At 52.7% G+C, this 115,343-nt stretch carries 65 protein-coding genes and 1 pseudogene (1 of these 66 running past the window's edge); 27 read left to right on the top strand and 39 right to left on the bottom strand.

Annotation, left to right across the window (positions count from 1 at the left end; genetic code table 11):
- From FH603_RS16605 to FH603_RS16580, 6 genes are all read right to left on the bottom strand, one after another.
- Positions 1–28, bottom strand: partial view of a type II toxin-antitoxin system VapC family toxin gene (locus tag FH603_RS16605; RefSeq protein ID WP_186738662.1) — the 5' portion only. 347 nt of this gene lie to the left of the window's left edge; 28 of the gene's 375 nt are visible here — the first part of the coding sequence; it begins with the start codon at positions 26–28; its stop codon lies beyond the left edge, outside the window.
- A gap of 2 nt (positions 29–30) precedes the next feature.
- Positions 31–279: a hypothetical protein gene (locus FH603_RS16600; RefSeq protein ID WP_186738661.1), complete on the bottom strand. Its 249-nt coding sequence runs from the start codon at positions 277–279 to the stop codon at positions 31–33.
- Between the two features lie 35 nt (positions 280–314).
- Positions 315–1,604, bottom strand: coding sequence for a histidinol dehydrogenase (hisD, locus tag FH603_RS16595; RefSeq protein ID WP_186738660.1), 1,290 nt, complete (start codon positions 1,602–1,604; stop codon positions 315–317).
- An 18-nt stretch (positions 1,605–1,622) separates the two neighbouring features.
- Complete coding sequence (gene hisG / locus FH603_RS16590; protein WP_186738659.1) at positions 1,623–2,483, bottom strand: ATP phosphoribosyltransferase; 861 nt, start codon at positions 2,481–2,483, stop codon at positions 1,623–1,625.
- A 368-nt stretch (positions 2,484–2,851) separates the two neighbouring features.
- A complete protein-coding gene (locus FH603_RS16585; protein ID WP_186738658.1) occupies positions 2,852–4,498 on the bottom strand; it encodes an FAD-binding protein in 1,647 nt (548 codons plus the stop codon).
- A gap of 42 nt (positions 4,499–4,540) precedes the next feature.
- Entirely contained in the window at positions 4,541–4,915 is a 375-nt protein-coding gene (locus FH603_RS16580) for a hypothetical protein (RefSeq protein WP_186738657.1), read from the bottom strand.
- 228 nt (positions 4,916–5,143) lie between these two features.
- Here FH603_RS16580 and FH603_RS16575 point away from each other — a divergent pair, with 228 nt between their 5' ends.
- From FH603_RS16575 to FH603_RS16555, 5 genes are all read left to right on the top strand, one after another.
- Positions 5,144–5,728 (top strand): 7-carboxy-7-deazaguanine synthase QueE, encoded by a 585-nt coding sequence (locus FH603_RS16575; protein ID WP_235985479.1) that lies wholly within the window; start codon positions 5,144–5,146, stop codon positions 5,726–5,728.
- Positions 5,683–7,695: an OmpA family protein gene (locus FH603_RS16570; RefSeq protein ID WP_186738655.1), complete on the top strand. Its 2,013-nt coding sequence runs from the start codon at positions 5,683–5,685 to the stop codon at positions 7,693–7,695. Before FH603_RS16575 ends, FH603_RS16570 begins: the two co-directional genes overlap by 46 nt.
- 493 nt (positions 7,696–8,188) lie before the next feature.
- Positions 8,189–10,456 (top strand): catalase/peroxidase HPI, encoded by a 2,268-nt coding sequence (katG, locus tag FH603_RS16565; RefSeq protein WP_186738654.1) that lies wholly within the window; start codon positions 8,189–8,191, stop codon positions 10,454–10,456.
- Positions 10,457–10,792: 336 nt separating this feature from the next.
- Positions 10,793–12,229, top strand: coding sequence for a DEAD/DEAH box helicase (locus tag FH603_RS16560; protein ID WP_186738653.1), 1,437 nt, complete (start codon positions 10,793–10,795; stop codon positions 12,227–12,229).
- Between the two features lie 377 nt (positions 12,230–12,606).
- Positions 12,607–12,954 (top strand): hypothetical protein, encoded by a 348-nt coding sequence (locus tag FH603_RS16555; RefSeq protein WP_186738652.1) that lies wholly within the window; start codon positions 12,607–12,609, stop codon positions 12,952–12,954.
- A gap of 21 nt (positions 12,955–12,975) precedes the next feature.
- On the opposite strand, the gene FH603_RS16550 is transcribed toward FH603_RS16555, so the two are convergent.
- Positions 12,976–14,541, bottom strand: coding sequence for a hydroxymethylglutaryl-CoA reductase (locus FH603_RS16550; protein WP_186738651.1), 1,566 nt, complete (start codon positions 14,539–14,541; stop codon positions 12,976–12,978).
- Positions 14,542–14,641: 100 nt separating this feature from the next.
- Between FH603_RS16550 and FH603_RS16545 the strand changes: the two genes are divergently transcribed.
- Positions 14,642–15,391 (top strand): TIGR04283 family arsenosugar biosynthesis glycosyltransferase, encoded by a 750-nt coding sequence (locus tag FH603_RS16545; RefSeq protein WP_186738650.1) that lies wholly within the window; start codon positions 14,642–14,644, stop codon positions 15,389–15,391.
- Positions 15,392–15,510: 119 nt separating this feature from the next.
- Here the strand turns inward: FH603_RS16545 and FH603_RS16540 are convergent, their stop codons facing one another.
- Together FH603_RS16540 and FH603_RS16535 are read right to left on the bottom strand one after the other, a co-directional pair.
- Positions 15,511–16,557: a helix-turn-helix transcriptional regulator gene (locus tag FH603_RS16540; protein ID WP_186738649.1), complete on the bottom strand. Its 1,047-nt coding sequence runs from the start codon at positions 16,555–16,557 to the stop codon at positions 15,511–15,513.
- Positions 16,558–16,684: 127 nt separating this feature from the next.
- Positions 16,685–17,068 (bottom strand): hypothetical protein, encoded by a 384-nt coding sequence (locus FH603_RS16535; RefSeq protein ID WP_186738648.1) that lies wholly within the window; start codon positions 17,066–17,068, stop codon positions 16,685–16,687.
- A 226-nt stretch (positions 17,069–17,294) separates the two neighbouring features.
- On the opposite strand from FH603_RS16535, the gene FH603_RS16530 reads away from it, so the two are divergent.
- The 10 genes from FH603_RS16530 (at position 17,295) to FH603_RS16485 (ending at position 30,237) form a co-directional block, all read left to right on the top strand.
- Positions 17,295–18,401, top strand: coding sequence for a slipin family protein (locus tag FH603_RS16530; protein ID WP_244968012.1), 1,107 nt, complete (start codon positions 17,295–17,297; stop codon positions 18,399–18,401).
- A gap of 19 nt (positions 18,402–18,420) precedes the next feature.
- On the top strand, positions 18,421–19,959 hold the full coding sequence (locus FH603_RS16525; protein ID WP_186738647.1) for an RtcB family protein: 1,539 nt from the start codon (positions 18,421–18,423) through the stop codon (positions 19,957–19,959).
- Between the two features lie 240 nt (positions 19,960–20,199).
- Entirely contained in the window at positions 20,200–22,218 is a 2,019-nt protein-coding gene (locus tag FH603_RS16520; protein ID WP_186738646.1) for a M13 family metallopeptidase, read from the top strand.
- Positions 22,219–22,438: 220 nt separating this feature from the next.
- Positions 22,439–24,565, top strand: coding sequence for an outer membrane protein assembly factor BamB family protein (locus FH603_RS16515; protein ID WP_186738645.1), 2,127 nt, complete (start codon positions 22,439–22,441; stop codon positions 24,563–24,565).
- 108 nt (positions 24,566–24,673) lie between these two features.
- Positions 24,674–25,450 carry a DUF2490 domain-containing protein gene (locus FH603_RS16510; RefSeq protein WP_186738644.1) on the top strand — a complete coding sequence of 259 codons (777 nt, stop codon included), beginning with the start codon at positions 24,674–24,676 and terminating at the stop codon, positions 25,448–25,450.
- 45 nt (positions 25,451–25,495) lie between these two features.
- Entirely contained in the window at positions 25,496–26,206 is a 711-nt protein-coding gene (locus FH603_RS16505) for a hypothetical protein (protein WP_186738643.1), read from the top strand.
- Positions 26,207–26,308: 102 nt separating this feature from the next.
- Complete coding sequence (locus FH603_RS16500; protein ID WP_186738642.1) at positions 26,309–27,127, top strand: SDR family oxidoreductase; 819 nt, start codon at positions 26,309–26,311, stop codon at positions 27,125–27,127.
- Positions 27,128–27,526: 399 nt separating this feature from the next.
- Entirely contained in the window at positions 27,527–28,558 is a 1,032-nt protein-coding gene (locus tag FH603_RS16495) for a Kelch repeat-containing protein (protein WP_186738641.1), read from the top strand.
- The gene (locus FH603_RS16490; RefSeq protein WP_186738640.1) at positions 28,548–28,910 is read left to right on the top strand and encodes a DUF4907 domain-containing protein; all 363 of its coding nucleotides are present in this window, start codon (positions 28,548–28,550) and stop codon (positions 28,908–28,910) included. The genes FH603_RS16495 and FH603_RS16490 overlap by 11 nt, the downstream gene beginning before the upstream one ends.
- 16 nt (positions 28,911–28,926) lie before the next feature.
- On the top strand, positions 28,927–30,237 hold the full coding sequence (locus FH603_RS16485) for a DUF4270 family protein (protein WP_186738639.1): 1,311 nt from the start codon (positions 28,927–28,929) through the stop codon (positions 30,235–30,237).
- Positions 30,238–30,423: 186 nt separating this feature from the next.
- On the opposite strand, the gene FH603_RS16480 is transcribed toward FH603_RS16485, so the two are convergent.
- Positions 30,424–31,089, bottom strand: coding sequence for an SGNH/GDSL hydrolase family protein (locus tag FH603_RS16480; protein WP_186738638.1), 666 nt, complete (start codon positions 31,087–31,089; stop codon positions 30,424–30,426).
- 173 nt (positions 31,090–31,262) lie between these two features.
- Here FH603_RS16480 and FH603_RS16475 point away from each other — a divergent pair, with 173 nt between their 5' ends.
- Together FH603_RS16475 and FH603_RS16470 are read left to right on the top strand one after the other, a co-directional pair.
- Entirely contained in the window at positions 31,263–32,273 is a 1,011-nt protein-coding gene (locus tag FH603_RS16475; RefSeq protein ID WP_186738637.1) for an aldo/keto reductase, read from the top strand.
- 64 nt (positions 32,274–32,337) lie between these two features.
- Positions 32,338–33,258, top strand: a complete 921-nt coding sequence (locus FH603_RS16470; RefSeq protein WP_186738636.1) for a helix-turn-helix domain-containing protein — start codon at positions 32,338–32,340, stop codon at positions 33,256–33,258.
- A 28-nt stretch (positions 33,259–33,286) separates the two neighbouring features.
- On the opposite strand, the gene FH603_RS16465 is transcribed toward FH603_RS16470, so the two are convergent.
- From FH603_RS16465 to FH603_RS16430, 8 genes are all read right to left on the bottom strand, one after another.
- Positions 33,287–34,312, bottom strand: a complete 1,026-nt coding sequence (locus FH603_RS16465; protein ID WP_186738635.1) for a hemin-degrading factor — start codon at positions 34,310–34,312, stop codon at positions 33,287–33,289.
- Entirely contained in the window at positions 34,309–35,121 is an 813-nt protein-coding gene (locus tag FH603_RS16460) for a heme ABC transporter ATP-binding protein (protein ID WP_186738634.1), read from the bottom strand. Before FH603_RS16460 ends, FH603_RS16465 begins: the two co-directional genes overlap by 4 nt.
- 3 nt (positions 35,122–35,124) lie before the next feature.
- Positions 35,125–36,213 (bottom strand): FecCD family ABC transporter permease, encoded by a 1,089-nt coding sequence (locus tag FH603_RS16455; RefSeq protein WP_208493118.1) that lies wholly within the window; start codon positions 36,211–36,213, stop codon positions 35,125–35,127.
- Between the two features lie 3 nt (positions 36,214–36,216).
- Positions 36,217–37,098: a heme/hemin ABC transporter substrate-binding protein gene (locus FH603_RS16450; protein WP_186738633.1), complete on the bottom strand. Its 882-nt coding sequence runs from the start codon at positions 37,096–37,098 to the stop codon at positions 36,217–36,219.
- Between the two features lie 361 nt (positions 37,099–37,459).
- Positions 37,460–37,810 (bottom strand): hypothetical protein, encoded by a 351-nt coding sequence (locus FH603_RS16445; RefSeq protein WP_186738632.1) that lies wholly within the window; start codon positions 37,808–37,810, stop codon positions 37,460–37,462.
- A 10-nt stretch (positions 37,811–37,820) separates the two neighbouring features.
- A complete protein-coding gene (locus FH603_RS16440; RefSeq protein ID WP_186738631.1) occupies positions 37,821–38,159 on the bottom strand; it encodes a DUF6686 family protein in 339 nt (112 codons plus the stop codon).
- A 139-nt stretch (positions 38,160–38,298) separates the two neighbouring features.
- Positions 38,299–38,931 (bottom strand): HmuY family protein, encoded by a 633-nt coding sequence (locus FH603_RS16435; protein WP_186738630.1) that lies wholly within the window; start codon positions 38,929–38,931, stop codon positions 38,299–38,301.
- An 18-nt stretch (positions 38,932–38,949) separates the two neighbouring features.
- On the bottom strand, positions 38,950–41,043 hold the full coding sequence (locus tag FH603_RS16430; protein WP_186738629.1) for a TonB-dependent receptor plug domain-containing protein: 2,094 nt from the start codon (positions 41,041–41,043) through the stop codon (positions 38,950–38,952).
- Positions 41,044–41,383: 340 nt separating this feature from the next.
- On the opposite strand from FH603_RS16430, the gene FH603_RS16425 reads away from it, so the two are divergent.
- Positions 41,384–42,427, top strand: a complete 1,044-nt coding sequence (locus FH603_RS16425) for a cupin domain-containing protein (protein WP_186738628.1) — start codon at positions 41,384–41,386, stop codon at positions 42,425–42,427.
- 14 nt (positions 42,428–42,441) lie between these two features.
- Here the strand turns inward: FH603_RS16425 and FH603_RS16420 are convergent, their stop codons facing one another.
- The 3 genes from FH603_RS16420 to FH603_RS16410 all read right to left on the bottom strand — a co-directional run bounded on the left by FH603_RS16420 (position 42,442) and on the right by FH603_RS16410 (position 48,614).
- Positions 42,442–43,773: a gluconate:H+ symporter gene (locus FH603_RS16420; protein WP_186738627.1), complete on the bottom strand. Its 1,332-nt coding sequence runs from the start codon at positions 43,771–43,773 to the stop codon at positions 42,442–42,444.
- Positions 43,774–43,883: 110 nt separating this feature from the next.
- A complete protein-coding gene (locus FH603_RS16415; protein ID WP_186738626.1) occupies positions 43,884–45,158 on the bottom strand; it encodes an McrC family protein in 1,275 nt (424 codons plus the stop codon).
- A 57-nt stretch (positions 45,159–45,215) separates the two neighbouring features.
- Positions 45,216–48,614: a VCBS repeat-containing protein gene (locus FH603_RS16410; protein ID WP_186738625.1), complete on the bottom strand. Its 3,399-nt coding sequence runs from the start codon at positions 48,612–48,614 to the stop codon at positions 45,216–45,218.
- Positions 48,615–48,885: 271 nt separating this feature from the next.
- Between FH603_RS16410 and FH603_RS16405 the strand changes: the two genes are divergently transcribed.
- Entirely contained in the window at positions 48,886–51,447 is a 2,562-nt protein-coding gene (locus tag FH603_RS16405; protein WP_186738624.1) for a family 20 glycosylhydrolase, read from the top strand.
- Between the two features lie 367 nt (positions 51,448–51,814).
- Here FH603_RS16405 and FH603_RS16400 read toward each other — a convergent pair whose 3' ends face one another.
- From FH603_RS16400 to FH603_RS16390, 3 genes are all read right to left on the bottom strand, one after another.
- A complete protein-coding gene (locus FH603_RS16400) occupies positions 51,815–55,297 on the bottom strand; it encodes a PVC-type heme-binding CxxCH protein (RefSeq protein ID WP_186738671.1) in 3,483 nt (1,160 codons plus the stop codon).
- A 10-nt stretch (positions 55,298–55,307) separates the two neighbouring features.
- The gene (locus FH603_RS16395) at positions 55,308–56,558 is read right to left on the bottom strand and encodes an SGNH/GDSL hydrolase family protein (RefSeq protein WP_186738623.1); all 1,251 of its coding nucleotides are present in this window, start codon (positions 56,556–56,558) and stop codon (positions 55,308–55,310) included.
- A 639-nt stretch (positions 56,559–57,197) separates the two neighbouring features.
- Positions 57,198–57,623 (bottom strand): response regulator, encoded by a 426-nt coding sequence (locus tag FH603_RS16390; RefSeq protein ID WP_186738622.1) that lies wholly within the window; start codon positions 57,621–57,623, stop codon positions 57,198–57,200.
- Between the two features lie 318 nt (positions 57,624–57,941).
- Here FH603_RS16390 and FH603_RS16385 point away from each other — a divergent pair, with 318 nt between their 5' ends.
- Positions 57,942–58,661 (top strand): hypothetical protein, encoded by a 720-nt coding sequence (locus FH603_RS16385; RefSeq protein WP_186738621.1) that lies wholly within the window; start codon positions 57,942–57,944, stop codon positions 58,659–58,661.
- Positions 58,662–58,757: 96 nt separating this feature from the next.
- Here FH603_RS16385 and FH603_RS16380 read toward each other — a convergent pair whose 3' ends face one another.
- Positions 58,758–59,441 carry a YetF domain-containing protein gene (locus FH603_RS16380; protein ID WP_186738620.1) on the bottom strand — a complete coding sequence of 228 codons (684 nt, stop codon included), beginning with the start codon at positions 59,439–59,441 and terminating at the stop codon, positions 58,758–58,760.
- 106 nt (positions 59,442–59,547) lie between these two features.
- A complete protein-coding gene (locus tag FH603_RS16375) occupies positions 59,548–59,934 on the bottom strand; it encodes an adenylate/guanylate cyclase domain-containing protein (RefSeq protein WP_186738619.1) in 387 nt (128 codons plus the stop codon).
- Positions 59,935–60,613: 679 nt separating this feature from the next.
- Between FH603_RS16375 and FH603_RS16370 the strand changes: the two genes are divergently transcribed.
- The 4 genes and pseudogenes from FH603_RS16370 to FH603_RS28615 all read left to right on the top strand — a co-directional run.
- Positions 60,614–61,630 (top strand): SDR family NAD(P)-dependent oxidoreductase, encoded by a 1,017-nt coding sequence (locus FH603_RS16370; protein WP_186738618.1) that lies wholly within the window; start codon positions 60,614–60,616, stop codon positions 61,628–61,630.
- 221 nt (positions 61,631–61,851) lie between these two features.
- Positions 61,852–62,139: a metallophosphoesterase family protein gene (locus tag FH603_RS16365; protein WP_186738617.1), complete on the top strand. Its 288-nt coding sequence runs from the start codon at positions 61,852–61,854 to the stop codon at positions 62,137–62,139.
- A gap of 71 nt (positions 62,140–62,210) precedes the next feature.
- Positions 62,211–62,948 (top strand): helix-turn-helix domain-containing protein, encoded by a 738-nt coding sequence (locus FH603_RS16360; RefSeq protein WP_244968011.1) that lies wholly within the window; start codon positions 62,211–62,213, stop codon positions 62,946–62,948.
- 10 nt (positions 62,949–62,958) lie between these two features.
- A pseudogene (locus FH603_RS28615) lies at positions 62,959–63,054 on the top strand (hypothetical protein); the annotation flags it as partial.
- Between the two features lie 134 nt (positions 63,055–63,188).
- On the opposite strand, the gene FH603_RS16355 reads toward FH603_RS28615, so the two are convergent.
- Entirely contained in the window at positions 63,189–65,558 is a 2,370-nt protein-coding gene (locus FH603_RS16355; RefSeq protein ID WP_186738616.1) for a S41 family peptidase, read from the bottom strand.
- Positions 65,559–65,694: 136 nt separating this feature from the next.
- The gene (locus FH603_RS29120) at positions 65,695–66,546 is read right to left on the bottom strand and encodes a helix-turn-helix domain-containing protein (protein ID WP_186738615.1); all 852 of its coding nucleotides are present in this window, start codon (positions 66,544–66,546) and stop codon (positions 65,695–65,697) included.
- An 809-nt stretch (positions 66,547–67,355) separates the two neighbouring features.
- On the opposite strand from FH603_RS29120, the gene FH603_RS16345 reads away from it, so the two are divergent.
- Together FH603_RS16345 and FH603_RS16340 are read left to right on the top strand one after the other, a co-directional pair.
- Positions 67,356–69,782 carry a TonB-dependent receptor gene (locus FH603_RS16345; protein ID WP_186738614.1) on the top strand — a complete coding sequence of 809 codons (2,427 nt, stop codon included), beginning with the start codon at positions 67,356–67,358 and terminating at the stop codon, positions 69,780–69,782.
- Between the two features lie 120 nt (positions 69,783–69,902).
- The gene (locus FH603_RS16340) at positions 69,903–70,910 is read left to right on the top strand and encodes a serine hydrolase domain-containing protein (protein ID WP_186738613.1); all 1,008 of its coding nucleotides are present in this window, start codon (positions 69,903–69,905) and stop codon (positions 70,908–70,910) included.
- 3 nt (positions 70,911–70,913) lie between these two features.
- Here FH603_RS16340 and FH603_RS16335 read toward each other — a convergent pair whose 3' ends face one another.
- The 11 genes from FH603_RS16335 to FH603_RS16285 form a co-directional block, all read right to left on the bottom strand.
- Positions 70,914–71,936 (bottom strand): S41 family peptidase, encoded by a 1,023-nt coding sequence (locus FH603_RS16335; RefSeq protein WP_186738612.1) that lies wholly within the window; start codon positions 71,934–71,936, stop codon positions 70,914–70,916.
- Positions 71,933–72,757 carry a hypothetical protein gene (locus FH603_RS16330; protein ID WP_186738611.1) on the bottom strand — a complete coding sequence of 275 codons (825 nt, stop codon included), beginning with the start codon at positions 72,755–72,757 and terminating at the stop codon, positions 71,933–71,935. The genes FH603_RS16335 and FH603_RS16330 overlap by 4 nt, the downstream gene beginning before the upstream one ends.
- Before the next feature lie 23 nt (positions 72,758–72,780).
- Positions 72,781–73,494: a thioesterase II family protein gene (locus tag FH603_RS16325; protein WP_186738610.1), complete on the bottom strand. Its 714-nt coding sequence runs from the start codon at positions 73,492–73,494 to the stop codon at positions 72,781–72,783.
- A 32-nt stretch (positions 73,495–73,526) separates the two neighbouring features.
- On the bottom strand, positions 73,527–75,380 hold the full coding sequence (locus tag FH603_RS16320) for a class II aldolase/adducin family protein (protein WP_186738609.1): 1,854 nt from the start codon (positions 75,378–75,380) through the stop codon (positions 73,527–73,529).
- Positions 75,381–75,404: 24 nt separating this feature from the next.
- Complete coding sequence (locus tag FH603_RS16315; protein WP_186738608.1) at positions 75,405–77,093, bottom strand: cyclic peptide export ABC transporter; 1,689 nt, start codon at positions 77,091–77,093, stop codon at positions 75,405–75,407.
- A complete protein-coding gene (locus FH603_RS16310) occupies positions 77,086–80,943 on the bottom strand; it encodes a non-ribosomal peptide synthetase (protein ID WP_186738607.1) in 3,858 nt (1,285 codons plus the stop codon). The genes FH603_RS16315 and FH603_RS16310 overlap by 8 nt, the downstream gene beginning before the upstream one ends.
- A 4-nt stretch (positions 80,944–80,947) precedes the next feature.
- On the bottom strand, positions 80,948–87,394 hold the full coding sequence (locus tag FH603_RS16305; RefSeq protein ID WP_186738606.1) for a non-ribosomal peptide synthetase: 6,447 nt from the start codon (positions 87,392–87,394) through the stop codon (positions 80,948–80,950).
- Positions 87,366–88,112: an aspartate/glutamate racemase family protein gene (locus FH603_RS16300; protein WP_186738605.1), complete on the bottom strand. Its 747-nt coding sequence runs from the start codon at positions 88,110–88,112 to the stop codon at positions 87,366–87,368. The genes FH603_RS16305 and FH603_RS16300 overlap by 29 nt, the downstream gene beginning before the upstream one ends.
- Positions 88,113–88,181: 69 nt before the next feature.
- The gene (locus tag FH603_RS16295; RefSeq protein WP_186738604.1) at positions 88,182–95,888 is read right to left on the bottom strand and encodes a non-ribosomal peptide synthetase; all 7,707 of its coding nucleotides are present in this window, start codon (positions 95,886–95,888) and stop codon (positions 88,182–88,184) included.
- A gap of 66 nt (positions 95,889–95,954) precedes the next feature.
- Positions 95,955–108,638, bottom strand: coding sequence for a non-ribosomal peptide synthetase/type I polyketide synthase (locus tag FH603_RS16290; protein WP_186738603.1), 12,684 nt, complete (start codon positions 108,636–108,638; stop codon positions 95,955–95,957).
- A complete protein-coding gene (locus FH603_RS16285) occupies positions 108,635–114,874 on the bottom strand; it encodes a beta-ketoacyl synthase N-terminal-like domain-containing protein (RefSeq protein ID WP_342355217.1) in 6,240 nt (2,079 codons plus the stop codon). Before FH603_RS16285 ends, FH603_RS16290 begins: the two co-directional genes overlap by 4 nt.
- Positions 114,875–115,343 lie beyond the last annotated feature (469 nt).

The raw sequence follows: 115,343 nt of genomic DNA, 5'->3' as shown, positions 1-115,343 counted from the left end.
AGATGATTACATTGCTATCAACAATCATCTTTAGCGTCCGGTTAAAGGTTTATCCTGACGGGCTTCCCGTTGCCACTCCAAGGGGTCACCATATTTGTCAGCGACCTTACTTCGTGTGAGTTTGGCAAAAACGTCTTTCAAGTGTTTATTCTCCACCTGATTATCCTTAGTTTCGGGATTATCTCTTTTTTCCAGGATACGCGAATTCAATTTCGGAAGCAACTGCATCAGCAAGGCTTCATCTTCCGGCGTATCTACTTCAATCAATAACTGGCTCATGATTTTCGACCGTTTAGCTAGCAAGATAACAAAAATCAACCTGGAACCGTCTCGGCCAGACTGGCCAGACGGAGACTCACGGCCCGTTTGTGGGCGTCGAGCGATTCTGCTTCGGCCATGGCTTCAACTACGGGTCCGAGGAGCTGCAAACCGGCCGGTGTAATGTGCTGCATCGTAATCTTCTTGACGAAACTGTCCAGCGACACCCCGCTGTAGGCGCGGGCAAAGCCGTTCGTCGGCAGCGTGTGGTTCGTTCCCGACGCGTAGTCACCGGCCGACTCAGGCGTGTAGTTGCCCAGGAAAATAGAACCGGCGTTGATGATCTTATCGGCCACCGCTTCGGCGTTTTCGACGCTCAGGATCAGGTGCTCGGCCGCATAGGCGTTGAGCAGATCAATGGCGTCGGCCTGCGTCTCAACTAGTATAGCTTTGCTGTTTTCCAGCGCCTTACCAGCCAGATCGCGCCGGGGCAGCTTTTCGAGTTGGGTGCCAATCGTCAGGTTTACGATGCTGATCAACTGCCTGCTTGTCGACACCAGCAGCACCTGACTGTCGGCACCGTGCTCGGCCTGCGAGAGCAGATCGGCGGCTACGAACGACGGTACCGCCGTATCATCGGCATAAATGGCTACCTCGCTTGGCCCGGCGGGCATGTCGATGGCCATACCTTCTTTCGCCACCAGCATCTTGGCCGATGTAACGTACTGGTTCCCCGGCCCGAAAATCTTGTAGACCTGCGGTACCGATTCCGTTCCATAGGCCATGGCCGCAATGGCCTGTGCCCCACCAATCCGGAACACCTTCGTGATACCTACCAGACGGGCCGCGAAATAAATGGCCGGGTGATTGCTGGGCGTACAGAGCACGACCTCGCGGCAGCCCGCCAGTTGCGCCGGCACACCCAGCATCAGCACTGTGCTAAACAGCGGAGCCGTACCGCCCGGAATGTACAAACCCACCTTTTCGATGCCTACACTCCGGCGCCAGCAGACCACGCCGGGCATGGTCTCCACTTTTTCGATGGGCTGTTTCTGCCGCTCATGGAACGTCCGGATATTCTGGTATGCCTGCCGGATGGCGGCTTTCAGCTCGTCGGTCAGTTGGGCTTCGGCCGCGTCGAGGACGGCTGCGTCAACCTCCAGACCACCGTTCGACAGATCGACTTTGTCGAATTTCTGAGCGAGTTCAATGAGTGCGGCATCGCCCCCGGCCCGAACCTGGGCCAGGATAGGCGCTACGGCCGCTTCGATCTGCTGCGTCGACTGCACGGGGCGGGCCAGCAGGCGGGGCCACTCAGCACGATCGGGAAAGGGGATAATAGTCATCGTAGTTAGCAGAGCAACCTAATAAATCATTTTCTCAATGGGGATCACCAGAATACCTTCGGCACCAGCGGCCCGGATGGCTTCGATATTTTCCCAGAACTCGTTTTCATTCAGCACCGAGTGCACCGAACTCCAGCCTTCGGTAGCCAGGGGCGTAACGGTCGGGCTTTTCATGCCCGGCAGCAAGGCCGTTATCTGTTCGAGAGCCTGATTAGGAGCATTCAGCACAATGTATTTGTTGTTCTTGGCCGCCTGTACCGATTTGATCCGGAAGAGCAGCTTGTCTACTAACGCCCGCTTGCCGGCGTCAAGTTCAGGCCGCGCAATGAGAATGGCTTCGGAACGGAAAATCGTTTCGACTTCCTTCAGGCCATTGCTGAGCAGTGTGCTCCCCGAGCTGACAATGTCACAAACGGCTTCGGCCAGACCGATGCTCGGCGCAATCTCCACCGATCCGCTGATTTCGTGAATCTCGGCCCGAACGCCTTCGCCGGCGAGGTACTTACCCAACAGATTAGGATAGGACGTAGCAATATTTTTGCCCTCCAGATCCTGAATACCGGTCCAGTCGACTCCGCGCGGAATAGCAATCGAAAGTCGGCATTTGGAAAAGCCCAGCTTATGAACCGTTTCCAACGGCCGGCCGGTCTCGACAGCCACGTTCTCCCCCACGATACCCAGGTCTGCCACGCCATCTTCAACGTAACCGGGGATGTCGTCGTCGCGCAGGAACAGGAACTCAGCGGGAAAATTAGATGAAACGGACTTGAGTTTTCCAGTTCCATAGTCGAAGCGAATCCCGCATTCTTTGAAAAGCTGGTAGGAATCCTCGCTCAGGCGACCGGATTTCTGAAGGGCAATACGAAGTACAGATGACATTAAACAGGTGTATGGTATAAGATGTATGATGACATTCACACATCAGGTAAACTACTGATTTCGGATGGAAACGAATACGCTCTGCTGCCAGAGCAGGATACGATTGAATGAACAGAGGGGCAAAAATACAGGAAAAACGGGACTACAGGGAGGCCGTAGTGACTTAGCAGTCACAATGATGGCGACGATGTCGAAGAGGAAATGTGGTAGCCCGTTGGGAAATCATGGGGCAAAGGTAGAGCAGCCCACGGAGAAGGGCAAGGTTTTTCAGCTAGAAAATAGCGATACGTAGTCCCTACAGTCCAGCCTGTTGGCTAAACCGTATCGTTTGGCTTCAACAGGTCGGCCTATAACTACCATAGACCTTGTCAGACAACGGGGCTGACGACGGGCGAGGGCGGACTGATGGGTACAACCGGAAGCCCTGATTTATCGAGGCCACACTGCTGCATGAATGCGTTCGTAAATACAGTTTGAGTAGCGTTATCGAGTAGCTCCTGCCGGGCCCGAAGCCACCGGTTTACGGATAGATCGGTATACATGGTACGAACACGGCCTTCATTCAGGCCAAAATTAATCTTCCCCCAATGCATGGTATAAGCAATACCCAGCAGGTCGAGTCGATTCCAGATGCGTTCCAGAAAAGCATCGGTCAGGTTAGACGTAACGCCATCCAGCTCAATGACGCAGGTTACCGCATAGCGGGTAAAGCCCAGCAGGGCGGGGGTTTTCTTTACCCAGCGCAGGCCCAGAATGCCCGGGAATGCGTGCTGGTCGTTCAGCTGCACGATCTCCTCCAGCACCCTCGGACTATCCGCTGCCGATACACCGATAGCGGCACTGGTGGCTTTACCCCGAATATTGGTGTTCCCGAAAAATTCGCTCATAGTGCCCACTACGCCATTGGTATCCTCCAGGGCCTGCGGATAGAGCAGATTCACCATCGATGGCACAAGCAGGGGAGCAAATGGCCCTATCCGGTCCAGAATCGTTTGCACCAGCCCCATCGTGCTGTCTCCGTAGGTGAACGCTCCGGCCACTGGCGGGTCCTGGTCGGCAGGCGGCTTCTGGTTTGCTTTGTAGAGAATACGTACGTAGGCCCCCCGGTTGGGATTGAGCCCTGCCCGATCGAACTGATGCGGATTGACAATCATCTGAAAATGATACGGCTCGAAACCCGGCTGGGGCGTGGGCAGGCTCATGGCCTGGGTCAGGCCCGAAAAATCGAGTTCAGTCATGGCCTTTTTCAGACCGTCGTTGTACGGTATCTGCTTCTGGCTATACCCTTTCAGCCAGAACAGGTCTTCGGTTTCCAGCAGTACGCCATGAATGATCCCGAACGACCCAAAGCTGACCAGCACCGCGTTGAACAGGTCGTCGTCCCGCATTATTTCCGGTTTCCCCATCCAGTCGAGCAGCCCATCGCCTGCCACGGGGTATGAGGCCCGTTCGAGCCAGACATGCCGATCGGGACCACACACTAAATGAATGCCTACCACCTGATCGTGTACGGCACCAAAGCGGTAAGCTGCCCCGTGGGTACCGGTCGAGAGCGCGCCCACGATGGTCTGGGCATTGCTGGCCCCCGATGCCCGCAAAGACTTGCCCCGTCCTTCCAGAATGGTTTCCAGTTCGAGCACTTTCATACCACACTGGGTGAAAAACAAGTTACCCGCCGATTTGCCAGCCTCCAGGTAGGCAGGGGCCACCATCGTGTTCGTAATGATTTTGGTCTGTTTCAGCGAAACGGTATCCACGATCCCCCCGTCTGACACCCCTACCTTCGTAAACGACCAGTTGTTGCCCATTGCCCGCAACGAGAAACCGGTCTGGATGGCTTCGCGAATAAGCCACTGAATATTAGCCGTTGTTTGCTGATAGCGTTCGCGGGCGCTGGGCAGATTAGGCAGCTGTAATTTGAATGAAGCGCCGGGCGTAAGCGGCTGGACAAAGTTCTCGTGACGGTTGGGCCACTCCGTTAGGGGCTTGGGCACAACACCGGATGGAATACTCATGGCAGGGATAGGAGAGAAAATAAACGTACAGTAGACACAACATCAGGGGCGTTCAGATTCGTCGGGGGGCGGAATGAACGGGGCGCAGCACCAGCGGATATGGCGTTTGATGACGATACCGAGTGTGACAACAGACAGCAGGACCTGATCGGCCGTTGTCCAGACGGTTACGCCGTTGAGGTGGTTGAACCCCTGCCCGGCCGGGGCCGCACAGGGGGGCGTCACGTTGGCAGGCTGCACCAGTCCCCAGAATCTGGCCGTGACAACCTTTTCCGTCGTCGGGTCGCGCTCGGGGCTGTCGCAGCTGTTGGGGATCGTAACGATCCGGGTGGTGACGCAGCCGGGCAGGCAGGCAGAAAGCAGTAACAGGGTAGCCCACAAACGGACCCGCCCGGAGAATGAAGTAAGATACGGCATGGCAGTTGGTCAACTAAGCACTGATAGCCAGCTAAGTACGCAAAAACACCCCCCCGAACCTCCGCCCGATTTAGTAACCGGCAAATGGAGTGACTTAACGGCAGTATCGTATCTTTGTATATGCTTTTGGAACAGACACAACAACAACAAACTGAAGAATCGATGCCGAGCCCGTCCACAGCAGCGCGGCATATGAACGTTCCTGATCCGGCGATTGCCCTGCCGGTAATGGAAGATTTTTATACCATTCAGGGTGAAGGAGCCCACTCGGGCCGGGCGGCTTATTTTATCCGGCTGGGTGGCTGCGATGTTGGCTGTCACTGGTGCGACGTCAAAGAGTCGTGGGACGCCAATGCTCACCCCAAACAAACCATCGACACCATTGTCACGGGGGCCTTGCAGTATCCAGGCCGTATGGCAGTCATTACCGGGGGCGAGCCCCTCATGCACGACCTCACCGCCCTGACCGCAGCCCTGCAAACGGCGGGTTTCCGCACAAACATCGAAACATCGGGGGTATGCCAGGCCGTGACCGGCTCGTGGGACTGGATCTGTTTTTCGCCCAAAAAATTCAAAAAGCCCAATCCTGCTATCTTCGACAAAGCCAACGAGTTGAAAGTAATCATTTACAACGCATCCGATTTTGCGTTTGCCGAATCATTTGTGCCCTACCTGCGGCCCGATTGCAAACTCTTTTTGCAAACCGAGTGGAGTCGTTCCAATGAAATGCTACCCCGCATCGTTGAATACGTTAAAGACCATCCACAATGGCAAATTTCGTTGCAGACGCACAAGTACATGGACATTCCATAACGGGCGATTGGAGAAAAGGGATCATGCCTTCGTGGCTTTTCTTTATCCCGCTCATTTCATGCCTTCTCTCGCCCCTTTCCTCCCTGGCTCAGGATACGAAGGCCCGGGAGTTATATGCTCAGTCGATCAAACTGTTTGGCGAACGAAAGGCGAACGAAGCCATTCCGTTCATGGAGCAGGCAGTTAAACAGGACCCGAATTTTGCGGATGCTCACCTGAAGCTCGGGCAGCTCTACGAGTTTACGAAACGCTTCGATCCGGCGCTGGATGCCTACCGTGCGGCCATCCGGCTTCAGCCCGACAGCCCGGCTTCCGGGGCGGCCTACCAGTCGCTCAGCAGTACCCTGCTCCGGCTGGGACGCTATAGCGAAGCACTCCCCTATCTGGAAAAATTCCAGACGCTCTTTCCGCCCAAATCGGTACAGAACCAGCGGATCGGGCGGCAGATCGAAACAGCCCGCTTTGGGCAGGAAGCGCTCCTGCATCCGCAGCCTGTTGACCCCAAACCGCTCTCGACGGTCTTGCAGACAACGCCCTCGCAGTACTTTCCCGTCCTCACGCCCGACGAGCAGACACTGGTCTTCACCGCCCTGAAACCCGAAGGTGACGAAGACCTGATGATTGCCACCTATAACGGTGAAAGCTGGTCGCCACCCATCTCACTCTCGTCCGGTATCAACACGAACGACAACGAAGGGACAGCCAGCCTCTCGGCCGATGGACGCCTGATTGTTTTCACCGCCTGCCAGGGGCGAAAAGGGTACGGCAGCTGCGACCTGTACCTGAGCCGCAAAACTGGAAGTGACTGGTCGACACCCGAAAACCTTGGCCCCACCGTCAACACCCACCATTATGAGTCACAGCCATCGCTGTCGGCCGATGGGCGTCGGCTGTATTTCGTATCGGACCGGCCGGGTGGCAAGGGGCGACGGGATATCTGGCGCAGCGACCTCGATGAGGCCGGTACCTGGAGCAAGCCACTTAACATTGGCGGGCCAGTCAATACGCCTTTCAACGAGGCTTCGCCCTTCATTCACGCCAACGGGCAGAGCCTGTTCTTCGCGTCGGATGGTCATGTCGGTTTGGGGGGCTATGATCTGTTTGTGGCCGATAGCCTTGCTTCAACAGGGCAAAATACGGGCTGGTCTACCCCAACGAATCTGGGCTACCCGATCAACACGTCTGAAGATCAGGCTTCTCTGTTCGTAGCCGCCAATGGCACCCGGGCCTATTATTCCTTCGAAGAGCAGAAAGAAGGCGTTTCACAGCGCTCGCGGCTTTACGTCTTTGACCTGCCCGAGTCCCTGCGGGAGCGGGTCAAACCGGTTAGCTTCCTGAAAGGTATTGTGGCCGACAGCCGGTCTAAAAAGCCCTTGCCCGCTATGGTCGAACTCATCGACCTGAAGACAAATCAGGTGGTGTCCCGCGTACAAACCGATGCCACTACGGGCCAGTACACGGCCGTTTTGCCCAGTGGTGGCGACTATGCGCTCTATGTAAGCGCACCGGGCTATTTATTTAAAAGTCTGTCGTTCGATTTCAGTCAACCAGCCCCTGCCGACCGGAACCGTTCGAGTGGAACCGGCATAGCGATGAACGTCCCGCTCGAACGGGCAGTCTCCGGCACAACGGCTAAAGAAACGCTGAACAACCTGTTCTTCGAGTCTACCCGCTACGATCTGGCCGATAAATCCCGTACCGAACTCGACCGGATTTCGGCCTTTATGAAAACAAATCCAACCATACGGATCGAGATTGCGGGCCATACCGACGACCGGGGCGACCCGGCAGCCAATCTGCTGCTGTCGCAGAAGCGGGCCCAGGCGGTGGTCAACTACCTGACGAAAGCCGGTGTGGAGCCAGGTCGAATGCAGGCGGTCGGTTTTGGAAAAACCCGACCCGCCGTACCGAACTCGTCCGACGAAAACCGGCAACTCAACCGGCGAATCGAGTGGCGAATCCTTTGATGTACAGGTGACACGGGACTGGCCTCTGCCTGAACCTGGCGCTGGCCGAATACGGCTACCCGACCCCTTTTGACTGTAGCCGCCAGTATACCCGATCGCTGTAATGAAGGGTATCACCCCAGGTTACGGCTGACGTTGGACGCTATCATCCCCCTGATGCCTTCGGTTGATATATACCCTCTGCGAGTGAACGTCTGTTAGCACCCGCCGTCGAACACCTGTGCCACCTTCGCCACAATTGGGGTTCAAATCCAAACCGTATCTCCTGTAGGCTCAGTTGCTTCAGGATCGGCGCCCGAATCATTTTGTAGTAGGTTCCCGTATCGGTCTGTGTCTACTTTTGTGATTCGGAATAACTCCTGTTTATAGGGTAAAGTAAAGCGTGTTTACAGGCTGTTATAGACAAAATCTATACGCTCATAAAATTTATTAATAAAATCTATTGCCCCGATTCACTTAAATTTGAACCGTAACCATTTAAACTCCACCGACAATGGAAAATAACGCAGGTCCAGAAACAACTACAGTTTGGGACGTTAATGATGACAGCCATGTCAATACCGTGGGCAAGTGCCCGTTCCTGAATGGAGAACTGAATAAAAGTGCTGGTGGTGGCACGAGAAACCGCGACTGGTGGCCAAATCAGTTGAAGTTGAACATCCTCCGTCAACATTCATCGCTGTCCGATCCAATGGGCGAGAGTTTCAACTACGCCGAGGAGTTTAACTCGCTTGATCTGGCTGCGGTGAAGCAGGATATTGTCGATCTGATGACCACATCGCAGGAATGGTGGCCAGCCGACTACGGCCACTACGGTCCTTTCTTCATTCGGATGGCGTGGCATAGCGCGGGTACCTACCGCATCGGCGATGGCCGGGGTGGTGCCGGAGCAGGCATGCTTCGCTTTGCGCCACTGAATAGCTGGCCCGACAATGCCAACCTCGACAAAGCGCGTCTGTTGCTTTGGCCGATCAAACAGAAATATGGCCGCAAAATTTCGTGGGCCGACCTGATGGTGCTCACCGGCAACTGTGCCCTTGAGTCGATGGGGTTAAAGACATTCGGCTTTGGTGGCGGACGTGAAGATCGCTGGGAGCCAGAGGAAGATGTTTATTGGGGTTCTGAAACCATCTGGCTAGGCGACGAAATTCGGTACGCCAACCCAACGGAGCGTAAACTGGAGCAACCCCTTGGCGCATCGCACCTGGGGCTTATCTACGTAAACCCGGAAGGACCCGGCGGACAGCCTGATCCGCTTGGTGCAGCGTATGACATCCGGGAAACTTTTGGTCGGATGGCCATGAACGACGAAGAAACCGTTGCGCTCATTGCGGGCGGGCACACCTTCGGAAAAACTCACGGTGCGGCCGATCCAAGCAAGTACGTTGGTACTGAACCCGCGGGTTCGGCCATCGAGGAGCAGAGCCTGGGCTGGAAAAACTCATTTGGTACCGGTCATGGCGTAGACACCATCACCAGTGGCATTGAGGTAACCTGGACCACAACCCCGACACAGTGGAGTAACGATTATTTCGAGCACCTGTTCGGTTACGAATGGGAGTTGACGAAAAGCCCCGGTGGCGCGCATCAGTGGCAGCCGAAAGATGGAGCGGGTGCGGGTACTGTACCCGATGCACATGACCCACTGAAGCGTCATGCCCCAACGATGCTGACGACCGATCTGGCGTTGCGGGCCGACCCTGCCTACGAAAAAATTTCGAGACGCTTCCACGAGAATCCGGATGAGTTTGCCGATGCCTTTGCCCGGGCGTGGTACAAGCTTACCCACCGCGATATGGGTCCAGTCGAGCGCTACCTCGGCCCGGAAGTGCCAACCGAAGAATTACTCTGGCAAGATCCGATCCCGGCCGTTACCCACGAGCTGGTCAACGATCAGAACATCGCTTCGCTAAAAGCTACGATTCTGGCATCGGGCCTATCGGTATCGCAACTGGTATCGACTGCCTGGGCGTCGGCCTCTACCTACCGCAATTCCGACAAACGGGGTGGTGCCAACGGTGGTCGGCTTCGGCTGGCACCGCAAAAGGATTGGACAGTAAACAACCCGGCCGAGCTGGCCACTGTATTGAAAACCTACGAGGGTATCCAGCAGGCGTTCAACGGAGCACAGGCGGGCGGTAAGCTGATTTCACTTGCCGATCTGATCGTGCTGGGCGGTTGCGCCGGTGTTGAGCAGGCGGCCAGGAATGCCGGTCATGAGGTAACGGTACCCTTCACACCGGGCCGTGCCGATTCGTCGCAGGCCCAAACGGATATCAGGTCATTTGATGCCCTGGAACCAACTGCCGATGGATTCCGCAACTATGTAGACGCTAAACATAAGTCGGCGGCTGAAGAAATACTGATCGACAAAGCGCAGTTGTTGACGCTGACCATTCCTCAGTTGACGGTGCTGGTGGGCGGTATGCGTGTGCTGAACACGAACTTCGACCACTCCAAACACGGTGTCTTTACGAAGCGCCCGGAAGCACTAACGAATGACTATTTCGTGAACCTGCTCGATATGGGCACTACTTGGAGAGCGACCTCCGATGCGCAGACCATCTTTGTGGGTAGCGACCGCACGACGGGCGAACCCAAGTGGACCGGTACCCGCGTCGATTTGATCTTCGGCTCGAACTCGGAACTGCGCGCTGTTGCGGAAGTCTATGGTTGTGGTGATTCGCAGGAGAAATTTGTGCGGGACTTCGTCGCCGTATGGACCAAAGTGATGAACCTTGGCCGCTTCGACCTGGCCTGATGGCTGACTGTCTGGTATTGACCGCACACCTGGTCTTACCGGAAAATGGCAGCCCGATTACTGGTAAACATAAAGGGTATTCGGCGTCGTCGGGTACCCTTTATGTTTACCAGTATTGCGACCGGATAGATGAACAGATTGGTAGCTGACTTAGTAAAAAATAAAGTACCCGGTGGCAACTGCGCCCATAAATGGCACTTTATTTGCGCTGTAGCGGTTATACCCCTGATTAACTATCATTTCCATTAAGACGTCGGACGTTAGACTCCGGACCCGCGCTGTTCATCCTTACCCTTTCGAGCATTTGCTATCCAGTTTCCAGCGTCTACCCAATACATGCAATTTTCCGATTTATCACTGATTGACCCCATCCTGAAGGCCCTCGCCGAAGAAGGATACACCACCCCAACACCTATTCAGGAACAAGCCATACCGATTCTGCTGAGTCGCCAGGACTTGCTGGGTTGCGCCCAGACCGGCACCGGCAAAACAGCCGCCTTTGCTATTCCAATCCTGCAACTGCTAAGCGAAGAACGCAGCAAAAGCGCCGGTGGTCCCCGGCGCATTAAAACGCTGATTCTGACACCAACCCGCGAACTGGCCATCCAGATCGACGAAAGCTTTAAAGCCTACGGCCGTCACCTCAACCTCCGCAGTACGGTTATCTTCGGCGGTGTTTCGCAACATGCCCAGGTTAACACGCTCAAAGCGGGTGTCGATGTACTGATTGCCACCCCAGGCCGTTTGCTCGACCTGATGAACCAGGGATTTATAGCACTGCGCGACGTTCAGTTCTTCGTTCTTGACGAAGCCGACCGGATGCTCGACATGGGCTTTATCCACGACGTAAAAAAGGTTATCGCCAAACTACCAACCCGCCGTCAGACGCTGTTTTTCTCGGCAACGATGCCGCCCGACGTGGCGAAACTGGCTGATACTATCCTGAGCAATCCCGCTAAAGTTGAAGTGACACCCGTCTCGTCAACGGCCGATACGATTGAGCAGGCTCTGTATTTTGTGGGGAAAGATGACAAGCGCAAACTGCTGGCCCATATCCTGGACGACAAGAGCGTGAAATCGGCGCTGGTTTTTGCCCGCACCAAACACGGTGCCGACAAAGTGGTGAAAGACCTGCTCCGGACCGGTTTCAAAGCGGAAGCCATCCACGGCAACAAATCGCAGAATGCGCGCCAGCGGGCACTCTCCAACTTCAAAAGTGGCGAAACCCGAATTCTCGTAGCAACCGATATTGCGGCTCGTGGTATCGACGTCGACGAACTGTCGCACGTAATTAATTACGAACTGCCCAACATCCCCGAAACCTACGTTCACCGCATTGGCCGGACAGGCCGGGCGGGTCACGATGGTATTGCCCTGTCGTTCTGCGATGAGGAGGAAACCGAATACCTGCGCGACATTCACAAGCTGATTGGCAAGCGCGTACCGGTCATTACCGACCATCCGTTCGTGCTGAACATTTCGGCATCGACCATCTCGAAATCGACGCCCACCGCGCGCCAGGGCCGTAGCAACGGCAACCGGAACAGCAGTGGTCGGCAGATAAGCGGTTCGTCGGGTAACGGCGGTCAACAACGCAGCGACAGTCGCCCGTCGGGCCAGAGCAGTGTCCGTCGCGAGAGTAGCAGCGCATCGAGTCGTCCCGCCGGTAACGGATCGGCTCGTCCTGATAACCGCAGCAACGGAGCACGGCCCAGCCGGGGTACGGGTAACAGCCGGTTCACCAACACCGGCTCCGACAACAACAATTATTAAGATCCTTACCGGCTGAGTCCTGTTTAGACAGGGGTCAACTGCCATTGATTTCTTGAGAAGAACGAGCCCCGAAGCCTATTCGGGGCTTTTCTTTTGTCAATTGGTACGGTGCTTCCCGTTCAATAAGGAGTGCTCAACAACTGAAAATCGTCCGGGCAAGCTTCGTCGGCTCAATCCCCCGTTGCGCTACACAAACGTTTCTTCGTGCAACGAATGCGGTCGGTCAGCGTATAGATCAGTAGAGCAGCACAGGCTGACCGCGTTTCTTAAAAGTCCTTAAAACCCGCCTTCTCCCGCCCCTAACCCGTATTCGATGCATCATTTGTACGTTACCTACGTAAACCGGGAAACAGCGGCCCTACTGAACAAGACGCATCATGATACCTACCACCACTACGCCAAACTCCATTCAGCCAGCCGTGGCCGGCCATCAGCCCCTGGGCTTGTTATTGTCGGCCTCGGAAGATGAATTTTATGGACGCCTGCAACGCATCTGGAACAATGTCGTTCAGCGCGATGATATGGACCTCATCCGCGATGAGCATGACAAATCCGTTTATGCCTACCGGTTCGCCGAAGAAGAGTTACACCAGGCTTTTCCGAAGCAGCATGATGTGTCCTTATCTGGACAAAACCCGGCAGTGGCTCCCGGCAAAACCGGCAAAGCCCCCCTCCCATCCAGACCCATCTCCGCACCTGCTGGCGGCCAATTGACTGTGGGGTAAGATCCCAAAGTCAGACAATTTTCAGGGCCGGGTAGCATCGTGGCTCGACACCCAGTCGAGTGATGAAATGGCGGCTGCCAGCGACAACTCCCCGGCGGCTACTACACCAGTCATAATCTCGGCCAGTTTATTCACCTGACCTTCCCCATAGCATCCCATCAATTCCAGGCATTCGCACTGGGTAGGCAGGCCCGTACCGCCCCCTATTGTACCCACAATCAGCGATGGCAACGTCACAGAGCCGTACAGATCACCTTCGGGCGTGATCTCGGAATAAGTAATGGCCGCCGACGATTCGGCCAGACAAGCCACGTCCTGCCCGGTGGCGATGAAAAGCGCGGCCAATCCATTTACGGAGTGCAACCCGTTGTTGTTTGTTCCTGCCAGCCGCGCCCCAACATCGCCAAGACGGGCATGGTGCGCCAGTTGCTCCGGTTCCACCTGTAACTCCCGGATAAGGAGGTCGCGGGGAATGCGGACTTCGGCTGTGACCCGTTTTCCCCGGGTTCGGAGAATGTTAAGCTGCGACGGTTTCTTATCGGTTGCCATGTTCGATTCCAGGAAAAAATGGTCGATCCGGGCAGCATCGGGGTAGGTCTGCAAAATATAGGTGCAGGCAGCCAGCGTGGCTTTACTGACCATGTTCTGTCCGGCGGCATCGCCCGTTGTGAAGCCGAAGCGCAGAAAGGCCAGCCGCCCGTTGAGATAGGTGTCGACGTAGCGAAGTTTGGCGTAGCGTGAAGTAGTTTCGGTTTCGGCAGCCAGCTCACGCTGCTGGGTTCCAATCCACCGCACGAACGTACGGGCCTGCCGGGCATCGCCAAACTGGAACACCGGCGCGCGCTGCATGGCGTCGTCCTGCACCGTACACAGAACGCCCCCGCTCAGGTTGATAAGCTTGATACCCCGGTTGTAACTGGCGACGAGTGTTCCCTCCGTAGTAGCCATTGGAATCAGAAAATCGCCCTGGGCATGCTCCCCGTTTACGCGTAACGGCCCGGCCAGCCCGATGGGCACCTGTGCTACACCCACAAAATTTTCGCATTTCCCCTGTATCACAGCCGGATCGAATGAGTGTTGCGTCAGGTGCTGCGGCTTCGTTCCCGTAAAATCAGTTAAAAACTGGCACCGTTTAGCTACGGCCTCAGGCGCATAGTCATCGACAGGGTCGCGGGGAATAGCGGGTTGCAGCCGTGTTTCATCGGCCGGCTCATCCGGCTGTAGCTCATCGGTAACCGTCAGTGTAATGGTGCCGAACGGCTGGGTATAAAGCGTTATCTCCAGCGTATGCCGACCCGGTTTGAGCCGGGATGCGTTCACGCGAACCCGAACGGAACGGCGCAGGGGAAATGGCAGCGGGTTCTGCTCGGATACAGCACCAAGCGCAACGGCTTCGCCCCCGTCTGGTTCGAGCGTGAAGGCACTGACCGGGTAGTCCTGCCCATCGATACGGGCGCGCTCCAGCCCCGTAAATCGGGCGTCGGACAGGCGATTTTTCAGCGAAAACAGAAAACCGTCGGGGGTATTGCGCAGGCTATTACGGGTGTAAAGCTGCTTGAGAAGCACGTTGGGAAGAAATCGGAACACGAAATTGAGCGATGAGTTATGAGCGACTAAGGATGAGCATCAAAAGCTTTACTCCCTGGTTGCTCATAACTCATCGCTATAATGATTAGTTTACCCCCGTATGACCAGCAGCATTTCTATTATCATTCCCACCCTCAATGAAGAACGCGACCTGCCCCGCACGCTGCGACTGCTCCAGTGCCTGTGTCCGCAGCCCCTCGAAATCATCATTGCCGACGGAGGCAGCACCGACCGGACGCTTCAGTTGGCCGACGCCATAAGACCGTGCTTTCGGTCACTTCGGATCATTCGTTGCGCACATCCGGGCCGCGCCAGTCAGATGAATGCCGGAGCGGCCAGCGCCACGGGCGACATCCTCTGCTTTCTGCATGCCGACACAGCGTTGCCCGATGACGCCCTGCGTGTGATGCAGCATACCCTCGCCGAGCCGAAAACCGTGGCGGGCGGATTCATATCGATCATGCGCGGCCCATCGACAACGCGCTGGGTTACCTCCTTTCATAATTACATCAAGACCTACTACGCCCCGCTCCTCTTCCGGCCCCGGTTATTTTTTCGGGGGGCGCGGCTGCTTTTTGGCGATCAGGTGATCTTCTGCCGACGCAGCCAGTTCGAAGCCGTTGGGGGGTATGACGGCACGATGCCCATTATGGAAGAAGCGGATCTACTGCTTAGACTGGTGCAGTTCGGGCGCATACGGCAGGTAAACCGAACGGTGGAATCATCGGATCGACGGGTGGCGGCCTGGGGCTTCTGGAAAGCCAACACCATTTATCTGGCTATTGGGCTTTTATGGGGTGTAGGCTATCCACCCGAAAAACTCAAGCGCTGGTTCGAAGATATCCGATAAACGCCTTTGCATGACCGGACGCCCGGTCGATCGTACCAATTCTTTTTTGGTGATTCATTATAGCCTGGTTCATACACAGCCGCAAAACTCGTTAAGTGAAGGTTAGGAGTTGGTAGACTTTATGATTGATCAGGAACCGATGGGGCCGCTTCCGCTGCCAGATAGGCATCCATACCCGCTTTCAATCGGTTGACAATAACCCGGCGCAGTCGCTCCGGTTCAAGGACCTGCACCCCCTCACCAAATCCCAGAATTTCTTTCTCCAACTCGAAATTGTGCTGAACCGTAAGCTGAATAAAGATGCCCTCGGGCGTTCGCTCAACTACCTGCTGCGAGTGGTGCAGGGGTTTGGTTTCGACATAGGGTGCATGCAACTGACTGACAAACAGCCTGACTTTTACGGGGCGCATCCCTTCGCTGACCGACACCCCAATCACATCGCGGTAATACACATCAGGGTCCAGGTTGTCGTTGGCAATATAGTCAAGGTCGGGTGCTGCCGTAATGCTCAGCATACGGTCGAGGGCCAGGTTCATGGTATAGCGTTTACCTGTGCATACCCCCACGGCGAACCAGCGGTTCTTGAATTCTTTCAGCCACCACACATGAAAGGTATACGTTTGCGGTAGCCGGGCCGAAAACGACTGGTAATCAATTAAAAGCACCCGTTGCTGAACCACCGCCTGGTACAGTTCTTCCAGGTAGTGAAGTCCCTTCAGGCTCTCGTTCTTCTCGAAGTCGATGACTGGAGCCGACTTCCGGGCGGTCGAATACACGTGGTCTTCAAGCTTCTGAACCACTTCGTTCAGAGCCGTAAAGTGCGAGAATCCCTTGAACTGCTTAAGTACTTCGACCGCTTCGTTCATCCGCGACAGATTGCCATCCGACAGCGGGATGTTAGTGATGCTATAGGCGGGGTCTTCGTACGTATAGTATTTTTTGGCGATGACGACAATGGGCGCAAAATACCCCAGTTTATCGCTGCGCATCATCTGGAGGTCGGCCTGAACAGTGCGACGGCTGATGCCTTTGTCCAGCCCTTCGTACTCATACAGGGCTTCCGACACTTTCCCGATCAGGTCGTCGAGCGTCCAGTTGCGTTGCCGGTTGCGCAGGCAGGCATCCAGCGTTTTGTATCGGACAAGGGCGTTTCGGTTGGCAGGCACGGAATTGAATGATGAGTGATGAATTATAGGGGAAGTGGAATTGCTTTTTTTTGAAAAATGAGAAAATTTTTTGATCTGCGCAAAAACACTGCGTAGTGACGCCTAACCTTTGTTGCGATAGGAACGTCTATTGCCAACCCTGACGCGGGTTTCCGGATAGCCCCGTAGTATCGTCACCGCTGGTGTACGCTATGCTGTTGGTTCTGGATGGTTCTGTCTCCAGTCTGTCGGTCGGAGGTTCGATTCCTTCTCCTGCTTCGGTAGGGTAGCTCAGTGGGTAGAGCAGCAGAAAAACGCAGGTTCGACTCCTGCTATCAACTTGCATAAAGTTGATCCGTTGGTTGGGAAGAAGGCCACTTCTAAAAAGGCCACCATAAGTGAAAATCAGTAAGGAGTTATCCGGTTGTGTGGCCGTCACGGCTACGCAGCAGTTGCTTCGGCGACCGGATAAGTCAACGCCAGCAGGCCCGTTTCGCCGTAGTTGGGTGTGCGTTGTGACGGAGAAAGACATTGGATCTGTTATCGCTGGCGGCCTTCGGGTGGCTGCGAAACGGAACCAACCCCTTCTCTGAACCCTCGCAACAGAACAACCGCCGATGGGTTTCCGCCTTGCCTGAACGGGAGGCTTCTTACTGGTTTTTTATTGTTAATCAGATTTTCAGCAGTAGGCAGACTGGGCAATAAGTAGCGCGCGCTTAGACCCAAACTCGTAGGCTGACAATCGCAAACAGGTATCGATGATGAAATTTATACGCATTCAGGCCCTCCAAATCGGGTTAGTGTTCAAGTATGGTGGTTTTAAGCAACTGCTTTCGCCGGGCCGTTACTGGCTTTGGTCTGACGAGACGGTCCATCTGTATAACCAGGGTGAGCTGTTGCAGAATCCCCCCTGCCATCTGGTCGTTTTGCTTCAGTACCCGGAAATTGCCGCTGCGCTCGACGTCGTTGAGGTTGGCGACAATGAGATTGCGCTGCAATATGAGCATGGACTTTTCCAGACGGTATTGCGGAAAGGGCGCTGGGCTTTCTGGACCGGAGTCAGGCACTATCAGTACATAAAAGCGGATATGAGTCAGCTGGAAATACCCGCCAGCATCGACCTGGTAGCACTGATGCCCCAGCCTTTATCGGCCTATGTGCGAACCTTTACCGTAGAGGCCCACGAGCAGGGTGTTCTGTTTATCGACCGGAAATTCGACCGGGTGCTTACCGCCGGAACGTATTACTGGTGGAAAAATACGATGCCCGTTCATGTCCTGAAGGCCGATATGCGCCAGCAGCAACTGGAAGTTTCCGGTCAGGAAATCCTGACCAAAGACAAAGCTTCACTGCGGCTGAGCGTTTACGTTCAATACCAGGTCCAGAACGTCATTAAGGCATTAGTTGAGAATAAGGACTTCGATAGACAGCTGTACATTTTGGTGCAACTCGCGCTGCGTGAGTACGTTGGCGGATTTACGCTGGATGAGCTACTTGATAAAAAGGGACAAATAGCCCCGTTTGTAGTTACAGCTACATCGGATAAAGCGGCCCAGCTTGGAGTCGAACTTCGAACCGGTGGTATCCGTGACATCATCCTGCCCGGCGACATGCGCGACATCATGAACCAGGTGTTGATGGCCGAAAAGAAAGCGCAGGCCAACGTCATCATGCGTCGGGAAGAGACCGCGTCGACCCGGAGCTTGCTGAACACTGCCAAGCTGATGGAAGATAATGATATGCTCTGGAAGTTGAAAGAGATGGAGTACGTTGAGAAGATCGCGGATAAAATTAGTTCGATCTCCGTCTCCAACAGTGGCTCGATGGTCGATCAGTTAAAGCAGATTCTTGGGCGGGGAAATTGACAAAAGAAAAACCAAACAAATGGACACACTCATCTCTATAGACGACATTTTAGCCTTGGCACCCATTCCGGAGCCGCTACAGGCTGCTTTCTTGCGGGTTGCGAATGGGCTGGTGCAGCGGGGTAAGCAGCCTAAAGGAAAAGTAATGGGTTTGCTGGCGCAGCTGCTCCAGAACCCGAAAAAGTATGCGTTCTCGAAGAACAAAGTCACGAATCTGGCGAAGGCGATTTATGACCTGAACAAACAGGGCATTGCCGTTCCGCTCAGTGAAGCGGGTGCCGCTTATTTGCCCGCCGAACCAGTTCCTGATGTGGCAGGAAGTATGGAGAAGCAGGCAGTACAAACCATTGGTCTGCGTGAAGGCCCATTACCGTATGCTGTTTTCGGTCGGGAGTTCATTGAAGAAGGGGCGCTGAAGCAAATGGAAACAGCCGCCAGTCTACCGATCTCGGTGGCGGGGGCGCTCATGCCCGACGCGCATCAGGGGTATGGACTTCCCATCGGCGGGGTGCTGGCTACGGAAGCCGATCGGGTAATTCCCTTTGCGGTGGGCGTTGATATTGCCTGCCGGATGTGCCTGTCGGTGTTCGATCTGCCCCCGGCCTTCCTGACGCGCGAACCACACCTGCTGAAAAAATCGCTGGTGGAACTGACCAAATTCGGGATGGGGGGCGAAACCCGCGATAAATTCGACGAGAGCGTAATGGACTTACCCGAATGGCAGGCGACCAAAGTGATTCGCGACCTGAAAGATAAAGCCTATCGTCAGTTGGGAAGCTCGGGTACAGGTAATCACTTTGTGGAGTGGGGTATTGTTGAGGTACATGAGGACAGCCAACCGAACGGATCCGGCCTGAATCTGCCGCCGGGCGACTACTTAGCGCTATTGTCGCATTCCGGCTCCCGTGGATTTGGGGCAAACATTGCCAACACGTATTCAAAACTGGCGATGCAGAAAACCAAACTGCCCGGGGAAGCCGCTCATCTGGCCTGGCTTGACCTGAACACCCAGGAAGGACAGGAGTACTGGATCGGGATGAATCTGGCGGGTGCGTATGCCTCGGCCAATCACCACGAGATTCACCATAAGCTGGCTAAAGCGTTACGCGAGAAACCCCTGGTGATGGTCGAAAACCACCACAATTTTGCCTGGAAAGAGCAATTGGCCGATGGTCGGGACGTACTTGTCCACCGGAAGGGCGCAACCCCCGCCGGGCCGGGCGTGCTGGGCATTATTCCGGGGTCGATGACGCAGCCGGGCTTTGTGGTTCGGGGTCGTGGCAACATTGAATCGCTGAATTCGGCTTCACACGGGGCCGGACGGCTCATGTCCCGTACGAAGGCGTTCAACACCATCACCCGTTCGCAGTGGACCAAAGCCCTTGAAGAAGCCGGTGTTCTACTCGTGGGTGGCGACCTGGATGAGGCCCCGATGGTTTATAAAGACATCGACACCGTTATTGGTGTCCAGCTTGATCTGGTGGACGTACTGGCGAAGTTCACCCCTAAAATCGTTCGAATGGCCGACGCCAACCGGAAGGAAGGGCGGGAGGATTAAGGGACACGCTAGCCGTGCCGTGCTCACAAAGCGGTCGGATTGCTGGAGCCATGACAAACTGCTCACCAAAAATAAGTCGCTCAAATTCTGCGTGACTACTTAGGTAAGTTTCAACCATGGAATTAACGCTGGAGCCTGTCTTTACAACTAGCTTTTGTTAGCAACCATGCGCGCTTATTGACTAGCTTTGGTCCTGACGCTGGAACCCTTCGTTACCGGCGTAAAATCCTTTTTTTATTCATGAAAAGACTCATATACTTCTCTTTAGCCCTGTTACTGACAGGTGCCTGTAAGCAAGTTTCACTGACCAGTAGTAAGCGCGTTGTTCTAACGGGGATAGATCCTTCCAAAAAACCAGGGGATGACTTTTTCACGTATGCCAACGGCATTTGGTATGATACCGCCCGGATAGCGGCCAGTCAAACGGGTGTGGGTGCTTACTCGTTTATGAACTATCCGCAGCGAATCCGGCTCCAGGGAATTTTAGACAGCGTTTCGGCAAGCAACAACCCGGCAGGGAGCATTGAACAAAAAGTGGGCGATTTCTACGCGTCAGGCATGGACACCCTGGCGATCAACAAACGCGGTTACGAACCCATCAAGCCCCTGCTCACCCGTATCCAGGCCGTAACCGATGTGGCTTCGCTGCTGACGCTGGTCGCTGAAGAACAAAAGGCAGGCAATGGGTCCATCATCAGCTTTAACATAGGGCCCGATAATAAAAAGAGTACGGTCAATATTGCGCAGTTCTATCAAACCGGCATTGGCTTGCCGGAGAGAGATTATTATATCAAAACCGATTCGTCAACCCTCGCTATTCAAAAAGCATATAAAAATTACCTCACCCGCCTGTTTGAACTGACCGGTACGGAGACCACGGCAGCCGAGAAAAACGCAGCCGTTACCTACGAAATTGAAAAACAGTTCGCCACCGCCCATAGAACCAATATCGAACGCCGGGATGTGAAGGCGAACTACAATAAGCTGGCCGTCGCTGATCTGTCAAACAAACAGCCTACCCTGAACTGGCCTACATTGTTGGCCAACCTGGGTGTAAAAGTCGACTCCATCAACGTAGGGCAACCGGCTTATTACGACAGGCTGAACTCGATGCTGACATCCGTTTCGGTCGACGACTGGAAAGCGTATTTGAAAGCCCATGCGCTGACCAACTATTCGACTTACTTAAGCCAGCCGTTTGCCGATGCGTCTTTTGCGTATGCAAAGATTTTGACGGGGCAGGCCGTTAAGAAAACGCGGGCCGAAGAAATGACGCAGGTGATCGATGGTTCGCTGGGCGACGCACTGGCCCAGTTGTACGTAAAGAAATATTTCACGGCAGAATCAAAGAAACGGATAACCGACCTGGTAGATAACCTCAAAAAAGCGTTTGAAGCCCGCATCAACAAGCTGGACTGGATGAGCGATTCTACCAAAACAAAGGCGAAAGAAAAACTATACGCGTTCAATCAGAAAATTGGCTACCCGGACAAATGGAGAGACTACTCGGATGTGACCGTAAAACGAAATGCTTATTTTGAAAACCGGTTGTCGGCCATTAAAAATGAATACAGCTTCCGTCTGGCTAAAGTCGGACAGCCCGTCGACCGGACGGAATGGCATACGACCCCGCCAACGGTAACGGCCTATAACAACCCCCCGCTCAACGAAATTGTGTTCCCGGCGGGCATCTTACAATCCCCTTACTTCGATTTATACGCCGACGATGCGCTCAACTACGGCGGTGTCGGCATGGTGATCGGCCACGAAATAACGCACTCCTTCGACGACCAGGGTGCCCAGTTTGATAAAGTCGGCAACGTGACCAACTGGTGGACAAAAGGGGACTACGACAAATTCAAAGCGAGAACGCAGCAGGTGATCGATCAATACAATCAGTTTACCGTACTCGACTCGGTGCATGTAAAAGGAGCCTTGACGGTGGGGGAGAACACCGCCGACATTGCAGGCGTTGCCATTGCCTATGATGCCTTCAAACTGACCGAGCAGGGCAAGGCCACCACGAAACTCGATGGCTTTACCCCCGATCAGCGCTTCTTCATTTCGATAGCCCGGATATGGCGGGTAAAAACAAGGGATGAGTTTTTGCGGATGTATGTAAACACCAACCCGCACTCGCCGGCCAAGTGGCGGGTGAACGGGCCGCTCATGAACTTCACGCCTTTTTACAAGGCCTTCAACGTGCAGCCGGGCGACAAGATGTATAAACCCGAACAGGCAAGGATAACGGTTTGGTAAGGCGAAGCTCAACCATCCAGGACGTATCCTGAAAGCTGGATGGTTGAGCTTCGGTATGGAGTCAGGTTCATGCTGCGGAGTCGGGCCAGGTGTTGGTTGATGAAAGCCCTGTCAGAACGTCTGATGCTGGTTGCGTAACGGTATACTTTTGTCGTTAGCGGCTTTGTATCGTTGAGGGTCACGCACCTATACTGAACGCCGTGCTCCTGCCTTACCGACCATGAAGCGACTCCTTTTACCCATTGGCACACTGGCCGCCCTGGCTCTTGGCTGGTCCCAGTTTCACCAGAACGCTACCGACGACAAACCCAACGACAACACAAACTGGGGTGAATACCTCGGCGGTCCCGACCGTAGCCACTACTCGGCCCTGACTCAGATTGCTCCCGCTAACGTAGCCCAGCTCAAAGTAGCCTGGACCTATACCTCGCCCGACAGCGGCCAGATTCAGACAAATCCCATTGTGGTCGATGGCGTTCTCTATGGCGTAACGCCAACTGTACAGGCGTTTGCGCTCGATGCGGCAACGGGCAAGGAAATATGGAAATTTGGCGACCCCCTCAAGGTGTGGCACAGTACCAGCCGGGGCGTCACCTACTGGGCGTCGGGTTCGGACAAACGGATTCTGTACACCGTTGGTCCGAAACTCTATGCGCTGGACGCTACTACGGGCAAACCCATTCCCGACTTCGGCACCAACGGCACCGCCGATCTGCACGACGGACTGGGCGGGCAGGCCAAAGACAAGTTCATCATCTCCAACACGCCCGGCACGCTCTTCGAGGATCTGATCGTAATGCCCGTGCGGGTATCTGAAGGCCCCGACGCAGCCCCCGGCTATATCCGTGCCTTCAACGTCAGGACCGGGAAACTCGTCTGGACGTTTCGCACCATCCCCAATCCCGGCGAACTGGGCTACGAAACCTGGCCTAAGGAGGCTCACAAAAACACCGACGTAGGCGCGGCCAACAACTGGGCGGGTATGGCTGTCGACCGGCCCCGCGGCATCATCTACGTACCCACCGGCTCAGCCGCGTATGACTTCTACGGCGGCAACCGCAAAGGCCAGAACCTCTTTGCCAACTGCCTGCTGGCGCTCGACGCCCGCACCGGCAAACGACTCTGGCACTTCCAGGCCGTTCACCACGACATCTGGGACCGCGACTTTCCGGCTCCGCCCAACCTGATCACCGTTACGCATAACGGCAAAAAAATCGATGCCGTAGCCCAGATCACGAAGTCGGGTCACGTCTACACCTTCGACCGGGTTACGGGCAAGCCCCTGTTCCCGATCCGCGAAGTGCCGGTACCCAAATCCGACATCCCCGGCGAATCATCCTGGCCTACCCAGCCCGTGCCGCAGAAGCCGGCGGCTTTTGCCCGGCAGGCCATGACCGAGGCCGACATCAACCCCTACTCTACCGACCGTGATTCGCTGCTGGCAACGTTCCGGAAGATCGGAAAGCGCTTTTATGAGCCCATCAGCAAACGGGGGTCCCTGCTGTTCCCCGGCTGCGACGGCGGGGGCGAATGGGGCGGGGCCGCAGCCGACCCCGATGGAATCCTGTATGTCAACGCCAACGACATTCCCTGGATCTTCACCATGGTCGACGCACCAAAGGATGACGAACTGGCCCATCTGAGCCCCGGCCAGCGTCTTTACACCCAGAACTGCATCAGCTGCCACGGTCCTGAGCGCAAGGGCAACGCCCGCAGCGGGTACCCATCCCTGGCCAATATCAGCCAGCGACGCGACCGGCCGTATGTGTCGCAGATTATCAGCAATGGCAAGGGGATGATGCCCGGCTTTACGGCCCTTTCGGCCGAGCAAAAACAGGCCCTGATTGCCTTTTTATTCAATGATGAGAAACAGGAAGTGGCCAGCAGTTCGCCCTACCCGTCAAAAACAAAAGAGCCCTATTTGCCCTACAAAGTGACGGGTTACAATAAATTCCAGGACAGCAAAGGGTTATCGGCCGTGGCTCCCCCCTGGGGCACGCTCAATGCCATCGACCTCAACACCGGCGAGTACCTGTGGAAAATTCCCCTGGGCGAAGACCCCGAGATGGCGGCCAAAGGCATCCGACATACCGGCACCGAAAACTATGGTGGCCCCGTTGTAACGGCCAGCGGCCTGCTGTTCATTGCAGCGACCAAAGACGAAAAGTTTCGGGCGTTCGACAAAAAGACGGGCAAACTACTCTGGGAGACAACGCTCCCGGCCGCTGGTTTCGCCACACCGGCTACGTATCAGGTTGGCGGCAAGCAGTATGTCGTCATCGCCTGCGGAGGGGTGAAACTGGGGACTAAAAAGGGAAATCAGTATGTGGCGTTTGCCCTGCCCTAGTGCCTGAGCCGGGTCGATCCCGGCCAGATACTGAACCTTGCCCCCGCGAACCAGTTAGTTCACTACGGATGTTGCGGGTGCAGGATTCAGGAATTCACAGCTTTATCAATGAAGAAAATTGCGTTACTGACGGTCCTGTGTTTGCTGGCCTTCAGCGCGTTCAGCCAGCAAAACCGGATTATCGAACGAAATAACGTAGGTTGGTACACCTACAACGGCGATCACAAACTGGCTGGCCGCTGGCAACTTCACACCGAATACCAGTGGCGTCGCATCGATTTTATCCGCACCTGGCAACAGTCGCTGGCGCGGCTGGGGCTGGTGTATAAACTAACCGACCGGGTACAGGCATCGGGGGGATATACCCTGTTTACAACCTATCCGTACGGCAACTACCCCTCGGCCGATGCCGGCGTTCCCACGCCCGAACACCGGATCTATGAAGATATTCAGGTTAGCGATAAATTCGGGCGGCTGGAGCTGAATCATCGAATACGGCTGGAACAACGCTGGCTTAGTCAGCCGTCCGAGGACAATCCACGCCGGATAGCCGATTGGGAATACCAGCACCGGGTCCGGTATCAGCTGTCGGCTACCTACCCGCTCAGCGGGCCTACCATCGACGACGGCGAGTTTTACCTCAACGCCTTCGATGAACTGTTTATCAGCTTCGGCCGAAATGTGGGCGCTAACGTATTTAACCAGAATCGCCTTTCAGGCGGTCTGGGCTATCAGGTTACCGACAAGTTCAAACTGGAACTGAATTACTTCAGCCGAATTGTACAACACGCCGAATCGGAACCCGTTTCCAACAAACCTATTTTCGATATAGATACCGGGGTGCGGCTCAATGTTAATTATGATCTCGATTTCAGCCGGAAGTAAATCCTCTCGTAAACCCCACAAGCCAATTAGCGGTTATCTCGCCGTATGAGTCTGTCTGTAATCCTCATTGTTGTCAACCTTCTCTTCCCTCCCGACTCCTTGACCCCGTCGGACTCAGGCCGACGGGCGAACCGAATACGGCCAACGTTTAACCTTGACTTTCGAAATTCGTTCCTGGACCGGCAGCGCGTCAATGTGTGGGGCGTAAACGCCGGTATTGAATTCGGGGCCAAGCGGCATCAGCTTACCCTCGGCTATTACTGGCTCAACTACGCCACCTACCTGCGCCTTATCAACTGGCGACGCGACGCAGCCCGGCGCATCAATCTCGCCTATTATACCCGCACCGACTTATGGTTCACGAGCGTACAATACTGGTGGAATATGACCAATAACAAGCGCTGGATGGTTAGCATACCGGTCGAGTTGGGGGGTGGCGTGGCCTACGCCGTTCCCCGCGATCTGCGGCAGGATGTTCAGGTGGACCGTACCCGCAGGGACTTTTTCGTGCCGCTTCAGGTGGGCGCTTACGCGCAGTGGAAAGCCACTCGCTGGATTGGTTTCAGCGGACAGATCGGCTACCGATATTCTGTTTTCCAGACCGACATCAACCAGAATTTCAACGGGACTTACTATAGCGTTGGCCTAACCATATACCCGGCATTACTGACAGACGTGTGGCGTTTCGCAGCGAAAGGAGATCATATTTCGCCGGTTCGCCCGCCCCGGCCCCACAAGTTGAAACGTAAAAACTAACCACAGGGTGTTGCAGATCTCTCGAACCCGACGCCACGCAGACCAAAAACAGAAACCCCCAACAAGCTGTTTGACAGGGGCTAACGACTAACTAACACGAGCATGAGTAAGGTCATTTTCATTACCGGCGCATCGTCGGGCATTGGCAAAGCAGCCGCCATCCTGTTTGCGCAGCGGGGCTGGAACGTAGCTGCCACCATGCGGCATCCCGAAAAAGAAACGGAACTGACTCAGTACCCGGCCATTAAGCTGTACACCCTGGACGTAACCCAACCGGACAGCGTCGCGCAGGCCGTTGAGCAGGCATTGCAGGACTGGCCACGTATCGACGTACTGGTGAATAATGCCGGATATGGCTTGTTTGGTCCCATGGAAACGGTCTCGGAAGAAAAAATAATGGATCAGTTCCAGACGAACGTATTTGGAACGATGCGGACCATCAAAGCGCTGACGCCCCATTTCCGACAGGCCGGTGGCGGCACCATTATTAACATTACCTCCATCGGTGGCCTGGTGGGATTACCGTTCAACTCCATTTACCACGCAACTAAGTTTGGGGTCGATGGCTTATCGGAATCCCTGAATTATGAGTTACGTCCCTTCAATATCCGGGTGAAAATTGTGGCCCCCGGTGGCGTCGCGACCGACTTCGCTACCCGCTCCCTGAAGCAGACGATGGAAGGAGCCAGTGTTTACGACGAATCTATTCAACAGGTATTCGCTGCCTTTAGTAAACGGGGCGGCAACTATTCCACGGGCGAACAGATTGCCGGGGTCATCTACGAAGCCGCGACCGACGACAGCGACCGCCTTCGTTATGTTGCTGGTGAAGATGCTCAAAACCTGTACGCTCAGTGGAAAGAGATGAGCAACGAAGACTTTTTTGCCATGATAAACCAGGGATATGGCTTAGGTCAGTAGGCTTATTCCCGCTCCCGGTTATCTCCTGTAAAACCAGAAACCAATCAGGCCCGACAGCCCGAACCAATCACCCTGCTGGCAGGAATTGTTCGGGCTGTCGGGCTTTTTGATGCCCAGGCACCGTTATCGGCACATCGTTCGCCGTTATCGGCACACAACGTTAAAATAGGTTAAATGCAAATTTCGGCTGCAACACTCCTCTGGCAGTGATCGTACGTAGCAATAGACGGATCAACATAACCGTCCACTCCTACATACTAACATGAATATTTCCAGTATCGAAAACCCGGGGATTCCTCGCCCTGATCCGCTACTTCCTGTGTCACCCCGCCATGGCCCGTTTGTCAGAAAGCTCGCTCACTACCTCTTTTATTAATCCATTACTTGCTCCCTCACATCATGGTTTTTTATCCCTCCCGCTTCTTTACCGCGTCCGGTACATCGCTCAACAGCAAACGTATCAATCAGCTTTTGATTCTCCTGTGTCTCGTCTGGGCATCACTGCTGGTCAGTTGCTCAGATTCAGATACGGCATCCACCCTGGGCGACTGGCGTCGACGGTCCGACTTTGAAGGGGTAGCGCGCAATGCAGCCGCCAGCTTTGTAATCGGTAACATGGCGTATATAGGAACCGGCACCAATGCCGACAATGACCGATTGGTCGATTTCTGGGCGTACGATCCGGCGCGCAACACCTGGACGCAGGTCGCCGATTTTGCCGGGGCAGCCCGCAATGCGGCCGTCGGGTTCGCCATCGGCACGAAGGGTTATGTGGGCACCGGCCTGAACACCAACAGTGACCGGCTCCGGGATTTCTGGGAATTCGATCAGGCAACGAACACCTGGAAACAGATTGCTGATTTCGGCGGTACAGCCCGGCGCAACGCCGTTGCCTTTGCGCTCAACAATACAGGCTATGTCGGCACAGGTTTCGATGGTAACTATTTGAAAGATCTCTGGGCTTATGACCCGGCCACCGACACCTGGGCAAAAAAAGCGAGTTATGGCGGAGCTAAACGCATTGGTGCCGTGAGCTTCGTCATTAACAACCTGGCCTATGTGGGTACGGGGAATAATAACGGGTCGGCCGAGAAAGACTGGTGGGCCTATGATCCGGAGCAGGATCTGTGGATTGAGAAAGGTGATTTCGAGAGCGAGGAACTCGTAGCCCGAAGCTATGGCGTTGGTTTCGCCATTGGATCGCGGGGTTATGTGACCCTTGGCGATGGCAGTACATCCGTCTGGCAATACAACCCCGACGACGATAGCTGGGCCACGCTGGGCGCTTTTGAGGGCGTTGCCCGCCAGTATGCGATTGGATTTTCTATCAACGGCAAAGGGTATATAACCACGGGCAGCAGCGGCACCAGCCGGTTCGACGACCTGTGGGAATTTGATCCGGCCACGGCGCAGGACACCGATGCCAACTAAGCTCACCGTCAACCACGCCCGCTTCTGGCAGGCTCCCTCGACCCGGCAGTGGTTACTGCTGGTGTTGATCGGATTGGCAATAATGACCGTCTACCAGCGGTATAGCCGACAACCTCATTACGAACTGAGAGTGACCCCAACCGCCGGCGGTTGGGGTTACCTGATCATGCAACGGGGTAATGCCCTGATCGATCAGCCAACCGTGCCGGGACGCCCCGGTTCGGCGGGGTTCAGCACCCGCGAACAGGCACGACGCGCGGGCGAACTCGTAGTCCATAAATTACAACAGGGCCAGCAGCTACCAACCCTTTCGTCCAACGAACTGCGCCAGGCAGGCGTAGCAACACCTTAAAACGACCAGCCCACTTATGTATAAATTAAGCTGTATCGGACTCTTGCTGTCCGGTGCCTTACTAGCGGCATGCCAATCCGGCGACCTCGACGTGGGGCAGGCGGTTATCAGCCCCTTCGAATTACAAATTCAGCCGATCGATTCGGTAACGATCCAAACCGCCACCGTGCTGGAGCCCGATACGTTCGTTACCTCGTCCGACGAAAATATCCTGGTCGGGCAATGGACCGATGCCCAGACGGGCCGGCTGCTGGCGCGTGGTTTCACCTCGGTCGATTATGTTGCCAGTGAACTGGCCGGGACAACGCCAACGGGCCTTCGGCTGGATTCGCTGGTGCTGGAACTGGGCTACGCGTTTGCCTACGGCGATACGGCCACCTCGTTCGACCTGGCGGTTTATCCGTTACGGGAACCGCTGGCATCCAGCGTCTACTATAACAGCAGTTCGGTTGGGTACGCGGCAACGCCCCTGTTGCAGAAAACGATTCTGCTCCGTCCTAACAGCGGCACGCAGCAGCTGCGACTTCGCCTACCCGATGCGCTGGCCCAGTCGTTTTTCGACAAACTCACCGGCGGAGCTATTCGCGATGCCACCACCTTTGGCGAGTTCTGGCCGGGCTTCGCCTTCACGGGTCAGTCGGCGGCCAACTCCTTTGTCGGCTTCACCACCGGCACCGTGTCGGGCTTGCGGCTGTACTATCACGCGACAGACATCAACCGTACGGCTTCGTCGCTGCAATTTCCCATTACAGCCGCCCACTTCAGCCAGTTGCTCAATCAGCGAAGTGGCTCCGCGCTACAGGCGCTGCAAAACCGGACCGATATCGTTAGCAGCACGCAAACCAATGCCAGCACCTATGTGGCCGTGGGGGCGGCCCTGCGCACCCGCATCGAGTTTCCGTATCTGGGTACCCTCGACAAACCCGAGCAGTTTGCCGGTCTGAACAGTGCTATGCTGGTGGTTGAACCCATCCGTCGCGATCTGCGTGACAACATGCCCCCGCCTGCCCAGTTGGCGCTTTACCAAACCAATAGCCAGAACGAACTCCTCTCGATCGTGGCGGGTGGATCGGCGGGCGAAACCCCGGCTGTGGCCTCCTATGCCTACGACCCTACCGCGCTGGAATTGGTCGATGCCTATAGTTTCGACCTGACCCAGTATGTCAACCAGATCATTCGCCATGAAACAACCAACCGTCCGCTCCTGCTAACGGTGCCAGCCGGATCGGCCGACCTGCAAACGCTGGTCCGGCGTATCACGCTGGGTAACGGCCAACGGACTACCGACCGGATTCGGTTGCGCCTGTTCATGACCTCAGGGACCTGAGACTGTTGATCAGGCACACCGCCATACCCATGTTCCGGTCCGCATTTCGGTGTAGAGGACTAGCAGAATGAGCCGCCACACCTGCTCTCATCCAATGGGGTAACAAGGCATAAAACAACGACGGGCCTGGCAGAAACCAGGCCCGTCGGGTTAACGTCTATTTCGGCTAAAGCGAAAATTTCGGTACTATTTGGCGGCTGTCAGCACCAGCTTCATCTGATCGGCCACAAATTGATTGCCCGTTTCGTTGAGGTGGACCCGGTCGGTGGTCAGGATGCCCCGGTCTTTGTTGTCCGGGTTATTTTTCAGATCGTACTCCTGAAAGGCCTTGCGCAAATCGACGAGTGGCAGGTTCTGTTTTTTGGCCATATCGCGGATAAACTGGCTGTACTGGTTCAGGTCGCCATCCTGCTGATTGGTCATATCGGTCTTTTCACCGATGGCAGCTGGCGTACATAACACTACCCGGATATTGGCGGCCTGTAACTTCTTCACCACCGCTTCGTAGAACTTCACGAACTTATCGGGATCGGTGCCGGTGCCCGACGTGGCCTTATGCCAGACATCGTTGACACCTACCCAGATCACCACGACGTCGGGTTTCTGGGCCAGCACATCATCGTCCATGCGGAGAAACAGGTCATAGATCTTGTTACCACCAATGCCCGCTCCGATAAATTCGTACTGGTCGGCGGGGATCATTTTTTTCAGTTTATCGATGTACCCACCCGGATTGACACCTGCCTGGGTGATGGAGTCGCCGAAGAAAACGACACGGGTCGGTTTGGCCGCGCTCATAGCGAGCAGACCGGCGATACACAGAAGCGATAGAACGCGATAGAATAGAGTCATGGTGTCTAAAGGATCGAACGTTTAGGCATTACTCATCCCCGCAGGCGGTTGTCGGACAGATTACCGGGCGCTTCTTCATTCTGGATACAACAACCCGCGATTCAGCTACTTTTCCGGGGGTGGACCCACTGACCTTTGTGCAGGAAGAAAATGACACACAAACTCAGTAAGAAATGAACAGTCTTCAAAAAACAAATCTAGGTAGCCAGGGCCTTGTGGTTCCGGCGGTAGGGCTTGGCTGCATGGGTATGACCCAGATCGCCGGGGCCGATGTGTACGGAAAAGCCGACGAAGCCGAATCCATTGCCACCATCCACCGGTCGCTGGAGCTGGGCGGCAATTTTCTGGACACGGCCGACCTCTATGGTCCGATGCACAACGAACGCCTGATTGCCAAAGCCATCCGTGGCAACCGAAATCAGTACATCATCGCCAGTAAGTTCGGCTTCGAGATCGACGATAACGAGCAGCTGACCTGGCAGTTCAACGGCCAGCCAGCCTACGTCAGGAAGTCCATCGAACGGTCGCTTAAAAACCTGGGTACCGACTACATCGACCTGTATTACCTGCACCGGCTCGACCCGAACACGCCCATCGAAGAGACCGTAGGGGCTATGGCCGATCTGGTAAGGGAAGGAAAGATCGGGTACATCGGGCTGTCGGAGGTGTCGTCGGCTACCATCCGGAAGGCCCACCAAATTCATCCCCTGACTGCCGTACAAACGGAGTATTCCCTGTTTGAGCGCAGCGCGGAGGAGTCGGGAATCATAGCGACGCTGGCAGAGCTGGGTATCGGGTTCGTCGCGTATTCACCCCTGGGCCGGGGCTTTATTTCGGGCGACATCAAAAGTCCGGACGACTTTCCGGCCGATGACTTCAGACGCGGTATTCCCCGGTTTCAGGGCGACGCCTTCTACCGGAATATCGAACTCGTCGAGGCCATCAAATCGCTGGCCGATACGAAGCAGATTACCCCGTCGCAACTGGCTATTGCCTGGGTCATCTCGAAAGGACTGCTACCGATTCCAGGCACCAAACGCGTACCGTACGTCGAGCAGAACCTGGCCGCGGCCAGCATTACCCTGACCGCCGACGAGTTGGAACGACTGGAGGCTATCATTCCGTTAGGTACCTCGACGGGCGACCGGTATGATGCCACGGGTATGACCTGGATCGATCAATAGATTTATCATGGACCGGGAACGCTATCCTGACGAGAGCGTTCCCGGGTTCTAAGCCGATACGACGATGAGAAAAGAGACAACTACCCCCTATACCATCAACTCGATTTCCGAGCTGCATCGGTTATTGGCCCTGCCGAAACCGGCACACCCGCTGGTGAGTTTCATCAACCTGGCCGACGTGGCCTGCCATTTCGATGAAAGCATGAAAAGTGTCATCTACAATTTCTACTCGATCTGCATCAAGAAGAACTTCACGGGGAAGCTGAAATACGGCCAGAACTATTATGACTTCGATGAAGGCGTCATGACGTTTTTTTCGCCGGGTCAGGTCATCTCGGTGGTCTCTCCTGAAGACATGGCACTGACGGGCTGTTGGTTGGTCGTTCATCCCGATTTTATTCAGCACTATCAGCTGGCTAAAGGCATCAGGGACTACGGCTTTTTCACATACGCCGTCAACGAGGCCCTGCACCTGTCCGATACGGAAGAAGCGCGGATCACAGCCATCATGCAAAGCATCGAGCAGGAATACCGCTCGTCTATCGACAGTTACAGCCAGGACGTGATCGTTTCCCATATCGACCTGCTGCTCAACTACGCCAACCGGTTTTATAACCGGCAGTTCATCACCCGCAAAAACGCCAGCCATGATCTGCTAACCAGCCTGGAAGCGCTGCTGACGGACTATTTCAACCAGCATAACGTGGCCGACATAGGGCTTCCAAGCGTTCAGTACCTCTCAGAAAAGCTGCATGTTTCGCCACCGTACCTGAGCGACATGCTCCGTAAACTGACCGGCCAAAGCGCGCAGCAGCATATCCACAACAAGCTGATTGAGAAAGCCAAAGAGCGTTTATCGACCACCTCGCTCTCCGTCAGCGAAATAGCTTACCAGCTTGGTTTTGAATACCCGCAGTCGTTCAACAAGTTGTTCAAGAGCAAGACAAGCGTGTCGCCCCTGGAATTTCGGCAATCCTTCAACTGACCCTTTAAAGGCCGCCCCCCAACCCGATTCAGCGAACAGCATCGGCGATGACTGCCCGCCAGCTTTCGAGTTCGGGTTTGCCGGGTTTACGCTCCCCAAAAACAAGGGCCACATTTTGCCCGTTCCTGTCGAACAGTTCAAGCGCCGTTACGAGGCCGTCGGCAGTGGGTTTCTTCGTGAGCCAGACCTGACCGACGAGCGTTTCATTCAGGTGAAGGTTGAAGGCCGGGTCGAGCACATTGTACCACGGCCCCATCTGCACCAGTTTCTTTACCGGGCCGGTATGAATCTGGATACATCCCGCGTTGGAGACGAATACCATAATGGATACATCCCGGTCGGCAGCTGTGGCAAAGACCTGTTTCAGTACATCCAGCGAGAGCAGCCGGGCATGCCCTTCGGGGGCCAGTCGCAGACCCTGCTGCCGTCCAACCCCGTATTGCCGCAGTAGTCCAAAGAACTCATGCGTATCCTGCATGGCCAGCCAGCCCGCCTGAAAACCCGCCACGTCGATAGCCGCATCCGCAGTGTCGTCGCTTTTTCCAACCGGCGCGTCGACCGTCAGCTGTTCGGACTGGTCATCGGCCCGGAATTTGGTTACAAGGGTCTGGTAAGCGACTCCCTCAGACTGTTCGGTGAGGTAGATTTTATGGATGGCTTCACCCTGGGCATCGAAAAACTGGAGACTCCGCCGGTCGTTTTCGTTCACCGCGAATCCCCATTGCCAGCGCTGCATAAACAACCGAAGATCAATATCGGGACCCAGAACCAGCCCCATGTGATTGCTGAGGGATACCTTTTCATACACGCCCTTTCGTTCGTGAACCAGCACATCGTTGCGGGTAAGGGCCATCACGTAGCCCAGCGTGGGCACTTCCCGGAGCAGCTCGCGGAAATCGCCAGCCAGCCGGACAACCGTTTCGCCCACGCCTGTGACAAGGAGTTCGGCTTCGCTCACCCCCAGTTGCCGGGCAGCATCGCGGATACGCACGTTTGGTTGTTGCTGGCGAAAGTCGGACCAGCGCGTTTTCAGAGAGATCGTGTCAGTAGTCATGTGTTACTGGAGTAGTGGCTAAAAGCCGGTTGAAATATAGGTATCGGAACAATCAGCGGACAATGGTGGCAGGGATTATCGAGCAACTGCACCGGCAGGCCAAACACCCGCTCAACGAGCGGAGCGGTGAGCACGGTGCGCGGAGTCCCATACGCTTCCCGTCGCCCGTTCCGAAGCATCAGGATCTGGTCGGCATATTGGGCGGCCATGTTCAGGTCGTGCAGTACTGCTACCACGGCATACCCCCGGCGGGCCATCTGACGGGCAACGTCCAGCAGTTGGTGCTGATGGAGCAGGTCCAGACCCGTAGTCGGCTCGTCGAGCAGCAGCAGGCCATCCGGCACGTCCCAGATCTGGGCCAGCACCCGCGCCAGCTGCACCCGCTGCTGCTCCCCACCCGACAGCGTAGACACGATCCGGTTACTGAAGGGACGCATACCTACCGTGTCCAGGGCCGCTTCGGCAATGGCATAATCGGCAGCAGCCGGGTAGGCTCCATAATGTGGATAACGGCCCATCAACACCAGTTCGCCTACCCGAAACGGAAAAGTCAGTGTATTTTGCTGATGCAGCATCCCCCGAAAAAGGGCCAGTTGCTCACCGGCATACCCACGCAGCGGTTTGCCCAGCACATCGATCGAGCCCGAAGCCGGGGCCATCTCGCGTGCACAGAGTTTAAGCAGCGTGGACTTTCCCGCGCCGTTAGGTCCGACAATGGCCAGCAGTTCACCCGCCCGGGCATGAAACGAAACGTCGTTCAGCAACGTCCGGGACGCAATGGTATAGGAAACATGGGAGGCTTGTAGCATGGCTCAGGTCGTTGTTCGTTCATTGATCAGCATCCACAGAAAAACGGGTGTACCCAGCAGCGCCGTCAAAATACCGATGGGTAGCTCGGCCGGGGCTACGATGGTTCGGGCCAGCGCGTCGGCGGCCGTCAGGACGATAGCGCCCCCCAGTGCCGACCCGATCAGCACCCGTCGGTGGTCGGAACCGGCCACCAGCCGGATCAGGTGCGGAATCACCAGGCCCACGAACCCGATCATGCCTGCCACCGCCACCGACGAACCGACAGCCAGCGTCGCCAGGACGATGATCCGGCGTTTAAGGCCCGTAATATTCACACCCAGCATAACGGCCTGGCTTTCGCCAAGGGCCAGCAGGTTCAGCGATTTAGCCAGCCGGGGCAACCCCAGGACCACCACCATTATAAACGGCAACAACGTCAGCACGGTTGTCCAGCTGGCCCCGCCCAGGCTACCCAGCGCCCAGAAAGTGATGGTACGCAGCTGCTCATCGGTAGCCGTATACGTCAGCAGACCCGTCAGCGCACCCGCCAGCGCGTTGATCGCAATCCCCGCCAGCAACATGGTCGTCACCACCGACCGGCCCGCTACCCGCGCCAGCCGATATACGAGCAGTGCCGTTCCGCAGGCTCCGCCAAACGCCACCAGCGAAAGGGCGTAGTAACCCAGCAAACCGGTCAGTTTCTGAAATACCGTTACCTCCAGCACGATCATCCCGACGGCAGCCAGCGAAGCCCCCGACGAAATACCAATCAGTCCGGGGTCGGCCAGCGGGTTGCGAAATAGACCCTGCATGGCGGCACCCGCCACGGCCAGCCCCGCTCCGATGAGCAGGCCGAGACAAACGCGGGGTAGACGGATAGTGGTCAGGATCACCGTCTTTGTTTCGTCGATGGCATCGGTCAGGCCCAGCGAATGCCCCAGAATGGCGAGTACCTCCACGGGCGAAATCGCGACAGCTCCTACCCCAACCGAGAGCAACACTGTCAGGACCAGACCAGCGACGAGGGCAGCGATAAGCCAGGGCCGGTGCAGGGTAGCGACAGTACCGGTCGGTCGGGGTAGCGAAGGGGCCCTAAGGATTTTAGCTTCCATGAGTTAAAGTGTGCTGAGGGGGCTTAGTTTGCGGGCCAGTTCATCGATGGCCTTACCCAGCCGGGGAGTGAACCCGGTCAGCAGGTGACCATCCATCGTTACGAATCGTTTGGCTTTCCCGGCATTGGTCTGGGCTACACCCGGCACGTTCAGCAACCCATCAGCCCCACCCAGACTTTCGAGACCACTATCGAAGAGCAGTATCACATCAGGGTTAGCAGCCACCAGGGCTTCGGTGGTGAGGGGTTTGAAATCATCGAACTGGGGCGTCGCATTCTTCCCCCCCGCCAATTCGATCATTTTTTCGGCTGGTGTGCCCCGCCCGGCTGCGAACATCGTACCCACTCCTCGGGCATAGATGAACAGCACCCTGGGACGGCCAGCCGCTTTTTGCACCTTCGCCACGTCGCTTTCCAGCCGGCGAACGACAGCACGGGCCTTACTCGGCACCCGGCAGGCAGTGGCAATGTCGGTGATAAGCTTCTTCGTACCGTCGATAGAGAACTCCTGTTTGAAGGTAATCACCTGAACGCCCGCAGCGCGAAGCTGGTCTAGCACTTCGGCTTTGGTGCCGGCCTTTTCGGTGGTCAGCACGAGCGTCGGTTTCTGAGCCAGCACCCCCTCGGCGGAGATGTTCCGGTTATGGCCCACTTTTGGCAGTTTTTGCAGACTTTCGGGGTAGGTGCTGGTCACGTCGACCCCCACCAGCCGGGCCTGTAAACCCAGGTCACACAAAATTTCACTTACCGTTCCATCGAGCGAAACGATCCGGGGCGGGGCCTGCGCATACGCTGGCCCGGCAGCCGTCAGCAAACCAAAAAGGCAAGCCAGATAGCTGAGCCGGAATAGCCGGAAGCCAGACTTTAGTTGATGTATTTCATTCATCTGTAGTGAGTGTTAACGATTGGTTTTTAGTCGAAATTGATTGTCGTTCAGGTCGGGTGTAGCCTGGACGGCCACGTCCGGGTAGAAATAGTTTTTTCTTGCCGGACTGGATTTGCCAGCGAGGGGACCAGAACCGCCAATGGCGAAGCGATGTAAACGGTATACGCTTACCCGGACGTGGCCGTCCAGGATATACCCGACCGGGCTACAACCGGCTACTCCCTGCCGTGTTCTTGAACAGGCTCAAAGCCAGATTTGGATCTCGCCAAACGTCAGCCAGAATCCTCCCTGCTCCGGGCAATAGTCCATACGACTGTAGCAACTGCGGTAGAGCGGTTCGGTAGTCTCTTTCATGGCTGTATCAATTGGATGAAAGCCGGCCCTTCGTCAGCAAGTCCATATCGAGTCGAAGGCAGGCCAGATTCAGGCCGCGCGCCAGTTGATCGCGTTCGCCTTCGGTCAGGTGCAGGCCGATCGCCTGAAAACCGGCCCGTACGACCGTATCCCGTACGTCGAGCAGGCCAACTACATAGCGGCTGGCCGTAGACAGGGTATCGAGACGCCGGATCAGCGCATACAGTTCCGTCAGGTTCAGCGCCATGGTGATCGTCTGGAAGTACAGCTCAATCTCTCCGCAACAGCGGCACTGAGCCAGCAGCAGACCGGGTTCATTTACCAGGATGCGGTGTGAAGGATGTGGGGTAGCGTTCATAGCGATCAGGTTAGTTCAGTCGATGGCTTACCGTCAGGATACGCTCGGCTTCCAGAATAGGGGCCGCTTCGCTGAGCAGGGCACACAGGCGCGTCAGGTCCTCGTCGGAAAACAGCAGAAAGTAATTGGGCATCGGCGTAGCCAGCATCAGCTCCTTCCCGTGTGGGGTGTTGATGGGCCGCATCGATAGCCGGTTGTGCATCATCTCGGCAAAGGCCTCGAACTGGTCGAGGGTCAGACAGAAGAGTGAATTCTGAAACGCCACGTTGATGGTACGGCAGCTGGCACACATGCCGAGGTACCCGAATTCGTTTTCCGCAAAAGTTCTGAAGCGATGTGTGTGTTCCATACCGGTTGAGGCTGGCCGTTGAGCCGGTTAGTTAGTTGGACAGTGATTTACCTGTTATTGTGCCTGAGCGGGCAACCGAGCCGATACCTATGGCCCGGTCGCCACGCTGAGGACTTGGGGGTAAGCGCCGACGGGCTGATTAATTCAGTTTTGTGGAACCGTCGGGCTGGTATACATATCGGAAGGTATAAAAGCGGGAGCGGCTGGTAGCGCCAGGAGTGGCCGGGGCGTTTTCGTAATAACTCAGTATCTCCAGTTTGGCGTATTTACCATCGCCCGTTCTGATCACCAGCACCCGGCCCGGTACCGGCGTAATGATGTTGTTTGTCGAATTGTAATTGTACCACCCCAGCCCTGAACCGGTTGGTATGGCCAGCGACGTAGCGCTTTGATCCTGAGCGAAGGTGGCGGTAGCCGGTATGGCAGTCAGCTCCTCAAAGGTGCCGGTATGCACATAGGCCCCACCCTGCCCAGAGCGGACAGCCCCGCCGTTGATAATGACGGTCGTGCCCCGAAACCCAACGTCCCAACGGTTGGTAGCCGAATCGGTATTGGCAACGGTTTTGTTGTCGCGGAGATTGTACAGGGTGAATTTGCCGGTGCTCAGGGGCGGCTGGCCCGTTGTCGAGCTGGGCGTCGTTGGGTCGGCGGGCAGGTTATTCACCGTCTGTGCCTGAACGGGCAGAACGACAGGGGCGTCGTCATCGGAAGCACAGGCAGTGAGGGTGGCAAGCGAAGCGGTGAAGAGCAGAATCTGGTACGTGATTTTCATAGGAAGTAAAAAATTGACTTAATGGGAAATGCTTGATTGACGGGCCCAGGCCCAGCGCAGACTGGCGTACCACAGCCGCCCCGCCAGCGACGGGATAAACTGAGGATCGGTATAGCCCGTCAGGTTGTCTACGCCCGCCTGGATGGTGATCATTTTGATGGTTTTGGAAACGGTGGCATGCCACGTAATGTAACCGGGAACATACTCGCCGGCCTCATCCAGAATCAGGTTGCCATTCGCATCGGCAAAACCGTACCGACTTCGATACACGCCCCGCAGCGATGCTGACAGTCCCTGCCGGGGTAGTTCGTAAAACACTTTCCCGTTGGCCATGTGTCGCGACCGGTTCAGCAGACCCCCATAATCGGCCAGCCGTACGCGCTCGGTAAGCCCTGTTTCAGGGTTACGCCGAAAAAGCTGTCCGGCACGGATGCTGGCGGTCACGGCTTTATCTCTGGCATCAAGAAACTGGTAGCCGCTGCTGAGCGTCAGCTGGCCAGATCCCAGCGTGAATCGGTAGCTGCCGTCCAGTTCAGCCCCCTGCGTGAACACCCGGCTCAGGTTGGTATAGCTGAACACGTTCTGCCCATTGGTCTTGCGGGCCACCACCTGGGTTTCGATCAGGTCACGAATGTCGTTGCGAAACAGGTTCACCGACAGGCGAAGCGGCAGGCTGTATTTTTTCTGAAAGTCGGCCACGGCTCCCAGGTTAACCGCCACGGAGCTTTCGGCCCGGATACTGCCGAAGCGGGCAGGATCGAGCAGCAACTCGGCGATTTGCCCCTGCTGCTGCAACCGGGCTATACTGGTGGCTATTTCCTGGGTGCCAAAGACGCTGTAGCCCACCACCGCATTATCGAAATTGAGGTAGAGCTGTCGGAAGTCGGGCGCTTTGAACCCCACCCCGGCGCTCCCCCGCAAGGCTACCGTCTGACTCAGTTCGTACCGGGCCGACAGTTTGGGGCTGAATTGCTCGGCATATTGACTGTGGGCATCGAAACGCCCGCCCGCAATGAGGGTAAACCGCTGGGCAGGGACCCACTCGAACTGCGCAAATCCGTAACGGGTCGTAAACTGCTGCCGGCCCGGGTAGCGGGTGGCCTCAACGCCCTCGGCAATAAACCCGGCACCCACCGTCAGAAAATGGCGATTTCGAATGGTTCGCTCCGACACGACCTCCCCCCGGTCGAAGGTCTGCCGAAAATAGCTGTCGTCGTAAGCCTCGCGGGTGTCCTGATAGCGCAGAGCCGTAGTTGTTCGGTAGCCGGTCCGGTAATAGCGGTAGGTAAATTTCCAGTTGTCGGATGCCTGATGCGTTAGTACGGGGTTGATGGTGTATTCACGCACCGCGCCGTCTCCCGACACCACCCGCTGGTCGGTCAGGCTGAAGGCGTTATCCTGCTGTTCGGCAAAGAACCGGCCCGACACGCTTAGCTTTAACCGCGAACCGAAAGCGGTGGTCAGTCGACCGCTGACAGTGTGGTTGAGAAAGGGCGACACCGTGTTACCGGCCGTTTCGGGACTGAAATCGTACCCACCCGACTGGTATCGGTTATCGAACAGGTACAGGCCGGTTTTTCCTTTTCGAAGCGAAACGTCGCCCGTCAGGTCGCTGCTGCGGTTGGCTCCGTAGCGGGCCGCCACGCTCCCCTGCGTCCGGTCCGGATTTTCCGTGATGATATTGACCACTCCCGCCAGCGCTTCCGAACCGTACAGGCTCGATGAAGGCCCTTTAACGATCTCGATCTGTTTGATATTCCCGACCGTTAGCCGACTCAGTTCCAGCGTCCCGGCGGTACGGCCTACCAGCGGTTCTCCATCGACCAGAATCAAGGTATAATCCGGACCAAAGCCCTGCACCTGGAGACCCTGCCCGTGGTCGTTGACAATAGCCAGACCCGTTTGCTCCCGCAGGATATCGTTGAGCCGGAGACTTCCCGACTGCCGGATCTGAGGCTGGCCAATGACCGTCACCGGCATGGGCAGCGACCCTACCCGCCGTTCTGTTCGGGTTGCCGTTACCACCACCGCATCGAGCTGTTTGACCCGGACTGAATCGGGCGGCTGTAGGGCGGGCTGTTGCACCGAAAGGAAGAGTAAAGCCACGAGCATAGCAGAGCGAATTGGAAGGTTCGCTGCAAACGTAGCCCTTATTTATATTTGATCCAAATAAATATAGATCTTATTTAGAATATATCTAAACAGCGCTTTTCTTCTAATATACAGCGAACCTAAACAATGCTGGTAGCCGCCGATAATAGAATCTATTGCTGCACAGGCTTTTGACTTAACAAGGAGATCATGGTGCTAATGCCCTGTACTCCTGACCAGAATTTCGGGCTGACCACTGAGTATTGCATGACATTAGCCAAAGTATACCTGTTCTTGAGAATTCTGCTTCGCTACCTTTATCGTTTATTCCCACCCTAACTGTTATTTCAATTAGCCTCCCATGAAGAAATCTACCGCCCCTGCCTATTTATTGAAAGCCGACGAGGGCCACAAACTGTCGTTCCATCAAGCCGAGATAACGCTCAAGGCTACACGTGATCAATCTGCTGAATTAGTTGAAATCGTTACGGTACTGGCAGCAGCGGGGTTCAAGCTGCCACCCCATAGGCACGTAAAGACACACAAAAGCCTATTCGTGCTGTCAGGCGAACTTCTTTTAGGCTTTGCTGACAAAACGTTTCATCTTAAAGAGGGCGATTTTGGGCATATCCCAAAGGGCATTGCGCATCAGATCGAGTACGTTAGTCCAGCGACAAAGGCATTGTACTTCTCAGGACCGGGGGGAGTCGCTTCGCTTTTCAATGCGCTATCACAAAACGAAAAGGCTGGAAAGGAAGACGTATACAGCGTTTCTGATGAGGTAGACTTTCAGTTGGTCGACGGGTTTCAAGCCGCCTTACCTGCTGAAAAAGTTGGCCCGATAACGCGCCCGGATGGTACGCAACCCTATGCTATCGGTAAAGGTGGGGGCGAGCATTTAATCCTGGAAGACCAGTTACAGACGTTTCTGGCTAGACAAAACAATACAGACGGTCAGTTTTTGGTCGTCCTGACCCAGGGACCAAAAGGCAATGCGATTATTCAACATTACCACAAGCTTCATACGGAATGCTTCTTTGCGCTGGAAGGAAATATGACCATGTGGAATGAAGGCGAACCTGTGCCACTAAACCCCGGCGATTTTCTGCATGTTCCGCCCTATACGAAACATTCCTATCGACTGGATAGCCCCTATACCCGATTTGTGGGCCTGCTGACTCCGGGCCTGTTCGAACCTTTTTTCGATGCCATCTGCACCCCTCATCCAACCGGCATCCTGCCTCAGGAACCGGGGCCTGTTCGCATCGACCGGGTTCTCAGGCAATATGGTCAGCTTGATCTATACTTCGTGTCACCACCGCCCGACAACTCCATGAATCCCCTTCAGGCTACTGGCGTTCGGCTTTCATTCTGGCTGGCCGGGAAATTCGCATCAAAAAAATAAGAGCCGGCCCTTGCTCACACGATTAAATTCAGCGCCAGCACACCCAGCAGGCCAATGATCGATACCAGCGTTTCCATCACCGTCCAGGTGCGCAGGGTGTCGTTGATGCTGAGGTTGAAGTATTCCTTGAAGAGCCAGAAACCGGCGTCGTTGATGTGCGAGAGCATTAAACTTCCCGATCCGATCGCCAGCACCATCAGTTCGGGGTTGACGTGCTGCGACTGGATCAGGGGCAGGATGATACCCACCGTAGTCAGGCCCGCCACGGTGGCCGAACCCACACATACCCGAATGACGGCGGCCATTCCCCAGCCCAGCAACAGGGGCGACATCTCTACGCCCGCCAGTTGTTCGCCAATGTAGAGACTCGTGCCGGAGTCGTTGAAAATCTGTTTGAGCGCCCCCGCCCCCGCTATGACGAGCAGGATGGGTGATGCCGCTTTGATGGCTTCTTCGAGGTCTTTCATGACCGCTTTCATCGATGAGCGATGACCGGATGCGTTGCGCCGAAGCCCAAGCGTATACACCGCTACCAGCACCGACACCAGCATGCCAATGTAAGGCTCGGCCATGAGCGCCACGAAACTCCGCACGGCCGACCCTTCGGGTAGAGCCGTTTTGAGCGGACCCAGTAAGGTGAGCAACACCACCGGCAGCAACGCCACAAAAAAGCTGATGCCCACGCCGGGCAGGTCGCTTGTGGGTACTTCGCGGATGTTGAACAGCTCGCGGTCGGTTTTGGGGGTGAAACGGCCCAGCGTCTTACCAAAAATCGGACCGGCAATAACGATGGCCGGAATGGCTACGATGATGCCATAGAACAGTGTCTTTCCGAGGTCGGCATGGAGCTGCCCGGCAATAGCCGATGGGGAAGGATGCGGGGGCAGGTAGCCATGCGCCACCGATAAAGCCGACAGCATGGGAACAGCCACCGTCAGGATCGGTAGCCCCGCCGAAGCGGCAATGGTAAAGATCAGGGGGACGACAATGATGAAGCCGGCATTATAGAAAAGCGGAATTCCGATGATAAACCCGGCCAGCGCCAGCCCCCAGCGAATGTTTTTAACCCCAAACCAGCCGATCAGCACATTGGTGATTTGTCGGGCGGCTCCACTTTCGGCCACGATACGCCCCAGCATGGCCCCAAAACCAATAATAAGCACCAGGTCTCCGAGCGTGCTGCCAATGCCCGTTTGAATGGCTTTCCCCACCGCCGTTACCTCCATCCCCGACGCCAGGCCAATGCCGACCGATACGATGATGAACGAAATGAATGTATCTAACTTGACATAGGCAATCAGAAAAATCAGGGTCAGGATACCGGCGAAGGTCAGAATAAGGGGCATTGGACGGCGGGGTTTAGACGAATAAAACGCAGAAAGGGCCTGGATTGCATAGTGCATCGCGTAGAAAACGGGGCTCCCTATACGCTGAAAATCTCCGGTGACTGTTGCGTTTACACCGATAAAGTGTACCGAACGAGTTTTTCTACTTCATCGGCCAGTGAGTTTGCGGGGTCGAACGGCACAACATGCAGTCGCGTCGTGGCATCATACCCAAATATAGCCAGCGGCTTTTGGAAAGTTTCGTTGGCAGGATAGATCAGGAACAGGTCATCGGCCGTATACTTTTTCCCATAGGCATAAAGCTGGTACAGATCGGCCTGCTCGATGCCGTAATTACCGCCCGACTCGTTCCCGGTCAGCTGCTTCCATTTGGTATCCATAATTAGTATTCGTCCTTCCTGCCGGATGATGATGTCGGGCCGGAGTTTGAACTTAGGCGTCCCGGCATGTTCATCGACCAGGTGGGCCGATGATTCCTGTACCGTTACCCGATCGGTGTCGGGCCAGTACGTTCGGATACCGTAAGCGACATAATCCTCGAAAACGCGCTCCATTGGAAACAGCAGCGACATAGTCACCGTATGGCCCTTCTGAACCCCAAACGCCCGTCCGGCCAGCAGGGCCTCCGCCCAGCGCAGGGCCGGTTCGTAGCGCAGAAACAGCCGGCTCATCCGACGCGTAGCCCGTTGATCGTCGGCTATCGATACCGATTCGGGTATCTCATCCAGGGCCCACAGCAGTTCGGCCAGCTGTTGTCGGGTAGCGGTACCAACCGTGTTCCGGCATAAAAACTGTACCGTCGTTTTGAGGATACGGTTAGGTGGTATGTTGGCTGTCAATGCATCATAGCGCACGGCCAGCCGCTCGGCATGGTAGGCGTTTTCGCGCTGCTGCCGGGTTGCCTGAAATGTTCCTTTCCAGAATCGCTCGTTGGCTTCGACGGGTACGTAGACGCGCTGCATGCCCTGCCGGACAAGACTTTCCAGCGCATCCAGAAAAGCCATCACAAACACGTCCCACAAGGGTAGCCTGTCTGCCTGGGTATGCGCCAGGCTGGCGAGCCGAAAGGGACTGGTGCGTAACCGCCGGAGCATCGTGACCAGCACCCGCCGGGGGTTATACCCCAGATTGACTTTAGGCAGAATTTCAAGCTGGGCTCCGTTGGGCAGGGGCAACAGACCAACGTAGTTTCGAATGCGGATAAGCTCGCGTTTTTTCTGCACGACTACCGTCAGCAACCCGTCGGCCCCTTCCATGTCGAACGCCAGTTGACGCAACGCCTGAAAGGTCTGATCGGGAACGAGCACGAGGCCGGGCACGGGGTCGGCAAAATTTAGGTCGCTGCCAATCAGGCCATTTTCAGTAACGGAAAAGAGGATAGTCATAACAGTAAACGAACGTGAATCCAGGCGCGCCAGTATCGGAACCGGTTGGGAATACCGCTATTTCTGGCCGGTTAACTGAAACGCCCGCATCGGCTGCTGGTTCGTGCCCACCAAAATCGTGTTACCCACCGACAGCACCGACCGTACATCGCCCGCCAGCCGTAAACCCGTTCGCTCCGGCGACACAGGCGAGAAACCGCCCCGCCCATTTCCCCGCAGCAGAACCCCATTGTTAGCGTCCGACCGGCCGAAGCGGAGCCGGGCCTGGGTAGCATTACCGCAAAGCAGCAGGTCCTTGTGGCCATCGTGGTCGAAGTCGAGAGCGGTCAGCGTAAATACCGGCGCTACCTGAGCGGCCATTGGCAGCGGCATTTCAGTTAGTTTACCCGCAGGTGTGCTGACAAAACAGGTCGTTCTGAACTGGGTAGCCGTTAGTTTTTGAGCGTCGGCCAGTTCGTCGGCGGTGAAAACATCGGTCAGCTTTGCGTTGGCATACGTATCGTAATTGGTAAACCGCTGGCGCAGCATCCCGATCTGATCCAGCAGTTCGTCGCGGGTAGCATGCGGATACGATTGTCCCTGCACGTAGAGGCAAAGAACTGCGTCGAGTTTACTGTTTTTGTCAAAGTCCTTGTAGACCAGTTCAGCGGGTTCTTGCTCACTGGCGCGGCATTGGGTGTTCAGCCCCTGGTTACCCACGACCAGATCGGGCCGACCGTCGTTATTGAGATCGTCGACCAGCAGCTTATTCCACCAGCCCCGACTCCCGGCAGCTCCGTCGGCACCCAAAAAAGCCGTTGTCTGATCGGTCAGCAGGGGTGTTTTTCCCGGCGAAAGGCTCAGTATCGTAATGGGCATCCACTCCCCCACCAGGATCAGTTCGGACTTCCGGTCGCCGTTCAGATCAGCCCAGGCCGCATCCGTCACCATACCGATCCGGGAGAGCATTGGAGCCAGGCGGGCCGTCTGATCGGTAAACGTCGGCTGGCCGTTGGGCCCTTTCCCGGAATTGATAAGCAGGTAACTGCGGGGGGCTTCGGGATAGCGGCCCGGCACCACGCGCCCACCCACGAACAGGTCCGGACGTCCATCGGCATTCACGTCGGCAACGCGCACGCAACTGGTGCTGGTGCGCATAGCGGGCAAGGCGTTCGGGCTTTTGGTGAAATTTCCTTTGCCATCATTGAGGTAGAGCCGATCCTGCAACCGCGGGTCGTCGGGCAGGAAATCACCGTACCCACCGCTCGAAACGTACAGATCAGGAAACCCATCGCCGTTCGCATCGAAGAAAGCCGCATCGGTATCTTCACTGGCTTTGTCAGCTTCCAGAGCTGGTTGCGGCAGGCGGCTAAACTGCCCCGATGGCTGCTGTAGGTACACGCCCCCCGCCTGACCGCTGCCTCCACCCACAAATACATCCTCGCGCCCGTCGGCATTCATATCTCCTTTGGTCATACACGGCCCTCCGAACGACTGGGCGTTGACCAGCAGGGGCTGCCGTTTGAAATCATTGACACTCGTTCGGGGATGCACATACGCCAGCGGGGCTTTCGTTTCGCGAAACAGGGGTACTGCCGACCGGGGTACCCGGTAAACCGTGCGGGCATCCGTTTCACGAATGGCCAGCAGTTGATCGGCTTTTACGCCCGTAAGCAGTTGCTGTTTGCCGGTTGGCCACACCACCCGGAGCGAGTCGATAACCGGATCGGAACCCAGCCCGAAATGCAGCCGGGGCGACATGCTCGACTGGTAACCCTGGGTTGGCATCTGTTCCAGGTATTGCTGGCGACCGTTCCGGTAAAGCGTTACTTTCGTTCCCAAACCCTGGGTGTTGGCTCCGCTGCCTGTCAGTTGCAGTGCCAGATAGTGGTGCTTTTTATTCGTCTCGTTCCGGAAAATAAACGCCGACTGATTGGTGTTGTTGGTAACCAGATCCAGATCACCATCGTTGTCGAGGTCGGCGTAGGCGGCACCGGTGCTGTTCGACACCTGGGTCAATCCCCAGGCCGCGCCACTGTTCTCGAAGGCAACCTCACCCAGCTGCCCCCCCCGGTTCCGGAAAGCGTAATTCGCTACGTTCGACGACGGCATCCGGTGTACCAGTTCCAGGATGTCCTCACGCTGGGGATTGCTTGGCCGGTTCTGCATGAAGTCGGCCATGTATTTCAGGAAATCCTGGTTCGTATAGTCCCGTACGTAGCCATTGGTTATGTAAAGGTCTTTCCAGCCATCGTTATCGTAGTCGGCAAAGAGTGGCGACCAGCTCCAGTCGGTATTGGAAATACCCGCCAGCTGCCCCACCTCACGGTAGCTTCCGTCGCCATTGCTCACCTGAAGCATGTTCCGCATATTCTGGTGGTGAAAGCCCGACTCTACGCTCAGGTTATATTTTTCGTAGTTATCGGGAGCCAGCAACAGCTTCTGCCGCCGGTTGTCTTCGGGCAGCATATCGAGCGTCATGATATCGGGGCGGGCGTCGTTGTTGACATCGGCCACGGCATTACCCATCGAAAAATTGGACGTATGCCCGACGCTGGACTTCAACACATCGGTAAACTTCCCGTGCTGGTTGTTGAGGTAAAGATAGTCCGGCACCCCGTAGTCATTAGACACATACAGGTCGGGCCAGCCATCGGCATTCAGGTCGGCCACGCCCACACCCAGACCGTAGGTAAGCACCGAGCTGCTCAGGCCCGAGCGGTCTGTAACGTCCTCAAACTTGTTTTTTGTGTTGCGATACAAGCGAACGCCAATTTCCGGGTTCGGCTGTTTGAGCAGGGCCGACGTGGCCGATACGTCCAGAATCGGTAACAGCCGGGGGTTATGGTTAAGCTGGAACATGTCCAGATCGCCATCCCGGTCGTAATCGAAAAATACGGCCTGTGTCGTCTGGGCAGGTCGGTTCAACCCATACTGCGCGGTCTGGTCGGTAAAGTGAGGTACACCCTGCGCATCAGGGCCGTCGTTGATGAGCAATTCGGGCATCCGGTTTTCGGGCCGTACGCTTCCCGAATGGGCAATGTACAGATCGAGTCGACCGTCGCCGTTGACGTCGGCCATCGTTACGCCCGTTCGCCAGGGAACATCGCGACCTGCTGCCCCGGCCGCCGTGGTAACATCGGCGAATTTCATGTTGCCTTTGTTAATGTACAGCTGATTGGGGACCATGTTGCCGCTGAAGTAGATATCATCCAGCCCATCGCCGTTCAGGTCGCCGATAGCTACCCCTCCGCCATTATAAAAGTACTCATACATGAGCACGTTGGTATTGAGTCCTTCGGTCAGGTTGTTGGAGAAGGTAACGCCGGTCTGGTCGGGGGAGAGCAGCGTAAACAGGGGCGGGCCCGTTGGTTTCTGAGCCTGATCAGCGTCGGTGGTCTTGGTTGTCTGATTACACGACGACACAGCCAGGGCAACCAGCGAGCCAAAAAGAAACGTACGGATAACAGGTATCATTCAGCAGTAATTAAGGCGGGTAGACAATACCCCCGACAGCTACAGTCTGCCATAAAGGGTTTGGGGGAAACAAGTTTACTTACTTTTTACATACAATGCATGACCCGGCCCGGCAAACCGTGCTATTTTGTTTCAATGGACTTTGTACGGGTAGCTTTTTCATCCCACGATGTTTATATACTTTCAGGCCGGGAGAGCGGAGTCCACTTGTCAAACCACGGGAAACCGCTTTCCCCATCATTCTTAAGCGGCTTTACCCGATTATACCAACATGAGAACGTACCCTTTTTTAGTTTTCGTTATTTTTCTTCAATTCATTTTTTTCAGTTGCTCAAAAGCCCCTTCCACCGAAGCCACAAACGCAGCCCTCGCCGATAACACGTCGAAACCACTGAGCGTAACCCTGGAGCTGGCCGACAATAACTACCAGAATCAGGGCCGCTCCCGGTCCGTTCTGACCCTTTCCAATACCGGCGATAAAGACCTGCCTGCTACGGGCTGGAAGCTTTTTTTCAACGGCGGAAGCCCCGCTACCTTCGATTCGACGGTGGCGCGGGTCACCCTGTTCAACGGCGATCTGCACTACATCAGCCCTGGTCCGAAATTCAAGGCGTTGCCCGCCGGCAAATCGGCCAAAATTGAGGTACTGGGGGGCAAAATCCGAAACAGGACCGACTTCCCCGGTGGATTTTATCTGGTGCTGGATAGCGATCCTGAACAGGCCTTTCCGGTGGACGTAGCCATCAATTCCGGTAAAAATTTCGAAAAGTCGGATCGTGAGCTGGCGGAAAAGATTTTCGATGAGAACGCAAAAATTAAAGCGGTTCCAGCCGATAAGCTGCCGCCCGTTTTCCCTACCCCCGTTTCCTATCAGGCTCAGGGCACGCCCTTCCTGCTGAATAACGAGGTGACGATTTTGGCCAGAACCGAATTCGCTCCGGAAGCCGCCATCCTGGCCCGCGCACTCAAGCCGGCCGTAGGCAAGGAGTTACCGGTTCAGGCACAGGGAACCGGCAAGACCATCGCCCTCCGGAAAGATGCCACACTCCCGGCTGAGGGGTATAAACTCGTTGTCAGCCAGAACGGTATCGAACTGTCGGCGGCAACCCGGGCGGGTATCTTTTACGGCATCCAGTCGCTGCAAACGTTACTACCGGCAGCCGCCCTTGCGGGCAAAGCCGGATCCGTTAGTCTTCCCGGCGTTACTATTACCGACGCGCCCCGCTTCCCTTACCGAGCCCTGATGATGGATATGGCGCGAAATTTCCAGCCTAAATCCGAAGTACTTAAAGTGCTGGATATCATGGCGCTCTACAAGATGAACACCTTTCATTTTCACTTTAGCGAAGACGAAGGGTGGCGGGTAGAAATGCCCTCGCTACCAGAGCTGACCGCTGTTGGTGCCAAACGGGCGCACAGCACCGATGAAACGAAAAATCTGATTCCTTCCTACGGGTCAGGCCCATCGACCAGCAATACAGCTGGCACAGGTTTCTACAGCAAAGCTGATTTCGTGGACATCCTGAAGTACGCCCGCGACCGCCATATCGAGGTGATCCCCGAAATAGAATCGCCGGGACACGCGCGGGCGGCCATCAAAGCCATGGATGCCCGGTATGAACGGTTCATGAAAGACGGCAACAAAGCCGAAGCCGAGCGCTACCTCCTGCGTGATCTGGCCGACAAATCGGTCTACCGGTCGGTGCAGGGCTGGGACGATAACGTAATCAACGTAGCGATGCCCTCGGCCTATACGTTCATGGCCCGGGTGGTCGATGATCTGCGGAGCATGTACAAGGAAGCGGGTGCCCCCCTGAAAACGATTCACTTCGGCGGTGATGAAGTGCCGGAAGGTGTCTGGCAGAAGTCGCCAGCCGTTCAAACGCTGCTGGCGGGCAATACCTCGGTAAAAAACACCGACGATTTATGGTATTACTATTTCGGCAAGGTAAACCAGCTATTGAAAAGCCGGGGACTATTTCTATCGGGCTGGGAAGAGATCGGCTTAAAGAAAGTTACCCAGAACGGGAATGTCGTGTGGGTACCGAACGAAGCGTTTACAGGCGAAGGCTTCCGGGTCAACGTCTGGAAAAATAGCCCCGGTTCCGGTGCCGAAGATCTGGCCTACCGCATGGCCAACGCGGGTTATAAGGTAATTCTGACCGGCGTTACGCATATGTATCTGGATCTGGCCTACAACCCGTCCTCGGAGGAGCCCGGCCAGTATTGGGGTGGCTACGTCGACATCGACAAGCCTTTTTCCTTTATTCCCTACAACTACCTCCGAAACCTGAAGGACGATTTTACCGGCAAGCGAATCGCGCCGTCGATGATCAAAGGCCGGGAGGCTATCACCGAAAAAGGCAAGGCAAATCTGGTTGGGATCGAGTCGCCCCTGTGGTCGGAAACCAACCGGACACCCCAGGAATTCGAGTACAAGATGCTGCCCAAACTACTGGCAGTAGCTGAGCGGGCCTGGGCCAAAGACCCCGCCTGGGCTACCGAAAAGAACGATACACAAAGCGACCAGCTGTACAACCAGGCCTGGTCTGAATTCATCAATACCGTTGGGAAACGGGAGCTTCCCCGCCTGGATGTTTATGCAGGCGGCTACCAGTACCGGATACCTGCTGTGGGGGCCAAAGTTACGGGGGGCAAAGTGGCGGCTAACGTGCAGTTCCCCGGTCTAACCATCCGCTACACAACCGATGGAACCGAACCGACGGCGAAAAGCCAGGTGTATACCGAGCCTGTTACCGCTACCGGTCCGGTCAAATTCAAGGTATTTAACGCCAGTGGCCGTTCCGGGCAAACCGTGAGCATAAACCCCTAAGCCGCTTCTGGTTAAGCTAACGGCCCCTTATTTCTGAAACGTGAATTCGGGATTATAAATGGCCCGTTAGGGCCTTCACAGCGCAGCGTCGGTAGAAAAAAAAGCCCCCATGTGTAGAATAGGTGTGCCGTCAGGTACACAACCGTTATGTACCTGACGGCACATGCCTCCTGGCAAAACCGAATTTTCCTACCGTTACGGCGTCCTACCGACGCTGCGCTGTGAAGGCCCTAACGGGCCTAAACAAATGAAAGCTAATCCCGAATTCACGTTATAAAAAAGCGCTGAACGTGCTGTCTTGTTTTTAAACAAGGGGACATTTCGGTTATAAGAGTGCTATTCAAAGCGACAACCAGACGAATTCTCTTTACCTGCCCATAACCAGTCTGGTCTGCGCCGTTGCCCCGGCTCCGTCTAAAAGCTGAATACGCATTGGGCCACTCTTCCGGAGGGTCCGGTCGATAGCCAGCGTAACGGTGTGAATACCCGGCATGAGATCGGCGAGCATGGCCCCATCGATCAGCCTGACAGGTTTCTGATCCACCCAGGCGGTTATACCGTCCGTTTTATTCAGGCTCAGGTTCACCGTTCCTTTACTAACCACTTCAAGGTCGAACCGGATGGCGCTGTACGACTTGTTCCCATTGGCAACAATGAGCGGTAGTTCCTCGATCGGCAGCTCTCCGGAAACCGTACTATAGGCCGGTTGCAGGGCGAGTTTAGCCATCGGCTTCACCAGGTAACCCAAGCCGTCGGCGGAGAGCCTGGTGGACAATTCTTTCGTAGGCGAAGCGGTAGTCCAGCGACGGATGAACCGAGCGGTGGGCACCCGAAACTGGCCGGACTCACCCATTTTAGAGAGGAACCCAACCAGGTTGATGAATTCTTCCTTATCCAGACTGGCCGTTAAACCCGCCGGCATCAGCGAACCCGGCACCTTTTCAATAATATTGACCTGACTTTTGGCAACTGACACCTCAGCCCCCGAAATGTCGCGTATCACCAGGTCCGAGGTTCCGTTACTAACCAGGTAGCCCAGCAGTTCGCTACCGTCTTTTTTGGCGATACGTTGTAGCTCATACCCTTCTTTGATCGACTGGTTGGGATAAAGAATCGACCGGGTGATGGTTTCGATGGGTGAGCTGGTACCGAGGCTGCTCAGGTCCGGGCCAATACGCCCCCCGGCCCCACCGATAGCGTGGCAGGTCTGGCAGGCTAGACTATTTTTCCGAAACACCATCTCCCCTTTGATCGGATCAGCGGTTTGTTTGACGAGCGTAGCCAGACTGGTGATTTCGGCTGCCGTCAGCTCCTGAGGCATCTTCTGCGTGGGTAAAACCCCACCGGAAGCCTCCAGCACACGAGCGAGCCGTTTAACGTCCTCATCGGCACGGCGGTTGTAGGCGACACCCCGCTGCATGAGTTGCCGGGCGGTTATGGCCCATTTTGCCGGTATTTTTCGGGTGGTCAGCTCGTCCGACAGCGCCTTTATTCCCTGCTTGCTGCTCAAAAACGCCTGAAAAAGGTCGGCCGCATCGGTTTGCTCCGGCAGTGTCCGTAAAAGATCGGCACTAATGCGGGCGGCTTCCGGCGCATTCACCGAAACAAGTTGGGCTACCGCTGCCAGACGCAGGTCAGCGGGATTTTTGCTGCCGGTCAAGTCGATCAGCGATTTCCAGGCATTGTCTTTATCCGTGATCGCCAGCGAACCCAGGGCCGCTTTTCGCTGGTTTTTGTCGCTCTTCCGGGCCAGACTTACCAACGTTCCGTTGAGTTCCTTCAACTGCCACAGGCCAATCAGCCGGGTAGCGCTGGTAGCAATCGCGTCGTCGTCGCTGTCGATAAAGTCCGTAATCCGGTCCAGGTTTCCGACTGGCTTTACACCCCGGTGGGCGGCTTCTTCCAGCGTACTGAGCACCATAGCAACCCCGTTAGCCGTATTGCCTTTGACCTGTATCTCTTTTTCGAACAGACCGGTCAGGTCAGCCGCACTGCCGAACTTGGCTATTGACCCGAGTACGTCCTTCTGGTAGTCATCCGGTACTTTACCCAGTTGATACAGTTGCCTCAACTGCGAAACGGCCTCCGGCGTATTGACCGATTTCAGCGCAAAAACGGTCTTCCGGGCATCACCCAGAAAACCAGGTTCTTTTTTAAGACGGGGCATCCACAGGGGTTCCAGTTCTCGGACGGTTTGCCAGAGCGCAAAATCCAGAAATTCGTCCATCGGCTGATCCAGCACCGACAAGGCCGTGCGGGCGGCTTCGGCCGTTTTCACGTTCCGTAGCGCAATCACACTTTCCAGCCGTACCTGCGGATGGGTATCGGTGATGGCTTTGGTAACCAGGGCAGGCATGCTGGCTATTTTGGTATGCCATAACTCCAGGGCGCGCAAGGCTGCCGCCCGCGCCTTGTGGTTCCCGGCGTTCAACAGACGTATGAGTAACGGCTCGTTCACTACCTCAAGGGCCTGATACACCCAAAGGGCTTCGAGCAGGTGGTGTTCATAGTCAGGGTTCGTTTTGCCCAGCTTGATTACCCATTTCTCCAGAGCAGGCACCACATCGGCAGCGCCTTTTCCCTTCAGGAGCTGCTTCGCCTGCGACCGGGTCCAGTCTTCGGGCAGTTTCAGCGCTTCCAGGAGTTCATCGACGGATGCTTTTGTTAATGGAGGGCGTTTGACCAGCGGGCGGTTTTTCGCCACGATCCGCCAGATGCGGCCGTGCTGCTGATCCCGGCGCGGATCGTGAAAATCGACCTCCCCATGCTGGATAATGGGGTTATACCAGTCGGCCACGTAGATAGCCCCATCCGGTCCCACGGATATATCGACGGGACGAAAGGCGATATCATCGGTCCACATCAGATCCTCAACCTGGCGCGATGCATAGCCACTCCCCTGCTCTTCCAGTTTGAACCGGTTGATCCGGTTGGCGCGGAAGTCATTTGTAATGACGCTACCCAGCCAGGACTCCGGCAGATGCCGACCCGAAATCACGTCCAGGCCACTATGTTTGGGCTGGCCGGGGTTCAGGCCACGCATAATGCGGGCGGCACCCGGCGAGGTGAGAAACGTGGCCCCCGGAAACGCATAATTGATTCCTTCGAAACCGGCCCCGTCGGTCAGAAACGACTGGCCCCAGCGATCAAACTGCAATCCCCACGGATTGACCAGGCCCTTGGCATATATGTTCAGGTCGAGGTGTTTGGGATTCAACTGCCAGACACCACCGCCTTCCAGCCGCTTGATACCCGATGGGGTTTCAACGTGGCTATAGATATAAATGGACTGGTTGAAATACAAAAGCCCTTCCGGTCCCCAGCGGAAGGTATGAATGAGGTGGTGGGCGTCGGCTGTTCCAAATCCATTCAAAATCCGGCGTTTTTTGTCGGCCTTACCATCCCCGTCAGTATCCATGAAGTGCAGGATTTCGGTTGAGTTGGCTACATAGACCCCGCCATCACCCGGCAGAATTCCCGTTGGCGTTAGCAACCCTTCGGCGAAAATGGTGGATTTGTCGGCCTTACCGTCGCCATCGGTATCTTCCAGCACAAAAATCTTGTCGTTTGCCTGTTCTCCGGTTTTCAGGTGCGGATAAGCGGTGCTGCTGACGACCCACAACCGGCCATCGGCATCCCAGTTCATCTGGATCGGCTTGGCTACCAGCGGTTCGGCGGCAAAGAGCGTTACCTCAAAGCCATCGGCAACCTTAAACGAGGCCAGTTCCCGGTTCACGTCCGGGTCCGGGTCGTCCTGTCGATCTGCCTGATGGGTAGCCGAGGTAATCAGCAGAATGGCTCCCACAAGAATCAGTCTACGCAGGAAACTCAGGGACCAGGCGTCTTTCATTCCGTTCATACTACTTTAACAGGCTAAGTTGATATACCCTGGACGCGGGGGTACGGTGTACGGTAATTTGGCCTTCCAGCCACTTGATAAGAATACTTTGCTCTTCCAGCCCTTTCACGTGCCGCCCCTGCTCATACGAGCGAAAGCCAAGTATATAGGTTGTATTCAACGGCCGGTACTGGAAGTAGAACAAGTCGTTCTTTTTCAGGATCATCTGCTGTAGTTCACGCGCCTGGATAAGGGAACCGCCCTGATTTAACAGAACGCCTTCTTCCCATTCTTTTGCCGAAGCGGTCACCAGCGTCATCCTGTCGGCCGTCAGGGTATAGAATCCTTTTTTGAGACCCGTTATTTTCAGCATCGGCCCGGTATCGGTCAGGCCTTTGTCGTCAACGGGCGGTGGGAGCGGCAGGTAAGGCTCCTCCAGGGTGAACGCTACGGTTACGCGCTTATCGGCATCATCCCGGATATGGGCTGGCCCGGTTGCCGCTGCTGTGTTTTTGGCCATCGAGATCGTGGCGGGTTTATGGCGTGGCCCCAAACCCAGACTTTGTTCGAGGATCGTAGCCAGGCGGTAATAACCGGTTTCGTTGAGGTGGATGCCATTATCGGTTATGGGGGCTCTGGGGCTGATCGCCTGCATCGGTTTGAACAGATCGATGTAGCGCTTGCCCCGCTCCGCAGCTAGCCGGGCCACGGCCGACGCATAGGTTTCGAGCATGGCGTTTTGCCGGGCCATTTGTTCGGCAGACTCGGCAGACAGGATTGGTATGGGCGACAGCAGGATAGCCTTCGCGCCAAGCTGATCGACCTTATCGAGCAGTTTCGCCAATCCGTCGATGAAATTCGTCAGCCCCGCTTCGCCCTCCTGCGCTTCGATGCCACCATAGCCGATAAACACCAGCGTGGGGGCAGCTTTTATGAGGTGCTCCATCAGCAGTTCGTAGCCGGTGGGGGGATTGGTAATCGTACTCCGGGCAACGCCATACACATTATCGCCCGTCCAGCCCAGATTACGGTAAGTAACATTACGGTCGGGCCAGCGGGTAGTCAGGGCCAGTTCCAGGTAGCCATACTGAAAATCATTTTCGAAGAGTGAGTTCCCTACAAACACTACCCGATCACCGTTTTTGAGCTCGAACGGAGCATTGGGCGTTTCTGCCGCTGATGCGGCCCGCGGCTGAGCAACGGCTGTCTGGCAGATGAAGAAAAACAGGAATATGCGATACCCGATCTGGGCCAATACCGTACTTTTTTTCATGCAGGTTTAATCGAGGTAAACAAGGGCAAATGCGGGCGAATAGCATTCAGACTGTTTCCAGGAAGCTTATATAAAAGTGGCAACGACCTTTGATTTACTTGGTAAAGAAAAACTGAACGATAGCTGGCCTGTAGCGCCTGCCGGCCCCTTTACCTTGCGGGATCGATAAAGCCAGAACCAGCTCACACCGAGCCGCCATTCACTGATTACACAGATTATGGTATTTATATTTTCCCCTCTATCCAATTAACAAAGCCCCGGAATAACGTCAAGACAAGACACGCGGAAAGAGTATTAGCCAGGAGCCGCTGAACCACTAAATAAATGCGGTAGAAAAAGTGCCAAATAATCAACACATGTTTCAGCAAGGACAATAAAAAGCTCACAACACCGTTTTTTAACTGTCATGTTTCTTTAGCCTCAGCGGTTCCACCGAGGGGGCTTTTTTCATTGGTTGCCACGGGTACTCTTTCCCGTATTGATCGCCTACCCCTCCAGAGACTGAAAAGCGCTGAAGCTCCAGCTACCAGCTGCTAATTCGTTATCCGCAAGCGCTAACAAGGGCCTGTTTGTCCGATCCGCCAGAGACGATCCGTTTCTAACCAAACTTGACAACTTATGGCCCCTCAGACATCGTTGTCAGACCTTACTTTTCTGCCAATAGTAGTGGATCGTTTTTAAGAAGTCGTTCCACTCATCCGGGCTAACTGGCTTGGGCAAGTAAGTACCACCCCGTTGGTTTACCTCCTGCCGGTCCCTATCATCAGCCGGAGAACTAATGACCAGGGGCAAGCGGCCGAAGCCCGAAGCGGCCCTGGTCAACGCAGCCAGTAAGTGGAAGCCATCTTCGCGTTGTGGTAGCTGTAGATTGGCCAGAATTAACCGGGGTAACGGTTGCTCCCTGGTCTGGCAAGTCTGTAGCAGGCTGAGGGCCATCGGCACACTGTTGACCCGAACGGTGTGCACCGTGGGGCTTAGTTGCTGGATGGCTTCGACCAGCGTCATCTCACTACCGGATTGATGATCGACAAGTAACAGCCAATCTGAATGATTCCTTTGGCTCATAAGTGGTAACTAGCTTGGTTCTAGCCTTAACCAGCAGCGTGTTACAATGACCAGGTCTGACCTTACCGAGTGAGCCTGTGGACCGACCAAACAGCCTGGCTTAACCAGGCAGGGCAACCGGGTTGATCATTTTCACCAGCCATCCCGTAATTCTACGCGCCAGAACGAGCAGTTCCCCGCTTACGGAAGGCACAATATTTCAGTTGTTTTACCAGCGTGACTTAACCTCATCAGCTTCAAGCTCACGACCCGTTCGAGGGGCTTTTCACCCAGACCCGCCCGAACGGAACAGTAGGCAACCTCAAGTCCCCTCAGGCCATGACTATTCTTCCTATCAGCGACCCTGCCGCACTGGCAGTAGCCACCCAGGCAATTCACCAAGGGCCAATTCTGGTCCAATTACCCCGGGTATTTGCCCTGCTGGCTGCCCCTACCCGGAAAGGCGCGCAACAGTTGGACGCCACCAAAGTCCGGCTGGCCGGTAAGCACTACGGCACGGCCATTGGCAGCTTAGCCAAGTTTGTTGCTCAGGCCCAGCCCGGGGGCTTACCGGCTGAATTCAGCCGTTGTGACCAGTTCAGGGTCTTAACGGGCAGCTTTGTACGGCTACAGTTTCACCCCCAGACGTTTCAATCCATCACGATTCGAAACGGCACCCATCAGGGTTTGATACTGGGTGGCGATTTACGATCGCTGTTCAAAGGACTGGAAGCGTCATTTGACCTTAATCCGGCTGAACAGATGTGGAATCAGCGCAATTATAATGCCCCTTTGTGTACGAGTTGTAACCTGAGTGGTGATGCCCAGGGATCCATCACGGAGTACGAGAAAGCTTACCGGTTTGGGAAAGCCAGAGGAATTGAGATCTTGATCACCGGTGTGGGGTCGACTGGGGAGAAAGGCTCGTATCCTATCCTGGGCATTGAGCCCCATGGGGTGCGTATTCACCGTGTGGGCCCAGGTTTGGCCAGGATCAAAGAAAGGATTCCCATAGGGCTACAAAGTTGGTCAGTAGACACGCTACCGTCAACGGATTAAAGAGGACAACTCAACCAGGGGCTGAAGCGCTTCAGCCCGGCTCTCACAAGCTCGTACCGTTCGGTTGCCCTTTGGTTTTGGTACCTTGATAAAGCCTTACGTTCGGCGCTGGGTCTTGACGGCTTCAACCCATTCGGTTTGCTGACAACGCGGGCACGTATGATGGCTACCCCCTATCTGCTCGATCTGGCCGCACCTAGTACAGGCATACTGCCCCGCCTGACTTACGGCCCCGCTTTTTTTGTGGTACAACTTAGGAAGCACCGGTAAGCCTGGCTTGACTTCTTCATCGGCGTAGTAAAAAAAACTCAGATTGCCATTGGTTTCTAGAATGGCCGTTTGGACCTGGCCTAAGTGTTCGATGTTCTGTTGCCGCATCTCAGCAAAAAACTCGTCTTTGGCAAAGGTGTGTTCACCGGCGTCAAGGACAAACATCCCCTCCTCGATCACATAAACGGGGTCTCCTTCGACGAGGCTTTCGAACCGTTCACTTCGGGAGGCACCCCAGGTAACCAATCGGTAGAACACCATAATGGTGGCAAAGACAATCAGAGCGGGCACAATGGCATTATCGGGGTTAAACATGGGGTCGCCCGCTGCGGAACCCAGACCAATAATGATAGCGACCTCAAAGATAGACAACTGACTAACCCCTTTTTTACCAGATAGCCGCAGGAACACCAGAATGACCGAAAACATGATCAAGGTTCTGAGCACAATTTGCAGCCCTAAGCTCCAGTCTAAATCAGCCAGGAAAACAGCGTTGAAATCAATATCCATAAAATCGGTGAAAGTACAGGGCTTACTACAGGAAACTAACGTGGGAAAGAACTCCTGAAGTGTTCACGTCGGCAATAGCTCGTTAACGCCCCCGCCTACGCTCTGCTTACAGGCGCCAGTCGACACTTACAATTTCAACCTTTTCTGTTTTGCCTCTAAGCAGAATCTTGCCCAGCGATTCAGTTTTCAGCCGTTGATTGAGGCCCATTTTAGCTACTAAGTGTTCGGAGACAAGAAAATCTTTTTGATAGTGATTGCAAACGCTCTGGATACGGGCTGCGGTATTCAACGTATCTCCGTGGTAAGCGATATCTTTTTTGATTTCGCCGATCTCTACGGCGGTTACTTTACCGGTATGCATACCGGCCTTGAAGGCAGGCAGAAAACCATAGGTTGACTTATAGTATCCCGTTCGATCCCGGAACTGTTCTGTACAGGCGAAGTAAAATCGGATACAGACGTAGTTTTTCAGGCCTTCACGCTCGGGCCACATGATCACAATTTCGTCGCCAACCTATTGGTATACCTGGGCACCAAAGGGAAAGAGCACCTCATTGATATCGGCAAAACAGTCTCTGATAAAGGAACTATAGCGGATATGACCTAATTGCTCGGCGGTGGAAGTCGATGTCCCAGGCTTACCCCTCATAAAACCCCAAACAAGATAGCTATTAACAGCGACGAACCGAATGCTCCTGCCACCGGTATCTGAAATACCTGGCTAATTATTCGAGCGTGAAGAGTCAAAATGGTTACCAGCAGACTGTTGGCAATGATCCAAAAATTCACCTGAATACCCACATAGGTAAGCACCGGGAAACGGGCGGTATATCGCTGGGCCAGGGTGGTATATTCAAATTTTTCCCCCATAGAAATCATCTTGCCACGTATACGGAGAGCAGCTGGTTTTAGGTGCGATCAAAATTGAGGAGAAAACACCGGGTTTCTTGAGTGCGTACGCATAATGTATAGAACAGATAATTCTCCCAATTCCATATGTCGAAGATACTGAACCGAAGAGTACCCGTACAGCATCCTGCAATGACGCCACAAAATGAGCTGCAGATGAAGCTCACCCTGACATTTTAAACAAAGTAAATTGACGTTTTAAACAAAATGAGCACGCTGGTGACCCGGTAATTTTGTCCTATCAACTTTAACGATAAAACGACATGGGACAAGCCAATGATCAGGGAGCCTTACAGCAGCCAATAGGCTCAGGGTTCGACGCAACATCGACAGCAAATGAGGTAATCAACGGAATTGACCTTGCCGGGAAAATCGCGATTGTGACCGGCGGCAATACCGGCATTGGCTTAGAAACCACCAAGGTTCTGGCCGCAGCCGGGGCTACGGTGATCGTTCCGGCGAGGGACGTAGATAAGGCCAGGAGAAATCTAGCAGGTATTCCGAATGTAGAATTGGGGAAAATTGATTTTATGGACCCCACTTCAATTGATGCATTCGCGGAAGCGTTTATTGCTACAAGCCGTCCGCTTCATTTGCTGATCAACAATGCGGGCATTATGTGGGTCCCATTACGCAGGGATAGCCGCGGTATCGAATCGCAGTTGGCGACCAATTATTTAGGTCAATTTCAGCTTACTGCCCGGTTATGGCCTGCCCTTAAAAAGGCGAACGGCGCGCGGGTGGTTAATGTATCATCGCTTGGCCACCACATGGCTCCATTCAACGTCGAAGATCCCAATTTCCTTCACCGTGACTATGAAACCCTGCAAGCTTACGGACAATCAAAAACTGCCAGCAATTTATTCACCCTCGAGCTGGACAACGTGGGTAAACTGGTCAATACGAGAGCGTATTCAGTGCATCCCGGCTCCATACACGGGACCGAACTGGGCCGGGAAGCCTCGCAAGAACTGTTTCAACAACTGGGCTTTCTGGATTCGGAAGGTAATCTTTTGCCAGAGGTGGCAGCTTCGTTAAAAACAATCCCCCAGGGTGCAGCCACAACAGTTTGGTGTGCTACCAGTCCAAGGCTAGACCACATGGGTGGTGTTTATTGTGAAGATGCGGACGTGGCTGAACTGAGCCTGGAAAACGATGGAGGGCAACGCGGTGTAAAACCGTATTCACTCGACCCGGAAAAGGCAAAAAACTTGTGGACGTGGAGCGAACAAATAACAGGCATCACCTTCGGCTACGAGAATGCGACTGCGCACTCCTGAGACTTCCTATAATCCTCCTTTATAACAAGATCTGGAATGACAAACGTTGAAGCGAAAAGTGCCCTCATTACGGGCGCAATAGCGGAATCGGCTATTCGACAGCCAAAGAGCGGATAGAAAAAGGGGCAACCGTTTCCGCCCAGCGCATCGCGGTTTACGCAGCCCTCTTTTTGACTAGCGGCAATTTAGCCAGGGCAGTCGAAGGTACGGACGCTTCGTCCGTGAAATTTCTTTTGAGTCATGACCCAACACACTGGGATAAAGAAGTTAATACCAAATTCAACGATGTAGATGTAACGTTTAGCGGTCACACTCATGGTCTTCAGCTAGGGGTTACCATTGGCGACAAATCGTATTCTCCGGCCCAATTCAGCTATAAGCAATGGGCGGGATTATATCAGCAGGATAGCCAGCAACTCTATGTGAACCGGGGCTTCGGCTTTCTGGGTTATCCGGGCCGGATTGGCATGCCGCCCGAGATCCCTATTTTTGACTTAGCAAGATCATAGAGTCCACGATTTCAGACGATTGTTATCTTAAATTGTAGGGCATAAAGAGCCCGTATCTTAGAACTAGTAATATGGATCACATATCAACCTACCTGACAAAGGAGATCAAACTTTCCAGCTATGATGATAAACTGTTTAAATCAGATCTAATGTTCGATGATCACATGCTGATCTGGTTTATTTCGGGTGAAACCAAAATCATACTGGCGGAAGCTACATACTACTTTAAAACAGGGGATATATTCCTGATACCGAGAAATCAGCTGGCGACCATTGTTAATTATCCAAAAAATGGACAACCTCACAAAACAGTGGTGATGCATTTGGCGACCGAACGGTTAAAACGGTTTTATGAAAAAATAGAACTTAAAGGGAGAGTTACACCAGAGCAAACAATATTCAGCTTTACCAATCACCCTTTACTGGCAAGTTGCCTGGCCTCGCTAATCCCTTACTTTGATGTGAGGGGCGAATTTCCAGAGAGTATCGCCACACTAAAAATTACCGAAGCAATCACAATCCTGAGAGAGATTGACAAGACGGTTGACAGCGTGTTGGCCAACTTTGATGAGCCGGGGAAAATTGATCTGATTGATTTTATGCAGCGGAATTTTATGTTTAATATGCCAATGGAAAAATTGGGTTATTTAACGGGCCGCAGTTTGTCGACATTTAACCGGGATTTCAGGAAGTTTTTTAATACAACGCCCCAGAAGTGGCTAACAGAGAAAAGGCTCGAACTAGCCTATTATCAATTAGCGAAAAAAAAAGAAAAGACCCACAGAAGTATATCTCGAAGTAGGTTTTGAAGATCTTTCTCATTTTTCTTTTGCCTTTAAAAAGAAGTATGGGATTGCTCCAACTCAATTGCTTCATAGGCAGGGGAATGACATAGGGTTAAGTACTAAAGAGTAGCGCAATAAAAAAGTAGACGTGCTACATTTTTTGTTAGACAAAGAGTTATTGATTCGTATATTATAGATGCGTGAACTAATCTAAAAAAGGATTTTCTAGCCAGCTGACTTACTATCTTACCAGGGCGACATCCGCTAACGACCAGGCTTGTCAATATAACGTAAAGCTCGCTCCAGGATCTCATCCTGGCCCCCTAATTCCCCTTGTTTGGTCAACGTAACGGGAATATCAATCTTGACCCCCAGGCCTTGATTGGGCGTCCCATCCGGGTAATAAACGGCATAACCCGAATACCGGGACGAGTAACCACCGGCCATAAGAATCGTATTGGAAACCCCATTGGCTCCAATCGTCGGCAGGCCAATCGTGACCGGATGCAGGAGTTTCTGCCAGGCCATGATATTCGTCTCCGCCTGGCTGGCATTCTGGCCGCAGAGCAAAACAAACGTTTTACGCTGTGGTACGGCCACAAAATTCGCTAAAGGGGATACCGTTTCGGCTTCCAGCGTCACCGCATTACGCGAGAAGAGCGGATGACTGATTTCAGGAAAAGCGTTGATACAAACCGTGTCCGTTTGACCCATAAAAGGAGCCGCAATGGTTTGAACAATGGTTTCATCGCGGGGATAACCCCGGGCGTCTAAAATGATATACTTGTAGTCTCTCAACGCCTGCCAAACGCTGTCTACCTGATGGCTGTAAATGCTATTTACCCGGACATAGCCGGTGCTGTCGTTGAGGCTTCGCCAGTACGGTTTGGGAACGGGGGCATAGTACACCCCTAACATAGCGGGCCAATACACTTCTTTTCGAACCGGGGATACCTGGAACACCTCCTGACGACCGTCAGGATGCCGAACTTCAACGGCAAAGGGCTCATCACCGGACCGACTCATTAAGGGAACTTTGTGCAACAGATGCCGGTAGCTGAACTCGTTGGAACTGGCGGCATATTGATGCCAGCGCTCTACTAAAGTGTCCAGCGGAATACCATCGAGCGACAGGAGTTGGTCGCCAATGGTGGGTGAGCGTTTATCATTCAGTGACTTGACAACGATCGTTTTGCCTTCCACATACTTTACGCAGAAGGGGGCGAAGTAATCAGTAATACCAGCGGGTGGTAAAATGCTCTGCTGGTAAAGGACCTCTCCATGACCGTCGTTGAGCTGAGCACTCAGTTCCCGCAGGAGCCAGAAATAGCTCTTGTAATCGGAGGCAAACACAAATCGGGGCACGAAATACAAGAGTGCTTTGTCCCAGGAAGCTTTCAGCAGGTGCTTATTCGGGCAGAAATAGTTGATAACAGACCAAAAATTAAACAGGGCCAGCAGGCGTACGTTTCGGGCTGGATACAACGTATCGGCATAGGTTGGCTGCGGAAGCCGAATGTAAACCGTATTCTCAACGGTTTTTTTGGGGCGGACGGTGGGGGTTTTCCATCTTTTTAGTGCCAACTTGATAAAGACATCCGTTGGTAACGATTGGCCTACTGGCACAACCTGGTCTGGTCCAACTCCCAGGGTGCCGTCTTCATAGATGCGTTCGCCTACTTTTACCTTGACCCTGACCCCATCCGTCAGGTCCAGCGTATGGTAATCACCCAGCAGGTAGTCGGGCATGGGGCCGTCAAAAATGAGCTGACATCCATTTCGGTTGCGTAGGGCCAGTAAGGCTTTGAGCGTATTGGCGTTATCAAATTGATTCACCAGAAAGCAAATTCGCTTATCCCGTAAGTGGGGCTTACGAGCGGTTAAGTAAGCTCCCTGGGATGTGTTTTTGAGCCCGAAGCGTTCCTGATACCAATAGTTTGGATCGCCCCCCCGATCCCGGGCGGGGATTACATCCAGCTCGTCGGGGAAGTCCTGCCGTAAGAAGGCATGATAGTAGGCGGTACGCAGGGTCGGAAAAATAAGGGTATGGTCAATCAGACCGGCTACCAAGGGCTGAACGAAGGCGGTATATTGCAGAAGGCCTAATCGTTCGTTTTCGGCTTGATTACGCAGATCGATAAGTAGAAATGGCTGTTTAGCCAGCGAGGAAGTCAAGAAGGAGTCTAGCGGATAAGGAGCCGTAAAGCGCTCCTGGGCTATGGCTATGTAGGCCCCCTTAGCGGGTAAGAGCCGGCTTGGCGCGCCCGGGTGAGCCAGCCCCGAATGGACCAGGGGGCGGGTTGGCTCAATCCGGGTAGTAGTATCGCCTACCAAACGCAGCATGCCCTGAACAGTACGCACAAAGTTCTCTTTAGATGGATTATCCAGCAAGGGATCAACCGTTGTCAAGAGGAGTTGATCGGCCTGGAGCTGCCCTTTCATAAACTGTGGATGAAAGTATTTAAGCGTACTCCAGAGTTTGCCAATGTCGGCCACTCGTTGAATGGCCGACGGGTTCCAGACCGCCTGGTTGTAGGAATGAACTAACCGCCCTTCGCTGGGGATGGGCGGTTGAGCCCGAAGGGAAAACATGACCAGGCAGGTCGCTACATACACCCAAATTTGACGGCTCATAAGCTAGTGACTCAAGTGAAAAATACCGATAAGCAGCCAAGGCATGTACTCCGCCATCCCTGACCCCGGTCCTTAACGCCGGTTAGCTTTATCGAGGGCAAACCTAGGGGCTTGCCAGTCGCCAACCTTGTAAAAATCATGCAAGCGAACCGGAACTGGTCATCCATATGAGTTCCTTTTGCTCAATGGACAACTTTTGGTCCAGCTGTCCCGGTGAATAGCCCGTTACTTGTTTGAGATGTTTGCCGAAATGAGCCTGATCAAAATAGTCATGGGTATACGCTAGCTGGGTCAATGTATCCGGAGAACCGGCCAGCAAGCTGGTTAGTATCTGGCGAAACCGAACCGTTTGACAGTAGGCTTTCGGACTTTGCCCAATATGGTCCAGGAAGAGACGGTATACGGTTGATTCGTCGATCCCAAGGGAAGCTGACAAGTGTTTGATCGTCATCGGACGATCGCTGTGTTCAATGAGCTGCAGAGAGGTCTTAACGCGAAGATTGATGGGCGTAGCTGACAAGTGGCGAAGGAGAAACGCTTCGATGATCGCCACGCGCTGGTGAGCGTCATCGGTCTCAAAGAGTTGATCCAGCCATTGACTCGCCGTGTGCTGAAATAGATCGTGAACGACCTGGGTAGATCGTGCTAGCTGGGCGAAATGCTCCCGGGTGAAGGCGCGAAGCCCGCCCGCTCGAAACAGGATACAGACCTGATCGAGGGGCCCCTCTATGCCCACCGTGAAGGGACGCTTGTGAAAGCCATATAAACGGCTGCTAAACCGGTTGGTGCTGGCACTAATCTGGCAGTGGTTTATGGATTCGGTTACCGAATAGGTAACCTGATTATTTTTATAAAGGGCCAGACATAGATTAGTATTGGGAAATGTGGTATAGGAAAAGGGGACAGCAGCCGTTCGTTTAAAGAATAGAAATGATTGGATGTACTGACTCAAAAGCGGATGCCGAACGGGTAACAGTAGTGTGTTCACGGAGGGTTGGGTGTTTATCCAGGTCAAATAAAGCAATAGCTACAACGACAAGACGACTAATCAGCCGGAATATTACAGTTTCTAAATCAATTCTATGAGTCTCGACCCATTGAAAACCGCTTTGTTATACAATAAACCACCCTCTACTGGTGAACAAGGGTCCTGATATACTTGCAAAAAGGCATTTAATTTAAGCCATAAATAGTATTTTACCGTTAATCTTTTTTAATAAGGTAACGTCACTTTGGTCTCTTTGCAAAAAATTGCACTGTTCATAGTGAGCGTTCCCTAAAGGCAAGGTGACTATTGCATATCTCTCTTGAGATAAGACAGAGAGTTATTACCAGCGCAAAGTCAAAGAAGGCAAGAATAAAATTCGGATCGCCGATGCGGCTTGTCTCAATGCGGTTCGCAGCAAACTCATCCACCGCTTCTGCGCCATTGTTCGCCGGGGTGAGAAATATGAAAAAACTTATGCCCTCACCCTTGTATAAATCATAGTTTGACAAAAATGGGTGCTAGACAAATTGGTCTATTTTATGTACTTATTCACAGTTCTATACTAACAAACTTATAAAAGAGCGTAGGTTATAACCAAGGCGAATAGAGTAAAACCTAAAGTTATTGAAAACCATCGGTCGCTTTCTGACATTTGCGACACACAATCCAAAAAAATAACACCCTATTTCAATTACGTCCACATTTAAAGCAAACAAATATATTTGCAAGGCATTGATTTTATTAAAAAATATATAATTACATAAGCCAATTAGTGCTTACCCTTTTGGGGGAACTTTATCGCTTCTTATATGAAACTCTTAAAGTATATACCATTTTTTTTGATAATTTATGTCAAATCATATGCTCAGTATACAGTCTCCGGAAAGGTTTATAATGAAAGCGAAAAACCATTTGAATACATAAATGTTTCGCTCCTCCAACTTACTGATTCGATACCGATTCAAATTACACAAACGAATGCTGGGGGTATATATCAATTTAAGACAATTAAGCCGGGCAACTATTTAGTCCAAACGTCATTTGTCGGGTACGGCACCGCACTGTCACCCGTATTCATGGTAACAGACAATGATATCGACGTAATTGATATTCAGGCAAAGCCCGACAGCAAAAGCTTATCGGAGGTTACCGTTGCAGGAAAAAAGTTATTCCTACAGCAGGAAGGCGATAAACTAGTTGTCAATGTGCAAAATAGCCCTCTCTCGTCAGGGGCTACAGCCCTGGAAGTATTGCAGCGAGTGCCTGGTTTACAGGTTACCAACGACAAAATCTCGATGTCGGGAAAAAACAGTGTTAGCATCCTAATCGACGGACGGTCATCACAGTACACCGATATTAATTCGGTTATTCGCGAAATACCCAGCAACAGCATCGAAAGAATAGAAGTAATCTCAAACCCCCCGGCCAAATACGATGCCCAGGGCGGAGGATTAATCAACATCATATTAAAACACAATAGCGTTGCCGGGACTAACGGAACTGTCTCATTGTCCGGGGGATATGGCCGGTTCGACCATAAAGAGGTAAATGCGGGTATGAATAATTACTACCGCTACACACCATCCCTATCACTAAATCATAGAAGGGGCGCGTTAAATGTATTTGGCAGCTACAGTTATTTACATCGAAACATATTCGAAATCAACCTGATTAAACGTTATTACAACAACAGATTTTACGACCAGAAGAATTTCAATCCGTCATCCTATGGTTATCACTCTTACCGGGCCGGTGTTGATTATTATCTGGACAGCACCAACACAATAGGCCTTCTGGTAACAGGATTTAATCGCTCCGGAAACGGGAACTTCGAAAACTCGTCCACAAATTACAACCAAAGTTCGGGAGAGGTAGTTGAGTCCCTAAGCAGTCGTAATCAACAATCCAATATCAATAACACTATTGAAGCAAACTTAAACTGGAGACACCAGTTTAAAACACCCGGCAAGTCGTTAAATGTCGATTTGAACACCGCACATTACTTACTCACCAATGAGAGTACTATTCGGGTAGTTTCACAGAACAGCGGCAGGTATACCAATTATCAGAAGGTAGACAATTCGATCAATTTTCAGAATCTGAAGGTCGATTACACAAGTCCTATTAACCATACTATTCAATTTGAGGCAGGCGCTAAATCAAGTTTTGCCCGTATCACAAACGATTTAACCTTTTTGCAAAACGAACAACCCGATCCAGGCCGTTCGAACCGTTTTGTTTACACCGAAACGATCAATGCTTTATATATAAATTTCATTGCCAAAGTAAAGAGCTGGGATATACAGGCAGGACTACGTGGTGAACAAACCATCGCGAACGGTAAGACAGCCGATTCGGTACTGGTCAACCGAAAATACAGCAAACCATTCTTTAATCTTTTGGCTACCCGCCACCTGGATAGTAATCTGGCGGTGACGCTGCATTACAGCCGCCGAATTGACCGGCCAACCTACCAGCAACAAAATCCGTTTGAGTTCTATATTGATCCTCAAACCTATATCAAGGGCAATCCCATCCTGTTGCCACAGTTCACTCACTCAGGCAAACTGAGCTTTACTTACCAGGGCTTACCGTTCCTGGCTATCAACTACGACCGCACGACGGATGTAATTTTTCAGTATGCCCCCCAGCAACGTACCGTCACCGATGCCAATGGGTCTACGCGCTTAATTAGCTACACAGTGGCTGACAATATCGCTCAGGCAGATGTGTTTTCAACCCAGCTAAACTTTCCCATTACCTTTAGAAGGCTGGTGAGTGGCTATGGGGGAGGTATGATAAATCGGCAACATTACAGGGCTATTTACCAGGGTGAACTGTTTGACAGGTCTAAATGGGCTTATACGTTTTATACAGAAATAAATGTCAAGATAAGTAATACACTTAGTACACAGCTATCGGGCCACTACGCCGGACCGAGTCTTTTAGAGTTCATTAGCGCCGGTCGTAACAGTAGTGTCAATGTGGCTGTCGAGAAAAGGATTCTCAACAATAAAGGCAAACTCGTTCTGGCCGGGAATGACTTATTTTATGGCAATCGCACCATTGGACAAATCCGCTTTCAGGACATAAATGTTTCTATAAAACAATATTCAAGTACACGCAATTTCAGACTGACATTTTCTTATTCGTTCGGTAATCAATCTGTTAAAGGCGAGCGAAAACGTAAGACAGGCTCGGAGGAGGAAAACAGCCGGGTGAAAACAACTAATTAAACCGGTACGGTCGTGAATTTGAAAACCTTATTAGTCCTGTTACTAATGTTTATTATCTCCTGTGGCAAGCCAGATATTATTGTTTCGCAGAGTTTAACCCAACTAAACATACCCGCCCGAATGCAGTACTATAAGGTACCGGGCTTAAGTGTCGCTATTATAAAAGACTTTGCCATTGATACTGTCTTAACGTATGGCATTCAGGACATTGAAACCAAAATACCGGTAACAAATACTACGCGTTTTCAGGCGGCCTCTATCAGTAAAGCCATCAGTGCCGTTGTTGCCTTGCACGAGGTAGAACAGAAACAACTGTCGCTGACAGACGATATAAGTACTTATTTAACCGCCTGGCAGATTCCCCAGGTTGGTACCAATGAAACAATAACCCTGGCGCATTTGCTTAGTCATACTGCCGGTATTAATGTACCTGGATATACGGGTTATGACGCCAATCGTCCTATGCCGCCGATCACTACTATCCTGAATGGCCGGGCCGGGGATGGCGAATCCGAAAAAGTACGAAAAACGGGTAAAGTGGGTAAAGAATTTACTTACTCCGGGGGCGGCTATTCTATAGTGCAAAAGGCATTGGAAGATCGAACCGGGCATTCTTTTGCTGAGCTAAGTAACCGGAGCTTATTTCAGCCATTAGGCCTCAGCAATACTAGTTTTGGTACCTCATTCAACCAGTCAGAAAGCCAGCGTATGGCATCGGGTCATTTGAAAAGCGGGGCCAGCATAAACGGCAAATGGCGAAATTATCCGGAGGCTGCGGGTGGTCTATGGACAAGCACTACGGATATGGCGAAGCTGATTATCGAGATTCAAAAATCATATCATAATCGGTCGAATAAAGTACTAAGCCAACAAATGACCCGGCAAATGCTAACTCCATTTAAGAACCCTATTTACGGTTTAGGGTTTTATCTGGATGGTAAAACTGACAACCTTTATTTTTCACATAATGGCAATAACGTTGGCTTTCAGGCCAATTTTATTGCCCATACTCAAAACGGGTATGGTGTAGTGGTGATGACTAATTCGGACGCCGGGAATCTATTGATCAAGGAAATTTTCACGGCGGTAAGTTATCAGTATGGGTGGCAGGGGTTTCCATGTAAGTAAAATCTATTTGCGTTCAATTTGCTGACTGGCCTGCTCTATCAAGTCATCTCTGCCCTGCTTAGCGTGCTCCTGATTCATGTCAACCCGGATATCGGGTGGCACCCCCCCTTCGATGTTAAAGCCATCGAAACCATAAAATGCACTGGTAGACACGCGGTATCGCCAGCCATTTGGAAGCTCATACTCCAGCGGCATGGCACCGCCACCACCAGTCATGTCCCCCAGCGTTGTTACGTTCGGGATCTGACGCATGGCTTCTGTAAAAAAACTACAGGCACTAAAGCAGGCGCGATTGGTTAAAAGAACCACCGGTTTAGTCCAGGTTGCCCCTTCCGGGTTTACGTACACCCGTAAGGGCTCAGTGAAGTTGTCCGGTTCCGGCCCCTTCTTAAACACGGTATGCCCTATGTTCAGCTGGCTAGCGGTAAACCGTCCGGCTAAACTCAACACATTTCCGATCTGCCCTCCCCCGTTGTTTCTCACGTCCATGATCAGGCCCTTTACTTTTTCCCGTTCGAACAGTTGCAGAATGGCATCGATGGTATCTACATCCCGGTTAAACGTCCGATAATGAATGTAGCCAATATTGTTGTCGAGAATGGCGTACGTAAAACCGCCTGATTTAACGTATTGTACGCTCGGTTTATCCAGGTAAAACTTCCTGACCAGCGCAGAGTCGTAATTGCCAGCGTAGCCCGCTTTAAAATTGTAAGCATAGTAGTTGTCAGGTGTGTACACACTGATATGCCCATCCTTAAGCTCACTAAGCATGGCCGTTATGACCTTGTAAAGCTCCGCATCGCTGGTGCCTTCGTTCACGCTCGGGCGATATTGGTTATACACGCTATCCCAATCGAGGTTTTTATACTTAAAATAGGGATAATGGTCCCTGACTTTTTGCCAGAGCCTATCAAAATTCTCAACCGGCTCGCTGCTTTTGTCCGAGTCAATGAGGAGCCTTTCACAACCCGATAAGAGGAGAATGGCCAATCCGGCAACTACATACTTCAAGTGCTTGGCAATCATTTTGATCGTTCGTGTATGTGCTTGACAAAGGATACAGTCAGGGATTGATTTCCTTGACTAACGGGTAGATTAGAAGGTATGGAGTAATACTCCCAGTCGTAACTCAACCGGATGGTCTTCGTGTTTGAAAAGGAATAGGTCAACGACGTTGTTGTTTGTAATCTAAAAAAGTCCCCGGTGCTTCTGACTCTCCCGCTGCTGACCAGCGGGCCAGTTAACCCCTGGTCTTGGTGGTTGAACACGCCGTCTTGTAAAAACGCTTCGGGATAAGGTACCCCATAAGCAGGCCTGATCACGTAAGCAACCACCGGTACCGACAGCTGAAAGGATGCAGCTAAACGGGAAAAACGTCCTGAGAAAGAATGGTTTGCCTGTGTTCCTATACTAATTGCGGTACCAGCATCATAGCTAACAGGATTGTTCTCACGGGTATTGAATAAGCGGGCGTTCGCCCACACATCAGCCCGGCCACCCAAAGCCCAGCTAGTACGTGGGCGGGAATTGAGAACCCAGTACTGGCTGTAAGCGAGCTGCGCTTTGTAAGCAGAAACGCCCGACTGCTTCCTTATTCCGTTTTGCAACCCGCCCGCCTGGACACTGAACAGTACACGCTGAACGCTTTTTGGCTGGTTATACTCGTAGCCCAACCGGACAGTTGCCCCCATGCCGCTATACCGGAGCGGTGAAGAAGAGAGGTCTTTAATGGTCATATACCCAAAACCAGCGCCAATCAACAGCTGTTTATCGGCGCTGTCTGTTTGCTGTGCCACCGCTCTACTGTAACCAAGCACGCTTAGGAGAATAATGCTGCGTATTTTCATGCCGTTGATTTTATGAACTTAGGCTATACAGTTAACGCCACAAGTCTGCTTGTCATCATTTTTAAAAGGTAGGCCGTGTGCTGGTAGATAAAAAAGTGATCACCGGGCAGCTGCCTCACGATTACGGGGGCTGTGCTTTCTGTTTTCCAGGCCAGAGCCTGCTCCATCGTGATATCTTCGTTCATACCTATAACGACATCAATAGGTATGTCGAGCGGTGTCTGATCGCTGGGGTACACAAACCTGTCCAGCGCATGAAAGTCGGCTTTGAGGATAGGCATATAGAAATCCATAACATCCTTATCGTTCAGAATTTCGTCGGGCAATCCGCCAAGACATTGTACCCGTTCAACAAATTCAGTGTCATTCAGCAAATAAGAGGGCACCGCATTGCGGCAAACCGATGGCCCCGGCCGGCCGGTAAAAAATAAATGGAGAGGTTGTGGCAAACAAGCTTCTGCTATCTTCCTCGCCACCAAATAACCAACGGTAGCGCCCATGCTGTGGCCATAAATAGCGTATGGCTGGTCCCAATCCAATTTAGCAACAAGTTGATTGTAGCCATCTTCAACGATTTCATCGAGGCTGGTTAGCAGTGGCTCATTCATGCGCGCGCCCCTCCCCGGCGACTCCAGAACCACCATATCCAGCAATATGGACGGTACATTGATTATAGGCCGGTACGAGTATTTGTTGCCACCGGCGAAGGGAAACCAGAACACTTTCATCTTTTTCATAACCAACAGTTGAAATAGAGTTGAACAAATGGTTAAAGGGCAGATGGCTTAAACTGCCTGAAATCGGGATATATCTTTTCTACTTTCCGGAGTAGTGCGTTGAATTCGACAGCAAAGCCAATAGCATTGCCAATCCATTCGCGGGTAAGCCGGGCTACGTCATCCGTAATAAGATGCATGTTGTTGTGCTCCAGCGCTAAAAAATTAAGTCGGTAAGCCCGCTCAATGGCCACCATTCGTATGATGGCCGCTTCAATACTTCCGCCACCGGTAATGGTACCATGATTTCGCAATATGGCGACATCCATCCCTGCCAACGCTTCAGCCAGATTCTGACCCTCTTCCGGATTGTTTACCGGACCGTTATAGTGTTCGTACAAGACATGGTTTTCAAAAAAAAGGCAGCAGTTCTGATCGATGGGTTTTATTGGCAGACCGGTAGCACTGAATAAGGTACCCCAGGGGGAATGCGTGTGGGCTACACAGTTCAAATCAGGCCAGGCTTCGTGGATGGCGGCATGTATGCAGAAACCCGCTGTGTTTACCGGATAATCACCTTCGAGTACTTTACCGCTTTTATCAACTTTGATGAGGTTTTCTGGGGTTACTTCTTCGGCCAGTAAGCCAAAAGGGTTTACCCAGAACGCATTGGGCTGATCGGGCACACGCATGGTAATGTGCCCGCTGATACCACCTTCATCCAGGTTTTCGGTTACCATTATCCGGTAGGCGGCCGCCAGCTTGTATTTCAAAACCTGATGATCCTGACTGTCCGACGATTTATTAATAAAAAACCGGGCGGTCTCCTTGCGGGTTTCGGCCACTACTTCTGTCGCTCCGTTATCACTGGCTGCTGAACGATGATGATAAGGCTCGGCCATGGCGACCATCACTTTACGCGGTCCGGAAAAAGGATGGCGACCATGAGCGAACAACACGTTGTTCACCATCAACATGTCTGACTTTTCCCAGCTAAAAATCAGTTGGGTTCGCTGGTAAGCGTCCCGAATAGCTTCCAGATAACGGTCAGGTATACACGTACCATCACCAAAGCAACTGTTTCTGGGAACGTTGTCTATACCGCACTGGTCGATCAGAAACTCCTGAACGCTTGAATCAAGGCTGGACAGGTGAAAAAGGTGAGCCTGGTTAAACCAAACTTTCTCCTGTGTGTGTGGATCAACAAACGTGGCCTGACAAACCTGCCTGGTACGCAGATTACCATCCTTTTTCCACTCGTAGGCAATGCCGGCTTTTTCGCAATACGCTTCCACCTGCGCTTTATCCTCGGTTTGGAACACTTGTTGCCAGGGCAGATCGAGCCCTTCACTGAAATTGCGTACGTACATGACCCCTTTCCGCTCAAACTCCTCACAAATAGCCGGGTCGATGAGCTGGTACACCCGTCGGCTGTCCGAAATGGGCGTTTCTCCACCCAGCTCAGCAGGCTGTGCGCAATAGAACCAAACCTTTTGAGGCCAGTGGTTGCTGTAGGAATGCTCATTGTGCATGGGAATGTACTGATCCTTAGGATACTCGGTCGACGTGTACACCTTATCAGCTACCTTGCTCCGTGGGGTCGACGGCTCCGTGTAGTCCATAAGCTCGTTTGACAACAGCGCGGTAGTATCCTGAAACGCCTGGTTTCCGGCTACGTCGAACCCTCTAAAAAGCAGCAAACCTTCTTTTGCGTATGTCCGGTCTACCAGAGTTTTATTGGTAAGAATCCAGTCCTTGAGCGCGATCGGCTCGTTAGCCTGAAAGACCGCTACGTTGCCCCGGTCCAGGTTTAGATAAAGGAACGATACTGCTGGCTGAGCGGCTACTGCCACCGAAACGGGCTTTGCGTTTAGTAAGCTCTTTAGCCCCATTTTATTTTGTATCATAACGTAAGGGAGTTTAACAGTTGATTAGACAAATAGCTGATCCAGTTCGGCTACTTTCGATACCTTACTTATAGTCTGATCGTTGACTATGGTGCCGTAATCGAACTTGATGATCCGGTCGGCATGATGGAAATAATGGTCATCGTGGGTCACCGCAATAATGGTTTTGCCCATGCTTTTCAGGTCTGCCAGAACGAACTCGTAAAAGTAGGTTCTGAACACAGGGTCCTGCTCAGCGGCCCACTCGTCCAGCACCAGCAGTTCACGATTTTCCATCAGGGCATAAATAAGGGCCAGTCGTTTGGTCTGCCCTTTAGATAGGCCTATGTCGATTTTCTTTGTATCGTTGTCGATGATGAGTACATGCTTTAGTTGCATCATGTTGATGTAATGCATCAATTCAGTGTTCTCTGTCCTCAGATCGAACCCGTCATAATTTTCGCTGAACAGGTAGCTGTTGGTGAAAATTGCCGAAAAGCAGTCACTATACGCATTGTATTCCGCTAATGGTACGGGATGGCCGTTGTAGCTGATGGAACCGGCCGATGCCTGGTAGAGCCCGGTAAGCAGGTTCATGAACGTACTTTTACCGCTGCCATTGCCGCCCGTAACAAAGATGATTTCGCCTTTATTGATGTTCAGGCTGATCGGGCCTACGGTGAATGATTTTTGCTTCAGATGGTCGGTATACTCGAAGCAGATATTTTTGAAACGCAGGCTCTCAAATCTGGGGCATTTGCAGGGCAAAACCGCCGGCTTACTATCACTCACTGAGACGGTGCTTATTTCTTTTTCGACCGACTGAATACGTTCTACAGCAATGTTGATGTTGTTCAGGTGCGTCATGATTCCTACCAGTGAAGACAACGGCCCCATCAGATACAACACGACGATGATGAACGGGATATAATCCTGAACACGCATGTTGAACAAGGCTGGCAACACGAAGATTACCATCCCCAGGGCGAAGTACCAGCTGTAGCGACCAATCAGTTCATTGTCGAGATACCGTACGGCGGTTTGCTGCCCCAACGCTTTTGCGTTATCCCGGTTGGCTTTGATAAACAGCGTGAACAGGTTCCGATTCCGAACCGAACTCATTTTAACTTCCTTGAACCCATTGAGCAAATCGAGCAGGTACTTGTGGTATTTATCCTGCAAGTCACGCACCTTACCCAGATTTTTCCGGATGGCCTTGTTCCGGGTGGAATAAAAGATGAGCATTCCCAGCATCAATCCGAGCATACACAACCCGCCAGCCACGGAGGTATAACAGAGGTAAGCCAGGGCACAGACAACGATGATCGACGAGTTCACAATCACGATCATCACTTCGGGCACCAGTCCCAGCACCCGCACATCGTTGATGGCGGTATAGACCCGTTCGGAGCCGAGTTTCTGAAAATCAGACAGGGAAGCAGAGCGCAACTGATCGACAATATTCAACTCAAATCCATACAAAATCTGCTGGGTAAGTTTGACCAGGTAGGTTTGGAAGACCTTGGTTGTGACGACGGACACCGCCAGCAAGCCAAAAAAGATCAGCCAGCCATATTGCGGCCATATGGGAAACGGTTTGCCAGCAATCGTAAGGTTGATAAAAAGCAGCAACACGCTAAAGGTGAAACTGTTGATTATCCCTAAGCCCAGAAGCGCCGTATAGAAGAACCGGGACTGGCTTTGAAATATTTTCAGGAGGTGCATATTAGACATGTTCAGGGGTGAGACTCGCCAGTTCCGCCACGTCGATCAACGCCCGCTTAAAGGCGTTCGCCAGACTTTGCACGGTTTCGGCTTTAAATTGACACTGGCTGTATTCAATACGGGTCACCAGTTTGCCGCTTTCTACGTAGGCCGTAATGTAGAACAGGTAAGGATGCCTGAAGTCGTCCGGATGTTGGGTATGTCCGGTCGATTCATCAGCCAGCGGGATCGACAGCCGGGCAATGTCCTGATCGAACTGCCCGAAGTAATTGACGCATAGCTGCGGCATCACGCTGGCCTCGCGAATGGCTTCGTATCCACTCAGGTATTTCAACAGCCCAAATCCAATCCCCTGGTTGGGCACCTGCGATAGGTACTGATGGGTGGCCAGCAGCAGTTCAAGGGTATCAGCTTGCCCATTTGCCGATATCAAAACCGGATAGGTGGTGGTAAAATACCCTACCGTGCGCGTAACGGTCACCTCGGTAATTGGCTGGCGTCCGTGGCCTTCAACGTCGACCAGCAGGTTTTCTGTACCAAATACCCGGTTAACCGCCTGGGCGACTGAGGCAAGCAGCACGCTGTTCATACCGGCCTGATAGTATTTGCTTACGTTGACCAGTAGGTGCCGGGTTTGTTCGGTATCCAGTTCAAAAGCGATTTTTCTGGAATCAGAATTAACCGTGTCCGGCACGTCGAAATCCGGTTTGATCAGATCGTGCGGCTGACTAACTGTGTTCAGCCAGTAGGGCGCTTCGGTCTGAATAAAGGCCGGCTCATTCGCATGGTAAGCCAGGCTTTGTGCCCAATCTTTAAATGAGCCGGTTTTCAACGGAAGCTTCAGCTCGGCGTTTTCTTTATACTGTTCGTATAAGGTGTTTATGTCTTCGAACAGGATACGCCATGAAACTACGTCCATTACCAGATGATGCACGAGTACCAGTAAGCGGTCGCTGGCGGGCCCCTGAAACAGGGCGAGCTTTAGTAAAGGGCCCGTTTGTAACGAGAAGCTGGCCTGTAGCTTTTCGGCCTGGGTTTTGAGTGCCTGCTGATAATCCGTGGACGAGCGCAGATCGATCCGATCCAGATACAGTTTCTGGCTGGCATCGTGATTGAACTGGCGCACCTTACCATCCACTTCGTCAAACGTCATTCGCAAGACATCATGATGCGCAAGGATCGTTTGAAAGACAGCGCGAATCATGTCCTCATCAAAGCGGTCATCAGTTTTGAACAGCAGGGCGAAATTGAACTGCTGAGGGTATTTCCTGTTTGTCTCGAAAAACGTATGCTGAATAGGCGTTAGCGGCACCTCACCGGCAACGGCCCCTTGCCGAGCAGGCGTCTGGATGGCAGTTACCCTGGTGGCCAGCTCTCTTATGGTTGGATACTGTAATAAATCGGCTATGTCGATATGCAGTTTTTCCTGGTACAACAATGCCGACACCTGAACTGCGCGGATAGAATCACCGCCGATCGCCAGAAAATCATCGGTCGTGCTGATGGCCTCTACCCCTAATACCCGGCACCACACCTGATGAATCTTTTCTTCCAGGGTATTTTCAGGGTGGGTGAAGTTGGCTGATTCCTGCAGTTGAGCAGGATCGGGCAGTTTATGCCTGTCAATTTTCCCGTTCGGGTTAAGCTCGAACGCCGGTACCTGAATTAGATAGGAAGGAATCATGTAAGCCGGTAAACGCGCGGCCAAGAAGGCCTTTACTTCATCGGTGCGCAGTTCGCCGGTGGCTACATAATAAGCGGCCAGTTGCTTAGTGCCCGTACCGTTGTCGGGCAACACGGTTACTACCGCTTCTGAAACCGGAAGGTGGCTCAACAAGCTGTTTTCTATCTCGCTCAGTTCGATACGATACCCGCGTATCTTAACCTGTCCGTCATTTCTGCCGAGGCATTCCAGTTCACCATCCGGAAGCCAGCGTCCTATATCACCGGTTCTGTAGAGACGGCCTGTTGCGTAATTCCGTAGTCCCGGAAGGAATTTTTGCGCATTCAGTTCGGCTCGTCCCCGGTACCCCCGGGCAACCCCTGCCCCACCGATGACGATCTCGCCTTTTGTCCCTAGCGGAGCCAGGTCGTCATCCTGATCGAGAATGTAAATCTGAGTATCTGAAATGGGTTTGCCAATGGTAATGGCGCGGCTGTCGGTCACCTTTTTTATGGTACACCCTACCGTGGTTTCGGTTGGACCATATTCGTTGTATAGGTGGATGCCGGGGTTGAGCCGCTGCAGACAATCTACCTGTACGGCGGTCAGGTTTTCGCCACCCGTGATAACATGGTCGATGTTGGTGCTTTGGAGCGGCAGATATCCCAGCATACTGATGTGAGAAGGCGTCAGTTTGACGGCATTGATCGGGGTGGCCGGATCGAACACATCGGCCAGGATATCCGCTACCGGCATCTCATCGGGATAGACGAATAAGCTGTCACCCCGTAAAAGCGTAGTGAAAATGCAGGTCAGCGTCAGATCGAACGACAGGGAGGTGAAAAAAGGGAAGTGAATGCCTGGTTGCCAGTCGAAGTAATAATGATTTGCCCAACGCAGGTAGTGCAAAAAGTTTCTGGCCTCTATCTGCACGCCCTTTGGCTTCCCGGTGGAGCCGGACGTATAGATCATGTAAGCCAGATCCGTTGGTTCAGGCTCGTGCGTCTTTATCTCAAATCGTCCAGCCCGAATTGCCCAATCGTCGAGGTTCAGAGTATGCCCCTGGTAGGTACGTAAATACTTGTGCTGTGCGGCCGAATCAGTGATCAGTAAGGTACAGGATGAGTTCTGAAGGATATAATCTACCCGGTCAGCTGGATAGTTAGGATCGATGGGTAAGAACGCAGCCCCTGCTTTGATAATGCCCATTAACGCGATGATCATTTCCGGACACCGTGGTAAAAGAATACCGACCATCTGGTTGGCCACAATGCCGTACTCCCTTCTGATTTGGGCAGCCAGTTGGTTGGCCGCTTCGTTGAGCTGGTGGTAGGTTAGTTTCTCCCCCTTATAACTCACGGCAACAGCACCGGGATTATTCAGTACCGCCTGCTCGAACAAACCGGCTACGGAACTGCCTTTTTCAGGATAGCCGGGAACCTGGTTCAATCCATTGATGAGGATATCAAGCTCCTGCTCAGGCAGCATACCGATCTCGTTAACCAGGCTTTCCAGGTTAGCGAAGCCAGCAAGGGTCTGGTTGAAATGAGACGCCATACGCTCAATGAAATCATGTTCGAACCAGTCCGGGTTATAGACAACTTCACACCCAATGGAGTCATTCGCTTTCGTGATTTGCAGATTGAAATCATAGGTCCGGCTGCTATCCGTGACATCATGCAGGTTGCTGAAGCTCACGAAAACGTTGGAACCTAAACCCCTGGCTTCCTTTTCATCCAGTAGTTCCAGCGGAAAGTTTTGGTACCGGTACGTGTCGGCAATCGTCTGTTTGGTATCCTGCAACAGTTTCCTGAGCGTCGTGTGCGGGTCACTACCAATCACCAGGGGTACCGTTTGCACCCCTGCGTCAGAATCGCCGTTAGCCCGTTTAAACAGGGGCGTATGTACCGTGATGTGCCGTTGACCGGTATATTTTTGCAGCAATACACTCAGCACCGTTGTCATCACGACAAACACCCCCGAATCATTACTGCCCACCAGGCTGTTGATAAGCCGCGTGCCGGCTTCATCAATGGTGAAAAAGAAACAGCCCTGCTTTTGATCACGTCCGTCGGCAACCAGCGTTCGCTGAGCAAACGTGAATGCGTCACTGCCTTTTCTCGCCAACTGCCGCCAGAAGTCATAGTAGGGTTTGTACCCGCTGCCGGTGAACTGGGCTCTGTCAAATCTTTTCATTTCGTTAAAAGTTAAAGTTGAACGACTCATCCGGCATCGAGCGATCGAACAGTTCAAGACTGTCAGCATCGCTCAATGACACATCTTCCAGTTTCACCTCAGGATTCGTCACGATTGCCGTAAGCATTTCCGTGAATCGTTTACACAGTTGTGTCATGGTAGCAGGCAGGTACAAATCGGTATTGTACACCAGTACCAGTTTCAGCTTATCCTTACTTTCGAAGAACCGGAACGACACATCCAGCTTGCTTATCTTATTGGCGGTATCGAGGGGATGAAGCGTTATGGCGTTCAGTTCCCTGTCTTCACCTTCCTGCATGTCGAGGTGCTGGTATTCGATCCCGATATCGAATAGCTGGCTACGGCTCCGGTCTCTTTGCAGCTTCAGGTCGGTTATCAGCAGATCGAACGGATACAGTTGGTGTTCGTAAGCGTCCAGTATGGTTTTTTTGACCGACTGTAAGAGCTCCCGCCCGGTACCTTTCCCGTCGAATACCGTTCGTAAGGCCAGCGTATTGACATAAAACCCGATTTGATTTTCGAGTTGATAATGATCCCTACCCGACATAACGGTACCGATCAGGAGGTTCTGCTGCCCGGTATAGCGGTATAAAAGGGCCTTAAGAGCGGTGGTAAGCAGAATAAAAGGAGAAACACCTTCTTTTTTCGCCAACTCGCGAACCGTACCGAACAGGTCTTCGGGTATATCGGTTATCTGTGTTTCACCAGTCGTCGATTTTAGGGCTGGCCGTTCAAAATCGGTATCGAGATTCAGCGTGGGCAATTCACCGCCAAGCCGGGTAAGCCAGTACGACCGTAACTGCGCCAGGCGATCGGTACTTAACTGCTTTTTGTGCCAGTATACATAGTCTTTGTATTGCACCGATAGAGGTTCCAGGGCCAGAACTTCCCCACGGCTGTAGGCATTATAGGCGGCTGTCAACTCATCGATAATGATACCCATCGACCAGGCATCCGAGATGATGTGATGAATAGAAAAGAGGAACATCCACCGGTCATCGCTCAGTCGGATCAGGGTAGCTCTTACAAGCGGGCCCGCTTCCAGGTCGAACGGTTGCTGGTCTTCGGCTATTCGGGTGGCTTCGGCAAGCGCGTGGGTCGATAAACGCAGGTCCAGTTGATCCAGCGCAAAACCAGAAGCGGTACGGTCAAGAACGCGCTGCCAGGGCTGGCCCTCCCGAACGACAAATATGGTTCTTAGTATGTCATGCCTGTCGATCAACGTATGAATGGCTTTTTCAAAGGCGGCTATATTCAGGTCGCCCGCCACCTCGAAGGCAAACGGAATGTTGTAGGAAAGATCGTTCCTGTTGGCCTGATTCAGCAGCCAGAGCCGTTTTTGGGCATGCGACAGTTCATATAAATCCTGCTCGGCCACGGGCTCGATAGATCCAGCCTGGCTACCCAGCGTGCGATCGATTTCCTGAGCCATGGCTGAAATGGTTGGGAACAGGAACATGTTTCGTAGCTCCATGCGTACGCCAAATTCCTTTTGCATTCTCGATAGTACCCGGGTTGCATTGAGAGAATGGCCACCAACACTAAAGAAGTCATCCGTACTACTGATTTTATCCGTGCGCAACACCTGTTGCCAGATCGTCAAAAGATGAGCTTCCGTAACGGTCGATGGCTCCCTAAAGGATGCTTCGTCCAGTCGGCTTACATCAGGATCAGGCAGGGCTTTGTGATCGATTTTCCCGTTGGCATTCATCGGTAGCCGGTCGAGCTGAACAAAGAATGCGGGTATCATGTAATCGGGCAAAAATCCTGACAGATAAGCCTTTAGCTCCCGCGCGTCGAGCGGACTATGACTGGTGTAATAGGCAATGAGGTAGATGGCGTTTCGTTCCCCTTTCGCCACGACAATCGCTTCGGTAACCGCCGGGTACTGCGCCAGGGTGGTGTTGACTTCACCAATTTCTACCCGGAAACCTCTGATCTTGATCTGATGGTCCTTACGACCCAGAAACTCCATGTTCCCGTCCTCCAGCATCCGTCCCAGGTCACCGGTACGATACATTTTTTGCGTCGGTGACGGCAGGAACGGATTATCCAGGAAAGCGTTAGCCGTTTTTTCCGGATCATTCGCGTAGCCTCTCGCTACGCCTACCCCACCAATAAACAATTCGCCGGGGATACCCTGGGGAACCGGGTTTAAGTGCTCATCCAGAATATAGAAGTAGTTATTATCCAGTGGCCGTCCGTAGGGTACGCTGGACCAGCCTTTCATGGATTGCGTAACCGGGTAGACGTTCGACCATACGGTGCCTTCCGTGGCTCCGCCCAGGCTGATCACGTTTACATTCGGATGGTACACCTTTATCCGTTCGGGTAAATCGACCGGTATCCAGTCGCCACTCATAAACACCACGCGTAAGAACGGCTGGCTATACGGTTCCCCACTATCTTCCAATGCCGCAACCATATGGTTCATGGAGGTGGGTACAGAATCCCAGAATGTAATCTGTTCCGCAACCATCAGGGCCTTTAGCCGATCTGCATTCCGTATGTCATCCTGAGTAGCCATGACAACGGTACCACCGGCAGCCAGCATGCCAAAAATATCATAGACCGACAGATCGAAACACATGGAGGTGATGAAGAGAAGCCGGTCATTGTCATCGACAGCGAAGGTGTTATTCACCCATTCGATCAGGTTGATAGCAGAATGATGCTCGATCATTACGCCCTTTGGCCGACCCGTTGAGCCGGACGTGTAAATGGTATAGGCCAGATCACGAGTAGATTTCTGGACGTGAAGATTATCACGCTCGTAGTGGTCGTACTCACTGGTAGACAGCGACAACTTAACCACCTGCTCCGGTAACGAATCGAGCAATTCATAAGCGGCATCAGAAAGTATAAATTTCACTTCCGAATTCTGGCAGATGTAAAGCTGCCGGTCGGCCGGATAGGCCGGGTCGATGGGTACATAGGCTCCGCCAGCTTTCAAAATACCCAGCAGCCCAACCAGCATCAACGGCGTACGACCAACCATCAGGGCCACGTTATCGCCGTTCTTCATCCCGCTGTTGAGCAGATGCCGCGCCAGCTGATTAGAGAACTCATTCAGTTCCTGATATGTCAGTGACTGGCCATGACAGGTAACAGCCAGGTGTCCGGGATTCAGCAATACCTGGTGCTCAAACGGCTCATGCAAAAGTTTCTGATCAGAATAAGGCGTGTCGGTATGATTCCAGTCATAAACCAATTGCTGCTTCTCCTGAGCGGTCAGGTAATCAAGTCGTGAAACAGGGACGCCGGGCTGCTCCACAACAAGCTGCATCAGCTGCGATACGTGTTGCAGCATACGTTCCAGACGAACCCGGTTAAAGAGGCTGGTATTGTAATCGACGCTCAGGGTCAGACTCTCCCCTACCGCGTAGAAGTTGAATTGCAGATCATATTTGCTAACCCTGACATCTGGTTTGAGCGGCTGTATCTGTATGCTGTTGATCTGGTTAACCTCTTCTTCCCGGATGGATGTGTTGTGCAGAATAACGGCTACATCGAACAAGGGGGACCGGCTTAGTTCACGGGTAACCTGGAGGTCTTCCACCAGTTTATCGAAGGGATACAGCTGATGCTCGTAGGCACCGAGGGTCGTGTCTTTGACCTGATGCAGCAGTGCCGTAAACGAATCGGTACCCGCAAAAGTGGTACGCAGCGCCAGCAAGTTAACGTAGTAACCAATCTGCCCTTCCAGTTCTTTATGCAGACGCCCGGCCGAGGGTGTTCCCAAGATGATATCCGACGATCCGGTATACCGGTAAAACAGGGTGTAGACCAGCGACAAAATACCCATGTGCAGGCTGACCTGCTGTTTCTGACATAAGTCAGCAAAGGCTGCTACCCCATGTTGCGGAAAAGCGATGTCAACGGTATCGCCGTCAAACGTTTTCAGAGCAGGTCTGGACCGGTCGGCGGGTAGTTCCAGAACCGGTAGCTGACCCGACAGTTTGTTTTGCCAGTAGGCTTTATGGCTGGTTAAACGGTCACCGCTTAACTGCTCATGTTGCCAGGCGGCAAAATCCTTGTACTGCACGCTCAGACTGGGCATCAGTAGTTCAGACCCGGTGTCGGCAGCCTGATAAAATTCCAGCATTTCCCGGATCATCACCTCCATCGACCACCCGTCGGTAATGATGTGGTGTATGACCAGCATCAGTCGGTAAGCCTGATCGGTGGTTTTGATGAGCGCAACGTTCAGCAAGGGGCCCTTCTCCAGGTCGAATGACGTCAGCCCCATGTTCCTGCTCCACTCGTCGACCGCCGGGCGTGGCGCATTTTCCAGGTCGGCATAGTCGATCGTAAACCCATTGGTACCCGGATGGATTCGCTGTTTCAGCTCACCCTGGTGGAAAAAGAAGGTGGTTCGCAAGCTTTCGTGCCTGGCGATGAGCTGGTCGAAGGCTTGCCGTAGCGCGGGTATATTCAGTTCGCCCCTGATCTCGTAACTACCCGTCATGTTGTAAGCCGCACTGTCTTCTTCAAGCTGGGTTAGTACCCACAGGCGACGCTGGCCATGAGACACATCGTAGTAAGGCTGTTCGGCAACCTTCCTGATCGAGGTATCCTGCTCCAGAATCAGCTTGTCGACAAGGGTGGCCAGCTCGGCAATTGTAGGTTTGATGAACAGGTCCTTGATTGATACCGTAGCTTTGAGCTTCTGATAGATACGGGTTACGATCTGCGTAGCTTTCAGCGACGTACCGCCCAGCTCAAAGAATGAGGCCGCCCGACCAATTCGATCCAGCCCCAGAACTTCCTGCCAAATCGATTCCAGTGTTTCTTCGATACCACCGCGACAGGGTTCGTAAACGAGCCCCTTTACGACGAGTTCGTGCGGCTTTGGCAGGTCCTTTTTCTCTATTTTACCATTGGCATTTAACGGAAAAGCGGGCAAATGCACGAAGTATGCCGGAATTAAATACGCAGTAAGGCTGGCGCTAAGCTGCTGTTTCAACGCTGTTTCCGAGTGCTCCTGCCCGGTATAATAACAGATCAGCTCGTTCGAATGGTCGGCGTTTTTGACTGCCATTACAAATGCCTCACTGATACCAGGAAGAGTAAGTACGGTTTTCCGAATTTCTTCCGGTTCCACCCGTATCCCGTTTACTTTGACCTGATCATCGATACGACCAAGCAGTTCAATGGTGCGATCGGGCAGGTAGCGGCCCAGGTCGCCTGTTTTATAAACGATGTCGTCAAAATCCGTCACCAGCGGATTCTGGACAAACACCTGTCTGGTCAGGTCTTCATTCCCGTAATACCCTTTGGTCATGTAGGGAGTGCGGATGAACAGCTCTCCTTTTTCACCCACTTTACATAGCCTGTTGTTTTTGTTGATGATCGCAATGAAGGTATTGGCGATGGGCAAACCGGCGGGTATGGTTTCATTGGGCGACACGGGCCGCTGACCCAGTCGATGAAACGTTTTGACCATCGTCGTTTCAGACGGGCCATAAAGATTCACCAGCTCAGTCGTGTTATTGGCAACCCTGCGCCAGTTTATAATGTCGGTGGCAAACAAAGGCTCACCCGCCATCAGGTAGTAGCGTAGGTTTTCAAACCGGGTACTCACCAGGCCTTGCGACAGTACTTTAACGATCATCCGGAACAACGAAGGCACCGAATGCATCAGCGTGATTTCAGAACGTTCGATCCAGTCAACGAGCTGAGCATAGTTCGATTTCGTTTCAAGGGAAGGAATACACAGCGTTCCACCAGCACAAAGCGGCACAAAAATATCGCGTAGCGAGGCATCGAAAGTGAACTGAGCCAGCTGGCTTACTTTGCAGTTGCTGTCAAGCTTAAATTCTTCAATTTCCCAGTCGATAAAGTGCGTTAGACTTTTGTGGCAACCTAAAATAGGCTTTGGCTTTCCGGTAGAACCGGACGTATAGAAAATGTAGTTTGCATCGTCGGGTTGCACAGTCACATCGGGAATCTCCGTGCTCAGGGAGGATAGGGCAGCCGTTTCCCATTGGTGATTGACGACGTTGAAGCATACCGGCCCCTCATCGGCCAGGACGATAACCTGCCTGGTTTGCGGACTGTACAAACGAAGAATAATGTCTACCTCATCCTTAAATTCAGGTGCCGTAATGACGGTATGGCAGGGCGACTGCTGAAACATATCGGCCAGCCGTTTCGACGCAAAATCTTTATCGATCGGCAGGTAGATCGCCCCCGCTTTGAAGATGCCGATCAGCGACTGAACCAGCCGTGTACCGGGCGACAGGACCACCCCGACAACATCCTGCCGGGCAACACCCGATTGCCGCAACACATGCGCAATCTGATTGCTTTTTTCATTCACAGCCTGGTACGTAGCGTTACCATCGGGCGCTTCGATGGCCACTTTATCAGGCGTCTGTTTTGCCTTTTCGTCTACTAGTTTATAAACCATGGTAAGGGATGTGTTCATAAGCGGTTAACTGATTTTCGTAGCATTCCAGAACGGCGGTTTTGGCCATAAGATCCATTGTGTCAACGTAAGGTAGCGGTAGCCGGTCAGGCTGGAGGGCAATGGATACTTCGGAGCACCCACCCACGATCAGGTCAGCTCCCCGCTGAATGAGCAGGTGGGCCGCCCGGTACATAAGGTCGACAGCCTCAAGGGAGACAACGGAGGATTTCAATCCATTTTCCATGTAAACAGACTTCATGAAAATGTTTTCCTGTTCCCACTTGGTGAGTCTTACTACCTGGCGATTGACAGACTCCAGTTCATTGCAGAAGATTCTTGAGCACATGGTTCCCGTGGTTCCCAAAAGCCCGATGTTCCTGAAGTCGTTTTCTTCAACAAACTGGCGGAGCAGGTGAGCCGGGTTGAGGATGGGAGCATCTGAATAATGGACAAAATCATTATAGTAGTAGTAAGCCGTGTTGCAGGTCAGCACAATCAGATTTACATCACAGGCATTGAGCATCTTAACGGATCTGATGAGCTCATCCAACGGCGAACATTCGTCGTAGGCAATAGCGCGGGTTCGATCAGGAATCTTAGAATTGCTATGCATGATAACTTCTATGAAATCCTGGTCTTTGTCGGCCGGTGAAAAAGCGATGAGCTTCTGGAAAAAGTTAGCCCCGGCCCGAGCGCCCATCCCACCAATGATTCCAAGCTTTTTATTCGATTTCATGAGCTGGATTTATGTGTTACAACGGTGCCTCGACCACCCGAAACCGAGCGATTGGCACTGCGTTTGGTACTATAGATTGAACATGGATTCAAGGAATGCCTGGTCTTCACTCAGCTCCTCATGCAGCGAGACATCGGCTAACCGGATGTTCGGCTCGACGGCTACCGTCTCGGCCAGCTTCACAAAATCATCCATCATCGTTTCGATGGTCGACACGTTGAATAAGTCGGTGCTGTAGTTTATGATCAGGCTTATTTGTCCGCTCGTATCCATGAAGTTAAACGTGAGATCGTGTTTGCTAAACGCGTGCTCCAGGCCGAACTCCCGGATTGCAAGGCCGGCTATGGCTGCCGACTCCTGCGCCAGATCATTGGTGAACAAGTGCATCCAGATGTCAGTAACGGGCGATCGACTCCGGTCATACTCCAGCTTCAGGTCTTCGACGATGCGCTCGAATGGATAGAGCTGGTGCTGATAGGCCGCGAGTACCGTTTCTTTTACTTCGCTGACATAAGTCCGGAACGTTTGGCCGGCTTTCGGATACGTTCTGATCGGGATACTGTTCACGTAGAAACCTATCTGTGAATCCAGATCTGCGTGTACCCTTCCGGAAACCGGCGTACCGATGCATACATCCTCCTGGCCCGTGTATTTGTGTAGCAGAACGTTTACGATCGACAGCAACACCATGTACAGGCTTCCTCCCTCCTGCCGGGACACCTGATGCAGTTTTTCGGCCAGCGAAGGCGCTACATCTACGCGACAGGTGCTGCCACGATACGATTTTACGAGCGGACGCGGCCGGTCGGTGAGCAGGTTAACAGGCGTTAACTCGCCGGATAAACGTTCTTTCCAGTACGTCTGAAGCTGCCGCAGCTTTTCGCCATCCAAAACGTCGTTATGCCAGGCTGCGAAATCCTTGTATTGCAGTTTAAGCGGTGGCAGGGAATTGGGTTTTTGATTGACGTGGGCGTTGTATAGCGCCAGGATTTCCTTTATCAACACGCCCGATGACCAGCCATCCGAAATAATATGGTGCATGGTCAAGACAAAAACGTATTGATTTTGCTCAGGCTGGATCAGTAATGCCCGGAGCAGCGGGCCCGAATCAAGCTCAAACGGCGTCTTCACCCAGTTCTCGGCGAGTTCCGTTACATGATCCCACCGATGAGCGTCTGAGCGCAGATCGTTATAGGTTATATGGAACCCGACCTCCTCCGTCTTTTTGATGAATTGGCGGGGTTCACCATCCTGAATAGCGAAGACCGTGCGTAAACTCTCATGGCGCTCGATGAGTTGATGAAAAGCGATGCTCATTGCCTCACGGTTCAGAACTCCCTCAAACAAGTAGGCATCTTTAATGGTGTAAGCCGCCTGCCCTTCGCCGATCTGATGCTGTAGCCACAACCGTTTCTGTGCGTATGAAAGCGGATAATGCTCTGCCGGAGCGACGTTTTTGATCCCTTCGAAAGCCGTTTTTCCCACTATTGAAATTTCGCGGGCTAACTCCGAAAGAACAGGATGCGTGAAAATAAGGCGCAGCGGCACATCGATGTTCAACCGCTTGTGAATCTGGCTGATCACCTGCGTGGCTTTCAGGGAATGGCCACCTATCTCGAAGAAATGGTCGTTGGCCCCAACCGATGATCGGCTCAAAATCTCCTGCCAGATAGCGGCTATCGTTTGTTCAACAACATTCGACGGAGCCACGTAATCGGTAGCCTGCAACGCATCCTCCAGCGTGAGCGAAGCCAGGGCCTTATAGTTGACCTTGCCATTTACCGTCAGGGGTAAACAATCCAGCGCTTTAAAAGCGGAGGGCACCATGTAGGCAGGCAGTTTGCCGGAGAGGGCATCTTTAACCCCGGCAATGCTGCTCCCTTCGTGCAGGACGCAGTAGGCGATCAGCCGGTTCTCTTTGTTACTGTCTGTATGAACGACTACGGCCGCAGCTTTAATCATTTCCAGCAACAACAGGGTACTTTCAACCTCACTGGGCTCAATTCGATAGCCTCTTATTTTGATCTGGCTGTCATTCCGGCCCAGAAATTCAACGTTTCCATCAGGCAACCAGCAAGCCTTGTCACCGGTCTTATAAATGGCCCCACTGGAAAGCTCCGGAATTTTGATGAATCGTTCCGCTGTCAGTGCTTCGCGGTTCAGGTATTCTTTGGCCACGCCCGCTCCGCCGATATACAACTCGCCGTTTACACCAACCGGAACCAGCTTTCGGCTTTCGTTGAGGATGTAGTACCGGGTGTTCGGCAGTGGTTTACCGATGGGCGTAGCGCCATAGTGTGGTATACGATCCAGCTCCTCTTCATAATACGAGGAATCGATAGTGGTCTCGGTCGTTCCATAGCTGTTGAGGATACGCATGTGCCCGCCAAATCTTTCCACCAACCGGGCAAAATCAGTAGCCAGACAGGTATCAGAGCCCATGATAAGCAGCTCCATGAACGAGATATCCTGCTGGTTGTCATACACATAATCCATCAGAGGCAGAATGATGGCGGGTGTGGTTTCCAGGATATTGATCTGATGTTCGACGATAAGGTCACACAAACGGTCTGGTTGCAGGCGTACCTCCGCCGGACAAATAATGAGCGCACCGCCGTTGAGCAAACTGCGACAAAAATCACCCATGAACACATCGAACGACAGGCTGGCCATCTGCAACAACCGGGGCGTAAAGCTGTCCAGTTTATAACTTGAACGCCAGGCCATGGCAATGCTCATCAGGCTCTGGTGCGTAACGGCAACCCCTTTCGGAGTACCCGTGGAACCGGAGGTATAGATGGTATAAGCCAGGTTAGCCGGATCGATCGTATTGGCGACATTGCTGACCGGATACGCGTTGACCTCAGGAGCGATTGTGGCTAGATTAACCACCTTTACAAAGCCTGGAATAACGGCCGGGCTGCCTGCGCCATCGGTTAGCAATACCTCAATGCCACTATCCCGTAGTAAAAACTCGATACGGTCGACCGGGTAGTCGGCGTCGACAGGCACGTAGGATGCACCTGATTTCAGAACCGCCAGCACACTGATGACCATATCCAGGGATCGGCCCATCATCAAGCCGATTCGCCGGTCAGCGTTGTCAGGATTCGTCCGTTGCAGGTAAGCCGCCAGCTGATTGGCTTGCTCGTTCAATTCCTGATAGGTGAGCCGTTCGCCCTCGAAAACAACGGCCGTAGCAAACGGCGTTTGCCGTACCTGATCGTCGAAAGCGTGAACTACCGATGTTGTATATACGTCAGGTTGATCAGCCGGATTGAAGTCGTTCAACAGCTGGTTAACTTCTTCTTCGCTGAGCATGGAATACTGCTGCAATTCCTGATCAGGATTGTCGAGCATCACCGCCAGCAGCCGGGCATAATGGTCGAGCAGTTTTTCAACACGGCTGGCTTCGTACAAATCCGTATTGTATTCTACTCCTACCTGCAATCCTTTCTCCGTTTCCTGAAAATCGAACGACAGGTCGAATTTGCTGATGGTATGCGGGTAGGTATATTCGGCTATATCCAGGTCCTTCAAAGCCCGTAATTTACTGACTGCGCTTTCCGGGTTTGACAGGGAAACCATTACGTCGAAAAGTGCCGATCTGCTCAGGTCCCGGTCCAGGTTCAAATCACCCACAAGGCGGTCGAATGGATACGCCTGATGCGCCTGCGCCTGAAGCACATGGGTGCGGGTAGTTTGCACCAGCGTGGCAAACGAGTCGGCGCGTTTGAATCGGGTACGGATCGGTAAGGTATTGACAAAAAAACCAATCTGACCGTCAAGATCCGGATGATCACGCCCTGCCATCGGCGTTCCAATGACCATGTCCTCCTGATCGGTATAGTGATGCAGCAGACCGGTTACCGATGCCAGCAGGGTCATGTACATCGTGACGGACTGCTGTTGATTGAAGCGGCCTAACTGATCTGAAACGTCCTTACCAAGAACGGTGCTTATCCGATTGCCGCTAAATGTCTGGACGGCCGGACGGGGGTAATCGGCGGGGAAGTTCAGGACTGGAATTTCATCGCCGAAGGTTGTAAGCCAGTAAGTCCGGGCCTGTTCGACGTCGGTGCCGGTCAGCTTCTGGTTCTGCCAGGCCGCAAAATCCTTGTACTGAATACGGAGCGGCTGCAGCGGCACCTCCAACCCCGTCTGATAGGCATCGTAGCAGGTCAGTATTTCGTTGATCAGTATTCCCAGCGACCACTCATCGGATATGATGTGGTGGATATTGAACAGGAAAATAAACCGGTCGTCGGCCAGTTGGAGTAAATGGGCTCTGACCAAAGGAGCCTTTTCCAGATCGAAAACCGTGTTTACCTCCTGGTTGACGTAGGCTGCTGCTTTTTGCGCCTGATCCGGCTCCGTTCTGAGATCGATGTAACCGACTCCCAACGCTATCTGACCGGGTTGGTGGGTGAATTGCTTCGGTTCGCCATCTACGGTGATAAAGGACGTTCGTAAACTTTCGTGGCGGTTCGTTACGGTTTCAAACGCCCTGTTAAACGCGTCTGTATTCAGATGGCCCTGCATGGTAAAGACAGCCGGTACATTGTATGCCGTCTGATTGTCTTCCATCTGGTGAAGTATCCATAAACGGTGCTGGGCATGAGAAAGGTCGTAGTAAGACCTATTCTCAAGCACCGGTATCGGTTCGAACACCGAAACGCCTTTTTGCTGGAGGTGCCGGGCGAGTTTTTCAATAGTCGAATGAATGAAAACATCCTGGAGGGCAATTTTAACGCCCAGCACTTTCGACAACTGCGTAACCAGCTTGATCGCTTTCAGGCTGTGGCCGCCCAGCGTAAAAAAGTCATCTTCTACCCCGATGCTGTTTTTTTCGAGCACGTCACTCCAGATGCCGGTCAGCTTCTTTTCAAGGGCCGTGCGGGGTGCTACCTGCCTGTTGTTAGCCTGAGACAGCCCTGGATCGGGCAATGCTTTTTTGTCTACTTTTCCGTTGGGGGTAAGCGGGAATTTGTCAAGCTGCACGTAGTAGGAAGGCACCATATAATCAGGCAATACCTGCAACAGCGATTCCCGCAGGTCGGCGGGGTCCGGCTGATTGGCCGCCAGAAAATAAGCAGCCAGTTCCAGGCCATACTCATCCGATGGGCGTGGCACTACGAGGGCTTCTTTGATGCCGGACAAGCCCAGCATCACTTTCTGAACTTCGTCGGTTTCAACCCGGTAGCCCCGAATCTTCACCTGCTCATCCCGCCTGCCCTTGAAAAGAATAGTACCGTTCGGCAGCCAGCTGGCGATATCACCTGTCTGGTACATGGACTGCCCCGGATGAAACGGATCAGCGATGAACTTCTCCTGCGTAAGCTCATCCCGGTTGAGGTATCCCCGCGCCAGACCTGCACCCGCCACCATCAGTTCGCCTTCGATGCCGGGAGGAACCAGCTGCCCGGCTTCATTCACTATGTAAATCCGGTTATTGGTTACCGGGTATCCAATTACGGGCAGGTGGGCATAAGCCTCCAGACTGGCAGTAGACGAATTAACAGGACAGGCAATCGTCCCGATGGTCGACTCGGTGGGACCATAGTGATTGACCAGCGTAATGGCTGGTTTGACCGCGGCTATTACGTTTAAATCCCTGACGTTGATCGGCTCACCACCTAACAGAACAAGACGTAAGTTACTCGCTGCCAGACCCTGCACCGAGTCTGACGCTACCAGGGTATGGAATAAGGACGGCGTAGCTTTGACAAAGCTTATGCTGTTCTCTGTTAAATAGTGAATGACGCTATCCGGATTTTTTACCAGTTCATCATCTACCAGGTGCAATTCAGCTCCGTTGAGCAAAGTGCCCCACAGACTGGTGTAACCAAGATCAAACGCATAGGAGCCCAGCAGAATGGAACTATCCAGGCTATTGATCCCAAATGCCCTGGTAAACCAGGCAACATAGTTAAGGAGTGCCTGATCCTGGATGATAGTGCCTTTGGGTTTACCCGTCGTTCCCGAGGTATAAATCACGTATAGCACACTCTCCGGCGTTCGTTCTTCCAGGTAAACGTCCGCTCCGGTCGCCGACGAAATCTGGTCTATTCCTATTACCGGCACAGTGCCTGCCATAACCGCGTAGGCGTTGTCGGTCAGCAGAAGCTTTACGCCACTGTCCTGCAAGATGAAGTTCACCCGATCTGCCGGGTTGGCAGGATCAATGGGAACAAAGCCGGCACCCGATTTGATAACGCCCAGCAGGGCCGCTGTCAGTTTTTCGTTTTTACCACACATTACGCCCACTAGATCACCCTTTTTGATCGCGTGAGTTTGTGTTATGTAACAGGCAATAGCCGTAGCCTGCCGGTCGAGCTGCTGGTAGGTTAACCGTACGTTGCCGGCAACGACAGCCCCCTGGTTGGGGTACTGATCCACACACCGGGCAAACAGCTGACCAACGGTTTTCACCGGACTGAGGCTCTGGTCTGTCCGGTTAAAATCATGTACCAATCTGTTTGCGTAATTCGGGCTCAACAGGTTTACGTCTGTTATGGCTGCCTCCGGGTTTTGCAGCACTTGAGTCAGGATCACGTTCAGAGCATCGGCCAGAAAGGCAATATCTTCGGGCGAGAAGCAGCTGGCGTTGTACTGCCACTCCATACCAAGGCCATCTGTCAGCTGCCGGCATACCAGCTTAAGTTTAGCGTTCTCGCTGAAACACAGGTGGTTCACTACCTTGATGGCTGAAGCGGATGGTGCCGTGTTTGCCTGTAGGTCTACGTATTCGAAGCTGTAAGGAATCGTATACGATGAACCAGCATCGGGGTATCGGCTAAAGAAGGTCTCCTCCAGGAATACGTCCTTGTGAGTGCTGATGACGTCGATTTCCTGCCTGGTGGCCTCCAGCAAATCACGCACCTGCCACTGCGGATCCCAATTCAAACAGGTGGGTAGTGTTTTGGAGCAAAAGCCACAAAGCGACTGTAGTTCTTCGTACTCCCGGAAGGCATGAACGTATCCTGAAACAAAATTTTCCTGCTTCAGCAGTCTCCAGAGCAACAGATTCCAGGCCGCGTAAACATATACATCGGGGGTATACGCTGCCGTGGCTCCGTTCGCCTGCCCAACAAAGACCTTATTCAGTTCCAGGGTTACTTTTGCCGGAGCATACTCTTTTCCGTTGTTGGCATCCTTGTCGAAAAGCAGCGTTTTCCTGAATCCGCTGGCTTGTTTGTTCCGCCAGTAGGCAACGCTATCGGCATTGTCCTCATCCTCCAGAAGCTGGTTTTGCCATTCAGCAAACTGTAAATAACTGAGCTTTTCCTCGGCATCCGGAGCCGCTCCTGCTTCATATTGCTCCGTTATTCGTTTACTGATTACATGAAGCGTATGTAAATCGGCCGCAATTGACGGCAAGCCAATCACGATCAGCCTATCTTCAGCTGGACGCGTAACCGTTGTTACCCGCACGATGGGTCCGTTTATCAAATCAAATCCCCGGTGTCGCTCCGTGTCAATCCAGTTATTCAGCTGAGTATCATCGGCAAATGTGCCTTCATACGTTGAAAATTCGATCCGCGTATGACTACCGGGCATTTGGAGGGCCGACGAGGGCTCTTCTACCTGGTAGTAGGTAGTTTTGGCTATTTGCTCGTCGCCAAAAACATCGGTAATGGTTTGGTACAGGCGTGTCGTATCGCTATTTGAATTGCATTGAAGTACAATTTGCGAATTAAGGGTCGACGCCCTGTTGTACACGGACAAAGCGTGCCGTTGCTGGGGCGATATGCGGTAACCTACTAAGGTATTCATACGGTTAAAATGAATAGGTAGCTGGAAAAGAGTATGTTGAGTTCTCAGGCTTTCTGTGGTGGCTGCTTACAGCATACCGATTGAAGGAATGCTTTTCAGTTTAGTCAGCGCAGCGACCTGCTTTTTCTTGACATCCCTGTTGACAATTGGGGCCAGCAACTCATGAATGGGCAGGTCGGGCCGCTCCGTAACGGCATCCAATAAAGACAGATACTGGTTATGCAGCTTTTCAATAGTGGAGGGCTTGAATAGATCGCTTCGGTATTCAATTTGTCCGGCTAACGTATCACCTTCACGGGTCAAACGAATATCGATTTCGTACTTGGCCCCCAGGCTTGGTAAGCTGATGTTTGATAGTTCCAGGCCTGTATTTCCACCATTGAGCTGAGTATTCAGGCTGGCTACACTACTCTCGAAATCATTATAAATGAAGCGAGTCTGAAACAAAGGCGTTTTCCCGGGGATACGCTCCGGTTGAACTTCCCTTACCAGCTGGTCAAACGGCAGCTCCGCATGAAACAGATCGGCGGTAAAATCATGGCTGGTTTTTTTGAGCTGCTGGGCGAAGGATAGTTGTGTATGAACGCTGCACTTGATGGGAACTACACAAACAAAATAGCCTACCATAGTTTGCAGGTCCATGCCTGCCCTACCGGCCACAGACGTGCCCACGATCAACTCCGGCTGTTTGGTAATCCCGTGTAACACGACCGTATAAGCCGTTAAAAGAATCGAATAGAGTGTTGTATTGTGTTTTTTAGCAAGCGTTTCCAGCTGGGCAGTGAGCTCTTTACTGACCACGAACTCAAAACTGGCGGAGGACATGGCCAACGACAGGTTATCGAAATCTGCCGGAAGAGCCAGAACCGGATGATTCCTGCCTAACCTGTTCTTCCAGTAGTAAACGAGTTGCTGTAACCGCTCGCCCGTCAGGTGGTTTCGTTGCCAGGCGGCATAGTCTTTATACTGTAAAGCCAAGGGCTGTAGCGGACACTTCTGCCTGTCAATCAGAGACTTATAAACCAGCAGCAATTCTGACAGGATCGTATCCAAAGACCAGCCATCCGCTATGATGTGATGAATATTCATCAAAACGATGGTCTCCCGATCCGCAATTCTGAATAAATGGCTAACGATGAGCGGGTCACTTTCTAGGTTAAAACACTGGTTAGCCAAGCCCTTGATTGCCTCCATTGCTTCGGCATAAGGCTCAGCCCGGCTACGCATATCCGTCAGGGTTACCTGGCTGCTGGCGGTTGCCTGTATTTGCTGGCGGGGCTCGTCATCAACTAGTACAATATTGGTCCTGAGGCTTTCATGTCTGTTAGTGATTTCCTCAAAAGCTTTGCAATAAGCCTGGTGATCGATATCACCTTTAATCAGATACGCACCGGCAATGTTGTAGGCGGCTGGTTGAGCATCGAACTGTATGGCGGTCCACATGCTTTCCTGCGGGTAAGAAAGCGCATAAAAATCCCGCTGTGCAAGCGGCTCAATCGCCAGGCGTTCCGATTGACCGGCAACGCTTTCTATCTGTCTCGCCATGTCTGTAAGAACCGGGTACTGATAGAGTGTTTTCAGGTCGAATGACTGGGAAAGATTACCGTTGATTTTTGCCAGCAGCCGCATCGCTTTCAGGCTATGTCCACCCACGTCGAAAAAGTTATCGGTTACCCGAATCGTCTCTTTTCCCAATACTTCTTTCCACAAGGAAGCCAGGGTGCCTTCCATAGGGGTTTGATCCGCTTCCTGCGGAATAAGAGTCTCGGTACCGTTTTTTGCGGGCACCGGCAATGACCTCAGATCGGCTTTGCCATTGGCGGTCAGCGGTACTTCGTTGATTCGTATCCAATAAGCAGGAATCATGTAATGGGGTACACGGCTTTTCAGGTACATCGCCAGCGCTTTCTCCTCGATGGGCACGGTTGCGGTATAGTAGGCAACGAGTTCTTTACTGCCGTCTTCACCAGGGATGGCCGTTACAATTACCTTCTCTAATCCAGGATGTTGCAGCAAAACGCCTTCGATCTCACCGGCCTCGATGCGGAAGCCTTTTATCTTCATCTGAAAATCATTGCGGCCCATGAAAGCCACGTCGCCATTTTCCAGCCAGCGGCCCAAATCGCCAGTACGGTATACTAGTTCGCCGGGCAACTCGGCAATGGTCACAAACTTGCCGGCCGTAAGCTCGGGCTGATTCAAATAACCCAGGGCCAGGCCGTCACCCGCCAGGCAGATCTCTCCCTGTATGCCAATAGGGCATAGCTTTTGATGTCTGTTAATGATATACGCCTTGCTATTTGCAATTGGTCTGCCCAGCGGTATGTCTGCCGTGTAGTATTCGTCTATCGGATGGCAAATGGAGAACGTAGTATTTTCGGTAGGGCCATACCCATTGATGATACGAAGCTCAGGGTAAGCCGTTTTGACCATGTTTACGTGTCGGGGCGATAACTTGTCGCCACCAATGAGCAGATTTTTCAAGCCCCCAAACAGCTCCAGGTCTAAGTCCACGAGCTGATTGAACCAGGACGCGGTAAACCACACGGTACTGATCCTGTTTTGCAGCAGGTTTCTCTTCAGCACACGTGTATCCATGAGTTCATTATGGCTGGATACATATACGCAGCCTCCGTTTAGCAACATACCCCATATTTCAAAGGTGGTGGCATCAAACGATATAGCCCCGGTCAGCAGTAGCCTCTCATCACTCTGGATGCTGATGTAATTGGTGTTTTTAACCAGCCTGACCACATTGCGGTGGGTAACCAGTACGCCCTTGGGTTGCCCGGTTGACCCTGATGTATACATGATATAGGCTACATCCCCGGGCTGGCCAGCTACGGATACCGTTGAATCGGCGCAGGCAGCCAACTCCGGGCCGACCGATGAAAGGTTAACCGTCGGTATGTTTTCCCATACGGATGCCTGATCAGCCGTTAGTTCATTAAACAATACGACTTTTAAGGCGGTATCACGGCCAACAAACTGTAAACTGTTGACCGGAACGGTCTCATCCATGGGAACGTACACCGCTCCGCACTTGAGGATGGCTAAAAAAGCAACAATAGTATCTGAACTTCTGCCCGTGACTACCCCGACGCGGTCACCCGGCTGTACCCGATGGGAATCCCTCAGGTAGTGCGCCAGCTGATTGGCTTTCTGGTCCAGCTTTTTGTAGGTAAAGCGTTGGTTATTGAAAACCAAAGCCTGTGCTTCAGGCGTTTGCATAACCTGGTGTTCAAACAACCGGGCGATGGTTTCATCCCTTGGATAACTGGTTTGCGTGTTGTTGAACTGGTGGATGATCTGGTGTTTTTCCTGATCCGTCAATAACCCGATTTCACCGACAGGTTGGTTTGATGAGGCTACGATGGCGTTCACTACATTGACGAAATGTTGCATCATCCGCTGCATGCGGGCTTCTGAATAGAGATCGCTACTGTACTCGATGCCAATCAAAAGGCCGTCGCTGTTCTTAGTAAACTCAAACGAGAAATCGTATTTGCTCGTCGATGATGATAGCGGGTATAACTCAACCTCAATGGGGTTTGATGAACCATCGTCCGAAGCATTTAAAGTCAACGCACTGTTTTGCGTTCCGAGCCATGATTCGTTATAACTCACCATCACATTGAACAAGGATGAGTTGGCTGTTTCTTGACCCTGTGGCAGCCACTCCACAATATCTTCAGCACTATAAATCTGGTAATCAATGGCTTCGATTACGCTTTGCTTTACCTGGGCCAGCATCGCGTTAAAGGGCTGGCTGGCCGAGAAGGTAGTGCGCAGGGGCAGCGTATTTACGTAAAATCCAACCTGCGATTGCAGGTCCGGGTGCTCGCGTCCGGCTAAGGCGGTCCCTACAAGGATGTCTTCCTGACCGGTATAATGATGCAGCAAGGTGTTTACTGCCGCCAGCAAGGTCATAAACAAGGTCGCCTTTTGGTCAACGCTGTAAGCCGACAGTTGTACTGTTACCTGCCCATCCAGCTGCAGGTGGATTGTCTTCCCCTGGTACGTTTTTGCAGCCGGACGGGTAAAGTCGGACGGCAGTTCAAGAACGGGCAGATCGCCACTCAATTTCTGTGTCCAGTATACTTTGCTGGCGTTAGCTAGTTCATAGAAACGATGATAATGCCAATAAGCAAAATCCTTGTACTGGTTAGTCAGCCTGGGCATGGCTGCCTCCTTCCCCTCTACTTTGGCTATGTACAGGCTTAGAATATCTGACAGAATTACGTTCACCGACCAGCCATCGGCTATGATGTGGTGCATATTCACATACACCAGGGATTCGGCTGAAGAAAGCGTAAAGACCTTCATTCGGATAAGCGGCCCGGCAACAAGATCGAACGGAGTGATAGCGTCCGCCTGCATGAGTTGCTGTGCCCATAGCAATGGTTCGGACTGTTGTGATACATCCTGGACCGTAAAATCTACCGTTGACGCATCGACAGGCTGTATGATCTGCTGTGGTTCACCCTGCAAAAAATGAAACGTAGTATGCAGGATTTCGTGCCTGTCGATCAACTCGTTGAAAGCTTCCTTCAGGGCTTCAACTTCCAGCTTACCTAATACCTTAAAGGCACCGGGCATGTTATACACGTTATGATCTGAATGTATTTGTGAAAACATCCATAATCGTTTTTGCGGGGCCGATAAAGGATAGGATACCCGTTCAGGGGCATGAGGCAGTGGCTCAACCCGTTTATGGTTGCCGGCCTCTTTCAAATAGTGGCCAAGGCTGCGTATGGTAGGTTGCTCAAAAAGCGTTTTGAATTCAATTTTCGTAATTAGAGACTCCTGAATTTTGAAGAGCAACTGGCTGGCTTTCAGTGAATGGCCACCTATTTCGAAAAAATTATCAGTAACACTTATTGCGTTCGTCCCTAGAACGTCTTTCCATAGTTCGAGCAGGATTTGCTCTATTTTGCCATCTGGCAAAACGATTTCCTTTGCCTTTCCTGCGGTGGCCTGGGGAGCTGGCAATGCCTTGCGGTCTATCTTCCCGTTTCCACTCATTGGCCATTCTTTTAGCTGGATGATAAAAGAAGGCACCATATAGCCCGGCAATGAGCATTCCAGGAAACGCTTTAACCCTTCGGCTTCAAGTTTTCTGTCGGCGGTATAATAAGCAGCCAGAAATTCGGTTTGGCCCACTGTTGACACAACCACTATGGCTTTAACGACCTCTTCGTGCTTTTCCAGCGTTTTTTCAATCTCACCCAACTCTATTCTGAAGCCTCTAAGCTTCACCTGGTAATCGTTCCGGCCCCTGAATTCAATCGTACCATCGTTCATCCACCGCCCCAGGTCACCCGTTCTGTACAAGACTGTACCAGGTTCAAACGGGTTGTCTATAAACTTCTGCGCTGTTAATCCACTGTTATTCAAGTACCCTGCCGCGACGCCGTCCCCCGAGAGGCAAATCTCACCGATAACATTATGAGGCACTAGGTTTAAGTCATCATCCAGGATGTAGGCCTTTGAGTTAGCGATTGGTATTCCGATCGGTATAATGGACTCGTCACCCTTAAGTCGGTAAAAGGTACTGTAGGTTGTGTCCTCTGAAGGGCCATACAAATTCCTGACCTCGATTCGCTGACAATCCAGGCTTTTGACAATACGTTCGGGTAAGGGCTCGCCCGCCAGGTTGATTACAGTAACCGTGGCCAGATCTACCTTCTCTTTCTGTAACGTTTCCACCACCGACGGAACTGTGTTCAGCAATACCTTTCGATCCTGGCCGATGTATTTTTTTATATCCAGGGCAGATTGCAGCATCCGGACGCATTTCCCCGTCGTTAACGTGAACAGCAGCTCGAAAACAGACAGGTCGAAGCAGATAGACGACGCAGCATACACTACCTCATAATCAGACGTTTTAAACTCTTCCTGCGCCCAGTTGAAGAAAGCCGCCGTGTTGAGATGGCGAATCATCACCCCTTTAGGCTTACCGGTCGACCCGGAGGTGTAGATGAGGTACGCTACATCGGCGGGCTGATTGATAATAGCCAGGTTTTCATCAGCACATTCATTTATGGCCGCCGCCTTTGTATCAATCGGAATAACGACGGCCTGACAATCACCCGAAACAAGCGATGCCAATTTGCTTTCCGTAATCAATACCGCAGCCTTACTGTCTTTACAGATATACTCGATACGCTCGGCCGGATACCGGGGATCGATCGGAACGTAAGCAGCCCCTGATTTCAACACCGCTACAATAGCGATCAGCAAGTCTGAGGAGCGGTTCAACAGAATACTACCAAAGCTGCCGGGGCTCAATCCATGCTGCGTTCTAAGATACCGGGCCAACTGGTTTGCCTTGCGGTTTACTTCCTCATACGACAGTGTTCTCTCCCCATCGACTACGGCCACCGCATGGGGCGTCAGCTTCACCTGCTTTTCAATAAATTCCTGAATAACAAGACTTTTATCATAACTGCGTGACGTGTCATTGTAGCTGTTCAGCCGGTTTTTCTCGGATAAAGGCAGGTAGTCGAGCTGGCGGATTGGCAGGGTAGCATCCGTACAGAGACCCGTCAGGATTTGTTCGTAATACTGACAAAATCTCTTTATCGAGCTGCCAGCGAACAGGTCGGTATTGTAATCGCAATCGATGCTGTATCCACCGTCATTTTCTGTTATGTCCCAAAGCAATTCATAAGGCGTAAACCAGATTTTCTTATCGATAACGCTACTCTCCAGCCCTTCGAGTTTTGGTAAAACCAGGTTGCCGGGGTTTACATTAAACAAGGTACTCACCACCGGCGTACTGGTTGCGTCACCCTGCCGGTGTAGCCTGTCTAACAAATCAGTTAGCGTGAAGGCGCTATTGTCAAAAGCCTGCAACACTACATTCCGCACGTAGGTCAGGAAGGCTTTTGTCGTTTGCGACCTATCAATGCGTACCCGTATCGGCAAAACCTGGGCATAATAGCCAATCGACTTCGATTCCTTTTCAAGGTCTCTACCGGCCACCGGTATACCAATGACTACATCATTCTGGCCGGTAAGCTTGTGGAGCAGTAAGGCGTATCCGCCAAACAACATCATGAAGGGTGTTAGGCCACTTCGTTTCGCGGTCAATTTTACCGTATCGGCCAAATCGTGCTGTAACGTCAGCTGGCTGCTTTCAGCACGATACGTCTTCATGGCTGGACGTGCTTTGTCGAGGGGCAACTCTAGTAAAGCTAACGGATGCCCATATACGTCTAACCAATAACTGGTTGCTTCAGCATCCGGAACGGCAGCAGGGCGCGCTGACCGTTCACTGAACTGGGTAACCGGGCTTTCGTCAATTGACGCGCCACTTGTCAGTTTAGAATAAAGGTTGCCAAGCTCAGCAGACAGTACGCCGGCCGACCATCCATCGTAGATAATATGATGCGCAACGAACGTAAACAGGTGTTCATCGTCGCTTATCGTCAAAAGTGCAGCCTTGAAGAGGGGGCCTTTCACGAAATCGAAAAAATGCCCATTGTTCGTTTTATGCCAGCCCTCCACTTCTTCAGCGCTTCCCGCATCCGTAATCCGGCTGCAATGGATGGTAACAGGCATTGAGCGGTGTATGGTCTGCTGGGTTCCGTCAGCCGTAAACGTAGTTCGTAAGGCATCATGCCGATCGACAATAAGTTGCAGCGCCTGCGAAAGGCTTTGTCGATCGAGCTGGCCTTTTAATCGTATGGTAACCGGGACATTATAAGCAGCCCCCCCTTCCTCACTTAAATGGGTAAGCACCCACAAATGCTTTTGGGCATCGGTTACCGGGAGCATGTGTATACCCGGTAAAGCCGGCTCCGGCTGGTTTCGTGTCCCGGCCTGCACACCGGCCGTCTGGTGGGCTATCGCATGTCCATTGACTTTTACGCTTCCGTTGATTGCATTGGTTTTCAGTTGCTTCGTTGCCTCGGGAAAAAAGCCACCGGCGATCATGTCGCTGATCACTTCCTTGATTTTAGCAATGATGAACGAAACGTCCTCATCCGAATGAGCAACCGACAGGAAGTTGATTCGTCTCTCCCAGGTGTATACGCCTTTGTTTATCAGAGAAAAGAAAAAGATATCTAACTCGATGGGCTGCAACAGCGGGTTATACTTACCAAACGGTTCAAATCTGAATAATGAGCCGAAATGCACTATCCGGATCGCCACGTTCATGCGGTCAAAAAACTCGTTTACCTCCTGAGCCAGTCGATCTGTCCGGTTGTTCACCCGATCGTGAAGGGCCTGGCCTTCGGTTTTGAGTTTCAACAGCACCGCCTTTGCCGCAGCCAGGGCCAGGGGATGTTTACAAAATGTCCCTCCAAACAGTGTCATCTGCGTTTCAGGGTAGGAAGCGTCCCCATACTGCCACCATCCGCCATCGACTGCATTTAAGTATTTTGGCTTTGCAGCGATAACACCGATTGGCATACCGCCACCAACAATTTTCCCGTAGGTGGTAATGTCGGCTTTTATGCCCAGCATGGCCTGCACCCCACCCGTATGGCTTCTGAACCCGGTTATGATTTCATCCAGGATGAGTGTAATACCATACTGCTCGGTGATCTCCCGAACTTTTATCAGAAACTCTTTGGGGAAAAAACCGGGTCTACGGCTTTGCACGGGCTCAACCAGTACGGCCGCCAGTTCGTCTGCGTGCTCGATAATATACTTCAATGACTCCTCACTGCCGTAGTTTAACGGTATCACATCCTCAATCATACCGGGCGTGGTGCCCGGCGCTACCGGCTTGCTGTATATCGATTCGCCATCCTGCACCGCTTCTGCCAGATAGCCATCGAACGTTCCGTGATAAAAACCTTTGAAGAGAACCACCTTCTGCTTTTGCGTGGCCGTTCGGGCAATACGCAGGGCGTTCATGACTGCATCGGTACCCGTATTACAGAAGGCCACCCGCTCAAAACCGGTTAACTCACTGATCAGCGAAGCCACTTCCCCGGCCAGGTCAGACTGAATAGCTAGTTCAAAGCCTTCCTCCAACTGGGCAGATACGGCTTTCTTAACGAACTCGGGGCTGTTTCCGAAGAAATTAACGCCAAAACCGATAGCCAGATCAACGTATTCGTTTCCGTTCAAATCCCAGAATCGCGAACCGGCCGAACGCACTGAGACGATCTGATAAATCATTTCTTTAATCGCCAGCCGGAAACCCAACGAGTTGATCCAATCGGCCAGAACGTGGCGGTATTGCTGCGCGTACGTTTTCGACTGAGAGGTTTTCGTAGTATAGCGTTTGATCAGCTCATCGAGATAGTGCTGTTGCAGGGGTGTCAATGCCCGGTCTTCCTGTAAGCGGATTGCATTGAATTTGCTGGTCGATTCGGCCGCACTGATCTGATTTGAATTAACGCGTACCCGGCCGGGCAGTGGTTGTTGCACAGCGGTAGTCGCAGGTACTGCGGGAGCTGAACTGTTCTGGCTGACTTGCGCCGGAACCGCATTCATAAGCTGTAGTTGTGCAGCCATGGTTTGCTGCAAAACCTCCAGTTGCTTCATCAATACGCCCTGTAGGCTATGGGTTGCCGGCCCCTCCGGAACGCTATGTCCACTCAGTTGGGGAGTTACCGGAGAAGTTATGTAACTCACCGGTGCAGAATTGGTGGAGGGCGTCAGCGTTGTCGATTGAGGTACCTCGTTCGCTGGTTGGTTGACGGGCTGACTGGCAACAACGTATTCGCTCAGGCTATCCAGCGTGGATAACTCCTGAAACAACTGACTGATCTTCAGCTGAACAGCAAACGTGTTCTCAATCTTTTTGAGCGCTTCGACCAGCACGATGGAGTCAGCTCCCATCTCTAGGAATGGCATGTGTATATCGAGCGATTCCGGTTTTTCATGCAGGATCTCACCTAAAATCGTTTTAAGTGTAGCCAGACTTTCAGCTTTCTGTTGAGCCATAGTGATAGGGCTTGAAAATGAATGAGTAGATATTTCCTGCGTAGATTTAGACATTAGGTCATCGCTGCCGCCTGCAACGCCTTGATCAGGGCCGGAATTGCCCTCGTTTTGCTTCCTGGGTTTAGCGAACCAATGCCTTTCCGCTTGAAAAGGATAAGCGGGCAGCGCTACTTTGTGAAGCCTGAATGGCTCGTAAACGGCCTGCCAGTCAATGTCGATGCCTTTCAGATAAAGCTGGCTGACCGTATCCAATACACACGTCCAGTCCGGGTTCTTCGGATGAAGACTATACAGCCATACCTTATCTTCGTCAGCTGCGTAGCTGCGAATCATGGCCGTCAGGCTTGGCGTGGGGCCAATCTCGAGGTGAATCTTTATCTGCTCCTGCTGGAGAGTTTGCACACCTGCATAAAAATTCACCGGCTCCAGCAAGTGTTTACACCAGTACTCAGCGGTCGAAATGGCTGAGTCGGCAACCTTGCCGGTGCTGTTGGAGATAATTTTGATCTGTGGCTTGTTGTACTGTACCGTACTTGCAACGGCTCTGAACGCATCCACTATGGGCAACAGTAGCGGTGAGTGAAACGCATGAGAAACCAGCAGCCTGCTCGTACGGACGCCCTTTCGTGAGAACGTTTCAACAATCTGCTCCACCACGTCCTCATAGCCAGACACCACCGTCAGCGCCGGGCCGTTGATGGCGGCTATCGCTACCTTATCGCCGTAGGGAGCGATTACCGCACTTACCTCCTCCCTTGAGGCAAACAGGGCCGCCATACCGCCACCGGGGGGCAGGCTCTGCATCAGTCTCCCGCGTTCAGTAATCAGGCGCATCCCCTCTTCAAGACTGAACACGCCGGCTATACAGGCTGCCGTATACTCGCCGACGCTGTGCCCGATCAAAATGGACGGCCTGATACCCAGACTTTTCCAGAATTCGGCCAGTGCATACCCGACCGAAAATAAAGCGGGCTGGGTGTATTGAGTCTGGTTAAGTTTTTCCTGGTGTTCTGCCTTGTACAGCAGATCGATCAGTGACTCGCCCTGTAGCTTTTCAAAAAGCGCAGAGCAGTAGTCCAGTGTTTTTCTGAAAACGGGTTGTGTTTCATACAGATCTTTCCCCATCCGGGCGTATTGCGAGCCCTGACCCGTGCATAAAAAAGCTGTTTTCTGGAGTGCCCCTTTTACGACCCGAGTCCTGTTCTGTTTCAGAAGTGGCTGGTTGCCCAGTGCCTCGACAAGCGCTTGCCTGTTAGCAGCCATGACCGCCAAACGGTACTCAAAATGATTACGGGTGGTGTTCGCCGTATAACACAGGCTGCCGATTGTCTCTTCGGGCGTACTGCTTACCAGCGTTTCGTATTTCTGCACCAGTTTGTCCAGGGCCTCCGGCGTTTTGGCCGAAATCGTTAACACATGGATGCCGGGATCGACACCCGGTTCAGCCTGTTCAGGTGCCGACGGTTCTTCGATAATCAGGTGAGCATTGGTGCCACTGAACCCAAAACTGCTAACGCCGGCCAGCCGTTTTTTACCGGCCGGACTATCCCAGACTTGGTTGGCGCGGGGGACCGTCACCAATAAATCATCCCAAGCTATTCTTGAATTGGGTGTATTAAAATGAAGGGGCGCCGGAATCAACCGGTGTTTCATGGCAAGAACCGTTTTGATGACTCCCGCCACACCGGCACAGGCCTCCAGGTGGCCTATATTGGTTTTCAAAGCACCCAATAGCAAGGGCTGTTCGATAGCGCGGCCCTTTCCATAAACGCTGCTTAAGGCATGTACTTCAATCGGGTCGCCAAGGGGCGTACCGGTTCCGTGGGTTTCCACAACACTTACATCAGCCGGGTTAACATGGGCAGCGGAGAGTGCTTTCTCAATCAGCCGCTCCTGTGCTTTACCATTGGGTACCGTCAATCCGCCACTGGCACCATCCTGATTAACGGCCGATCCTTTTATGATGCCCCAGATATTATCTTTGTCATTGATAGCATCCGATAGCTTCTTCAATAAAATTACGGCACAGCCCTCGCCACGGACGATTCCATTGGCCCGGTCGTCGAACGATTTACATCTGCCGTCTGGCGAGAGCATGTTCATCCGCGACATACCCACACTGGTTAACGGAGACAACAGAAGGCTGACACCACCCGCCAATGCGTGTGTGCAGTCGCCGTTGCGCAGGCTCAGGCACGCCTGGTGAATAGCAACCAGTGAGGAGGAGCAGGCCGTATCGATGACCATGCTGGGCCCGCTGAAACCAAACGTGTAGGAAATGCGGCCGGCGGCAGCGTTGAGTGCATTGCCGGTATTGAAATAGGCGTCTACCCGATCTGGTTGCCCTCCCTCAACGATCTGGTGTGAGTAATCGTTAGTCGTGATGCCGATGAACACCCCCGTGTCGCTTCCATTGAGCGCGTCTGGTGCGATGGCTGCGTTCTCCAGTGCTTTCCAGCTTACGTCCAGAAGTAAGCGCTGCTGAGGGTCAAGACTTTCGGCCTCCCGGGCTGAAATATTGAAAAACCGAGCGTCGAACTTGTCTACATCGTCAAGGAAGCATCCGTATTTGGAATATATTTTTCCGCCACTGGCTGGGTCGGCGTCATAATATTCGGCTGCGTTCCACCGATCGGCCGGTACGTCAGAAACCCCGTCGAAACCCGCTTTTATCAGGTTCCAGAATGCTTCGGGATGGTCAGCACCGCCCGGAAAGCGGCACCCCATGCCGATAATAGCAATCGGTTCATTCACTTTTTCTTCGGCTGCCTGCAGCTTGGCTTCCATGCTGCGGATAGCTAAAATCGCCTTGCGAACAAGTTCGGGATTCGTCGCGCTCATAAAAATCGGTTGATCTGTTCGTTAAGAATCGACTCTAGCTCTGCATCGGTAAGCGTCTCCAGTTCGGCGGTTTGCAGAAGATGATCATCGGCTTGATACGGATCGCTCTGTATAACTCCGGGCTCTTTCCCGAAGTGTGCCGCCAGATGTTCGGTCATCAGGTAATCCGCCATCCGTGAAATGGTGGGGTAGTTGAAAGCAACGGTTTGCTTTAACTTGATCTGAAGTTCTTTTTCAATACTTTCTTTCAGGCTGAGGGCCGTGATCGAGTCCAGCCCCAGATCAAATAATCCGATATCTATGGGTACCCGCTGCCCGGCTCTGTACCCTAACACGGCAGCCACTTTAGCACTCAGGAGTTCCAACAGGTAGGTGTGCCTTTCAGCTGGGTACATGGCCATCAGGCGCTGTAAAGATTCCGATACTACCGCCTGGTGGTCATCCCCGTTTTCGGGCACTTTTGAATCGATCAGGATTGGGCTCACCGAATGCATTCTATAAACACTATCGAATTTATCCCAGTCGATCCTGGCCAGTATAGCCTGTGGCTCGCCTGTAACGATCAGCTTGTCTACCGTCGGAAATATGGCTTCTGCCTCCATGGCGCGGATGCCAACTTTGTCGAACAGGGCCGTACTGTTACCGGCCATTCCTCCACCGGCAACCGGGCCTAAATTGATTGTTAAGGATGGCAAGCCTACTGCTTTTCGATGTACAGACAAGCTGTCCAGAAATTGATTGGCCGCAGCGTATAAGGCCTGGTTTTTACCACCCCATAGGGAAGTGATCGAGGACAGGCAAATGAAAAATTGCAGGTCGAGCTCTTTTGTCAACTGGTGTAAATTCCACCCACCAACAATTTTGGGTTGCAGAATCCGGCTCAGTGAGCCCAATTCGATCGTTTCAATGGCCTGATATTCACTATCGCCAGCAGCATGCACAATGCCTTTCAGCAGCAATCCATCCGTTTTGACCGATGCAATAAACTCACTTAACTGGTGATGGCTGGTAATGTCTACCTGTACTATTTTTACGTCGATGCCTGCCTGCCTGAACAAACGCACTTGCTTTAATGAGTCAAGTCCGGGAAAACCCTCGGGTAGTGTTTCCCACGCTGCCTCAGGCGGTACGTCTTTGCGGGTGGTGAGCACAACATGTTGTGCTCCGTGCGTAACCATCCAGTGCAGGAATTTAATACCCAAGAAGCCCAGGCCACCGGTAATAACGTATAACCCGGTACTCGCCAATGACAGGGGTGACGCCGAAAGTAATTCCGCTTTTTTCAGACGATACACCAGGCGTTTTTCATCGCTAAACCGGACACAATCTTCGCATTGAACACTCAGTAGCTCGTCAACGATTTGGTCAGCCTGCTCCGGATTACCCGTGCTATCAACGGTAATGATACCGCCTTTTAATTGCGGGTATTCTAACCAGGCCGTTTTAGCAAGCCCCCAGTAAGGCGACTCAAACAGACTGTTGCCTGGCCCGGTCGTACTTTGTGTTAGTACCCAAAGAGGAGTTTGATCGGTGTAAGCCAACTGTCCCAGGGCACGCACGATATTCAGGAAGTGCCCATAAGCCGGAAATGCCGTTTCAGGATAGTGGGTATTGGTATCGGCTTCGGTAGTCCAGAGGTAGATGAAGCCATTGGGCTGCTGCGGTTTCCCGATCACACCGTTCTGACGCAGTATTTGTAAATCGTCGGGGCTGCGGCTATCGACCTGATACGTAAAATCGTCAAGTTTAAAGGTGCTGTCACCGGCAAAAACCTTTACGGTTTTGTGACCGTACTGCTCAAACTTTTTGGCTAACGCAGTGCCTACTCCTTTTTTGTCCGCAAAAATGACCCAGTTTCGTTTCACTGTGCTGGCCGGAGACTGTAGACTTTCGCTCACCCATTGAGGCACATAGACGTGGTCATCCAGCGAAGAGTCGGCACCTTGCGGCAAATTAGCAGCGACGGGCAACTCGGTATGCAGCCACTCGATACGATTTTTTGTCTCTACCCAGTATGGCTTACGCTCAAACGGATAGTTAGGTAAACTCACTTTCTTACCCCCGGTATTGTTAAAGAGGGGGAGCCAGTTTACGCTAATTCCTTTCTGGTACAGACGGGTAAGCATCCCAACGAACAGACTCCCGTTCAGAACAGCCTTTGACTTGTTCGTTTCAACGAACCCTGCCGAACCAGCAGTCAACTCAGCGTTCATACGAGCGATGTCAATACTGATTTCATTCGGCAGTAGGTTGTCTTCCGCTCGAACAGCAGTCGTTTCAGTAGACAGCCGCTCTTTCCAATAAGCTTTGGTTAAGATCTCGGCATTAAGGGTGTCAACCGTCCCGGCCACGTTGAGGGTAAGCAGCGGCTGCTTCAACGTGATAGTATCCAAAGCCTTATCCAGCGCATCTGCCTTTCCTTCGGCAACTTGGCCCATCGCCCCGGCTAAGGCGTACCCTTCCTGAACAGAGATAACGCCCGCGGTACAGGCAGCCAGAACTTCGCCCAGGCCGTCTCCACTAACTGAGTTTGGGCGTATGCCCAAATTGCTCATGTAAACTAACAGCGTATACCCCTTTGAAAAGGCAGATTCCCGTACGTGTTCATGGCCTGGCTTTTCTTCGCAGGAGACGACACGCGAAACGGGTAAGCCAAGCGTTTGACAGCATTGCTCAACCACATGGCGGAACGACGGAAGTTCATCGTATAACTTACTTACATCTAGTTTGGCAAGCGTTGGGCAGTCAGGAAAATAAAAGGCAATGGAAACATCATTTGCGGCATAAATTGGTGATACGCCCGCATGACGAAGCTGTTCGATGGCCTCCTCTTTTGTCGATGCGGTGAAGCTGAGCCGGTAAGGAAAATGGAACCGGGCGCAGGCCAATGTATGACACACATCGTTGAAGGCTAGCGGTGTATGCTGAAGAAAATCACCATACTGCAACATCATGGCTTGCAAGGCAGTATCGGTTTTGGCAGATAACAGGAACGGATAACTGATCAAACCCTCACTCGCAGCGTTGGGATGATGATACGGATCAGCCTCTTCCAGAATTACATGCGCGTTGGTACCGCCAAAGCCAAAGGAACTTACACCGGCTTTCCGGCTATCCCCTTCCGTAAGCCAGGGTACAGCTTTACCGGCTACTTTCAAAAACGAAGTCGAGTCGTAGTTCAGGTACGTATTGGCCACCTCAAAATTGAGGTGTTTTGGAATGAGTTTTTTGTTGAGCGCCAGTACCGTTTTGATAACCCCGGCCATGCCCGCTGCCGGTTCCAGATGTCCGATATTTGTTTTCACCGACCCTATCCAGCACAGTTTATGGGCCGGTCGGCCAGCGCTAAGGACTTCTTTTAGTGCCTGATATTCTACCGGATCGCCAAGGGGAGTACCTGTTCCGTGCGTTTCTACGTATGAAATTTCAGAAGCCTGCACCCTGGCTGTCTGCAAGGCTTTTTCTACCACTCGCCTTTGCGACAGGCCATTCGGGGCAGTCAGCCCGTTACTTCTACCGTCCTGATTTACAGCCGAGCCTCGTATAACCGCCTGAATCGTATCGCCATCCTTAACGGCATCCGAAAGCCTTTTGAGGATTATAACCCCACAGCCCTCTCCCCTGCTGTATCCATCGGCCTCATTATCGAACGTTTTACAAATCCCGTCACTGGCGAGCATATTCGCCTGAGAGAAAACAACATGCAGAGCCGGGCTCAGAATTAAATTCACCCCGCCAACGATCGCCATGCTGCATTCATTTAACCTTAAATGCTGACTGGCCTGGTGCAGGGCTACCAGAGACGATGAGCAGGCCGTATCGACCGCCATACTCGGACCCGTTAGATTAAACACATACGAAATCCGGTTAGCCACGATACTCGAGGCATTTCCGATACCTGAATAAGCGGTTAGCGCGTCAAGGTCATTGATCGTTAAACTGGCATAATCCGAATGACTAACCCCAATAAACACCCCGCAATCACTGCCAGACAATTCGTTTTCAGGCACACCGGCATTTTCCAGAGCCTGCCAGGTAGTTTCCAGCAGAATCCGCTGTTGCGGGTCCATTGAACAGGCCTCTTTAGGTGAAATGCCGAAGAAGCCTGCATCAAACAGATCAACATCCTTGAGGTAGTTGCCCCGCGTGACTGTTTTAATTTTATTATGCTGGGTTAGCCTTTCGACGGCTACTGCGTTCCATCGTGTTGATGCTGCTTCTGAAGACGTGTTTTGAGCGTTCTCCAGTAAGGTCCAGAAGTCTTCTATCGTTTCGGCTTCCGGAAAGCGACAAGCCATCCCGACAATGGCAAGGGGTTCATGCAGATGTCCTTCTCCAGAATTGGTATTGGCGGTTTCCTGATTACGCTGACCAACCAGATGGTTGGAAAGCTGTTCAATGGTAGGGTAACTCCACGCACTCGTTACGTTAACGACAAGCCCGAGTTCAGTTTCAATTCCCCGTGCCATTTCTACAGCAATCAGCGAAGTAACCCCTTGCTCAGCGAACGAACGGTATACATCTACTTCGTGCTCACTAATCTCTAATCGGTTGGCAAGCCAGGCGGTGAGCCACTGCATGACACGCTTCGCCGAAATAGCTTCATTTTTAGAAGCGTTTGTATCGATGGACGGCGAATTTAATCTGGCCTGTTCATCCAGTAGCGCCAGTTTTTTTAGCTCGTCATCAAACCCCCCCGTGGCCAAATCACCGGCCAGTGACAGGCGTTTGATTTTGCCACTCGTGGTTTTGGGGACTTTCTTGATGGGAACTACATACTTGACCTCAATCCCCGTTTGTGAAGCAATATGCCGTTTGAGCTTTTTAGTAAGCGGATAGAACTCGCTGATATTCTTTTTGAATAGCACAAACAAAGCCAGGCTATCCACACCTGTTGCCGTATCCGGTATACCACAAGCGACTATTTTACCGGCTTCAATGCCTTCGATCTGCTGAGCTACCCGCTCAATGTCATGTGGATAAACGTTTTGGCCGGCGATGAAGATCAGCTCTTTCATCCGTCCCGTTACGTATAGGTCACCCTTGTAAATAAAGCCTAAATCCTCTGTGTTTAACCAGTTATCCTGACCTATCACTTTTTGCGAAGCATCAGGATTATTATAATAACCGCTGGTTACGTTATTGCCTTTGATATGGATGTATCCTACCTGGCCATCGTCAAGTTTTTCGCCGTGCCGGCTTTGGATAGCAATCTCACAATTAGGGACGGGTTTTCCGCAGTTTACCAGTTCGCTGCCATTAGCATGGTCAACGTCAGTGACCACAACGTTATCACTGGGCCCCAAATTTTTTCGATCAAAAAACAAGGAAGAAAACGGCTTTCCAGGTTTGGGAAAGGTGACAGCTAACGAAGCCTCCGCCAAACCATAAACGGCAAACATGACGCTTTCGGATAAACCATAGGGTAGTAATGCCTTCGTGAAACTGCGACACACATCAGCCATAATAGGCTCCGCTCCATTGAATATTAACCGCAGCGATGACAGATCAAAATCATACTGATTAGCTGGATTGAACTGATTTAAAAAGTGCTGATAGCCGTAATTGGGAGACGAGGTAACATTGATACAGTGGTCGGAAGCTTTACGCATCCATAATACCGGGTACCTGACAAATAAGTCCGTCGGCATCAGGAACAAGTGCATTTGCAGTGCTAGCGGAACCAGGTGAAAGCCAATCAGCCCCATATCATGCGTGAGTGGCATCCAGCTGAGCAACCGATCGGTCGTTTTGAGTTCAGCAGCCTCAATAATTGCGGCAATGTTTGTTAAAAGATTCCGGTGGCTTAGCACGACTCCCTTAGGATGGCCGGTAGATCCAGATGAGAATTGTATAAAAGCAATATCGTCCTCTTGAGCTTCGTATACTTCTCCTATTCTATCTTGACTTATGGAATTTTGATATACCAATACGCGAACAGTGAGGCTATAGTCAACGAGTATCTTATCTACTTTAGACCTGAGCGCATGAACCGTTAGAATAAACGGATGATTTAGAACCGCACATACTCTTGCCAACTTAGCTTCACTTTCTGTATGCTGCCCAGGAGGCAAGGGTATGGCTTTAAACCCACCCAGTATACAAGCCCAAAAAGAAACTAAAAAGGTTTTATTATCATCCAGTTGAAATACTACTTCATCCTTCGGTTTTACGCCATTAATCTGTAAAAAATGAAGCATTGAAAGGGCCTGTGTAACCAATTGGCCGTAAGCCATTGGCTCTTCATTCTCAGCACCTGAAATAAAGGTTATTCCTTTACTTTCTTCGTTTTTCAAAGACAACAGAATCCCGGACAGGGTGCTGCGATGTAATGCCCCACCGACGACACTTATGGTAGACTCCATAGTAATGATTAATGTAAGAAATATGCGTTGTTTATCCTGGCAGTAGCGGTGTGAACTAGAAGCAGCGTACTAATATTTATAAGTAGCTAAGCAACAAAGTATTAATCTTGGCCGGTTTCGTCAGAACATGTGCTGCTATCGTATACCCTTTCTCTCATTGGGTGTTACAAATGTCCGAAAGCGGTTGTTTGTCATCAATAACTTCAGGTTTTACCCTATACCTGCTGGTTATAATACTAATTCAAAATCATAAAGACGCATTCAGAATGTAGGGAAAGCAAGTCAACTCGATGACTGTCTGCCGACCCGTGAATAACGCTTCAAGAACAGCCCGCAAACG

Origin of the sequence: Spirosoma utsteinense (assembly GCF_014282275.1) — a bacterium.
GTDB classification, from domain to species: domain Bacteria; phylum Bacteroidota; class Bacteroidia; order Cytophagales; family Spirosomataceae; genus Spirosoma; species Spirosoma utsteinense.
This window is presented reverse-complemented; position numbering and strand designations above follow the sequence as displayed.

Excerpts from the sequence above, each read along its gene's own strand:
- FH603_RS16600 (WP_186738661.1), bottom strand. The coding sequence starts at position 279 with ATGAGCCAGTTATTGATTGAAGTAGATACGCCGGAAGATGAAGCCTTG.
- hisD (WP_186738660.1), bottom strand. The coding sequence starts at position 1,604 with ATGACTATTATCCCCTTTCCCGATCGTGCTGAGTGGCCCCGCCTGCTG.
- hisG (WP_186738659.1), bottom strand. The coding sequence starts at position 2,483 with ATGTCATCTGTACTTCGTATTGCCCTTCAGAAATCCGGTCGCCTGAGC.
- FH603_RS16585 (WP_186738658.1), bottom strand. The coding sequence starts at position 4,498 with ATGAGTATTCCATCCGGTGTTGTGCCCAAGCCCCTAACGGAGTGGCCC.
- FH603_RS16580 (WP_186738657.1), bottom strand. The coding sequence starts at position 4,915 with ATGCCGTATCTTACTTCATTCTCCGGGCGGGTCCGTTTGTGGGCTACC.
- FH603_RS16575 (WP_235985479.1), top strand. The coding sequence starts at position 5,144 with ATGGAAGATTTTTATACCATTCAGGGTGAAGGAGCCCACTCGGGCCGG.
- FH603_RS16570 (WP_186738655.1), top strand. The coding sequence starts at position 5,683 with ATGGCAAATTTCGTTGCAGACGCACAAGTACATGGACATTCCATAACG.
- katG (WP_186738654.1), top strand. The coding sequence starts at position 8,189 with ATGGAAAATAACGCAGGTCCAGAAACAACTACAGTTTGGGACGTTAAT.
- FH603_RS16560 (WP_186738653.1), top strand. The coding sequence starts at position 10,793 with ATGCAATTTTCCGATTTATCACTGATTGACCCCATCCTGAAGGCCCTC.
- FH603_RS16555 (WP_186738652.1), top strand. The coding sequence starts at position 12,607 with ATGATACCTACCACCACTACGCCAAACTCCATTCAGCCAGCCGTGGCC.
- FH603_RS16545 (WP_186738650.1), top strand. The coding sequence starts at position 14,642 with ATGACCAGCAGCATTTCTATTATCATTCCCACCCTCAATGAAGAACGC.
- FH603_RS16535 (WP_186738648.1), bottom strand. The coding sequence starts at position 17,068 with ATGTCTTTCTCCGTCACAACGCACACCCAACTACGGCGAAACGGGCCT.
- FH603_RS16530 (WP_244968012.1), top strand. The coding sequence starts at position 17,295 with ATGATGAAATTTATACGCATTCAGGCCCTCCAAATCGGGTTAGTGTTC.
- FH603_RS16525 (WP_186738647.1), top strand. The coding sequence starts at position 18,421 with ATGGACACACTCATCTCTATAGACGACATTTTAGCCTTGGCACCCATT.
- FH603_RS16520 (WP_186738646.1), top strand. The coding sequence starts at position 20,200 with ATGAAAAGACTCATATACTTCTCTTTAGCCCTGTTACTGACAGGTGCC.
- FH603_RS16515 (WP_186738645.1), top strand. The coding sequence starts at position 22,439 with ATGAAGCGACTCCTTTTACCCATTGGCACACTGGCCGCCCTGGCTCTT.
- FH603_RS16510 (WP_186738644.1), top strand. The coding sequence starts at position 24,674 with ATGAAGAAAATTGCGTTACTGACGGTCCTGTGTTTGCTGGCCTTCAGC.
- FH603_RS16505 (WP_186738643.1), top strand. The coding sequence starts at position 25,496 with ATGAGTCTGTCTGTAATCCTCATTGTTGTCAACCTTCTCTTCCCTCCC.
- FH603_RS16500 (WP_186738642.1), top strand. The coding sequence starts at position 26,309 with ATGAGTAAGGTCATTTTCATTACCGGCGCATCGTCGGGCATTGGCAAA.
- FH603_RS16495 (WP_186738641.1), top strand. The coding sequence starts at position 27,527 with ATGGTTTTTTATCCCTCCCGCTTCTTTACCGCGTCCGGTACATCGCTC.
- FH603_RS16490 (WP_186738640.1), top strand. The coding sequence starts at position 28,548 with ATGCCAACTAAGCTCACCGTCAACCACGCCCGCTTCTGGCAGGCTCCC.
- FH603_RS16485 (WP_186738639.1), top strand. The coding sequence starts at position 28,927 with ATGTATAAATTAAGCTGTATCGGACTCTTGCTGTCCGGTGCCTTACTA.
- FH603_RS16480 (WP_186738638.1), bottom strand. The coding sequence starts at position 31,089 with ATGACTCTATTCTATCGCGTTCTATCGCTTCTGTGTATCGCCGGTCTG.
- FH603_RS16475 (WP_186738637.1), top strand. The coding sequence starts at position 31,263 with ATGAACAGTCTTCAAAAAACAAATCTAGGTAGCCAGGGCCTTGTGGTT.
- FH603_RS16470 (WP_186738636.1), top strand. The coding sequence starts at position 32,338 with ATGAGAAAAGAGACAACTACCCCCTATACCATCAACTCGATTTCCGAG.
- FH603_RS16465 (WP_186738635.1), bottom strand. The coding sequence starts at position 34,312 with ATGACTACTGACACGATCTCTCTGAAAACGCGCTGGTCCGACTTTCGC.
- FH603_RS16460 (WP_186738634.1), bottom strand. The coding sequence starts at position 35,121 with ATGCTACAAGCCTCCCATGTTTCCTATACCATTGCGTCCCGGACGTTG.
- FH603_RS16455 (WP_208493118.1), bottom strand. The coding sequence starts at position 36,213 with ATGGAAGCTAAAATCCTTAGGGCCCCTTCGCTACCCCGACCGACCGGT.
- FH603_RS16450 (WP_186738633.1), bottom strand. The coding sequence starts at position 37,098 with ATGAATGAAATACATCAACTAAAGTCTGGCTTCCGGCTATTCCGGCTC.
- FH603_RS16445 (WP_186738632.1), bottom strand. The coding sequence starts at position 37,810 with ATGAACGCTACCCCACATCCTTCACACCGCATCCTGGTAAATGAACCC.
- FH603_RS16440 (WP_186738631.1), bottom strand. The coding sequence starts at position 38,159 with ATGGAACACACACATCGCTTCAGAACTTTTGCGGAAAACGAATTCGGG.
- FH603_RS16435 (WP_186738630.1), bottom strand. The coding sequence starts at position 38,931 with ATGAAAATCACGTACCAGATTCTGCTCTTCACCGCTTCGCTTGCCACC.
- FH603_RS16430 (WP_186738629.1), bottom strand. The coding sequence starts at position 41,043 with ATGCTCGTGGCTTTACTCTTCCTTTCGGTGCAACAGCCCGCCCTACAG.
- FH603_RS16425 (WP_186738628.1), top strand. The coding sequence starts at position 41,384 with ATGAAGAAATCTACCGCCCCTGCCTATTTATTGAAAGCCGACGAGGGC.
- FH603_RS16420 (WP_186738627.1), bottom strand. The coding sequence starts at position 43,773 with ATGCCCCTTATTCTGACCTTCGCCGGTATCCTGACCCTGATTTTTCTG.
- FH603_RS16415 (WP_186738626.1), bottom strand. The coding sequence starts at position 45,158 with ATGACTATCCTCTTTTCCGTTACTGAAAATGGCCTGATTGGCAGCGAC.
- FH603_RS16410 (WP_186738625.1), bottom strand. The coding sequence starts at position 48,614 with ATGATACCTGTTATCCGTACGTTTCTTTTTGGCTCGCTGGTTGCCCTG.
- FH603_RS16405 (WP_186738624.1), top strand. The coding sequence starts at position 48,886 with ATGAGAACGTACCCTTTTTTAGTTTTCGTTATTTTTCTTCAATTCATT.
- FH603_RS16400 (WP_186738671.1), bottom strand. The coding sequence starts at position 55,297 with ATGAAAGACGCCTGGTCCCTGAGTTTCCTGCGTAGACTGATTCTTGTG.
- FH603_RS16395 (WP_186738623.1), bottom strand. The coding sequence starts at position 56,558 with ATGAAAAAAAGTACGGTATTGGCCCAGATCGGGTATCGCATATTCCTG.
- FH603_RS16390 (WP_186738622.1), bottom strand. The coding sequence starts at position 57,623 with ATGAGCCAAAGGAATCATTCAGATTGGCTGTTACTTGTCGATCATCAA.
- FH603_RS16385 (WP_186738621.1), top strand. The coding sequence starts at position 57,942 with ATGACTATTCTTCCTATCAGCGACCCTGCCGCACTGGCAGTAGCCACC.
- FH603_RS16380 (WP_186738620.1), bottom strand. The coding sequence starts at position 59,441 with ATGGATATTGATTTCAACGCTGTTTTCCTGGCTGATTTAGACTGGAGC.
- FH603_RS16375 (WP_186738619.1), bottom strand. The coding sequence starts at position 59,934 with ATGTGGCCCGAGCGTGAAGGCCTGAAAAACTACGTCTGTATCCGATTT.
- FH603_RS16370 (WP_186738618.1), top strand. The coding sequence starts at position 60,614 with ATGGGACAAGCCAATGATCAGGGAGCCTTACAGCAGCCAATAGGCTCA.
- FH603_RS16360 (WP_244968011.1), top strand. The coding sequence starts at position 62,211 with ATGGATCACATATCAACCTACCTGACAAAGGAGATCAAACTTTCCAGC.
- FH603_RS16355 (WP_186738616.1), bottom strand. The coding sequence starts at position 65,558 with ATGAGCCGTCAAATTTGGGTGTATGTAGCGACCTGCCTGGTCATGTTT.
- FH603_RS16345 (WP_186738614.1), top strand. The coding sequence starts at position 67,356 with ATGAAACTCTTAAAGTATATACCATTTTTTTTGATAATTTATGTCAAA.
- FH603_RS16340 (WP_186738613.1), top strand. The coding sequence starts at position 69,903 with ATGCAGTACTATAAGGTACCGGGCTTAAGTGTCGCTATTATAAAAGAC.
- FH603_RS16335 (WP_186738612.1), bottom strand. The coding sequence starts at position 71,936 with ATGATTGCCAAGCACTTGAAGTATGTAGTTGCCGGATTGGCCATTCTC.
- FH603_RS16330 (WP_186738611.1), bottom strand. The coding sequence starts at position 72,757 with ATGAAAATACGCAGCATTATTCTCCTAAGCGTGCTTGGTTACAGTAGA.
- FH603_RS16325 (WP_186738610.1), bottom strand. The coding sequence starts at position 73,494 with ATGAAAAAGATGAAAGTGTTCTGGTTTCCCTTCGCCGGTGGCAACAAA.
- FH603_RS16320 (WP_186738609.1), bottom strand. The coding sequence starts at position 75,380 with ATGATACAAAATAAAATGGGGCTAAAGAGCTTACTAAACGCAAAGCCC.
- FH603_RS16315 (WP_186738608.1), bottom strand. The coding sequence starts at position 77,093 with ATGTCTAATATGCACCTCCTGAAAATATTTCAAAGCCAGTCCCGGTTC.
- FH603_RS16310 (WP_186738607.1), bottom strand. The coding sequence starts at position 80,943 with ATGAAAAGATTTGACAGAGCCCAGTTCACCGGCAGCGGGTACAAACCC.
- FH603_RS16305 (WP_186738606.1), bottom strand. The coding sequence starts at position 87,394 with ATGAACACATCCCTTACCATGGTTTATAAACTAGTAGACGAAAAGGCA.
- FH603_RS16300 (WP_186738605.1), bottom strand. The coding sequence starts at position 88,112 with ATGAAATCGAATAAAAAGCTTGGAATCATTGGTGGGATGGGCGCTCGG.
- FH603_RS16295 (WP_186738604.1), bottom strand. The coding sequence starts at position 95,888 with ATGAATACCTTAGTAGGTTACCGCATATCGCCCCAGCAACGGCACGCT.
- FH603_RS16290 (WP_186738603.1), bottom strand. The coding sequence starts at position 108,638 with ATGAGCGCGACGAATCCCGAACTTGTTCGCAAGGCGATTTTAGCTATC.
- FH603_RS16285 (WP_342355217.1), bottom strand. The coding sequence starts at position 114,874 with ATGGCTTACGGCCAATTGGTTACACAGGCCCTTTCAATGCTTCATTTT.